95 protein-coding genes and 2 pseudogenes (2 of these 97 cut by a window edge) are annotated in these 115,343 nt (G+C 60.2%); 45 read left to right on the forward strand and 52 right to left on the reverse strand.

What is annotated here, in order from left to right:
• The 6 genes from OQ248_RS16705 to OQ248_RS16730 form a co-directional block, all read right to left on the reverse strand.
• Window positions 1–500, reverse strand: partial view of an amino acid ABC transporter permease gene (locus OQ248_RS16705; protein ID WP_085709477.1) — the 5' portion only. 247 nt of this gene lie to the left of the window's left edge; the window shows 500 of its 747 coding nt (coding positions 1–500); its start codon is at window positions 498–500; its stop codon lies off the left edge, out of view.
• 192 nt (window positions 501–692) lie between these two features.
• A complete protein-coding gene (locus OQ248_RS16710; protein ID WP_085709739.1) occupies window positions 693–1,619 on the reverse strand; it encodes a glutamate/aspartate ABC transporter substrate-binding protein in 927 nt (308 codons plus the stop codon).
• Window positions 1,620–1,961: 342 nt separating this feature from the next.
• Window positions 1,962–3,497 (reverse strand): glycerol-3-phosphate dehydrogenase, encoded by a 1,536-nt coding sequence (gene glpD / locus OQ248_RS16715; protein WP_265813366.1) that lies wholly within the window; start codon window positions 3,495–3,497, stop codon window positions 1,962–1,964.
• A 198-nt stretch (window positions 3,498–3,695) separates the two neighbouring features.
• Window positions 3,696–4,451: a DeoR family transcriptional regulator gene (locus tag OQ248_RS16720; protein ID WP_085709487.1), complete on the reverse strand. Its 756-nt coding sequence runs from the start codon at window positions 4,449–4,451 to the stop codon at window positions 3,696–3,698.
• 240 nt (window positions 4,452–4,691) lie between these two features.
• Window positions 4,692–6,194 carry a glycerol kinase GlpK gene (gene glpK, locus OQ248_RS16725; RefSeq protein WP_085709488.1) on the reverse strand — a complete coding sequence of 501 codons (1,503 nt, stop codon included), beginning with the start codon at window positions 6,192–6,194 and terminating at the stop codon, window positions 4,692–4,694.
• A 78-nt stretch (window positions 6,195–6,272) separates the two neighbouring features.
• Window positions 6,273–7,124, reverse strand: coding sequence for an MIP/aquaporin family protein (locus OQ248_RS16730; RefSeq protein ID WP_169431712.1), 852 nt, complete (start codon window positions 7,122–7,124; stop codon window positions 6,273–6,275).
• A gap of 361 nt (window positions 7,125–7,485) precedes the next feature.
• Between OQ248_RS16730 and ybaK the strand changes: the two genes are divergently transcribed.
• Window positions 7,486–7,956, forward strand: coding sequence for a Cys-tRNA(Pro) deacylase (ybaK, locus tag OQ248_RS16735; protein ID WP_085709490.1), 471 nt, complete (start codon window positions 7,486–7,488; stop codon window positions 7,954–7,956).
• 89 nt (window positions 7,957–8,045) lie between these two features.
• Window positions 8,046–8,828 carry a PhzF family phenazine biosynthesis protein gene (locus OQ248_RS16740; RefSeq protein ID WP_265813367.1) on the forward strand — a complete coding sequence of 261 codons (783 nt, stop codon included), beginning with the start codon at window positions 8,046–8,048 and terminating at the stop codon, window positions 8,826–8,828.
• A gap of 49 nt (window positions 8,829–8,877) precedes the next feature.
• On the opposite strand, the gene OQ248_RS16745 is transcribed toward OQ248_RS16740, so the two are convergent.
• A complete protein-coding gene (locus OQ248_RS16745) occupies window positions 8,878–9,987 on the reverse strand; it encodes an ABC transporter ATP-binding protein (protein ID WP_114885218.1) in 1,110 nt (369 codons plus the stop codon).
• Window positions 9,984–10,904 (reverse strand): ornithine carbamoyltransferase, encoded by a 921-nt coding sequence (gene argF, locus OQ248_RS16750; RefSeq protein ID WP_085709493.1) that lies wholly within the window; start codon window positions 10,902–10,904, stop codon window positions 9,984–9,986. The genes OQ248_RS16745 and argF overlap by 4 nt, the downstream gene beginning before the upstream one ends.
• Window positions 10,905–11,296: 392 nt before the next feature.
• Here argF and OQ248_RS16755 point away from each other — a divergent pair, with 392 nt between their 5' ends.
• The 3 genes from OQ248_RS16755 to grxD all read left to right on the forward strand — a co-directional run bounded on the left by OQ248_RS16755 (window position 11,297) and on the right by grxD (window position 14,266).
• Window positions 11,297–11,587, forward strand: a complete 291-nt coding sequence (locus OQ248_RS16755; protein WP_085730176.1) for a hypothetical protein — start codon at window positions 11,297–11,299, stop codon at window positions 11,585–11,587.
• 134 nt (window positions 11,588–11,721) lie between these two features.
• Window positions 11,722–13,827, forward strand: coding sequence for a molybdopterin oxidoreductase family protein (locus tag OQ248_RS16760; protein ID WP_265813368.1), 2,106 nt, complete (start codon window positions 11,722–11,724; stop codon window positions 13,825–13,827).
• 97 nt (window positions 13,828–13,924) lie between these two features.
• Entirely contained in the window at window positions 13,925–14,266 is a 342-nt protein-coding gene (gene grxD, locus OQ248_RS16765; protein WP_039765841.1) for a Grx4 family monothiol glutaredoxin, read from the forward strand.
• A 106-nt stretch (window positions 14,267–14,372) separates the two neighbouring features.
• Here grxD and bfr read toward each other — a convergent pair whose 3' ends face one another.
• Together bfr and OQ248_RS16775 are read right to left on the reverse strand one after the other, a co-directional pair.
• The gene (gene bfr / locus OQ248_RS16770; RefSeq protein ID WP_011335740.1) at window positions 14,373–14,849 is read right to left on the reverse strand and encodes a bacterioferritin; all 477 of its coding nucleotides are present in this window, start codon (window positions 14,847–14,849) and stop codon (window positions 14,373–14,375) included.
• A 199-nt stretch (window positions 14,850–15,048) separates the two neighbouring features.
• Window positions 15,049–15,267 carry a bacterioferritin-associated ferredoxin gene (locus OQ248_RS16775; protein ID WP_003227725.1) on the reverse strand — a complete coding sequence of 73 codons (219 nt, stop codon included), beginning with the start codon at window positions 15,265–15,267 and terminating at the stop codon, window positions 15,049–15,051.
• A 291-nt stretch (window positions 15,268–15,558) separates the two neighbouring features.
• Here OQ248_RS16775 and OQ248_RS16780 point away from each other — a divergent pair, with 291 nt between their 5' ends.
• Window positions 15,559–16,161 carry a peroxiredoxin gene (locus tag OQ248_RS16780; protein ID WP_007963972.1) on the forward strand — a complete coding sequence of 201 codons (603 nt, stop codon included), beginning with the start codon at window positions 15,559–15,561 and terminating at the stop codon, window positions 16,159–16,161.
• Between the two features lie 74 nt (window positions 16,162–16,235).
• On the opposite strand, the gene rnt is transcribed toward OQ248_RS16780, so the two are convergent.
• Together rnt and pyrC are read right to left on the reverse strand one after the other, a co-directional pair.
• Window positions 16,236–16,910 (reverse strand): ribonuclease T, encoded by a 675-nt coding sequence (gene rnt, locus OQ248_RS16785; RefSeq protein WP_085709496.1) that lies wholly within the window; start codon window positions 16,908–16,910, stop codon window positions 16,236–16,238.
• On the reverse strand, window positions 16,907–17,953 hold the full coding sequence (gene pyrC, locus OQ248_RS16790) for a dihydroorotase (RefSeq protein ID WP_047296199.1): 1,047 nt from the start codon (window positions 17,951–17,953) through the stop codon (window positions 16,907–16,909). Before pyrC ends, rnt begins: the two co-directional genes overlap by 4 nt.
• Before the next feature lie 160 nt (window positions 17,954–18,113).
• On the opposite strand from pyrC, the gene OQ248_RS16795 reads away from it, so the two are divergent.
• On the forward strand, window positions 18,114–19,022 hold the full coding sequence (locus OQ248_RS16795; RefSeq protein ID WP_085699676.1) for an OmpA family protein: 909 nt from the start codon (window positions 18,114–18,116) through the stop codon (window positions 19,020–19,022).
• 129 nt (window positions 19,023–19,151) lie between these two features.
• Window positions 19,152–20,369: an argininosuccinate synthase gene (locus tag OQ248_RS16800; RefSeq protein WP_007963976.1), complete on the forward strand. Its 1,218-nt coding sequence runs from the start codon at window positions 19,152–19,154 to the stop codon at window positions 20,367–20,369.
• A 158-nt stretch (window positions 20,370–20,527) separates the two neighbouring features.
• Here the strand turns inward: OQ248_RS16800 and OQ248_RS16805 are convergent, their stop codons facing one another.
• Window positions 20,528–21,112 (reverse strand): hypothetical protein, encoded by a 585-nt coding sequence (locus OQ248_RS16805; protein ID WP_265813369.1) that lies wholly within the window; start codon window positions 21,110–21,112, stop codon window positions 20,528–20,530.
• 332 nt (window positions 21,113–21,444) lie between these two features.
• Between OQ248_RS16805 and OQ248_RS16810 the strand changes: the two genes are divergently transcribed.
• Window positions 21,445–22,071, forward strand: a complete 627-nt coding sequence (locus OQ248_RS16810) for a response regulator transcription factor (RefSeq protein WP_265813370.1) — start codon at window positions 21,445–21,447, stop codon at window positions 22,069–22,071.
• Between the two features lie 87 nt (window positions 22,072–22,158).
• On the opposite strand, the gene OQ248_RS16815 is transcribed toward OQ248_RS16810, so the two are convergent.
• From OQ248_RS16815 to metG, 8 genes are all read right to left on the reverse strand, one after another.
• Window positions 22,159–22,332: a hypothetical protein gene (locus OQ248_RS16815; protein ID WP_167443787.1), complete on the reverse strand. Its 174-nt coding sequence runs from the start codon at window positions 22,330–22,332 to the stop codon at window positions 22,159–22,161.
• 107 nt (window positions 22,333–22,439) lie between these two features.
• On the reverse strand, window positions 22,440–23,078 hold the full coding sequence (gene nth, locus OQ248_RS16820; protein WP_085709532.1) for an endonuclease III: 639 nt from the start codon (window positions 23,076–23,078) through the stop codon (window positions 22,440–22,442).
• Window positions 23,075–23,656 (reverse strand): Rnf-Nqr domain containing protein, encoded by a 582-nt coding sequence (locus OQ248_RS16825; protein WP_265813371.1) that lies wholly within the window; start codon window positions 23,654–23,656, stop codon window positions 23,075–23,077. The genes nth and OQ248_RS16825 overlap by 4 nt, the downstream gene beginning before the upstream one ends.
• Window positions 23,653–24,258 carry an RnfABCDGE type electron transport complex subunit G gene (locus tag OQ248_RS16830; RefSeq protein WP_265813372.1) on the reverse strand — a complete coding sequence of 202 codons (606 nt, stop codon included), beginning with the start codon at window positions 24,256–24,258 and terminating at the stop codon, window positions 23,653–23,655. Before OQ248_RS16830 ends, OQ248_RS16825 begins: the two co-directional genes overlap by 4 nt.
• The gene (locus OQ248_RS16835) at window positions 24,255–25,238 is read right to left on the reverse strand and encodes an RnfABCDGE type electron transport complex subunit D (RefSeq protein ID WP_265813373.1); all 984 of its coding nucleotides are present in this window, start codon (window positions 25,236–25,238) and stop codon (window positions 24,255–24,257) included. Before OQ248_RS16835 ends, OQ248_RS16830 begins: the two co-directional genes overlap by 4 nt.
• The gene (rsxB, locus tag OQ248_RS16840) at window positions 25,225–26,439 is read right to left on the reverse strand and encodes an electron transport complex subunit RsxB (protein ID WP_265813374.1); all 1,215 of its coding nucleotides are present in this window, start codon (window positions 26,437–26,439) and stop codon (window positions 25,225–25,227) included. Before rsxB ends, OQ248_RS16835 begins: the two co-directional genes overlap by 14 nt.
• Complete coding sequence (locus OQ248_RS16845; protein ID WP_265813375.1) at window positions 26,436–27,005, reverse strand: Rnf-Nqr domain containing protein; 570 nt, start codon at window positions 27,003–27,005, stop codon at window positions 26,436–26,438. Before OQ248_RS16845 ends, rsxB begins: the two co-directional genes overlap by 4 nt.
• 131 nt (window positions 27,006–27,136) lie before the next feature.
• Window positions 27,137–29,188 (reverse strand): methionine--tRNA ligase, encoded by a 2,052-nt coding sequence (gene metG, locus OQ248_RS16850; protein WP_265813376.1) that lies wholly within the window; start codon window positions 29,186–29,188, stop codon window positions 27,137–27,139.
• Window positions 29,189–29,343: 155 nt separating this feature from the next.
• On the opposite strand from metG, the gene apbC reads away from it, so the two are divergent.
• Window positions 29,344–30,438 (forward strand): iron-sulfur cluster carrier protein ApbC, encoded by a 1,095-nt coding sequence (gene apbC, locus OQ248_RS16855; protein WP_265813377.1) that lies wholly within the window; start codon window positions 29,344–29,346, stop codon window positions 30,436–30,438.
• A gap of 68 nt (window positions 30,439–30,506) precedes the next feature.
• Here the strand turns inward: apbC and OQ248_RS16860 are convergent, their stop codons facing one another.
• The gene (locus OQ248_RS16860) at window positions 30,507–31,265 is read right to left on the reverse strand and encodes an SDR family oxidoreductase (RefSeq protein WP_085709540.1); all 759 of its coding nucleotides are present in this window, start codon (window positions 31,263–31,265) and stop codon (window positions 30,507–30,509) included.
• A gap of 163 nt (window positions 31,266–31,428) precedes the next feature.
• Here OQ248_RS16860 and OQ248_RS16865 point away from each other — a divergent pair, with 163 nt between their 5' ends.
• From OQ248_RS16865 to groL, 4 genes are all read left to right on the forward strand, one after another.
• The gene (locus OQ248_RS16865) at window positions 31,429–32,160 is read left to right on the forward strand and encodes a HugZ family protein (RefSeq protein ID WP_265813378.1); all 732 of its coding nucleotides are present in this window, start codon (window positions 31,429–31,431) and stop codon (window positions 32,158–32,160) included.
• Window positions 32,161–32,225: 65 nt separating this feature from the next.
• Window positions 32,226–32,702 (forward strand): FxsA family protein, encoded by a 477-nt coding sequence (locus OQ248_RS16870; RefSeq protein WP_085709542.1) that lies wholly within the window; start codon window positions 32,226–32,228, stop codon window positions 32,700–32,702.
• Window positions 32,703–32,961: 259 nt separating this feature from the next.
• Window positions 32,962–33,255, forward strand: coding sequence for a co-chaperone GroES (locus OQ248_RS16875; RefSeq protein WP_011335724.1), 294 nt, complete (start codon window positions 32,962–32,964; stop codon window positions 33,253–33,255).
• Window positions 33,256–33,306: 51 nt separating this feature from the next.
• Window positions 33,307–34,953: a chaperonin GroEL gene (gene groL, locus OQ248_RS16880; protein ID WP_265813379.1), complete on the forward strand. Its 1,647-nt coding sequence runs from the start codon at window positions 33,307–33,309 to the stop codon at window positions 34,951–34,953.
• 76 nt (window positions 34,954–35,029) lie between these two features.
• On the opposite strand, the gene OQ248_RS16885 is transcribed toward groL, so the two are convergent.
• Entirely contained in the window at window positions 35,030–35,773 is a 744-nt protein-coding gene (locus OQ248_RS16885) for a phosphatase PAP2 family protein (protein WP_265813380.1), read from the reverse strand.
• A 52-nt stretch (window positions 35,774–35,825) separates the two neighbouring features.
• Complete coding sequence (locus OQ248_RS16890; protein WP_265813381.1) at window positions 35,826–37,775, reverse strand: LTA synthase family protein; 1,950 nt, start codon at window positions 37,773–37,775, stop codon at window positions 35,826–35,828.
• Between the two features lie 203 nt (window positions 37,776–37,978).
• On the opposite strand from OQ248_RS16890, the gene colR reads away from it, so the two are divergent.
• The 5 genes from colR to OQ248_RS16915 all read left to right on the forward strand — a co-directional run bounded on the left by colR (window position 37,979) and on the right by OQ248_RS16915 (window position 41,703).
• Window positions 37,979–38,662, forward strand: coding sequence for a two-component system response regulator ColR (gene colR / locus OQ248_RS16895; RefSeq protein WP_085709546.1), 684 nt, complete (start codon window positions 37,979–37,981; stop codon window positions 38,660–38,662).
• The gene (locus OQ248_RS16900; RefSeq protein ID WP_265813382.1) at window positions 38,652–39,962 is read left to right on the forward strand and encodes a HAMP domain-containing sensor histidine kinase; all 1,311 of its coding nucleotides are present in this window, start codon (window positions 38,652–38,654) and stop codon (window positions 39,960–39,962) included. Before colR ends, OQ248_RS16900 begins: the two co-directional genes overlap by 11 nt.
• A 124-nt stretch (window positions 39,963–40,086) precedes the next feature.
• Window positions 40,087–40,755 carry a class I SAM-dependent methyltransferase gene (locus tag OQ248_RS16905; protein WP_085709742.1) on the forward strand — a complete coding sequence of 223 codons (669 nt, stop codon included), beginning with the start codon at window positions 40,087–40,089 and terminating at the stop codon, window positions 40,753–40,755.
• Window positions 40,756–40,759: 4 nt separating this feature from the next.
• On the forward strand, window positions 40,760–41,473 hold the full coding sequence (locus OQ248_RS16910) for a lipopolysaccharide kinase InaA family protein (RefSeq protein WP_119427800.1): 714 nt from the start codon (window positions 40,760–40,762) through the stop codon (window positions 41,471–41,473).
• Window positions 41,474–41,475: 2 nt separating this feature from the next.
• Window positions 41,476–41,703, forward strand: coding sequence for a hypothetical protein (locus OQ248_RS16915; protein WP_265813383.1), 228 nt, complete (start codon window positions 41,476–41,478; stop codon window positions 41,701–41,703).
• Between the two features lie 67 nt (window positions 41,704–41,770).
• On the opposite strand, the gene OQ248_RS16920 is transcribed toward OQ248_RS16915, so the two are convergent.
• The 10 genes from OQ248_RS16920 to OQ248_RS16965 form a co-directional block, all read right to left on the reverse strand.
• Window positions 41,771–44,806 (reverse strand): multidrug efflux RND transporter permease subunit, encoded by a 3,036-nt coding sequence (locus OQ248_RS16920; protein WP_265813384.1) that lies wholly within the window; start codon window positions 44,804–44,806, stop codon window positions 41,771–41,773.
• Window positions 44,807–44,819: 13 nt separating this feature from the next.
• Entirely contained in the window at window positions 44,820–45,968 is a 1,149-nt protein-coding gene (locus tag OQ248_RS16925) for an efflux RND transporter periplasmic adaptor subunit (protein ID WP_085730202.1), read from the reverse strand.
• 146 nt (window positions 45,969–46,114) lie between these two features.
• Window positions 46,115–47,215: a DUF1513 domain-containing protein gene (locus tag OQ248_RS16930; RefSeq protein WP_085709552.1), complete on the reverse strand. Its 1,101-nt coding sequence runs from the start codon at window positions 47,213–47,215 to the stop codon at window positions 46,115–46,117.
• Between the two features lie 14 nt (window positions 47,216–47,229).
• A complete protein-coding gene (locus tag OQ248_RS16935) occupies window positions 47,230–48,294 on the reverse strand; it encodes an imelysin family protein (RefSeq protein ID WP_134827940.1) in 1,065 nt (354 codons plus the stop codon).
• 26 nt (window positions 48,295–48,320) lie between these two features.
• Entirely contained in the window at window positions 48,321–49,748 is a 1,428-nt protein-coding gene (locus OQ248_RS16940; protein WP_265813385.1) for a di-heme oxidoredictase family protein, read from the reverse strand.
• A 154-nt stretch (window positions 49,749–49,902) separates the two neighbouring features.
• A complete protein-coding gene (locus OQ248_RS16945) occupies window positions 49,903–51,246 on the reverse strand; it encodes an imelysin family protein (RefSeq protein WP_114885174.1) in 1,344 nt (447 codons plus the stop codon).
• Between the two features lie 192 nt (window positions 51,247–51,438).
• A complete protein-coding gene (locus OQ248_RS16950; protein WP_085709556.1) occupies window positions 51,439–53,490 on the reverse strand; it encodes a bifunctional diguanylate cyclase/phosphodiesterase in 2,052 nt (683 codons plus the stop codon).
• A 354-nt stretch (window positions 53,491–53,844) separates the two neighbouring features.
• The gene (locus OQ248_RS16955) at window positions 53,845–54,441 is read right to left on the reverse strand and encodes a Fe-Mn family superoxide dismutase (protein WP_016773431.1); all 597 of its coding nucleotides are present in this window, start codon (window positions 54,439–54,441) and stop codon (window positions 53,845–53,847) included.
• 176 nt (window positions 54,442–54,617) lie between these two features.
• Complete coding sequence (locus OQ248_RS16960) at window positions 54,618–55,220, reverse strand: LysE/ArgO family amino acid transporter (protein WP_085709557.1); 603 nt, start codon at window positions 55,218–55,220, stop codon at window positions 54,618–54,620.
• Between the two features lie 5 nt (window positions 55,221–55,225).
• Complete coding sequence (locus tag OQ248_RS16965) at window positions 55,226–55,627, reverse strand: ACT domain-containing protein (protein WP_248739233.1); 402 nt, start codon at window positions 55,625–55,627, stop codon at window positions 55,226–55,228.
• A 96-nt stretch (window positions 55,628–55,723) separates the two neighbouring features.
• Between OQ248_RS16965 and OQ248_RS16970 the strand changes: the two genes are divergently transcribed.
• The 4 genes from OQ248_RS16970 to OQ248_RS16985 all read left to right on the forward strand — a co-directional run bounded on the left by OQ248_RS16970 (window position 55,724) and on the right by OQ248_RS16985 (window position 59,601).
• Window positions 55,724–56,617 carry a LysR family transcriptional regulator ArgP gene (locus OQ248_RS16970; RefSeq protein WP_085730209.1) on the forward strand — a complete coding sequence of 298 codons (894 nt, stop codon included), beginning with the start codon at window positions 55,724–55,726 and terminating at the stop codon, window positions 56,615–56,617.
• 54 nt (window positions 56,618–56,671) lie between these two features.
• Entirely contained in the window at window positions 56,672–57,664 is a 993-nt protein-coding gene (locus OQ248_RS16975; protein WP_085709559.1) for an NAD-dependent epimerase/dehydratase family protein, read from the forward strand.
• A gap of 105 nt (window positions 57,665–57,769) precedes the next feature.
• A complete protein-coding gene (locus OQ248_RS16980) occupies window positions 57,770–58,624 on the forward strand; it encodes an ATPase (protein WP_265813386.1) in 855 nt (284 codons plus the stop codon).
• A 131-nt stretch (window positions 58,625–58,755) separates the two neighbouring features.
• Window positions 58,756–59,601 (forward strand): cache domain-containing protein, encoded by an 846-nt coding sequence (locus OQ248_RS16985; protein WP_248742595.1) that lies wholly within the window; start codon window positions 58,756–58,758, stop codon window positions 59,599–59,601.
• 44 nt (window positions 59,602–59,645) lie between these two features.
• On the opposite strand, the gene OQ248_RS16990 is transcribed toward OQ248_RS16985, so the two are convergent.
• The gene (locus tag OQ248_RS16990; protein WP_265813387.1) at window positions 59,646–61,163 is read right to left on the reverse strand and encodes an MDR family MFS transporter; all 1,518 of its coding nucleotides are present in this window, start codon (window positions 61,161–61,163) and stop codon (window positions 59,646–59,648) included.
• Window positions 61,164–61,242: 79 nt separating this feature from the next.
• Complete coding sequence (gene pobA / locus OQ248_RS16995) at window positions 61,243–62,436, reverse strand: 4-hydroxybenzoate 3-monooxygenase (protein WP_265813388.1); 1,194 nt, start codon at window positions 62,434–62,436, stop codon at window positions 61,243–61,245.
• Between the two features lie 178 nt (window positions 62,437–62,614).
• Here pobA and OQ248_RS17000 point away from each other — a divergent pair, with 178 nt between their 5' ends.
• The gene (locus OQ248_RS17000) at window positions 62,615–63,511 is read left to right on the forward strand and encodes a helix-turn-helix domain-containing protein (RefSeq protein ID WP_265813389.1); all 897 of its coding nucleotides are present in this window, start codon (window positions 62,615–62,617) and stop codon (window positions 63,509–63,511) included.
• 9 nt (window positions 63,512–63,520) lie between these two features.
• On the opposite strand, the gene OQ248_RS17005 is transcribed toward OQ248_RS17000, so the two are convergent.
• Both OQ248_RS17005 and OQ248_RS17010 read right to left on the reverse strand, forming a co-directional pair.
• The gene (locus tag OQ248_RS17005; protein WP_085730216.1) at window positions 63,521–63,748 is read right to left on the reverse strand and encodes a hypothetical protein; all 228 of its coding nucleotides are present in this window, start codon (window positions 63,746–63,748) and stop codon (window positions 63,521–63,523) included.
• A gap of 41 nt (window positions 63,749–63,789) precedes the next feature.
• Window positions 63,790–64,695 carry a LysR family transcriptional regulator gene (locus OQ248_RS17010; RefSeq protein ID WP_265813390.1) on the reverse strand — a complete coding sequence of 302 codons (906 nt, stop codon included), beginning with the start codon at window positions 64,693–64,695 and terminating at the stop codon, window positions 63,790–63,792.
• Window positions 64,696–64,809: 114 nt separating this feature from the next.
• Between OQ248_RS17010 and OQ248_RS17015 the strand changes: the two genes are divergently transcribed.
• Both OQ248_RS17015 and OQ248_RS17020 read left to right on the forward strand, forming a co-directional pair.
• Window positions 64,810–65,688, forward strand: coding sequence for an MBL fold metallo-hydrolase (locus OQ248_RS17015; protein WP_265813391.1), 879 nt, complete (start codon window positions 64,810–64,812; stop codon window positions 65,686–65,688).
• A 46-nt stretch (window positions 65,689–65,734) separates the two neighbouring features.
• Window positions 65,735–66,349: an NAD(P)-dependent oxidoreductase gene (locus tag OQ248_RS17020; RefSeq protein ID WP_265813392.1), complete on the forward strand. Its 615-nt coding sequence runs from the start codon at window positions 65,735–65,737 to the stop codon at window positions 66,347–66,349.
• 224 nt (window positions 66,350–66,573) lie between these two features.
• On the opposite strand, the gene OQ248_RS17025 is transcribed toward OQ248_RS17020, so the two are convergent.
• Entirely contained in the window at window positions 66,574–67,452 is an 879-nt protein-coding gene (locus OQ248_RS17025) for a LysR substrate-binding domain-containing protein (RefSeq protein WP_265813393.1), read from the reverse strand.
• A 139-nt stretch (window positions 67,453–67,591) separates the two neighbouring features.
• On the opposite strand from OQ248_RS17025, the gene OQ248_RS17030 reads away from it, so the two are divergent.
• From OQ248_RS17030 to OQ248_RS17055, 6 genes are all read left to right on the forward strand, one after another.
• Entirely contained in the window at window positions 67,592–69,229 is a 1,638-nt protein-coding gene (locus tag OQ248_RS17030) for a 5-guanidino-2-oxopentanoate decarboxylase (protein ID WP_265813394.1), read from the forward strand.
• Window positions 69,229–70,677, forward strand: coding sequence for an aldehyde dehydrogenase family protein (locus OQ248_RS17035; protein WP_265815106.1), 1,449 nt, complete (start codon window positions 69,229–69,231; stop codon window positions 70,675–70,677). Before OQ248_RS17030 ends, OQ248_RS17035 begins: the two co-directional genes overlap by 1 nt.
• Window positions 70,678–70,893: 216 nt before the next feature.
• On the forward strand, window positions 70,894–71,997 hold the full coding sequence (locus tag OQ248_RS17040) for an ABC transporter substrate-binding protein (RefSeq protein ID WP_085730221.1): 1,104 nt from the start codon (window positions 70,894–70,896) through the stop codon (window positions 71,995–71,997).
• A 182-nt stretch (window positions 71,998–72,179) separates the two neighbouring features.
• Window positions 72,180–73,088: an ABC transporter permease gene (locus OQ248_RS17045; protein WP_007960163.1), complete on the forward strand. Its 909-nt coding sequence runs from the start codon at window positions 72,180–72,182 to the stop codon at window positions 73,086–73,088.
• Window positions 73,085–73,933: an ABC transporter permease gene (locus tag OQ248_RS17050; protein WP_007960165.1), complete on the forward strand. Its 849-nt coding sequence runs from the start codon at window positions 73,085–73,087 to the stop codon at window positions 73,931–73,933. The genes OQ248_RS17045 and OQ248_RS17050 overlap by 4 nt, the downstream gene beginning before the upstream one ends.
• Before the next feature lie 14 nt (window positions 73,934–73,947).
• Complete coding sequence (locus OQ248_RS17055; RefSeq protein ID WP_265813395.1) at window positions 73,948–75,003, forward strand: ABC transporter ATP-binding protein; 1,056 nt, start codon at window positions 73,948–73,950, stop codon at window positions 75,001–75,003.
• A 210-nt stretch (window positions 75,004–75,213) separates the two neighbouring features.
• Here the strand turns inward: OQ248_RS17055 and OQ248_RS17060 are convergent, their stop codons facing one another.
• Complete coding sequence (locus OQ248_RS17060; RefSeq protein ID WP_265813396.1) at window positions 75,214–76,155, reverse strand: AraC family transcriptional regulator; 942 nt, start codon at window positions 76,153–76,155, stop codon at window positions 75,214–75,216.
• Between the two features lie 335 nt (window positions 76,156–76,490).
• Between OQ248_RS17060 and OQ248_RS17065 the strand changes: the two genes are divergently transcribed.
• The gene (locus OQ248_RS17065; RefSeq protein ID WP_085709576.1) at window positions 76,491–76,844 is read left to right on the forward strand and encodes an antibiotic biosynthesis monooxygenase family protein; all 354 of its coding nucleotides are present in this window, start codon (window positions 76,491–76,493) and stop codon (window positions 76,842–76,844) included.
• Window positions 76,845–76,887: 43 nt separating this feature from the next.
• Window positions 76,888–77,130 carry a hypothetical protein gene (locus tag OQ248_RS17070; RefSeq protein WP_065258578.1) on the forward strand — a complete coding sequence of 81 codons (243 nt, stop codon included), beginning with the start codon at window positions 76,888–76,890 and terminating at the stop codon, window positions 77,128–77,130.
• A gap of 6 nt (window positions 77,131–77,136) precedes the next feature.
• Here OQ248_RS17070 and OQ248_RS17075 read toward each other — a convergent pair whose 3' ends face one another.
• A complete protein-coding gene (locus OQ248_RS17075; RefSeq protein ID WP_114885139.1) occupies window positions 77,137–77,766 on the reverse strand; it encodes a flavin reductase family protein in 630 nt (209 codons plus the stop codon).
• 128 nt (window positions 77,767–77,894) lie between these two features.
• Window positions 77,895–78,254, reverse strand: a complete 360-nt coding sequence (locus OQ248_RS17080) for a hypothetical protein (protein ID WP_265813397.1) — start codon at window positions 78,252–78,254, stop codon at window positions 77,895–77,897.
• 347 nt (window positions 78,255–78,601) lie between these two features.
• Between OQ248_RS17080 and OQ248_RS17085 the strand changes: the two genes are divergently transcribed.
• Window positions 78,602–79,360 carry a hypothetical protein gene (locus OQ248_RS17085; protein WP_119427823.1) on the forward strand — a complete coding sequence of 253 codons (759 nt, stop codon included), beginning with the start codon at window positions 78,602–78,604 and terminating at the stop codon, window positions 79,358–79,360.
• Between the two features lie 63 nt (window positions 79,361–79,423).
• On the opposite strand, the gene OQ248_RS17090 is transcribed toward OQ248_RS17085, so the two are convergent.
• Together OQ248_RS17090 and OQ248_RS17095 are read right to left on the reverse strand one after the other, a co-directional pair.
• A complete protein-coding gene (locus OQ248_RS17090) occupies window positions 79,424–80,743 on the reverse strand; it encodes an MFS transporter (protein ID WP_248742584.1) in 1,320 nt (439 codons plus the stop codon).
• Window positions 80,744–81,015: 272 nt separating this feature from the next.
• A pseudogene (locus OQ248_RS17095) lies at window positions 81,016–81,279 on the reverse strand (helix-turn-helix domain-containing protein); the annotation flags it as partial.
• Between OQ248_RS17095 and OQ248_RS17100 the strand changes: the two are divergent.
• Window positions 81,269–81,448, forward strand: a pseudogene (locus OQ248_RS17100) (helix-turn-helix domain-containing protein); the annotation flags it as partial. The pseudogenes OQ248_RS17095 and OQ248_RS17100 sit on opposite strands and share 11 nt — an antisense overlap.
• A gap of 365 nt (window positions 81,449–81,813) precedes the next feature.
• Here OQ248_RS17100 and OQ248_RS17105 read toward each other — a convergent pair.
• The 6 genes from OQ248_RS17105 to OQ248_RS17130 all read right to left on the reverse strand — a co-directional run bounded on the left by OQ248_RS17105 (window position 81,814) and on the right by OQ248_RS17130 (window position 96,738).
• Complete coding sequence (locus OQ248_RS17105) at window positions 81,814–83,142, reverse strand: sigma-54 dependent transcriptional regulator (RefSeq protein ID WP_265813398.1); 1,329 nt, start codon at window positions 83,140–83,142, stop codon at window positions 81,814–81,816.
• The gene (locus OQ248_RS17110) at window positions 83,142–84,902 is read right to left on the reverse strand and encodes an ATP-binding protein (protein ID WP_265813399.1); all 1,761 of its coding nucleotides are present in this window, start codon (window positions 84,900–84,902) and stop codon (window positions 83,142–83,144) included. The genes OQ248_RS17105 and OQ248_RS17110 overlap by 1 nt, the downstream gene beginning before the upstream one ends.
• 57 nt (window positions 84,903–84,959) lie before the next feature.
• On the reverse strand, window positions 84,960–87,809 hold the full coding sequence (locus OQ248_RS17115; RefSeq protein ID WP_265813400.1) for an RHS repeat-associated core domain-containing protein: 2,850 nt from the start codon (window positions 87,807–87,809) through the stop codon (window positions 84,960–84,962).
• A 15-nt stretch (window positions 87,810–87,824) separates the two neighbouring features.
• The gene (locus OQ248_RS17120; RefSeq protein WP_265813401.1) at window positions 87,825–90,605 is read right to left on the reverse strand and encodes an RHS repeat-associated core domain-containing protein; all 2,781 of its coding nucleotides are present in this window, start codon (window positions 90,603–90,605) and stop codon (window positions 87,825–87,827) included.
• Window positions 90,602–95,062: a SpvB/TcaC N-terminal domain-containing protein gene (locus OQ248_RS17125; protein WP_265813402.1), complete on the reverse strand. Its 4,461-nt coding sequence runs from the start codon at window positions 95,060–95,062 to the stop codon at window positions 90,602–90,604. The genes OQ248_RS17120 and OQ248_RS17125 overlap by 4 nt, the downstream gene beginning before the upstream one ends.
• Before the next feature lie 152 nt (window positions 95,063–95,214).
• Window positions 95,215–96,738: a fumarate hydratase gene (locus OQ248_RS17130; RefSeq protein WP_007960181.1), complete on the reverse strand. Its 1,524-nt coding sequence runs from the start codon at window positions 96,736–96,738 to the stop codon at window positions 95,215–95,217.
• Between the two features lie 523 nt (window positions 96,739–97,261).
• Between OQ248_RS17130 and OQ248_RS17135 the strand changes: the two genes are divergently transcribed.
• From OQ248_RS17135 to OQ248_RS17145, 3 genes are read left to right on the forward strand one after another with little or no spacing between them, the layout of a single operon-like run.
• Window positions 97,262–98,368 carry a GGDEF domain-containing protein gene (locus tag OQ248_RS17135; RefSeq protein WP_119427830.1) on the forward strand — a complete coding sequence of 369 codons (1,107 nt, stop codon included), beginning with the start codon at window positions 97,262–97,264 and terminating at the stop codon, window positions 98,366–98,368.
• On the forward strand, window positions 98,361–99,296 hold the full coding sequence (locus tag OQ248_RS17140; RefSeq protein WP_265813403.1) for an iron-sulfur-binding ferredoxin reductase: 936 nt from the start codon (window positions 98,361–98,363) through the stop codon (window positions 99,294–99,296). The genes OQ248_RS17135 and OQ248_RS17140 overlap by 8 nt, the downstream gene beginning before the upstream one ends.
• 29 nt (window positions 99,297–99,325) lie before the next feature.
• Window positions 99,326–100,075: an enoyl-CoA hydratase-related protein gene (locus OQ248_RS17145; RefSeq protein ID WP_265813404.1), complete on the forward strand. Its 750-nt coding sequence runs from the start codon at window positions 99,326–99,328 to the stop codon at window positions 100,073–100,075.
• 311 nt (window positions 100,076–100,386) lie between these two features.
• Here OQ248_RS17145 and pyk read toward each other — a convergent pair whose 3' ends face one another.
• Window positions 100,387–101,838, reverse strand: coding sequence for a pyruvate kinase (gene pyk / locus OQ248_RS17150; protein WP_085697206.1), 1,452 nt, complete (start codon window positions 101,836–101,838; stop codon window positions 100,387–100,389).
• Window positions 101,839–102,009: 171 nt separating this feature from the next.
• Between pyk and OQ248_RS17155 the strand changes: the two genes are divergently transcribed.
• Window positions 102,010–102,393, forward strand: coding sequence for a hypothetical protein (locus OQ248_RS17155; protein ID WP_085709591.1), 384 nt, complete (start codon window positions 102,010–102,012; stop codon window positions 102,391–102,393).
• Window positions 102,394–102,609: 216 nt separating this feature from the next.
• Window positions 102,610–102,969 (forward strand): PilZ domain-containing protein, encoded by a 360-nt coding sequence (locus OQ248_RS17160; protein WP_265813405.1) that lies wholly within the window; start codon window positions 102,610–102,612, stop codon window positions 102,967–102,969.
• Window positions 102,970–103,115: 146 nt separating this feature from the next.
• Here the strand turns inward: OQ248_RS17160 and OQ248_RS17165 are convergent, their stop codons facing one another.
• On the reverse strand, window positions 103,116–103,517 hold the full coding sequence (locus OQ248_RS17165) for a DUF6124 family protein (protein WP_265813406.1): 402 nt from the start codon (window positions 103,515–103,517) through the stop codon (window positions 103,116–103,118).
• A 1,211-nt stretch (window positions 103,518–104,728) separates the two neighbouring features.
• Here OQ248_RS17165 and OQ248_RS17170 point away from each other — a divergent pair.
• From OQ248_RS17170 to OQ248_RS17185, 4 genes are all read left to right on the forward strand, one after another.
• Window positions 104,729–107,014 (forward strand): hypothetical protein, encoded by a 2,286-nt coding sequence (locus OQ248_RS17170; protein ID WP_265813407.1) that lies wholly within the window; start codon window positions 104,729–104,731, stop codon window positions 107,012–107,014.
• Window positions 107,015–107,155: 141 nt separating this feature from the next.
• On the forward strand, window positions 107,156–110,794 hold the full coding sequence (locus OQ248_RS17175; RefSeq protein WP_265813408.1) for a Tc toxin subunit A: 3,639 nt from the start codon (window positions 107,156–107,158) through the stop codon (window positions 110,792–110,794).
• Window positions 110,795–110,830: 36 nt separating this feature from the next.
• Window positions 110,831–114,916, forward strand: a complete 4,086-nt coding sequence (locus tag OQ248_RS17180; RefSeq protein WP_265813409.1) for a neuraminidase-like domain-containing protein — start codon at window positions 110,831–110,833, stop codon at window positions 114,914–114,916.
• Window positions 114,909–115,343, forward strand: partial view of a hypothetical protein gene (locus tag OQ248_RS17185; protein WP_265813410.1) — the beginning only. It continues 4,212 nt past the right edge of the window; only the first 435 of its 4,647 coding nucleotides appear in the window; the start codon lies at window positions 114,909–114,911; its stop codon lies beyond the right edge, outside the window. The genes OQ248_RS17180 and OQ248_RS17185 overlap by 8 nt, the downstream gene beginning before the upstream one ends.

The following is a 115,343-nucleotide window of genomic DNA, read 5'->3' on the forward strand; positions in this document are numbered from 1 at the left end:
ATCCGGTAGGCCTGGGGCAGCAGCACGTTCCAGTAGATCTGCGGCAGCTTGAAGCCCATGGCGCGGGCGGCGGATTCCTGGCCACGCGGCAGCGCCTGGATACCGGTGCGAACCTGTTCGCAGACCCGGGCGGCGGTGAACAGGCCCAGGCACACGACAACGCTCAGGTAGGCCGAGGTGGTCGGGTTCAGGTCCTGTTTGTACCAGTCCTGCAGGTTCTGCGGCAGCATGTCGGGTACCAGGAAGTACCAGATGAACAGCTGAACCAGCAGCGGCACGTTGCGGAACAGTTCGACGTAGCAGGTCGCGATGCCCGCCACGATGCGGTTCGGCACGGTGCGCATGATGCCCAGCAGCGAGCCCAGCAACAGGGCGATGATCCAGGCCACGACGGCGATGGCGATGGTCCAGCCCAGGCCGGAGATGAACCAGTCGAGATAGGTCTCGCTGCCCACGCCGGTGGACTTGAAGAACACGCCCCAGTCCCAGTTGTAATTCATTAGGGTCTCCCCTCGATTCGATCGATGTACAAGTGCCCGCCTGGGGAAGATCCTTTCCCGTCTGACGTTGAACGTCAGGCACACGCGATCGGCTCGAAAACCACCAGGTCGAGTGTTCCAGTTGAAACCAGCAGGTATTAACTGTCGCCCGAGGGAGGGTTGGCTCCCTCAGGTGACAAGGTTAGATCAGTGTCAGATTTTTACGTCTGGCGCAGGCTTGTCGCTCGGGTTGGCGATCAGCTCTTTAACCTTTTCGCTCATCGGGAAGTTCAGGTTCAGACCCTTCGGCGGGATCGGGCTCTCGAACCACTTGCTGTAGATCTTGTTGATCTCGCCGGACTTGTAGAGCGCGACGATGGCGTCGTCTACAGCCTTCTTGAAGGCCGGATCGTCTTTACGAACCATGCACGCGTAGGCTTCAAAGGACTGTGGAGTACCGGTGATGACCCAGTCGTCCGGCTTCTTGGCCTTGGCTTCTTCGCCGGCCAGCAGGGCGTCGTCCATCATGAAGGCGACGGCGCGGCCGCTTTCCAGCATCTGGAAGGATTCACCGTGGTCCTTGGCGGAGATGACGTTCATGCCCATCTGCTTGTCAGCGTTCATCGCCTTGATGATGCGCTCGGAGGTGGTGCCGGCGGTGGTCACGACGTTCTTGCCTTTCAGGTCGGCAAAGTCGGCGTAGGACGGCTTGCCTTCCTTGTCTTTCTTGACCAGCAGGCGGGTGCCGATTTCGAAGATGTTGACGGTGAAATCGACTTGCTGGGCGCGTTCGGCGTTGTTGGTGGTGGAGCCGCACTCGATGTCCACGGTGCCGTTCTGCACCAGCGGGATACGGGTTTGCGAGGTGACCAGGTTGTACTTGGCGTTCAGGTCAGGCTTGTTCAGGTCTTTTTTCAGGGCTTCAACGATAGCGACCTGAATGTCGTGGGAGTAGCCCACAGGTTTGCCCGAAGCATCGGCGATGTAGGAGAAGGGAATGGAGCTGTCACGATGCCCGAGGGTGATGGTGCCCGAGTCGTTGATCTTCTTAAGGGTGCCGGTGAGCTCGGCAGCGAAAACTGGTGTGCTGATCAGAGCGGCAGCAATGGCTGCGCCCAGGATATGGGGAACGATGCGCATCAAATTTTCCTCGACATTGTTTTTTTTATGGAGCCGGTTGAGCGGGCCCTTTTGTGCTTCGAATGCCTGACGGCTCCTGTTGTGCTGGCGCAACAGGCATTCGTCGAAGGAGTGTAGAGCATGAGTCGTGCCAGACCAGTTACAACAAGTTAACTGGTTGATTTTGCTGGTGATTAAAGTTTTGTGATGGTGTTTTTCAGCGTTTCTGATCCGGTTATCCGAACCGACCGACAGGTCGCGTTCGGAAAACCGAATGCCATAAGTCGGACCTCGTTTCAGCCTGAATGCAAAAAGCCCCTGAATCTCGCGATTCAGGGGCTTTTCGTTTTACGGGCCGATCGATCAGGCTGCTTCGATCTTGCGGTTCTGCTCGACCTTGTTCAGGTACGCCGCCAGTTTTTCCTGCTCGGCCGGGGTGGTGAACAGCCCCAGCTTGCTGCGGCGCCACAGGATGTCGTGAGCGGTGGTGGCCCACTCTTCAGCGCACAGGTAATCGACTTCACGGGTGTAGAGACCGCCGCCGATGTGTTCGCCCATGTCGGCCAAACTGTCCACGCCTTCGAGCATGCGCCAGGTGCGGCTGCCGTAGGTGGTGGCCCAGCGGCGGGCGATTTCGCTCGGGACGAAGTCGAACTTGTCGCGGATCAGCGCGCTCAAGGCCTGCGGCGTGGTCATGTCTTCGCCGCCCGGCAGAGTGGCGCTGGCGGTCCAGCTCGGACGCATCTGGGTGAAGAACGGCATCAGTTGTGCCATCGCCGACTCGGCGAGTTTGCGGTAGGTGGTCAGCTTGCCGCCGAACACCGACAGCAACGGGGCTTCTTCGGTGCTGCCGGACAGCGCCAGGGTGTAGTCGCGGGTCACGGCCGAAGGATTGTCGGATTCGTCGTTGCACAGCGGACGGACGCCCGAGTAGGTGTGCAGGATGTCGTCACGGCTGATCTGCTTCTTGAAGTGGGCGTTGACCACTTTCAGCAGGTAATCGGTTTCGCCGTCGGTGATCGCCACTTTGGCCGGGTCGCCGGTGTACTCGCGGTCGGTGGTGCCGATCAGGGTCAGGTTGTTCAGGTACGGAATGGTGAAAACGATGCGCTGATCTTCGTTTTGCAGGATGTGCGCGTGATCACCTTCGTACAGTTTCGGCACGATGATGTGGCTGCCCTGGATCAGGCGGATGCCGTACGGCGACTCCATCTTCAGGTCGTCACGGATGAACTTGGCGACCCACGGGCCGGCGGCGTTCACCAGTGCCTTGGCGGTGATCGAGAACAGGCTGCCGTCAGCGCGTTCCAGGTTCAGGTGCCACAGGCCTTTGGCGCGGCGGGCGCTGACGCAACGGGTCTGGGTGTGCACATGCGCGCCTTTTTCACGGGCGGCCATGGCGTTCAATACGACGAGGCGGGCGTCATCGACCCAGCAGTCGGAGTATTCGAAACCTTTGGTAATTTCGCTTTTCAGCGCGCTGTCGGCACCGAACTTCAGGCTTTTGGAGCCTGCGAGTTTTTCGCGCTTGCCGAGGTTGTCGTACAGGAACAGGCCGGCACGGATCATCCACGCCGGACGCAGGTGCGGACGGTGCGGCAGTACGAAACGCATCGGCTTGACGATGTGCGGGGCCTTGGCCAGCAGCACTTCGCGTTCGGCCAGGGCTTCGCGCACCAGACGGAATTCATAATGTTCGAGGTAGCGCAGACCACCGTGGATCAGCTTGCTGCTGGCCGACGAAGTGTGGCTGGCCAGGTCGTCCTTTTCGCAAAGGAACACCGAGAGACCGCGACCGGCGGCATCCGCTGCGATCCCCACGCCATTGATCCCGCCGCCGATGACGGCGATATCGTAGATCTCGGAGATAGGGGGCGTACGCAAGGTAGAGGTGGACATCGGCTGGCCTCGGGCTCTTTTGATTTTCTGTCTTGGAAATCGAACATGAATGTTCATTTGCGAAAATGGTAGCCCATAAAGACGCGCGCAGCCAGTCGACTTCGATTGAAAAAACTCATCGAAGGGCGGCTAAAAGAAAATATTCGAACATCAGATGCGCATAAGGCGCCCATGAAGGCGCCTTATGCGGGAGGAGGGTTAAACGACTTCCAGACGAATCTTGTTCTGGCTCAGCAGTTGCGCCAGGGCCGGCACCGGCTGCTGGTCGGTGACCAGGCAATCGATCAGGCTGATCGGACCGAGGCGAATCATCGCGTTACGGCCGAACTTGCTGGAGTCCGCCGCCAGGATCACCTGCCGGGCATTGGCGATGATCGCCTGGGATACCCGCACTTCCTGGTAATCGAAATCGAGCAGGCTGCCGTCTTCGTCGATACCACTGATGCCCACCAGCGCAAAGTCGACCTTGAACTGGTTGATGAAGTCCACGCTCGCCTGACCCACCACGCCGCCGTCGCGACGGACATTGCCGCCGGTGAGCAGCACATCGAAATCATCCTTGGCGCTGAGCATCGAGGCGACGTGCAGGTTGTTGGTGATGATTTTCAGGTGGCTGTGATTGAGCAGGGCGCGGGCAATGGATTCGGTGGTGGTGCCGATGTTGATGAACAGCGAGGCGTGATCGGGGATCTGTGCGGCGATGGCTTCACCGATGCGTTGTTTTTCATCGCGCATCTGGTCGGCGCGCATCGCATAGGCGGTGTTTTCGACGCTGGAATCATAAGCGGCGCCGCCGTGGTAGCGACGCAGCAGATTGGCTTCCGCCAGTTGATTGATATCGCGGCGGATGGTTTGCGGGGTAACAACGAACAGCGTGGCCATTTCCTCGATGCTCACATAGCCGCGTTCGCGGACCAGCTCGAGGATTTGCTGCTGACGGGGAGGCAGATTCATGGGGCTTCCTTTGGGCTGCCGTGCAAAATTTGCCCATGATGACGCAGGAATCCGCTCCCGACCAGTTTCCAAACAACGTGAAAGCTACTGCGCTCGGCAATCCTGCGTTAAAAACAGGCTCGGACTGCTCATTTACAAACCCGTAAACTCCGCGTCCTCGCCTGTTTTTGCCTTGTCTTGCCTTCGCTCGCTACGCTTTCACGCTGTTTGGGCCAACAGGTTACCAGTCCTCAGACTGGCTTATTCAGCGTCCTCACGTTCCCAGTCACGGGTACGGCTGACGGCTTTTTTCCAGCCTTTATACAGCTTCTCTTTTGCCGCTTCGTCCAGGCTCGGTTCGAACTCGCGCTCGATCACTGCCTTGCCGCGCAGTTCTTCCAGGCTGCCCCAGAAACCGCACGCCAGGCCGGCCAGATAAGCGGCGCCCAGTGCAGTGGTTTCGCGCATTTGCGGGCGCTCGACCTGAGTGCCGAGGATGTCGGCCTGGAACTGCATGAGGAAGTTGTTCGCCACCGCACCGCCGTCCACGCGCAGGGCCTTGAGGCGTTCGCCGGAGTCCTGTTGCATGGCATCGAGCACGTCGCGGGTCTGGTAGGCGATCGATTCCAGCGCCGCGCGGATGATGTGATCCACACGCACGCCGCGAGTCAGGCCGAACAGCGCGCCACGGGCATACGGGTCCCAGTACGGAGCGCCGAGACCGGTGAATGCCGGTACCAGGTACACGCCGTTGCTGTCCTTCACTTTATTGGCGAAGTATTCGGTGTCGTGGGCGTCGTTGATGATTTTCAGTTCATCGCGCAACCACTGCACGGTCGAGCCGCCGTTGAACACAGCGCCTTCCAGTGCGTAGGCCACTTCGCCGCGCGGGCCGCAGGCGATGGTGGTGAGCATGCCGTGCTGGGATTTCACCGCTTTGTCGCCGGTGTTCATCAGCAGGAAGCAGCCGGTGCCGTAGGTGTTTTTCGCCTGACCCGGCTCGACGCACATCTGGCCGAACAGTGCAGCCTGCTGGTCGCCGGCGATACCGCCGATGGCGATGCCGCTCTTGGTGCGACCGTAGATTTCCGAGGAGGCTTTGACTTCCGGCAGCATCTCGCGCGGGATGTCGAGGATCTCCAGCATCTTCGAATCCCACTCCAGCGAGTGGATGTTAAAGAGCATGGTCCGCGAGGCGTTGGTGTAGTCGGTGACGTGCACCTTGCCGCCGGTGAATTTCCAGATCAGCCAGCTGTCGACGGTGCCGAACAGCAGTTCGCCGTTGCGCGCACGCTCACGGCTGCCTTCGACGTTGTCGAGGATCCACTTCAGTTTGGTGCCGGAGAAGTACGGGTCGGTGACCAGACCGGTGTTCTCACGGATGTAGTCTTCATGACCGTCGCGCTTGAGCTGCTGGCAGATCTCGGTGCTGCGGCGGCATTGCCAGACGATCGCGTTGTAGACCGGGCGGCCGGTGGTCTTGTCCCAGACCACGGTGGTTTCACGCTGGTTGGTGATGCCGATGGCGGCCACCTGGTCGTGATGCAGACCGGCCTGGGCCAGCGCCTCGACCATCACTGCGCTCTGGGTGGCGAAGATTTCCATCGGGTCGTGTTCGACCCAGCCGGCTTGCGGGTAATGCTGGGCGAATTCGCGCTGCGCGGTGCAGACCACGTTCGCATCACGGTCGAAAATGATCGCGCGGGAGCTGGTCGTACCCTGATCGAGGGCAATGATGTAGTTCTTATTCTGAATGTCGGTCATGTCGATTGCCTTGGACGAAATAAGGGTGAGTGGGCCGTGGCGCGGGCTCGAAACGGGCAGGAGCCCGCGCCGACTGTTTCAAGAAGTTCTTGGTTTGCCGTCAATGGCCGGTTCTGCGTCCTTTGTAGCAGGTGTGGCGCCGGTCAGGTGACGGGCAATCAGCCCGCGATACCCGGCAGCGCCGAGGCAGGCACCGACAATCGGTGCAAAAATCGGAATCAGGAAGTATGGGATTTCACGGGCGCCGGTGAAGGAAATTTCACCCCAGCCTGCGAAGAAAGTCATCAGTTTCGGACCGAAGTCACGGGCCGGGTTCATCGCGAAACCGGTCAGCGGGCCCATCGAACTGCCGATCACGGCAATCAGCAGGCCGATCAGCAGCGGCGCCAGCGGGCCTTTCGGCAGGCCGTTGTTGTCATCGGTCAGGGACATGATCACGCCCATCAGGATCGCCGTGATGATCACCTCGACCAGGAACGCCTGAGCGGTCGAAAGCGCAGGGTTCGGGAAGGTGGAGAATACCGAGGCCAGTTCCAGGCTGGCGGCCGAGCCGCGAACCATGTGGTGAGTTTGTTCGAAATCGAAGAACAGGTTGCTGTACAGCGTATAAACCAACAGCGCGCCGCAGAAGGCGCCGGCGATCTGGGAAAGAATGTAGAACGGCAGTTTGCGCTTTTCGAAGTCGGCGAAAATGCTCAGGGCGATACTGACGGCAGGGTTCAGGTGCGCACCGGAAACTCCGGCGGTGAGGTAGATCGCCATGCTCACGCCGACGCCCCAGATGATGCTGATTTCCCACAGACCGAAGCTTGCGCCCGCGACCTTGAGCGCAGCGACGCAGCCCGTACCGAAAAAGATCAGAAGTGCAGTACCCAGAAACTCGGCCAGGCACTGGCTCGAGAGCGATGGTTGCTGTAACGCAGTTGTCATTGAAAACCTCGGTTTTTGTTGTTGTCTGGCGCGGTTGCCGACAGGGCAAGGCGCGATTTTCGCCGGGGCAGGATCCCCATCCTGTTCCCGGTTTACTGCTGGGTGCTGCGGTGACGATAATTCTTACATTATTCAGATTCGAAAAAATATAGACAAGAAACAAAGCTGTCAAAGGTCGAAAGTGAACCGTCAGTCACAAATAAACTATCAGTCAGGTGAATGATCCTGCGGGGCACCCGTTGGGCAATGCGGTTGTCAGCCTGCAAGCCCCGGGAAACGTGGCGCGCAGTAGAGCCTTTTACGTGGCGATGGCCTAGAATCCGGCGCAGGATTTTTTGCCACTGCCGAGCCTGGAGCTGCCATGACCCCTGCGTTGGACTTGTTGAAAAAAGTTCGTGCCGAACATCGCGTGCACAGTTACGAACATGACCCAAAGGCCGCGTCCTACGGCCTGGAGGCCGCGGAAAAACTGGGGCTGGAGCCGGCGCAGGTGTTCAAGACGCTGCTGGCGGCCAGTGAAAAAGGCGAATTGCTGGTAGCGGTGGTGCCGGTCGTCGGAAGTCTCGACCTCAAAGGGCTGGCCCACGCTGCCGGTGTAAAAAAAGTGGAAATGGCCGACCCGGCCGCTGCGCAACGTTCCACCGGTTACCTGTTGGGCGGCATCAGCCCGCTGGGGCAGAAAAAACGTCTGCGCACCTTTATCGATAATTCCGCCCAGGGTTTTGCGACCATTTATGTCAGTGCCGGTCGACGTGGCCTGGAAGTCGAACTGGCGCCCGCGGTCCTCGCCGAGCACACCCAGGCGAAGTTCGCCGACATTGGTCGCGCCTGAGTTCTGTATGAGAAAAATTGACCGTTTCTGTCACTGGCGATGAACAAGCCGTAGCGGCATGCTCTTTCGACTGACACAGGGAGAAGGTTATGCAGCTTGAGTTTTATCAGGTCGACGCATTCAGTGATCGGCCCTTCAGTGGCAACCCGGCGATGGTCTATCGGCTCGACGCCTGGCTCGCGGACGATTTGATGCAAAAGATCGCCGCCGAGCACAACCTGGCGGAAACCGCGTTTCTGGTGCGCGAAGGCCAGGCCTGGCATATCCGCTGGTTCACGCCGACCACCGAAGTGCCGTTGTGCGGTCACGCGACACTGGCCAGTGCCTATGTGTTGTTCGAGATCTATAAGGAAAGCGCCGAGCGTCTGGACTTCACCTGCAAGTCCGGGCCGTTGAGTGTCAGCCGCGAAGGTGGCCGGCTGTGGCTGGATTTCCCGGCCATTGAAGCGGTGGAGAAAGGCGTCACCGTGGAGATCGAGCGTGCGCTGAATGTCCAGGCCGTGGATGTTCTGAGTTCCAACGAGCTGTTCGTGGTGCTGGAATCGGAGCAGGCGGTGCTCGATTGCACGCCGGACATGGTCGCCCTGGCCAAGCTGCCTTGGCTCGGCGCCATCGTCACGGCCCGGGGCAATCAGCATGATTTCGTCTCGCGCTACTTTGCTCCGGCCATTGGCATCAATGAAGACCCGGTGACCGGTTCGACCCATTGCAGCCTGATTCCGTACTGGTCCAAACGTCTGGGCAAATCGAGTCTGACCGCGTGCCAGCGTTCGGCGCGGGGCGGGGAGTTGTTCTGTCGGCTGGAAGGCGAGCGGGTGAAGATTGGCGGGAATGCGACGCTGGTGGCCAGCGGCACATTGATGCTGGGCTGAAGCCAAAAAATAAGGGAGCCATTGGGCTCCCTCATTGTTTTTGTACAAATCAGTGCGCGGTGCTGTAGCGGCGAACGCCGTTTTCCACCGCTGGAATCTGCGCTGCCGTGCTGCCACTGGCCTGGAACAGCACCAGATGTTCCGCCGCCACGCGAATCCCGACATCCGCACCAACCTGGTGGTCTGCGTGGCTCGGGAAGATTGATTCCAGTTGCGCGCCGGTCGGCAGTTGCAGGCGATACAGGGTCGAGGCGCCGAGGAAGGTCTTGCCGACGATCCGTGCTTTCAACCCGCTGTCCGGGGCGTAAACAATGTCATCCGGACGCAGCAGCACATCCACCGCGCCGCCGGTCGGCCAGGTGTAGGCGCGATTGCCGCGCAGTTCGCCGAGTTCGGTGTGCACCGATTCCGGGCTGCCGAGCTGGCCGCGAATGAAGTAACCCTGACCGATGAAACTGGCCACAAACGGCGTTGCCGGTTCGTGGTAGAGGTTGTACGGCGTATCCCACTGCTCGAGTCGGCCTTCCTTGAACACACCCACGTGATCGCTGACGGCGAAGGCTTCTTCCTGATCGTGAGTCACCAGAATCGCGCTGGTGCCACGGGCCTTGAGAATGTCGCGCACCTCATGGCTGAGCTTGCGTCGCAGTTCGCCGTCGAGGTTGGAGAACGGCTCGTCGAGCAGCAGCAGTTGCGGCTCCGGCGCCAGGGCGCGGGCGAGGGCGACACGTTGTTGCTGGCCGCCGGACAATTCGTGCGGAAAGCGCTTGCCGAGGTTCTTCAGGTTGACCAGTTCCAGCAACTCTTCGACGACGCGCTCCTTGTTCGGGTGCTTGCGAATGCCGAAGGCGATGTTGTCCGCGACGCTCAGGTGCGGGAACAGCGCGTAGTCCTGGAACACCATGCCGATCCGGCGTTTTTCCGGAGCGAGAGTGAAACCGGCGCTGGAAATGGTTTCACCACCCAGCTGGATTTCCCCTTCGTGCACTGGCTCGAAACCGGCGATGGCACGCAGGGTGGTGGTCTTGCCGCAGCCCGAGGAGCCGAGCAGGCAACCGATGTCACCGGCGTTGAGGTGCAGATTGAGGTTCTGCACCACACGTTGATCTTGATAGCCGCAAGCGAGGTTGCGCAGGTTCAGCAGTAATTCATGACTCATGCGTGGTGATATGCCGGTTCTACAAGGAACTCGAGCAGGGCCTTCTGTGCGTGGAGACGGTTTTCTGCCTGATCCCAGGCGACGGAGCGCGGGTCATCGAGCAGGTCGAGGCTGATTTCCTCCCCGCGGTGGGCGGGCAGGCAGTGCATGAATAGCACGTCCTCGGCGGCCAGGTCGAGCAGGGCACGGTTGACCTGGAACGGCGCGAACAGCTGCAGACGCTTGGCGGTTTCCTCTTCCTGGCCCATGGAGGTCCAGACGTCGGTGCTCACCAGATGCGCGCCGCGCACGGCGTCCTTCGGGTCGCGGACGATGGTCACGCGGTCACCGGCCCTGGCGACGAACTCGGGATTCGGCTCGTAGCCTTCCGGGCAAGCCACGCGCAACTGGAAGTCGAACTGGATCGCCGCTTCTATATAGCTGTTGCACATGTTGTTGCCGTCGCCGATCCAGGCCACGGTCTTGCCCTGGATCGAGCCACGGTGTTCGAGGAAGGTCTGCATGTCGGCCAGCAACTGGCACGGGTGCAGGTCATCGGACAGACCGTTGATCACCGGCACGCGGGAGTTGGCGGCAAATTCGGTCAGGGTGCTGTGGGCAAAGGTACGGATCATCACTGCATCGAGCATGCTCGACATAACGATGGCGCAGTCGCCGATGGGCTCGCCACGGCCCAGCTGGGTGTCGCGCGGCGAAAGGAAGATCGCCTGGCCACCGAGCTGGATCATGCCGGCCTCGAAAGAGATCCGGGTGCGGGTCGAGGATTTCTCGAAGATCATCCCCAGGACGCGGTTTTTCAGAGGCTCGAACAGTACGCCGCGGTTACGCAGGTCCTTGAGCTCAACGCCTCGACGGATCACGCTGACCAGCTCTTCGGGCGTGCAATCCATCAGGGAGAGAAAGTGCCTTGCGCTCATCATTGACTACCTTTTTGCTACAAACCGCAGATGCTCAAAGCCTTGTTTTTCGGAACAACGGGCGAGACCTGCGGCGTAAGCCGCACGGGGCGACGAAATAGGGGGAGGCGCGATATTGACACTAAATGTCGCGTTTTTCCAATAGGCTACGATTTTTGCGGAGTTTGCGAGGGTGACGAGGTCACTCGATGCGCCGGTTTCGAGCCGGATTCCAGACCTTTGTACACTGGCGCCGCCGGGCTTGGCAATCAGGCAGGGCGGGGATGGAGCAGGCCTGGTCGGTTTGCGACCGGTCGGCCATGGAATCGCTGGTCGGATGTCAGACCTGAAACATTTGCTAAAGCAAAGTGCTGGGTTATAAATAACTCACGAGCGACGCAGGAAGCCTCCGCATGGAATCGAAAGAAAAACTGTTAATGGAATTGCTGGGCCACACGGCACGCTCACTGACCCATCTGACCGCATCGGTCACCTCCTTGTCCTTCGAACTGCTGCGCAGTGAAGACGAAGTGGTCAAGACCGCCGGCCGCCACATGATCGATCGCATGGCGACCATCAGCACCGGGCTCGACGAGCACTGGCGCCTGATCGGCGAACTCACTGGCGTCCACGTTGCCCACGAGCAGATCGAAACCATTCAGGAAATCCAGCTGGCGGCGCCACCCCAGTTGCCTTCCAGTTGATCTCGACGGTCTATCGGCACGCCTGATGGTCGTCGATTCACAAGACGAACGTCGCTGGCGCCGCTCGCGGCCACACGCCATAGTTTTGTTCCCGCAGGCGTGATTGCCTGCCCAGAACAAGACAGAGACTGGCCATGACCAAGACTCTCCACCACCGTGCGTGCCACCTGTGCGAAGCCATCTGCGGCCTGAGCATCGAAACCACTGAAACCGACGGCCAGGTGCAGATCACCTCTATCAAGGGTGACGCACTGGATACCTTCAGTCGCGGGCATATCTGCCCCAAGGCTGTGGCGCTGCAAGATATCCAGAACGATCCGGATCGCCTGCGCCAGCCCATGCGTCGCGTCGGCAGTGAATGGTTGCCGATCGGGTGGGAAGAGGCCTTTGAGCTGGTGGCTGAAAAACTGTCGGCGATTCAAGCGCGTCATGGGCAGAACGCGGTTGCCGTGTATCAGGGCAATCCAAGCGTGCACAACTACGGGCTGATGACCCACAGCAATTACTTTCTGGGCCTGCTGAAAACCCGCAATCGCTATTCGGCCACGTCTGTCGACCAATTGCCCCATCACCTGACCAGTTACTTGATGTACGGCCACGGCTTGCTGCTGCCGATCCCGGACATCGATCACACCGACTTCATGCTGATCCTGGGCGGTAACCCGCTGGCGTCCAACGGCAGCATCATGACCGTGCCGGATGTGGAAAAACGCCTGAAGGCGATTCAGGCCCGGGGCGGCAAAGTGGTGGTGGTCGATCCTCGGCGCAGCGAGACCGCAGCGATGGCTGATCAGCACCTGTTCGTGCGTCCCGGTGGCGATGCGGCGTTGTTGTTTGGTGTGCTCAACACGCTGTTCAGCGAGGGCCTGACCTCGGACAGCCATCTGCCGGTGGACGGTCTGGACGACGTGCGCGCAGCGGTGGCGGCGTTCACGGCCGAGGCCATGAGCCCGTTGTGCGCCGTTCCCGCCGAGCAGATCCGCCAATTGGCCCGGGACTTCGCCGCTGCACCAAGCGCCGTCTGCTACGGCCGGATGGGCGTTTCCACCCAGGCCTTCGGCACGCTCTGCCATTGGGTCGTGCAGTTGATCAACCTGGTGACCGGCAATCTCGACCGGGTGGGCGGCGCTCTGTGCACCGAGCCGGCGGTGGATCTGGTGGCGTCCACTTCGGGCGGGCATTTCAACAAATGGCAAAGCCGTGTCTCGGGGCGCCCGGAGTACGGCGGCGAGCTACCGGTCTCGGCGCTGGCCGAAGAAATGCTCACCGAAGGTGAAGGGCAGATTCGCGCGTTGATCACCGTCGCCGGCAATCCGGTGCTGTCCACGCCCAACGGCCGGCAACTGGAGCAGGCGCTGGACGGGCTGGAGTTCATGGTCAGCGTCGACCTGTACATCAACGAAACCACGCGCTATGCGGACCTGATCCTGCCGTCGACTTCGGCGCTGGAGAACGATCACTACGACACCACCTTCAACCTGTTCGCGGTGCGCAACGTCACCCGTTTCAACCGGGCGATCCTCGCCAAGCCCGAGGGCGCGTTGCATGACTGGGAGATTTTCGTCGGCCTGGCCAAGGCCTTTGCGGCGAAGACCGACAGGGAACTGAAGCCGACGATGCCGCCGGCGAAGATGATCGACATGGGGTTGCGCATGGGTCTGTATGGCGATGCGTCCGAGCACAAATTGTCGCTGGCGACGCTGTTCGATCATCCCCACGGCGTTGATCTGGGAGCGCTGAAACCAAATCTTGCACCGCGCTTGAAGACCGCCAATCAACGAGTCCAGGCTGCGCCGCCGGAAATTCTCGCCGATCTGGCGCGTTTCTCTGCCTTGCAGGCGCCGGCTGATGGTGAACTGTTGATGATTGGTCGTCGTCACGTGCGCAGCAACAACTCTTGGATGCACAACTATCATCGACTGGTGAAGGGCAAGCCGCGTCATCAGTTGTTGATGAACCCGGAGGATCTCGCCAGTCGCGGGCTCAGTGATGGTCAGCTTGTACGCGTCAGCTCGCGGGTTGGCCAGATCGAGGTCGAGGTGCTCGGCAGTGCGGACATGATGCCGGGCGTGGTCAGCCTGCCCCACGGCTGGGGCCATGCCCGGCCGGGTGTGCAGATGGCGATTGCCAGCGGCCAGCCGGGCTCCAGCGCCAACGATCTGACCGATGAGTGCCAGCTCGACGAGTTGTCGGGCAATGCGGCGCTCAACGGCGTGCCGGTGACGGTGGCGGCGGCTTGAGGAAGTCTGTCGGGGAGACCGAGCAGCGCGCTCGGGATTCCGTTACAATGCGCCACCGTGCCGACCCATGAGTCGGAAAGTTCAGCCGAGGTGCTCCATGGATATCATCGAAACGATTAAAGAGCAGATTGCCAACAACACCATTCTGCTTTACATGAAAGGCTCGCCGAATGCCCCGCAGTGTGGCTTCTCCGCGAAAGCTGCTCAGGCCGTCATGGGCTGTGGCGAGAAGTTCGCCTACGTCGACATCCTGCAGAACCCGGAAATCCGTGCCAACCTGCCGAAGTACGCCAACTGGCCGACTTTCCCGCAGCTGTGGGTAGCCGGTGAACTGGTCGGCGGCAGCGACATCATGGCTGAAATGTTCGCCAACGGTGAGCTGCAGACTCTGGTCAAGGAAGCATCCGCCAAGGCTGCTGCGGCCAAGTCCGAAGCCTGATCGGTTTCAGCCCGGATTTCGGCGAGTCTGAAGTCCGGGCAATAAAAAGCCCCGCCTCTCGAAAGAGGGCGGGGCTTTTTAATGTCTCGCGTTCAGCGCTTGCTGATTACTCGTCTTCGCCCATCTGCGATTGCAGATAGTTCTCGAGACCGACTTTATCGATCAGGCCCAGTTGGGTTTCCAGCCAGTCGATGTGTTCTTCTTCGGATTCGAGAATGTCTTCAAGCAGTTCGCGGCTGCCGAAGTCGCCAACGGATTCGCAATGAGCGATGGCGGCCTTCAGATCGGCGTGGCCGGTCTTCTCGATACGCAGGTCGCACTCCAGCATTTCCTTGGTGTGCTCGCCGATGTGCAGCTTGCCCAGGTCCTGCACGTTCGGCAGGCCTTCGAGGAACAGGATGCGCTTGATCAGCTTGTCCGCGTGCTTCATCTCGTCGATGGATTCGTGGTACTCGTGCTTGCCCAGCTTGTTCAGGCCCCAATCTTCATACATGCGCGCATGCAGGAAGTACTGATTGATCGCGACCAGCTCATTGGCAAGGATCTTGTTGAGATGCTGGATGACTGTTACGTCGCCTTTCATGATGGGAGTCCTGCCCTAAGTAGCGGTATATACGGCAGAGTTTGAGCTTGGTATTTATAAGTGTCAAACCTAAGTTATTGAATAATATATGAAAATTAATCGGAATAAGAATGTTTGTGTTCCGCGTCTAGTCGCTAAGCAATTGATTTGCAGGCATAAAAAAACCGGACATTAGTCCGGTTCTTCGAATTGGGTGCAATTACGCGGCAGTAAATTCTACAGGGTAGGGGATCGCGGCCTGGGCGGTTTGCAGTTTTGTCAGGGTTTCGCGTACCACTTCCTTCGCAAGGCAGGCACATTTGCCGCATTGACTGGCTACGCCGGTGGCCTGACGGACTTCTTTATAGCTGCAGCAACCTTCATAGATCGCTTCGCGGATCTGTCCGTCGGTGACGCCAGTGCAGAGGCAAACATACATAAGTGAGAACCGTCGCTGGTTGTGGCTCAATTGCGATGGATCTTAATGTTAACGAGAATGATTGTCAAAGTGCTTTCCCAACGGTTTTCATCACGAACGACTGTGACTGACGAACGGTGGTGCATGGCTGAATGCCAGCCGGGATTTCGCGAAAAACCTTTGAGGACAGTCGAAAAACGCAGTGTATGATGGTCGGCCCTTGCGAAGGGGGTTCGTGTCACAGGGCTGTCGCCTGAGGGTGACAGGCTGGCGCGGACCCTGAACTTCAAGTTTCTACACCAGGAGATATCAATGAGCGTACTCGTAGGCAAACAAGCCCCTGACTTCACCGTCCCGGCCGTACTCGGCAATGGCGAGATCGTTGACAGCTTCACCCTGTCCTCGGCCATCAAAGGCAAATACGGCCTGGTGTTCTTCTACCCGCTGGACTTCACCTTCGTCTGCCCGTCCGAGCTGATCGCTCTGGACAACCGCATGGCTGACTTCAAGGCGCGCAACGTAGAAGTGGTCGCTGTTTCGATCGACTCGCACTTCACCCACAACGCCTGGCGCAACACCCCGGTCAACAATGGCGGCATCGGCCAGGTGAAATACACCATGGCTGCCGATATGAAGCACGAAATCGCCAAGGCCTACGACGTTGAATCCGAAGGCGGCGTGGCTTTCCGTGGCGCGTTCCTGATCGACGACAAAGGCGTTGTCCGCTCGCAGATCATCAACGACCTGCCGCTGGGCCGTAACATGGAAGAGCTGATCCGTCTGGTCGACGCTCTGCAATTCCACGAAGAGCACGGCGAAGTCTGTCCTGCCAACTGGAAAAAAGGCGACAAAGGCATGAACGCTTCGCCGGAAGGCGTTGCGGCTTACCTGACCGAGAACGCTGCTGCCCTGTAAGGCGCAACGTCGAGGTACAAAAAAACCGGCTCTTGAGCCGGTTTTTTCATGCGCGGGATTTAACCCGACGACCATCAGTCGTCGAAGTCTTCCCAGCCGCCCATCTGTTTCCAGCGGTTGACGATGCCGCAGAACAGCTCGGCGGTCTTTTCGGTGTCGTAACGCGCGGAGTGCGCTTCACGGCCATCGAAATCGATGTCGGCTGCCTGACAGGCCTTGGCCAGTACGGTCTGACCATACGCCAGGCCGGCGAGTGTCGCGGTGTCGAAGCTGGAGAACGGGTGGAACGGGTTGCGCTTCATGTCCAGCCGCGCGACGGCAGCGTTGAGGAAGCCCAGGTCGAAGCTGCTGTTGTGGCCGACCAGGATCGCCCGCTTGCAACCGTTGGCCTTCAAGGCCTTGCGCACGCCCCGGAAGATATCGGTCAGGGCCGTCTCTTCGCTGACCGCCATGCGCAACGGGTGATCGAGCTTGATCCCGGTGAACTCCAGCGCGGCCGCTTCGATGTTGGCGCCTTCGAATGGCTCGACACGGAAGAAGTAGGTGTGATCCGGGTAAACGAAACCCTTTTCATCCATGGCGATGGTGGTCGCGGCAATCTCCAGCAATGCGTCGGTGGCCGAGTTGAAACCACCGGTCTCTACGTCGACGACAACCGGCAGGTAGCCGCGAAAGCGTGCTGCCATCGGATGGCGCGAACCGCCGCCACCTTGACCGTCCAGTTCGTCGTCGAAATGGTCTTCACTCACGCGTGTTCCTCCAGCAGGCGCCAGCGCAGTTTTTCACCGGCGCGCAGCGGGATAACGTTCAGCTCGCCGAAAGGCAGGCTGGTCGGGGCGGTCCATTCTTCACGAACCAGGGTGATACGATCGGTGTTGGCCGGCAGACCGTAGAAGCGCGGGCCATTGAGGCTGGCGAAGGCTTCGAGCTTGTCCAGCGCATTGCGCTGCTCGAAGGCTTCGGCATACAGCTCGATGGCAGCGTAAGCGGTGTAGCAGCCGGCACAGCCGCAGGCGGCTTCCTTGGCGTGCTGGGCGTGCGGCGCCGAGTCGGTGCCGAGGAAGAACTTCGCGCTGCCGCTGGTGGCCGCGTCGAGCAGAGCTTCCTGATGCGTATTACGCTTGAGGATCGGCAGGCAGTAGAAGTGCGGCCGGATCCCGCCCACCAGCATGTGGTTACGGTTGTACAGCAGGTGATGGGCGGTGATGGTCGCGCCGACGTTGGCCGAGGCCTCGTTGACGAACTGCACGGCATCACCGGTGGTGATGTGTTCGAACACGACCTTGAGGGTCGGGAAACGCTCGACCACGCGGCGCATGTGCTCGTCGATGAAGATTTTTTCGCGGTCGAACACGTCGACGTCGCCACGGGTGACCTCACCGTGGATCAACAGCGGCATGCCGACTTCGGCCATGGCTTCCAGCGCCGGGAAGATCTTGTCGATGCTGGTGACCCCGGAATCGGAGTTGGTGGTGGCGCCGGCCGGGTACAACTTGGCCGCGTGGACAAAACCGCTGGCCTTGGCTTCACGAATTTCTTCGGGCTGGGTACGGTCGGTGAGGTACAGCACCATCAACGGCTCGAAACGACTGCCGGCCGGGCGGGCAGCGAGAATCCGCTGGCGATAGCCGTCGGCTTCAGCGGCGTTGCGCACCGGAGGTACCAGGTTAGGCATGATGATGGCGCGACCAAAGGTGCGCGCAACATCTGCAACGGTATTGGTCAACACGGCACCATCGCGAAGATGAATGTGCCAGTCGTCGGGACGCAGCAGGGTCAGGCGGTCGGACATGAGGGGATTCCAGGCGGGTCAAACTGAGGCGAATGCTACCGGAAAAGACTCTTGCAGGCACTCGCTATCAAGTTTTGCGACGAGCGTCCGATATCCCATAGGTATGCCGTAAACATGTATGTATCGGTCTTTTTTGTTGTAGAAGCCAATGGAGCCTCCCGTGCGCCAGCGTTATTTAGCCTTGCTCAGTGTGTTTGCCAGTCTTCCCGCGATGGCACTGACCTACCAGACCCGTCTGGAGAACATTGAGTGGACGGTCGAAGGCGACAAGTTCGAATGCCGCCTGACGCAGCCGATCACCGATTTCGGCTCGGGCCAGTTCGTGCGCAAGGCCGGCGAGCAGGCGATCTTCCGCCTGAACGCCTACAACGCGATGCTGGGCGGTGGTTCGGCAACCTTGCTGGCGGCGGCGGCGCCCTGGCAGCCGGGGCGCAATGATATCAATCTGGGCAGCGTCAGGATCGGTACCGGCAACGTGCTGTTCAACAGTTCGCAATCGCAGGCTGGCGGGTTGATCAGCGGTTTGCTGGAAGGTCGCAGTCCGGTGGTGCGGCGTGCCTCCGGTGATGGACGGGTCTCCGAAGTGCGCCTGCTGCCGGTCAAGTTCAGCAAGGCGTTCAACGACTACCAGACCTGCGTGGCGAAACTGCTCCCGCAGAATTTCGATCAGGTCAAAAACTCCCAGGTCGGCTTTCCGGGCGAAGGCACCGATCTGGATGCTGCCGCGAAAGCCAAACTGCAAGTGATGCTCGAGTTCATGAAGGCCGATCCGACGGTCAATCACATTGAGCTTGATGGCTATTCCGACAACAGCGGCAATCGCCTGACCAATCGTGAGCTGTCGCGCCGTCGTGCGCTGGCGGTGGTCGATTTCTTCAAGGCCAACGGCATCGCCGAATCCCAGATCACCGTGCGTTTCCACGGCGAGCAATACCCGCTGGTACCGAACACCAACGCCGCCAACCGGGCGAAAAACCGCCGGGTCAGCGTGAAGTTGGCCCGGGTGGCACCGGTTACCGCTCCAGCACCTCAAGCCAGTACGCCTGCCAACGCTGCGGCGACTTCCTGACCTGTCGGTCATCGTCGCGCTCTCGACAGATTCTGTCGCTTTGTCGTCTTAAGCTGTCGCGCCTCTGTAAATTATCGCGTTTGAGCGGTAGACTCCTCGGCTTTCCGTAGAACCCCGTGGAGTGATGGCATGGCGGACGTAAACAAGGTCGTTCTGGCGTATTCCGGCGGCCTGGACACTTCGGTGATCCTCAAGTGGCTGCAGGATACTTATAACTGTGAAGTCGTGACCTTCACCGCTGACCTGGGTCAGGGCGAAGAGGTCGAGCCGGCTCGCGCCAAGGCGCAGGCCATGGGCGTCAAAGAAATCTACATCGACGACCTGCGCGAAGAATTCGTGCGTGACTTCGTGTTCCCGATGTTCCGTGCCAACACCGTTTACGAAGGCGAGTACCTGCTGGGTACTTCCATCGCGCGTCCGCTGATCGCCAAGCGTCTGATCGAAATCGCCAACGAAACCGGCGCCGACGCCATTTCCCACGGCGCGACCGGCAAGGGCAACGACCAGGTGCGTTTCGAGCTGGGTGCCTACGCGCTCAAGCCAGGCGTGAAAGTGATCGCCCCTTGGCGTGAGTGGGACCTGCTGTCCCGCGAGAAGCTGATGGACTACGCCGAGAAGCACGCGATCCCGATCGAGCGTCATGGCAAGAAGAAATCCCCGTACTCGATGGACGCCAACCTGCTGCACATCTCCTATGAAGGCGGCGTGCTGGAAGACACCTGGACCGAGCACGAGGAAGACATGTGGCGCTGGACCGTCTCCCCGGAGAAGGCTCCCGACACCCCGCAATACCTGGAACTGACCTACCGCAACGGCGACATCGTCGCGCTGGACGGCGTCGAAATGACCCCGGCCACCGTACTGGCGACCCTGAACAAGATCGGTGGTCAACACGGTATCGGCCGTCTCGACATCGTTGAGAACCGTTACGTCGGCATGAAGTCCCGTGGCTGCTACGAAACTCCGGGCGGCACCATCATGCTGCGTGCTCACCGCGCCATTGAATCGATCACCCTGGACCGCGAAGTCGCTCACCTGAAAGACGAGTTGATGCCGAAGTATGCCAGCCTGATCTACACCGGTTACTGGTGGAGCCCTGAGCGTCTGATGCTGCAACAGATGATCGACGCATCCCAGGTCAACGTGAACGGCGTCGTGCGCCTGAAACTGTACAAGGGCAACGTGATCGTGACCGGCCGCAAGTCCGACGACTCGCTGTTCGACGCCAACATCGCGACCTTCGAAGAAGACGGCGGCGCTTACAACCAGGCCGACGCGGCGGGCTTTATCAAGCTCAACGCGCTGCGCATGCGGATTGCTGCCAACAAGGGCCGCAAGCTGTTCTGAAGCCCTCGGGCCTGATGTGAAATAGCGGTCTTGTCATTGTGACAAGGCCGCTATGCTGGAAAACCCTTCTGTTTACCTGATCGTTGCCGATCAGCGTTTCTGTATTAATTGGTATTTTGTGCATCGCATTGATGTGCTTTGTGTATTCGCGCCCCAATTTAAACTCTTCCCAATACAGTGATGTTCAGTGAGTGAACGTTGTAAATAATACAATATGTTGTTTCCATGGTTTTTCTTCCTTGTTTTAGCATTCTGGCGAAATTCTCTTTCGGTAAAATATCCGACATGTCATCGGTTAAAACGAGGAAAATTCTTTGTGAGTGCTTGCCTGTGTGTGGGATTTTTTTCAATAACGTGTCTATTTTTGATTCGGTGTTCATTTCTCGAATATCAATGATGCAAAGCGTGCTCAGTGGTTTTGGCAGTCTTACGGTGTGCGATCCTGTATTCGATTGAACTGTAAGTTCGCCGAGAAAGTCAGGGGGTTCATCTTTGAATGCCTTGAGAAAGTTCTTGTCGTTATCAAAGTCGGACGGCGCATAAAGGGATCGGTAGTTGAAGTTCAATGTGATGAAAAACAGGAATAACAAATAGAATGGAAAACTGATCAGAAACCAGATGTAGATTTCCCGTTCATCCTGGTCAAGGAAGGGCAAGGACACTGCCGCGGACGTTTCGGAGATGAACGCGAATATGGCAATGACACTGATAGGGTTGGTTATTTTTCTGTTGATCTTTAACATGCTCTTTACTCATGAGTGCGATCGTTCTCGTCATGTGGGTGGTTTGAATTGTTGTGGTCGGGAGGTTTTTATCCCTGGTGTTTGGTGTTTATATTAAAAAAAGCCGGAAGGATATAAGTATGTTGTTTCGGTTTTTTGTCGTGTCGAGTGCATGTTTTTCATGGTTCGCTATCCGGCAGCTTGCTGATGGGTCTTTTCTGTAGGATAAATCTTTATTGGCTGTAGGAAGTGTCTCTCGCTACTGATGCAATGGAACTTCGCTATGCCATGGATGAAATGACTACGTTATTGTGCCGGTTCTAAAAATTCGAACAGCGAAACTGGACTTGCCCATGAATAAAGTGCTGATCGTGGATGATCATCCTGTCATTCGTCTTGCGGTGCGTATGCTGATGGAACGTCATGGCTACGAAGTCATTGCAGAAACGGATAACGGAGTGGATGCATTACAACTGGCTCGCGACCAGATGCCCGATATTGTCATTCTCGATATCGGTATACCGAAACTTGATGGTCTGGAAGTGATTGCGCGGCTTACGAGCAGCGCGATGCCCCTGAAAGTGCTGGTGCTGACATCCCAGGCCCCGGGGCATTTCTCCATGCGTTGCATGCAGTCGGGGGCAGCAGGATATGTTTGTAAGCAGCAGGATCTGACCGAACTGCTCAGCGCTATCAAGGCTGTGCTGTCCGGGTACAGTTATTTTCCGAACCAGGCGTTGCACACCGTACGCACCAGCCTGGGAAATGCCAGTGAAGCCGATATGGTCGATCGTCTTTCCGGGCGCGAGATGATGGTGTTGCAGCAACTGGCACGCGGCAAGACAAACAAGGAAATCGCCGATGGCATGTTTCTCAGCAACAAGACCGTCAGCACCTACAAGACACGGTTGCTGTTGAAGCTAAACGCGCGTTCGCTGGTGGATCTGATCGAACTGGCCCAGCGCAATGGCCTGGTCTGACCGCTTCAGATGCTGACGGATCATGGGCAGATCGGCATCAGCTTGCAGCAGAAACGAAAAAGCCTCCGTTGCGGAGGCTTTTAAATGTCAGAGATCAAAGTCGTAATCGGCCAATTGCTTTTGCAGTCGGCGTTCCTCAAGCATGTTATCGATGGTCCGGCGTTTGCTCAGGTTGGTTTTGGCGACCTCAACCACCGGTTCGTCGTCCGCATCCGCGACGAAATCGTCTTCTACGTCCACTTGCTCTTTGCTGGTGCTCATAAGGTTAACTCCAGGCTAAGACTGCCTTTGGCGCTCCTTATATCGATAATCCAGCAGATCGTAAAAAAGATTTTTTCAATCGCAATATCAATAATTCCAATAGACGCTCAATCGTCCGAAGTTTTGGCCTTGTATTCACACAAGTCTTCGATCCGACAGCTGCCACACCGCGGCTTGCGGGCCAGGCACACGTAGCGCCCGTGGAGAATGAGCCAATGGTGTGAATCGAGAAGGTATTGTTTTGGCACAAACTTCATCAGTTTGTTTTCCACCTCGACCACGTTCTTGCCAGGGGCAATGCCGGTGCGGTTGCTGACCCGGAAAATGTGGGTGTCCACCGCCATCGTCAACTGTCGGAACGCGGTATTGAGCACCACGTTGGCGGTCTTGCGGCCTACGCCGGGCAATGCCTCCAGCTCTTCTCGTGTCTGCGGGACTTCGCCATTGTGCAGCTCGACCAGCATGCGACAGGTTTCGATCACGTTTTTGGCCTTGCTGTTATAGAGGCCGATAGTCTTGATGTACTCGGACAGACCTTCGACGCCCAAGGCATGAATGGCGGCCGGTGTGTTGGCCACCGGGTAAAGCTTCGCCGTCGCCTTGTTCACCCCGACGTCAGTCGATTGGGCGGACAGAATCACCGCAATCAACAGTTCGAAAGGCGAAGAGTAGGCGAGTTCGGTCTTGGGTTCGGGATTGTCCTCGTGAAACCGGCGGAAGATCTCCAGACGTTTTGCGGCATTCATGGGTGATGCGTTTCCTCGGGTGGGGCGGCGGAGCGAGTCCAGGCCTGTCGGGCGGCGAGCAATAGCCCCAGCAATATGAAGGCGCCGGGAGCCAGCGTCGCGAAATGCAGGCCGTCGCCGAACAGAATCAAACCTTGCCAGTGATCCGACAGGTGATGGCCGATGCTGCCCTGACCGAGCAGCTCGCGCAACACCGCCAGCACGGTCATCAGTGCGATGAACAAGCCGCACAGTTTCAGACGTCCTCGGGCTGGCAGTCGAAAGAATCCGTTGTGTTCGAATATGACGCACTGCAAACCGATCAGGCCGGCGTAAAGGCTGACCAGTTGATGCCACTGCACAGCGCTGCGTTGCAGCAGAATATCGGCGCACCCCGTCAACGTCGCGGCCAGCACCAGGCTGACCGGTAACAGGCTCTCGCCGCTCAGTCGTGCCCGCAGCGGTGCCATGCACACGCCGTACAGGCTCACCACAACAGCGAACATCACCACAATCGCCAGCGCACCGGCCACGGAGTCAGTGGCGCCGATCAACAGCACCAGCATCATCGAGTTCGACAGTGTCGCTGACGAGTTCATGGCGCGCTCCCGAGCAAGGTCGTCCGGTGATCATCGAAATAACGCAAGGCGTCATGGATCGCGTTGATGGCCGCGCGGGACGTGATGGTTGCACCAGCGATCTGGTCGAATTGCCCCTGATCCTTTTTCAAGGCCCATCCGGCATCGGTCGGTTGGCTGCCGGATTTGCCGATAAACGCCTGCAGCCAGGTGTTCGGCCAGTCGCCTATGTGCCCGCCCAGCGCCGGCGTTTCAGTTTGCTCCAGGGTTTTCACGCCGAGCAATCGGCCATTGGCATCGATGGCAATCAGCAACTCGATAGGGCCCGCATAGCCCTCGGTCCGGTTGCGCAGCAGCACCGCCACCGGTTGGCCGGCCTTGGTCGCCCGATAACCACCCAGCAACTCGCTGTGGCTCAAGTGGGTGTCGGCCAGCGCCAGAGGTTGTTCCAGAGGCTGATTGTCGTACGCATCGACTGAAAGCACGTCCAGCAGTTTGCGACTTTCGAGCTGACGCTGTTCGGCGGTGATGTGCGGCGCATTGCTGTGTTGCACGACATAAGTCAGCCCGACGCCTGCCGTCGCCAGCAGCACCAGGGTGATCAGGCTTTTTGTGCGGTTCATGGCTTCACCTGCGCCTGACGGGCAGCGGCAAAGCGTTCCAGTGTCGGCACGCAAAGGTTCATCAGCAATACCGAGAACGCCACACCATCCGGATAGCCGCCCCAGGTGCGAATCAGATAGGTCAGCAGGCCGACGCCCACGCCAAACAACAAGCGGGCGAGTGGACTTTTTGCACCGGAAACCGGTTCGGTGACGATGAAAAACGCGCCAAGCATGGTCGCGCCGCTCAGCAGATGAAACAGCGGTGAGCCATGGGAGTCGGAGCCCGAGCCGTTCCAGCTCAGCAGGCTGATGACGAACAGGCTGGCGAGCATGCCAACCGGCGCCTGCCAGCCGATTACCCGGCGCTGCAGCAGGAACAGTCCGCCGGCGAGAAACGCCAGACTCACACACTCCACACCATGACCGCCAAAACGGCCGAACGCCGGATTGCTGGCAAACAGTTCATCCATGGTCAGGCTTTTGTTGATGCTCAGACTGTCCAGCGCAGTGGCCTGAACCCAGGCGTCCGGCTGCGTGCCCAGGTTGAATACCTGGCCAAAAGCCGCCGTCAGATCCATGCCATGGGCCGGCCAATGGGTCATCGGTTGCGGGAACATCACCATCGCCAAGGCAAAACCGAGCATGGCCGGGTTGAAAGGGTTTCGGCCCACGCCGCCGTACAAATGTTTGCCCAGCAGCAAGCCTGAGCCGATCGCCGTGACCGTCAGCCACCACGGGCAGTAAGGCGGCAGGGCGATGGCCAGCAGCGTGGCACTGACCACCGCGCTGCCATCGGTCAAGGTGGCTTGCAGCGGTTGTCGGCGCAGAGAGGTCACGGCAGCTTCGACACTCAAGGCTGTGGCGACGGACAGGATCAGGTTGATCAACACCCCCCAGCCGTAAAACCAGAACAACGCCAACAACCCCGGCAATGTTGCCAGCAAAACCAGCTTCATCGCCTGTTGCAGGCGTTCGTCCCTGGTTTCAATGGATGACATGGGCTTCCACCTGCCGCTCCGCCTCTTGCAGGCGGGCGCGGGCCTTGTCGAGGACCTCGGCTGGCGTGCCGTCACGTCGTTGCAGTTTGTTCAGGTCGGCGCGCGCGTAGGCCAGTTCGGTTTTCAGCTGACGAAGCTGGTTGTCGATCGGACGTTTCTCCACACGCACCAGATCGGGAGCCGGTTGATCGCTGGCCGCTTCGGCGTCGTGCAACGCTTGTTCGGCGTCACGCAGGGCTTGTTCGAGTGCTGCAATCTGCTGCGGCGGAGCCTCTGCGGTCTGCGCCTTTTTCAGCTCGGCACGGCGCATCGCCAGCTGGATTTTCGCTCGTTTCAGATCGGCGTCTTTCACTGGGGCTGTCACGACTGGCGCAGGTGCGGCGCTACTTTCCAGTTTCACCAGGGCCTGCTCGGCGGCTTCGAATTGCTGCTGCAGCACGATCAGTTGCGACTGCTGCTCGAAGGTCGGCGGATGGCCGAAGGCTTTCAGCGATTTGTGCAATTGGGCGCGGCTCATCGCCACGTCGATCTTGGCCTTTTTCAGCGCGGCGTCGGCGGTTGCGGCTTTTTGTGCGCGCACCCGTTCCAGCGCTGCCTGCACCGGATCGAGCGTGGCGGACGCAACTTCAACCTGCGCCGCACGTTGTGCGCGAGCTTCGCGTTCGGCCTGCTTCTGCTGTTCTTCTTTTTGCAGCCGGGCATTACGCCGTTCGAAACGTTGCCGGGCGTGATCGCGCTTGGCGGTGCGCGCCTGTTGCCCTTCGAGGCTGTTGGCCAGGCCACCCACCACTGGCAGCGTTCCGATCGGCAGCGGGTGCATCTCGATGCAGTCGACCGGGCAGGGCGCCACGCACAGATCGCAACCGGTGCACTCGTCGATGATCACCGTGTGCATCAGTTTCGCCGCGCCGACGATGGCATCGATCGGGCAGGCCTGAATGCACTTGGTGCAACCGATGCATTCGGCTTCACGGATAAACGCCACTTGCGGCGGTGCGGTGCCACGGCTGATGTCCAGTTCCAGCACCGGGATTTTCAGCAGTTCGGCCAGTGCCGCGATGGTTTCGTCGCCACCCGGCGGGCACTTGTTGATCGGCTCGCCATCGGCGATGCCTTCAGCGTAGGGTTTGCATCCGGGATGGCCGCACTTGCCGCATTGGGTCTGCGGCAGCAGGGCATCGATGCGTTGAATCAGACTCATGTTTTGATCAGTCCACTGAATCCGAGAAAAGCCACCGCCATCAGTCCGGCGCCGATCAACTGGATCGGCAGGCCACGAAAGGGCAGGGGAATATCGTTGTCGGCCGTGCGTTCGCGCAAATCGCTGAACAGGCTCAACACCAGCCAGAAACCCAGGCCGGCGCCCAGGCTCAATGCTGTGGCATGAAACAGGCCCTTATCCGCTTGCGCGTTGATCAGCGTCAGCCCCAATACACCTGCATTGCCCAGCAGCAGCGGCCACAAACCGTCGAATGGCAGAGCGGGTCGCCAACGCGCCAGCAACTTCAGCAGCGGCGCGATCAGCAGGACGCTCAGCGGCAGAAACACAAACAGCCGCAGGAATTCCAGTTGCAACGGCACCAGCAGCCAATGCCAGATCGCGTAACCCGCCACACCGACAATCAGCGTCAGGCACAACGTCGCCAGCCCCAGCGCATGCACCTGTCGGCGGTCGCCCGCCAGCAGCGGATCGACGCCCAGCGGCCAGTGCAACACGAAGTTGTTGATCAGCGCAGCACTGAAGAGCGTAAGCACGAGTTCGGTCATGGTTCTGCCGGTGAGAGCGGGCGGGTGTCACTTAAGATTAGGCATTATCCGGCTGCCATGACGGGCGGGCCAGATATGAAAAATCCCACAGGCGCACGGGGTACGCCTGTGGGATCGGTCAGTGCAGAACCTTACTTGATGCGCTGACCCGGCTTGGCGCCGCTGTCCGGGCTCAGCAGGTAGATTTCTTCACCGCCGGGGCCGGCCGCCATCACCATGCCTTCGGAGATGCCGAACTTCATTTTCCGTGGCTTGAGGTTGGCAATCATCATGGTCAGACGACCGTCGAGTTTCGACGGATCCGGGTAAGCGCTCTTGATCCCGGAGAACACATTGCGTTGCTCGTCACCGATGTCCAGGGTCAGGCGCAACAGCTTGTCCGCGCCTTCCACGTGTTCGGCCTTGACGATCAGCGCCACGCGCAGGTCGACGGCGGCGAAGGTGTCGAAGTCGATTTCCGGCGACAGCGGATCCTTGGCCAGTTCGCCATTGCCGGCAGGCGCGGCGGCGCCGGTGTCGGTCTGGCTGGCGGTCAGGTCTTCTTTCGAGGCGTCGGTCATGGCTTGCACTTTTACCGGGTCGATGCGGGTCATCAACGGTTTGAATTCGTTCAACTGGTGGTTGGCCAGCAGGGTGGTGTGGTCGTTCCAGGTCAGCGGGGCGACGTTGAGGAACGCCTCGGCATCGGCGGCCAGCACCGGCAACACCGGCTTGAGGAAGATCACCAGCTGGCGGAACAGGTTGATCGCCGTGGCGCAGACCGCCTGGACTTCATCCTGCTTGCCTTCCTGCTTGTTCAGCGACCACGGCGCCTTGTCGGCGATCCACGCGTTGGCGCGGTCGGCCAAAGCCATGGTTTCGCGCATGGCACGGGCGAAGTCGCGGGCCTCATAGGCGTCGGCGATGCTCGGCGCGGCAGCCAGGAAGGCTTCGGTCAGTTCCGGCGCGGCGTTGTTGTCCACCAGCAGGCCGGCATTGCCCTTCTGGATGAAACCGGCGCAACGGCTGGCGATGTTGACGACTTTGCCGACCAGGTCGGAGTTGACCTTCTGCACGAAGTCTTCGAGGTTCAGGTCGAGGTCGTCCACGCCACGGCCCAGTTTGGCCGCATAGTAGTAGCGCAGGTATTCCGGCGACAGATGGTCCAGGTAGGTACGGGCCTTGATGAAGGTGCCACGGGACTTGGACATCTTCTGACCGTTGACGGTCAGGTAGCCGTGCACGTTGATCCCGGTCGGCTTGCGGAAACCCGCACCTTCGAGCATCGCCGGCCAGAACAGGGCGTGGAAGTTGACGATGTCCTTGCCGATGAAGTGGTACAGCTCGGCGGTGGAGTCCTTGCCCCAGAACGCGTCGAAGTCCAGACCCGGTGTGCGGTTGCACAGGTTCTTGAAGCTGGCCATGTAGCCGATCGGCGCATCCAGCCATACGTAGAAATACTTGCCCGGCTCGCCCGGGATCTCGAAACCGAAGTACGGCGCATCGCGGGAGATGTCCCACTGTTGCAGGCCAGCGTCCAGCCACTCGGCGATCTTGTTGGCCACGGCGTCCTGCAGGGTGCCGCTGCGGGTCCAGGTCTGCAGCATCTGCTGGAAGTCCGGCAGCTTGAAGAAGAAGTGCTGGGAATCCTTGAGCACCGGGGTGGCGCCGGAGATCGCCGACTTCGGATCCTTCAGGTCGGTCGGCGCGTAGGTTGCGCCGCATTTTTCGCAGTTGTCGCCGTACTGGTCTTCGGTGCCGCATTTCGGGCAGGTGCCCTTGATGAAGCGGTCGGCCAGGAACATTTTCTTTTCCGGGTCGAAATACTGGGTGATCGAACGTTGGGCGATGTGCCCGGCGTCACGCAGCTTCAGGTAGATCTGGCTCGACAGCTCACGGTTTTCTTCGGCGTGAGTGGAGTGGAAGTTGTCGAAGTCCACCAGGAACTCGGCAAAGTCGGCGCTGTGTTCGGCCTGGACATTGGCGATCAGTTGTTCCGGGGTGATGCCTTCCTTTTCCGCGCGCAGCATGATCGCCGAACCGTGGGCGTCGTCGGCGCAGACATAAATGCACTGATTGCCGCGATGCTTCTGGAAGCGCACCCACATATCGGTCTGGATGTATTCCAGCATATGGCCAAGGTGGATCGAACCGTTGGCGTAGGGCAGGGCGCTGGTGACGAGAATCTTGCGTGGTTCGGACATGTGGGGCTTCGCTACTTGATGAAACGGAGGTCGGCCACTATAAAGCGCCGGGAAAGATATTTCACCCCTGCAAATGGTTGCCGGACATGCCGCCCGGACGACAGAAGGGGTAGGATACCCGCCATCTTTTCCCAGTCTTGTTATCGGAGTTGCCCATGAGCGCCGTCACTCGCGCAGCGGTGGAAGCCGTCCTCAGCCAATACACCGACCCTTACCTGAACCAGGACCCGGTCAGCGCCGGTTGCGTGCGCAACATCGAAATCGCCGGCGACCGCGTCAACGTGCAGCTGGAAATCGGTTATGCCGCCGGTCTGTTCAAGAGCGGCTGGGCGCAATTGCTGCAACTGGCCATCGAAAACCTCGACGGCGTGGTGTCGGCCAAGGTCGAGGTCAACAGCGTGATCGCCGCGCACAAGGCCCAGGCGCAGATTCCGGGGCTGGCCAACGTCAAGAACGTGGTCGCCGTGGCGTCCGGCAAAGGCGGTGTGGGCAAGTCCACCACCGCCGCCAACCTTGCACTGGCACTGGCCCGTGAAGGCGCGAAGGTCGGGATTCTCGACGCCGATATCTACGGCCCGAGCCAGGGCATCATGTTCGGCATTCCCGAAGGCACCCGCCCACAGGTCAAGGATCAGAAGTGGTTCGTGCCGCTTCAGGCCCATGGCGTGGAAGTCATGTCGATGGCCTTCCTGACCGACGACAACACGCCGATGGTCTGGCGCGGGCCGATGGTCTCCGGTGCGCTGCTGCAACTGGTCACGCAAACCGCCTGGGGCGACCTGGACTATCTGGTGATCGACATGCCGCCAGGTACCGGCGACATCCAGCTGACCCTGGCGCAGAAAGTCCCGGTGGCTGGCGCCGTGATCGTCACTACGCCGCAGGATCTGGCGCTGCTGGACGCACGCAAGGGCGTGGAGATGTTCCGCAAGGTCAACATTCCGGTGCTGGGCGTGGTGGAAAACATGGCCGTGCACATCTGCTCGAACTGCGGACATGCCGAGCATCTGTTCGGTGAGGGCGGTGGCGAGAAACTGGCGACCCAGTTCGGCGTCGAACTGCTGGCGTCGCTGCCGCTGTCGATGCTGATCCGCGAACAGGCCGATGGCGGCAAACCGACGGTGATTGCCGAGCCGGACAGCCAGATCGCCATGGTCTATCAGGAACTGGCCCGCCACGTCGGCGCGCGGATCGTGTTGCAGGAAGCGGCGTCGCCGGCGATGCCGAACATCACCATCAGCGACGATTGATGCCTGTGGTTTAAACAAAAACGCCCCGGTGCTAAAGCACCGGGGCGTTTTTCATTCTGCGACAGAGGTCAGATGCGCAACCCGCCATCCATCTCCAGGATCCGGCCGGTGTAGTAATCGTTCTCGAAGATGTACGCCGCCGAATGGGCGATTTCTTCCGGCTTGCCCATGCGCTTGAGCGGAATGCCCGAGGTCATTTTTTCCAGCGCTTCCGGTTTCATGCCCAGGGTCATCTCGGTTTCGATGAAGCCCGGTGCGATGCCCGCCACGCGGATGCCGTAGCGCGCCAGTTCCTTGGCCCAGGTCACAGTCGCTGCCGCCACACCGGCCTTAGCGGCGGAGTAGTTGGTCTGGCCGACGTTGCCCGCGCGGGAGATCGACGAGATGTTGATGATCGCGCCGCTGTTCTTCAGCTCGACCATTTTCGCCGCCACTTCACGGGTGCAGAGGAACACGCCGGTCAGGTTGACGTCGATCACCGCCTGCCACTGGGCCAGGCTCATCTTGGTCATTTCGCCGTCCTTGACCTTGAGCAGCAGGCCGTCGCGCAGGATCCCGGCGTTGTTGATCAGGCCGTGAATCGCGCCGAAGTCCTCGGCGACCTGGGCAACCATGTGCGTCACCTGTTCTTCGTTGGCGACGTTGCACAGATAGCTGCGGGCCTCGACACCCTTGGCCTTGCAGGCGGCGACGGCGTCATCGAGTTTTTCCTGATTCAGGTCGACCAGTGCCAGCTTCGCGCCCAGGCCTGCGAAATACTCGGCCATCGAGCGGCCCAAACCTTGGCAACCGCCAGTGATAATGATTACTTTGTCGTTGAGTTGCATTCGCATGTCCCCGAGAGCAGGTCAGAGTGGTGTCCTTTAGAGAGCCTCTCGATCTGCGCCTGACATGGCCCGGCTGCACATGAGAACTGCCCCGATGGCGACCGGGACGTAATCCAGGTTGCCCGTCCGTTTTTTCGACGGATTCTAATTAAGGAGTCATAAATTGAGCGTTGAAGCGGCTAAGAATGCCCGAGAATTGCTTCTCAAGGAATACCGTGGCGTGCTGTCGACCCACTCCAAATCAATGCCCGGTTTTCCGTTTGGCTCCGTGGTTCCCTACTGCCTGGACGAACAGGGCCGGCCGCTGATCCTGATCAGCCGTATCGCCCAGCACACTCACAACCTGCAGAAAGACCCGAAATGTTCGCTGCTGGTGGGTGAGCGCGAGGCTGACGATGTGCAAGCCGTTGGTCGCCTGACCTATCTGGCCGAAGCGGAAAAACTCGAAGACACTGCCGCCATCGAAGCCGCCGCCGAGCGTTACTACCGCTATTTCCCCGATTCGCAGAATTATCACAAGGCCCACGATTTCGATTTCTGGGTGCTCAAACCGGTGCGTCATCGCTACATCGGCGGTTTCGGTGCGATCCACTGGGTCGATCACCTGACCCTGGCCAACCCGTTCGCCGGCAAGGCCGAAATCAGCATGGTCGAGCACATGAACAGCGACCACGCCAAGGCCATCGCGCATTACGTCGACCTCGCCGGGCTGCCGAAAACCGTACCGGCACAAATGGCCGGGATCGACACCGAAGGCATGCACCTGCGCATCGGTCAGGCGCTGTACTGGCTGCCGTTTCAAGCGCCTTGTCATACGCCGATACAAGTGCGCGAAGCCTTGGTTTCTCTGGCTCACGCCGAGGTCTGGCCAAAAAATGCGGTGGCCGACGCTTGAATTCACGAAAGGGCGACGTCATCTAAGGCTTACTGCAAGGCATTTCTTGCGTTGAGGAAACTTTGATGCGCCCTTTTTTGTTGCTCTTTCTGCTGTTCCCGGTGTTGGAGCTGTTCGTATTCGTCAAAGTGGCAGGTTCGATCGGATTTTTCCCGGCCCTGCTGCTGATCATTCTCGGCTCGATGTTCGGCGTATTCGTGCTGCGTATCGCCGGACTGGCTACCGCCCTGCGTGCCCGTGAAAGCCTGAACCGCGGTGAACTGCCTGCGCAGACCATGCTCGAAGGCCTGATGCTGGCCCTGGCCGGTGGCCTGCTGATCCTGCCGGGTTTCATCAGTGACGTGGCCGGTCTGATCCTGCTGTTGCCGTTCAGCCGTCGTCTGTTCGCCAACAAGATGCGCCAGCGCGCCGAAGAACAGGCCATGCGTCAGCGTGCGTTCGCCGACGACCTGCAACCTCGCGGCGGTCCTGCACCGCGTCAGCCTCTGGGCCGCGAAGGCGATGTGATCGAAGGCGAGTTCGAACACCGCGATACCAAGTAACTTCTGCACTCACACGGCACCTTCGGGTGCCGTGTTCGTTTACGGCCGTGCCCATGACGAGCCGCGATGAAAAAATTTTAGGCCTGCCCTTGTAATAAGCTTATGCGCCCTTATGTATCGGTCACCGAAAGGTTTCCGGTATTTGAACCGGACAGACTTCCGCGGTTCGCTCGACGAGCCGCAACCGGCGCAGGCCGGATTTGTTAAACCCGCCGGGACTACACCGGCCGATGAAAACCACAATTAGGAGAGATCGACAATGAAGCTTCGTCCTCTGCATGACCGCGTCGTCATCCGTCGCAGCGAAGAAGAAAAGAAAACCGCTGGCGGTATCGTCCTGCCAGGTTCGGCTGCTGAAAAAGCCAACCACGGTGAGATTCTGGCTGTAGGCCCGGGCAAGGCACTGGAAAGCGGTGAAGTGCGTGCACTGTCCGTGAAAGTGGGCGACAAGGTTGTGTTCGGTCCGTACTCCGGCAGCAACACCGTGAAAGTCGACGGCGAAGACCTGCTGGTAATGAGCGAGAACGAAATCCTCGCCGTTATCGAAGGCTGATTACCCCCGTTCATTTTCCCGCTACTACAAAGTATTTAAGGAATATCGATCATGGCTGCTAAAGAAGTTAAATTCGGCGATTCCGCCCGCAAGAAAATGCTGGTTGGCGTAAACGTCCTGGCTGACGCGGTAAAAGCGACCCTGGGCCCGAAAGGCCGTAACGTGATCCTCGAGAAGAGCTTCGGCGCTCCGACCATCACCAAGGACGGCGTTTCCGTTGCCAAGGAAATCGAGCTGGAAGACCGTTTCGAAAACATGGGCGCGCAGCTGGTCAAAGACGTTGCCTCCCGTGCCAACGATGACGCTGGTGACGGTACTACCACCGCTACCGTTCTGGCTCAGTCGATCGTCAACGAAGGCCTGAAAGCCGTCGCTGCCGGCATGAACCCGATGGACCTGAAGCGCGGTATCGACAAAGCGACCATCGCTGTCGTTGCCGAGCTGAAAAAGCTGTCCGCACCATGCACCGACACCAAAGCGATCGCTCAGGTTGGCACCATCTCCGCCAACTCCGACAACTCCATCGGCGACATCATTGCCGAAGCCATGGAAAAAGTCGGTAAAGAAGGCGTGATCACCGTTGAAGAAGGCTCGGGCCTGGAAAACGAACTGTCGGTCGTAGAAGGCATGCAGTTCGACCGTGGCTACCTGTCCCCGTACTTCGTCAACAAGCCGGAAACCATGGTTGCCGAGCTGGAAGGTGCGCTGATCCTGCTGGTCGACAAGAAGATTTCGAACATCCGTGAAATGCTGCCAGTGCTGGAAGCCGTTGCCAAAGCCGGCCGTCCACTGCTGATCGTTGCCGAAGACGTTGAAGGCGAAGCCCTGGCGACTCTGGTTGTGAACAACATGCGTGGCATCGTCAAAGTCGCAGCCGTCAAGGCTCCAGGCTTCGGCGACCGTCGCAAGGCCATGCTGCAGGACATCGCCGTTCTGACCGGCGGTACCGTTATCTCCGAAGAGATCGGCCTGAGCCTGGAAAGCACCACTCTGGAACACCTGGGCAGCGCCAAGCGCGTGACCCTGTCCAAGGAAAACACCATCATCGTTGACGGTGCTGGCGTTCAAGGCGACATCGAAGCCCGTATCGCTCAGATCCGTGCCCAGGTTGCCGAGACTTCCTCGGACTACGACCGTGAAAAACTGCAAGAGCGTCTGGCCAAGCTGTCCGGCGGCGTTGCGGTGATCAAGGTTGGCGCCGGTTCCGAAGTAGAAATGAAAGAGAAGAAAGCCCGCGTTGAAGACGCCCTGCACGCAACCCGCGCAGCCGTTGAAGAAGGCGTGGTGCCTGGCGGTGGCGTTGCGCTGATCCGTGCTCTGAACGCGATCATCAACCTGAAAGGCGACAACGCCGACCAGGACGTAGGTATCGCTGTTCTGCGTCGTGCCGTTGAAGCACCGCTGCGTCAGATCGCTGCCAACAGCGGCGACGAGCCAAGCGTTGTGGTCAACGAAGTCAAGAACGGCAAAGGTAACTTCGGTTACAACGCTGCGACTGGCGAATACGGCGACATGATCGAAATGGGCATCCTGGACCCTACCAAGGTAACCCGTTCCGCTCTGCAAGCTGCATCGTCGATCGGCGGTCTGATCCTGACCACCGAAGCCGCTGTTGCTGATGCACCGAAGAAAGAAGGTGCAGTAGGCGGCGGTATGCCGGACATGGGCGGCATGGGTGGCATGGGCGGCATGATGTAAGCCAGCCTTACCCCGAAACGAAAAACCCCGCCTGCGATGAGCAGGCGGGGTTTTTTAATGCCCGCAGTTTGAGTAATCAGGCGTTTACCGGTTGTGCCTTCATGACCGCTTCAGCTTTCACGGTCGGGCGATACAGCACCCAGTAATACGACCCCAGGCAGATCAGCCAGCAGAAAATCGCCGTCCACACGTTGTGCGAAAAAAAGTGTGCGCCCTGCATCATCCGGCTGATCGAGAACACCGAACCCAGCGCAAAGGCAAAGATGAACGCCTGACGCGCCAGTCGCGGACGACGATCCCGCAGCACGAAGAACAGCGCAAACAAGGTGAACCCCGTTGCCGCATGACCACCGGGCCAGCAGCGGCCGGGCTTGTCGGTCGGCGGGCGGTGATCCAGCAGTTTGCTGTAGGTTTCATGGCCGCCGAACTGTTCCAGACTCCACGGGCACTGCACGGCGGTCACGGCTTTCATCGGTGTCACGAATGACGTCGCCAGGCCCAGGGACAGCACCAGACAGCCCAGTTCACGTTTGTACGGTTTGATCCGGTCGATGAAAAACGCGCCGATGAAGCCGATGACGGAAAACACCGAAAACGCGATCACCACCTGCTTGGCGCGATCATGAAGGATGTTCTCCAGGAAGTAACTGTGGCGCCCGATGAAATCGCCGGCGGCAGGATCGTAGAACATCCGCGCCAGGTTCATGTCCAGGTCGGTGAGTTCCAGCAGGATCAGAAGGGCAGCCGCGACAGCGGGAATCCCCAGGCACAGCCAGAAGTTCAGCGGGCGAGGGGCAGGGCGTACAACGCTTGATGACATGACGGGTCCAGAACGGGAAAACGCCCCGGAGCATCAGTCCGGGGCGTTTCGATTAACGATCGCTGACTTGCGCGGCACCCTCCTTGGGTGCTTTCCAGCCAAGCAGCTGTTGCTTGAAGCCATAACTGGCGGTTTGGTAATACGAGATGGCGCGGCTGACCAGCGGATCGTCGCTGTTGACCCGGGACTCGCGGCTTTCGGTCAGTGCATCGTCATGCCGGCGCAAACCCTGGCGCGGGCTGAGGATCGCCAGATCCTTGCCGTCGAACAGCCCCAGATGCTGATAGTTGCCCACCACGACCCGAGGTGGCAGCGGGTTGTCCGCCAGCAGGTTGCGACCGAAGAACGTCGACTGGTAGTCCAGGTTCAGCAGCCCTAGCAGCGTCGGCGCGAGGTCGATCTGGCTGGCCAGTTGTGCGTTTTCCCGTGCTTCGATCATCTTCGGTGCATAGATGAACAGCGGGATCTGGTAGTTGGTGATCGGCAGGTCTTCCTTGCCCGCACTGCCGGCCGTGTGGTCGGCGACGAAGATGAAGATCGTGTTGTCGAACCACGGTTTCTGCCGCGCCTGCTCCAGGAACTGGCCGATGGCGTAGTCGGTGTACTTCACCGCACCATCGCGACCGTTGCCGGATTTGATATCGATGCGGTTTTCCGGGTAGGTGTACGGACGATGGTTCGAGGTGGTCATCAGTTGCAACAGGAAAGGCTGCTGCTTGGCGTAGTCGGCGTCCGCCAGTTTCAGGGTCTGCTTGTACAGATCCTCGTCGGCCATGCCCCAGGCATTCTTGAAGTGGATTTCCGACTCGTCGACGCTGCTCTGGTCGACAACGCGATAGCCGTTGCCACTGAAGAACGCGTTCATGTTGTCGAAGTAGCCACGACCACCGTAGACGAACACGCTGTCATAGCCGACCGCGCTCAGTTGCTGACCGAGGCTGGCAAAACCGCTTTCGCGACCGATGCGCTTGACGATCGAACGGCCCGGCGTCGGTGGAATGGCCAAAGTGATGGCTTCCAGACCCCGGTCGGTGCGGGTGCCGGTGGCGTAGAAATTGTTGAAGTACAGGCTCTGCTTGCGCAACGCGTCGAGGTTCGGCGTCAGGTTGCGGCCATCACCATTGCTGCCCAGGTATTTGGCGCTGAGGCTTTCGATGGTCACCAGTACGATGTTCGGTTTGCGGGTGACACCCGGGTTATCGATATCGCGACGGATGTCCTGCGGATCCTGACCGACGAAGCGGGCATTGGGCTCGTTCAGTTCGGCACGCATCTGAGCGGCGACTTTGTCCGCTGGCAGGCTCTTGTAGAACTGGCTGTAATCCAGCTCGTTGTTACGGAATGCGGCGAAGAACTGATACGGGCCGTTGCTCGCCAGTTCGTTCTGATAGGCGTTGCCGCCCTGGGCGCGCGGTGCGTCCTGGCTGATCAGTTGCAGACTCAGACCCGCGACCACCAGCAAGGCCAAGGCATTGAGCAGGCGTCCGCGCAATGGCGGCAGCGGGGCATCCAGCGCCGCGTTGAACGGTTTGCGCAGGGCGAAACTCAACGCAATGGCCAGCACCGCCAGGATGCTCAGCAACTTGCCGATCGGGTAGGACTCCAGCACGTTGTTCAGCACTTCGTCGGAATACACCAGATAATCGACGGCGATGAAATTGAAGCGCACCCCGAACTCGTCCCAGAACAACCACTCGGCCACCGCCGTGAACAGCATGGCGTAAAGGCTGACCGTCAGCAGTCCCTGCAGGAACCAGCGGTGACCGCGCCGCCGCCACAGGCCCGGCGGGCACAACAGCAGATACAGGCCCATCGGCAGGGCCGCGTAGGCGAGAAAGCCCAGGTCGTAGACCAGGCCGACGCCGAACACGGACAACGCACCGCCACCGGCCTCATCCAGATGAGTCAGCAGCAGTACGGTGCGGGTGAGGAGAAACACGACCAGCCAGGCGCCGGTGACCAACAACAGATAGCGCATAGGCGCTGTCTTGAAGAAACCCATTGTTTTCTTTTCCTTTTATCAATGGCGCGAGAGTTTCGCGGCGCCACTGTAGTCAGGTTGTGAATCGATAGTGAAAACTTTGTTAAAGATTTATTTCTTCCGGGCAATTTCATCCGCCGGGGCACCAGCGCTGGCCCTGAGCCGAAACAGGCCTTAAGCTGCGCGGGCCATGACGGCCGTTACTGTGTACGGAAGAGGTGCCCATGCGAATTCTATTGGTCGAAGACAACCGCGATATCCTGGCCAACCTGGCCGATTACCTGGGCCTGAAAGGCTATACCGTCGATTGCGCCCAGGACGGTCTGTCGGGCCTGCATCTGGCCGCCACCGAGCACTATGACCTGATCGTGCTCGACATCATGTTGCCGGGCATCGATGGCTACACCCTGTGCAAACGCCTGCGCGAAGACGCCCGTCGCGACACGCCGGTGATCATGCTCACCGCCCGCGATCAGCTCGATGACCGTTTGCAGGGCTTCAAGTCAGGGGCTGACGATTATCTGGTCAAGCCCTTCGCACTGTCGGAACTGGCTGCGCGAATCGAAGCCGTGATGCGCCGCACCCAGGGCGGCGGTCGTCGTTCCTTGCAGGTCGGCGACCTGAGCTACGACCTCGACACGCTGGAGGTGACCCGCGAAGGCAAGCTGCTCAAGCTCAACCCAGTGGGCCTGAAACTGCTCGCGGTTCTGATGCAGAAGAGCCCCCACGTCCTGCGTCGGGAAATTCTCGAAGAAGCCCTGTGGGGCGACGATTGCCCGGACAGCGACAGCCTGCGCAGCCATGTCCACCAATTGCGTCAGGTGATCGACAAACCGTTCGCCAAACCACTGCTGCACACCGTGCACGGCGTGGGTTATCGCTTGGCCGAGGGCCGCGATGGAGTTTAAGCAAAGCCTTGCCCAGCGGATCATCATCGCTTTTGCGCTGATGAGCGCACTGGTGGCAGGGGCCTTCGCCATGGGCATCGTTGCGACCGTGCACTTGGTGGAAGAGAAACTGATTTCTGCCGGACTGGGCGGCGACTTGCAGCGCCTGTTGCTGATGGACAACGTTTCGGACTGGAGCCATCGGCCGGAGCCGGACCAGTTGTTCTATTTCAGCGGCGGCCCGGGGGACTTCGAGTTGCCCAAGGATCTGCGGCATCTGGATTCGGGATTCCACGAAGTCTTCCGCGAGCAGCTGTCGTATCACGCGATGGTCGAAATCGTCGACGGCCGGCGCTATGTGCTGCTGCAGGATCAAAGCGATTTCGAAGAGCGCGAGCGCGTGCTGTTTGCCGTGGTGCTGGTGGGCTTCGTGCTCAGTCTGGCGTTGGCGGTTTTCCTCGGCTGGGTGTTGGCGCGCAAGGTGATGGCGCCGGTGGTCCGGCTGGCGCGTCAGGTGCGTCATCGCGACCAGTTGCTGGGTCTGGCACCGCCACTGGCGCCGGACTACGCCGCTGACGAAGTGGGTGAACTGGCGGTGGCCTTCGATGCGACGCTCGGGCGTTTGCGTCAGGCGTTGACCCGTGAGCGGTTGTTCACCAGTGACGTCAGCCACGAATTGCGCACACCGCTGATGGTACTGGCCACCTCCTGTGAACTGCTGCTGGAGAACCCGGGCATCGATCAGCGCGGCCGCGCCCAGGTCGAGCGTATTGCCCGTGCCAGCGAAGAAATGCGCGAACTGGTGCAGACCTTCCTGATGCTGGCCCGTGCTCAGCGCGAAGATGCGGGGGCAGCGCCTCGGCACAGTCTGGGTCAGGTGGCGGACAATCTGCTGGGCGTGTGGCGCGAGCCGATCGAATCCAAGGGGCTGAAGCTGATTTTCGAGCCGGGCAACCCGCCGGACACCCGTTACAACGCCACATTGCTCAATGCCGTGATGGGTAACCTGCTGCGTAATGCCCTGCACTACACCGAGCAGGGGTTCATTCGGCTGACGCTCAACGACAACGGCTTCGTGGTCGAGGACTCGGGTGTAGGCATTCCCGAGGAAAAGCGCGAGGAAATGTTCAAACCGTTCGTGCGCGGCAACGAAAAACGCGGAGAAGGCCTTGGACTGGGGTTGTCATTGGTGCAGCGCATCTGTGAAAACCAGGGCTGGAGCGTCACTTTGAGTACGATGGAACCCAATGGCTGCCGTTTCGAGGTAGATCTGGGCAAACAAGAATCCCTCCCAAATGGCACAAAAAAGCTGCCAACCTGAACAAAACCTGTATAACCTTGAAATAGTTCGTGGGTTTACGCGACGTTTTTTTCACAAAGGGATGACCTGACGCTGACACGCCCCTGCATAAGGTGGGGATATCAGCAATTCAGGAGTCCCGATGATGGCCGGCCCGATCAAACTCGATTTTTCCGAGAAGTACGACGACAACCATGCGCAGAAGTATCTGCGCAAGCACCAGGATGGTCTGGGGCGTCGTTTGTCCAACTGGCGTGATCAGCAGTTGGCCCGCAAGGCGCTGACACTGGTTGGCGAACCGGGACTGGTGCTGGATCTGCCGTGCGGTGCCGGACGTTTCTGGCCGTTGCTGGCAGAAAAGCCCAATCGGGTAATCATCGGGGCAGACAATTCCGAGTCGATGATCAAGACGGCGATGCAGGCCCAGCCGGCGGATGTGGTGAAGCGGGTACAACCCTTGCACACCTCGGCGTTCGATATCGCGCTGCCTGACAACTCCGTGGACAGCATTTTCTGCATGCGTCTGCTGCATCACATCGGCGAGGCCGAGCATCGGCGGACGATTTTGCGCGAGTTCGAACGCGTTACCCGGGACAGTGTGATCGTTTCGTTGTGGGTAGACGGCAATTTCAAGGCCTGGAAACGCAAGCGCGCCGAGAAGCGCCGCGGCCAGGAAGGTTATCAGAACCGGTTTGTGTTACCGGCCGCTACGGTCGAAAAGGAATTCGAAGAGGCAGGATTCAGGATCCAGGAACAACTGGACTTCATTCCGCTCTATGCCATGTGGCGAGTTTACGTATTACGCAAGAGGTAAGAGGATGGCAGTGCAATTTGCAGCAGAAACGGGAGTCGCACCCCAGGATCGCTTTGACTACTACTGGAACCAGCGCGGTGAGTGGGTGGAAGAACCCAACGTGCGTCGTGGTGGCGAAAGTGGCGTGCAGCGGGTGGTGGGGCGCGATGGTCAACTGCTGTATGCCAAACGCCAGACAGGACATATCTATCGCAGCTGGTTGCATCCGTTCGGGCGGCCGACCGTATTGCGTGAACTGGATGCGCTGACCGGCGTAGCCAGACTTGGCGTCCGGGTGCCGGAAATCGTTTTTTGCGGGGCCCAGCCTGATCCGCAGCACAAGTGGCGGGCCTTGCTGGTTACCAAGTCGCTGGACGGTTTTCAGGAACTTGAACAGTGGGAAGCGGCAGGTGGCCGCGAGCAGTACGGCGAAGCCGTGTATGAACGCGTGCTCAAGGACCTCGCCGAAAACCTGGCCCGCATGCACAAGGGCCGTTGGCAGCACAGCTGCATTTACATCAAGCACGTCTTTGTCCGCGTTACCGGCGAAGGCGACTCGGCCAAGGTCGAAGTGGCCCTGATCGATCTGGAAAAATGCCGTCAGCGCCTGACCGCTTATCGTGCGGCCTCCCATGACATGAAACAATTGCGCCGCCACTCGTCGTTCAGCCCTACGGACTGGAAGAAACTCGTCTATTTTTATGAGACGGCGTTTGGCAGCGCTATCAAGGGTTTATAGCGATGAAACTAGAAATTGCGCGAGGTTTGTTTCTGGTAGGAGCCTTGGCAGTTGCATCTTTGGCGGTGGCGGCCTGGGAACAGCCACGCATGCAAGTGATCGGGGCATCGAACAGCGATGCCCATTGTCCGATGCCGCGGGTAGCGAAAGCTTCCGTGGCAACCAAACCCGACCATGATTTGCTGCTGTTCATGTTCGGGCTTTCTCAAGGGATGAGGCCGCAGAGTTGAATCGATTGAAGAGTGCCAAAGGCCTCGCAGATGCGAGGCCTTTTTTGTGCGCGTGTGAAAACGGCGGTTACGGCGCGGGGGCGGGATCGGGTTTGGCCAGCACGGTGTAGACACAGGGCAGGACGAACAGCGTAAACAAGGTCCCGATCGACATCCCGGTGGCAATCACCGTGCCGATATCAAAACGGCTCACGGCGCCCGCGCCACTGGCGATGATCAACGGCACCATGCCGAATACCATGGCTGCGGTGGTCATCAGCACCGGCCGCAAGCGAATCGCCGCCGCCTCTTCAACCGCCTCGCGGGCCGTCAGGCCTTTTTCCTTGCGCAACTGGTTGGCGAATTCGACGATCAGGATCCCGTGCTTGCTGATCAGACCAATCAGCGTCACCAGTCCGACCTGGGTGTAGATGTTCATGCTCGACCAGCCGAGGAATAGCGGAATCAGCGCCCCGCAAATCGACAACGGTACGGTCACCAGAATCACCAGCGGGTCGCGGAAGCTCTCGAACTGCGCCGCCAGCACCAGGAAAATGATTGCCAGTGCCAGAGCGAAAGTTACCCACAGCGCACTGCCTTCCTGGACGAATTGCCGTGAGGCACCGCCGTAATCGAAGGCAAAACCCGCAGGTGCTTCTTCCCGGGCGATCTGCACCACGCTGTCGATGGCTTCGCCCATGCTGACCAGCGGGAATCCGGACAGCTTCGCCGCGTTGAGTTGCTGAAACTGGTTGAGCTGTCGCGGGCGTGCCCGGTCAGTCACGGTGATCAGGGTCGAGAGTGGCAACAACTCGCCCTGGGTGTTTTTTACGTAATAGTTGTTCAACCAGTCCGGGTTGTCGCGATAGGCCCGTTCAACCTGGGCGATTACCTTGTAGCTGCGGCCTTCGATGGTGAACCGGTTGATCTCCGCTTCGCCCAGCAAGGTCGCGAGGGTGCCGCCCAGATCCTGCATCGACACGCCCATCTGCGCCGCTTTCGCGCGGTCGATATCGACCACCACTTCCGGTTTGTCGAAGGCCAGGTCCAGGTCGACGAAGGCGAACTTGCCCGACTCCATCGCGCGCTTCTTGATCCGGTCGGCCACCTGCAGCAACAGCTCGTAGTCATTGGCCGTGTTGATCACGAATTCGAACGGCAGGCCCTCGCCAGTGCCGGGCAGGGAGGGCAGGTTGAAGCCGAAGATCTGCAGCCCCGGGATGCTGCCGAGCTTGCCTTGCACCTCGGGAAGAATCTGCATCTGGGTGCGGCTGCGTTCGTTCCACGGCTTGAGCAGGAAACCGCCGATGCCGCTCTGCACACCGTTGTAGCCGTTGATCTGGAACGAGGAGTAGTACTCCGGGAATTCCTTGAAGATCTTCACGAATTCTTCGGTGTAGGTGTTCAGGTAATCGAGGTTGGTCGGTTGCGGCGCGTTGGCCATCATGAAAATGATGCCCTGGTCTTCGTCCGGCGCCAGTTCGGATTTGGTGAACTTGAGCAGCACCGGAATCAGGCACAGCACGATCACCGCAAACACCAGCACCACCGGCCGGGTGTTGAGCGTGCCGTGGAGCATGCTCTGGTAGCGTCGCTTGAGGTTTTCGAAGATCCGGTCGAGGCGATGGGCGAGCCCGCTGGGGTTTTCCTCGTGACGCAACAGCAGGGCGCACATCATCGGCGACAGCGTCAGGGCGACGATGCCGGAAATCACCACGGCCCCGGCGAGCGTCAGCGCGAACTCCTTGAAGAGCGCCCCGGTCAACCCGGTCAGAAAACCGATCGGCGCATACACCGCCGCCAGGGTGATGGTCATCGACACCACCGGCATCGCGATTTCCCGGGCGCCTTCGAGGGCGGCCTCCAGCGGGGTCTTGCCTTCCTCGATATGCCGGTGGATGTTTTCCACCACGACGATGGCATCGTCCACCACCAGACCGATGGCCAGTACCATCGCCAGCAGGGTCAGCAGGTTGATCGAGTAACCCATCATCTGCATGAAGAACATCACGCCGATCATCGACAGCGGAATGGTCACTACCGGGATCACCACCGAACGCAGGGCGCCGAGAAACAGGAACACCACCACAATCACGATCAGCACCGCTTCGAACAGGGTTTTCACCACTTCGTCGATGGAGGCCTGGATGAACAGCGTGGCGTCGTAGGCGATTTCGCTCTTGAGGTTGGGCGGCAACTGGGCTTCCAGCTCCGGCATGATCTTGCGCACTTCCTTGATCACGTCGAGCGGGTTGGCGCCGGGGGTGGCCTTGATCCCGATGTACACCGAGGGTGTGCCACCGAAGGAACTGATGGAGTTGTAGTTCTCCGCGCCCATTTCCACACGCGCCACATCGCTCAGCAGCACGCGGCTGTCGCCACTGACCTTGAGTGGGATCTTGCCGAAGGCCTCGGCGGACTTCAGTTCGGTGTTGGCGTTGATGCTGGTGACCACGTATTCGCCTTTCACTTCGCCGGCAGCGGAGAGGAAGTTGTACTGGCGCACGGCATTGCTCACGTCGCTGGCGCTGAGGCCGAAACCGGCGAGCTTCACCGGGTCGATCCACAGGCGCATGGCGAACACCTGGTTACCCAGAATCTCGGCTTCGGCCATGCCTGGCAGCGTCGCCAGTTTTGGCTGGATCACCCGCGACAGGTAGTCCGTGATCTGCGGGTTGCTCAATTCCTTGCTGAAGAAGCTGATGTACATCAGCGCCGAGGCATCGGCGGATTCCTTGCTCAGCACCGGGTCTTCGGCATCCTGCGGCAGTTTGTTCTTCACCTCGTTGGCTTTGGCCAGCAGTTCGGTGAACAGTCGGTCGCTGTTGGAACCGATGCGTGCGTAGATCGAAATCACCGAGAAGTTCTGGCGACTGACCGAGGTCATGTAGTCGATACCCTCGGCACTCGCCAGGCTCTGTTGCATCGGCTGGGTGATGTAGCCCTGGATGGTTTCGGCGTTGGCCCCGGGATAAGCGGTAGTCACCGTGATCAGGGCGTTTTCCATCTGCGGATACTGGCGCAACGGCAGCTTGCTCCAGGCCTGGAAGCCCAGCAGCACAATCAGCAGGCTGACCACGGTGGCGAGCACCGGGCGGCGAATGAACGGATCGGTAAAGGCCATGAGGATTCCTTGATCAGTCGGCGCGGCGCGGACTGTTCTGCTCGCCGAGGGTCTTGTCTTCGCTGATGGCGATGTGGGCGCCGTTGTCCAGTTTGATCTGGCCGGCCGTCACCACTTGCTCGCCGCTCTGCACGCCCTTGTTGATCATCACCAGGCCCTCGCGGCGCTCACCGGTTTCAATGAACCGGCGCTCGGCGATCAGCACCGGCTGGCCCTTGTCGTCTTTTTCGACGCTGCCGTCCTCGGCCTTCTTCTGCCCGACCACGTAGATCGAGTTGCCATAAAGGGTGTAGGTAATCGCGCTTTCTGGTACGACGATGTGTTTCTGCGGATCCGGCAGCAGCACTTCAAGGCTGGCGAACATGCCCGGCAGCAACTTGCCATCGGGGTTGGCCAGCGTCGCGCGAACCAGAATGTTGCGGGTGGTGCTTTCGACAATCGGGTTGATCGCGCTGATGGCGCCGGGAAAATTCTGGCCGGGATACGCGGCTACCGAAATCTGCACCGGTTGGCCGATGGCCAGTTTCGGCACTGATTGTTCGGGCACATAGAAGTCGGCGTAGAGGCTGCTCAGATCCTGCAGGGTGGCGATTTTCGTGCCGCTGGCGAGGTAGTCGCCGACGTCCACCTGACGAATGCCGATGGTGCCGCTGAACGGTGCGACGATACGTTTTTTCGCCAGCGACGCATTGAGCTGATTGACCGTGGCGCGGTTCTTTTGCAACACCGCCGAGAGCCGGTCGAATTCGCCCTTGGAAATCGCGCTGCTGCCCACCAGCTGGCTGCCGCGGCCGAAGTCCAGTTGCGCCAGGCCGAGGTCGGCCTTGGCGGTTTCCAGCAAGGCGGATTCGACGGCGCTGTCGAGTTGCAGCAACGGTTGCCCGGCCTTGACCTTCTGGCCTGATTCGAACTTCAGCTCGGTGACGGTACCGGCGACTTCCAGGCTCAGCTCGACACCTTGCAGCGCCTTGAGCGTACCGACGGTGGGCAGGCGCATCTGCCACGGGCGCTCGGCGGCTGTGGCCACGGCGACACTGATCGGCGGTTTCGGTTTGGCAAAGCCCTGGATCATCGTGTAGATCGAGAAGGCCTTGTAACCGGCGAGAAGCAGAACGATCAGCAGTACAACACCCAACATGATCAGCATGCGGCGACGCAGCATATTCCAGTTCCTTGGAGAAAATCAGGCGAGACAGGCGGGAACATTACCCCGACTCCGGCAGGGATTCCAACTGCCAGTTTTTACAGGGTAGGAGGGGATGAGGTGGAGGAGGGGAGCACCGCCGACCGGACGGTCGGCGGCGGTTTTCAGGCCATCAGGTGCAGATGGTTGTCCCAGAGCCCTGCGGGCAGATCCAGCGGTTTGGCCAGCAGTTCATCCTGGCGGCAATCGTAGTAGCGGCAACGTCCTTGCCCCGACGTCACGACAAAGCCGTCCTTCACCGCACCGACGCCGGCGCAGTCGGGCAGCGGTGCATCGAGGCGCACTTCGCCGCTGTCCAGATCCCAGATGAAGAAGCGGTTGCCACGCGGTGCGGTCAGTGCCACCAGACGCAGTTCGCTGTGCACGGCGACGCTGGCGGTGTAGTGCCCCATCGACTGCAACTGATGCTCCGGCACCGGGAACGCCACGAACGGCTGGCCCGGACGCTTGATCGCCAGCAGCTCGGAACGCTCCTGGGAAGGTCCCATGAATTGCTGGCCGGCGACGATGGTGCCATCGCTGGCGATGCCCAGGTGGCGCACGCTGTTCATCTGCTGGGCGAGGGTTTCCTTGCTCAGCAGGGTGCCGTCGCGTTGCATCAGCACCAGGCTTGGCTCCATGGCGTCGAGGTTCATGTCGACCCGGCTTTCGGCCTCGGTGCGGATCCCGCCGTTGGCCACTACCAGGGTTTCGCCGTCGGGCATCCATGACACTTGATGCGGGCCGAGACCGTGGGTGGAAATCTCGCCGCTGTGCACCAGCCGTTCACCCTCGAACTTGTACACCCCGAGCAGGCCACGGCCCGGATCGGTGGTGTCGTTCTCGGTGGCGTACAGGTAGTCGCCGCTGTGATGGATTACCGCGTGGCCGTAGAAGTGCCGGTTCGGCTGCGAGGTCACGGTCTGCAGCAACGCACCGTCGCGCAGGTCGATCAGGTAGCTCTCGGTGCCCGGACGCCGGGCGACGAACAGCGCGATCGGCAGCGTCGGGTGATTGATGATGTCGTGGCAGCGCTGACCCACTTCGGTGGCGAACACCCGGGTGCCGTCCAGCCGATAACCGACGGCGTAGTGCTTGCCGTCGGTGTCGTCCCGCGCCGACAGCAGCAGCGGGCTCTGATCCTTGCGCTTGAACAGCGTCCAGCCGCCCAGTGTCACTGCTCCCAGCAGCAAACTACCTAAAGTCAGAGCCTGGCGTCGCAGCATGGCAGATGCCCTCATCAGTCACCGTCGTTGGCGTTGAAGCCCAGTTGGATGCCCAGCGCCTTGGCCAGTTCGCCTTCGTGCAGGCGATGGACGACGTTGAGGCTGTCGTAGATGTCGTTGAGCTGCTGGCGACCGGCGTCGTCTTCGAGCATTTCGGTCAGCGAGCGCTGAGTGCTGCCGAACAGTTTGAGCGAGGCTGCGTATGCCGCGTCGATCTTGTCCGCCAGCGGTTTCTGTTCGGCCGGCAGCAAGCCACGGAGGCCTTTGTTGTCGACGCCTTCCCACACGGTCTTGGCGGCGGCGAGGCTGGCTTCCATCGCCGTCAGCGACGACTGGCTGCGCCATGCATCGGCCTGGAACGGTTGCGGCACGCCTTTGCTCTGACGGCCCATCGGGGTGCCGAGCTTTTTCTTCAGGGTGTCGAGGGCGGTGACCTGTACCCGCAGCAGATCGGCGATCGCTTCGTGGGAATCGGCGTAGCGCTGGTTGGGGAACTTGCTCATCTGCGCGAGCATGCCGTCGGTGTTGTTCCAGTTGCTCAGAATCTCTTCGGCCAGTTGTTTCTGGCGTTCGCCGATGGCTACCAGCAACGGGCAGTATTTGGCTTTCTGTTCGTCGTTGGCCACGTCAGGCTTGGCGTCGAACAGGATGTATTCGTAGGCCGACAGGCCTTGCACCACAACGCTGGACTTGGCCAAGGCAGCGGCATCGATTTGCGGCTGGGCGGTGACCAGTTGCTCGACCTGACGGCCGACGAGGTTTTTCTTGTCCGGCCAGAACTGCACCTGCCACGAACGGTTGCCCTCGGACAGCGGGCCGATCAGCAGCGGTTGCAGTTCGGCCCAGGCTTTCTGTGCGTGCAGAAAGTCGGCGCGGGCGGTCTCCAGGTTTTCCTTGCCCTGGCAGTAGGCGAGGGCGCTGACGGCCAGTTGCCGGTCAGCTTCGACCCAGCGGGTGTAGGTCGGCAGGATCACCGATTTGGCGATGGCCGCCGAGGTGACGGCTTGCGGATCCTGCGGTGAGCAGGCGCCGAGGGCCAGTGCGGCAAGGCTGGTGAACAACAGCTTGGGACGGAACATGTCGGGCTCCCGATTCTTTTAAGTGTTTAAAGTGAATTCAAGAACGCCAGCAGCGCGGCACGCTGCTCGGCATTGAAAGACAAAACCTGTTGCTGCGCCGCCCGGGCTTCGCCGCCATGCCAGAGCACGGCTTCGAGCAGGTTGCGGGCGCGGCCGTCGTGCAGGAACTGTGTGTGACCGCTGACCGCCTGCGTCAGGCCGATGCCCCACAACGGCGGCGTGCGCCAGTCGCGGCCGCTGGCCTGGAATTCGCTGCGGTTGTCGGCCAGGCCTTCGCCCATGTCGTGCAGCAGCAGATCGCTGTACGGGCGAATCACTTGATTGGCCAGTTCAGGTTCGGCCGCGTTGGCGGCGGTGGTGTATTTCGGCGTGTGACAGGACTGGCACCCCGCCTGGAAAAACAGATTCTTGCCGGCCAGCACCTGAGCATCGTTGACGCCCCGGCGAGCGGGAACGGCGAGGTTGCGGGTGTAGAACAGCACCAGGCGCAGGATGTTGTCGCTGACTTCAGGTTCGCCGTCCGGGCCATTGCCATTGGGCGCCTGTTTGCAGGCGATTTGCGCGTCGGTGCAGTCATCAAACGGTCTCAGGCTCGTGGTGAGGCCCATATCACCAGAAAACGCGTGAACATTTTGTTGATTGAGGTTCGGTTGTCCGGCTTTCCAGCCAAATCGGCCCATCACGGTCTTTTGCTGCGCGTCATCCCAGACCCGGTTGGGCCGGCCGTTGATGCCGTTGTTCTCTTTGGCTTGCGCGGTGGCGTTGGCGAGGATGGCTGCTTCGGGGATTGCTTCGAGCAGACCCAGGCCGATCATCGGTGGCGCAACCCGGGCGGAGAAGCGTGTGTCCGGGTGCATCGGGCCGTAGCCGAGCTGAGAGAACTGCAACACCGGTTTGCGCAACTCGACTTCGGTGCCGTCCTTGAAGCGTACCGGCACCGGTGTGTAGTCGACCCGCACCTTGCCTTCCGGCGCGACGCCAGGCACGGCCATGTCCTGGAACTGTCCGCCGTAGACCGGCTCCGGCACCACACCGACCTGCTCGATCAATCTGGCGTACTGCGGCGCATCGGGAATCGACAGACGCACCAGCATCGATACGGCGTTCGGCGCATCCGGGGGCGGCGGATGTCCGCGACCGTCCTTGATGTGGCAACCCTGGCAGGCGTTGGTATTGAACAACGGGCCGAGACCATCGCGGGCGGTGGTGGTCGACGGCGCGATCACCCAGGGGCTGCGAAAGAAACTGTTGCCGACGCTGAAGTCCACCCGACGCGAAGGTGGCAGGTTGGCCGAGGGCAGGGAAAATGAATTCTGATCGGTCTTGCGCACGGTCGCGGCACCGCCGGAGCGGGCTTCGCCGGGCTCGGCCTTGGTGAAACGCGGGGCGTCATCGCAGGCACTCAGGCCAAGGGCCAGAAACAGTGCGGACAAGCGAAGAGGCAACGACGGCATCAGACTTCCTGCGGACGGGCAAAAATAAAGGCGCAAAGTCTAACAGGGCGAGGGGGTTTGAATAAGAGGAATTATCGTTTGCTTGATACAAGTCAGGCCGGCTGAAACGAACAAGGCGACCCGAAGGTCGCCTTGTTCAGTCAGACAGCGATGATCAGAACTCGTGATCGGCGTTGTCCGGGTTCAGGTCGCTGATGCCCAGTTTGCCGGCAGCCGCTTCGATCGAACCGGTCTGCTTGACCAGCGAGGCGATGGCGTCACGGACGATCTGGTTACCGGCGGTGTTGCCGGCAGCGATCAACTGGTCGTAGTGCTCACCCTTGTTGGCGTGATCGACCATGACCTGGATCTTGGCTTCGGTAGCGGCCAGATCGTTTTTCAGGGCGGTGTCGGCAGCCGGGTCAACCTTGGCCACCAGCGACGACAGGCTCGCGCCAGTCATCTTGGTGCCGTCGACGCGGGTGTACTCGCCCAGGTAAACGTTACGAATGCCTTTGGCATCGTAGAAGTGCGAGTTGTGGGTGTTGTCGCTGAAGCAGTCCTGTTCGTCTTCCGGGGAGTTCGCTTCCAGGGATACCTTCATGCGCTCGCCGGCCAGCTCGCCCAGGGACAGGCTGCCCATGCCGAACAGCATTTTGCGCAGGCCGCTTTCAGCCGGTTCGGCTTCCAGGGTGGCGCGATAGTTGTCGGCCACGTTCGGCTTCCAGTTGCCGACCATTTCTTCCAGGTCGCTGACCAGCAGTTGGGTCACGGCTTTCAGGTAGGCACGGCGACGATCGTTGTGACCGCCGGTGGCGCCGGCGCCTTCCAGGTAGTCCGACGCCGGACGGTTGCCGGCGCCAGGGCCGGTGCCGTTCAGGTCCTGGCCCCAGAGCAGGAATTCGATGGCGTGGTAGCCGGTGGCAACGTTGGCTTCGGAACCGCCCAGCTCGTTCAGGCTGGCGAGTTTTTCCGGCGTGATGTCCTTGACGTCGACCTTGTCTTCGCCGACCTGTACTTCGGTGTTGGCGATGATGTTGGCGGTGGCGCCCGGGTTGCCCAGTGCGTGTTCGTAGGATTTGTCGACGTAGTCGATCAGGCCTTCGTCCAGCGGCCAGGAGTTAACCTGACCTTCCCAATCGTCGATGATGGTGTTGCCGAAGCGGAACACTTCGCTCTGCAGGTAAGGAACGCGGGCGGCGATCCAGGCTTCACGGGCGGCTTTCAGCGTGTCGGCGTTCGGCTTCGCAAGGAAGGCGTCGATAGTGGTCTGCAGGGTTTTCGCGGTGGATTCGGCATCGCTGTAGACGGCGAAGACCATGTCGGCGTAGTGCGCGACCACAGCCTTGGCAGCGGCTTCGTCGACTTTACCGGCAGCGGCAGGCGTCGCCGGTGCGGCGGTGCTGGCGGCTGGCGTCGGCGCAGCCGGAGCGGCGGCCTTGTCTTTACCTTCGCCGCAACCGGCGAGGGAAATGGCGATGGCCAGCAGACTGGCGGTAGCCAGAGGCATACGAATCATGGCGAACATCCTGCTTCGGTAATTGAGTGGACAGGCGCGGGGGTGCGCAAAAGCTGCGACATAATGCAAATCTTTCGCATTATGTGTAAAGGGTTGTAGCTGGAAATATTTCCTGTTTGCGCAGGGGTTGCGCTGGATCAACGGCGTGGGTTCTTCCCGGTATCGGTGGCGGGGAGTCCAGTGCCGGAGGTTTCAGAGAATCGCGGCGTTGCTGCGTTGCGCCTGCTTGAGATACACGCTCAGTTCCCGTGCCGGCAGCGGCTTGCTGTAGTGATAGCCCTGACCTTCATGGCAGCCTTCGGAAATGATGTAGGTCTCCTGCTCGGCGGTTTCCACGCCTTCGGCGATCACCTGCATGCCCAGGCTCTTGCCCAGTTGAATGATGGCGCGAACGATGGTCGCGTCATCGTCGTCATCCAGCAGGTCCTGGACGAAGCTCTTGTCGATCTTGATCTTGTCCAGCGGCAGACTCTTGAGATAACTCAGCGAGGAGTAGCCGGTTCCGAAGTCGTCGATGGCGATCAGTGCGCCGGAACGGCGCAGGCTCAGCAAGTGCTGGGCGGCGGTGCTGATGTCTTCCATCAGGCCGGTTTCGGTGACTTCCAGTTCCAGGCTGCGCGGTGGCAGGCGGTACATCTGCAACAGATTGTTGACCACTCTCGGCAGCTCGGCGTGGTGCAGTTGCACGGTGGACAGGTTGACTGCCATGCGCAGGTCGACGAAACCCTGATCGTGCCATTCACGCAGTTGCTTGCAGGCCTGATCCAGCACCCATTCGCCGATGGCGATGATCGTGCCGTTCTGTTCGGCCAGCGGGATGAACAGGTCCGGCGGCACCAGTCCGTGCTCCGGGTGCTGCCAGCGAATCAGCGCCTCGACGCCGACCACACGGTGATCGCGGTAGCTGATCTGTGGTTGATAGACGAGGTAGAACTGATCCCGCAGCAGGGCATCGCGCAGGTCTTTTTCCAGCTCGCGACGGCGGCGCATCTCGCTGTCGACGCTGGCGATATAGAACTGATAGCGGTTGCGCGAGCGGGTTTTGGCCAGGGTCATGGTCTGCTCGGCTTTCTGCAACAGCTTCTCGGTGCTGTCGCCATCCTCCGGAAACAGGGTGATGCCGATGGTGGCGCGCAGGCGGATTTCCTGATGATCGAGGGCGAACGGGGCTTCCAGGTCGTCAAGGATGCTTTGTGCCAGTTCCGCTGCTTCGTAAGGCTGTTCGATGTCGGCCTGCACCAGGGCGAACTGGTCGCCACCCAGGCGGGCGAGGGCGCCGAGGCGGCCGCTGTGGGCACGCAGGCGATCCGCCAGGGCCAGCAGCAACTGGTCGCCGGTCTGGTAGCTGAATTGTTCGTTGATGCCTTTGAAGTCATCCAGCCCGACGCATAACACCGCCACGCGGCGTTGCAGCTTGCCGGCATCCACCAGAATCTTGTCCAGTTGCTGCTGCAACTGCTGGCGGTTCGGCAGACCGGTGAGAAAATCGTACTGGGCCATGCGCAGCAGGCTGTTTTCCGCTTCGTGGCGCAGATGGGTGTTGCGTTCGATGGATTCGAGCAACTGGTTGGCGGTGTTGATCCAGATCCCGAGCTCGTTTTTCTCGTGACCCTTGAGCTGCGGAATCTTGTGTTCGCTGGGGCGGTCCGGGTTGATTTCGGTGAGGTGCTCGATGATCCGCGACAGCGGCTTGGTCAGGAGCCAGTGATAGACCAGATACAACACAAGGCCCATGGCCAAAGCGCGCAACACGCCGGAAATGAAGATGATCACCGAACTGACGATGAAACCCTGGCCGTAGGTGGCGGTGTCGAGGGTGATGCTCAGGTCGCCGTAATATTCGCTGTAGGGACCGCGCCCCACCAGTTGGGTGGTGAAGGTTCGTTCCTGGCCGAGGATCAGGTCGGTCAGCCAGCGGCTGCTGGATTGCTGCAATTCACGGGATTTCTGCGCGAGCATCGCTTCGTTGGGATGCCCGATGGAGGCCTGGCGCACGGCGTCGTCCTGGAACAGGCCTTCGATCACCTGCATGCCCATTTCCCGGTCCAGGCTGTAGACCGCCTGGGTCGAGGGATCGCGGAACATGTCGAGGATGCGTTCGGCATCGCCGGCGACGGCCTGACGGGTTTTATAGGCATCGAAGACAATCTGCGCGCAGCTCAAGACCACGCCGACGATCAATGCCGACAGGAGCACGACCCGGAGCAACTTCACCGACAAGCTGTTCTTGAGTTCCAGCTTCAAAGGGTTATTCCTTGTTCCGTGCGGGTAGCGTCAAGTTGCCATGAGTATTGGCAATCCCGTGTTGGCAGTCAAAGGGACAATCGAACCGCGGAAAGTTTGTCCGTGGCCTTGGCCGAAATGCGGCTGCCTGGAGTATTGGCCCTGATTGTACTGTGTCGGTAGTTTTGGCCTCCAACTTGAGGGGCGTCAGACAATTTTTCCTCTGTTTGATGTTAGTCCGCTGTGGCTTGGGAGCAAGGGGGCAAGGGCTGCTTCGCGTGTGGGAAATGGCCTTGTTTGTGACGGTATCCGCCGACCTGATTGTGCAGGCATAAAAAAACCCGGCAATAGCCGGGTTTTTGTCTGGCGCGCAGCTTAAGCGGTGAAGGTCTTGCCTTCGAACTGCTCGGCCACGAACTTCCAGTTGACCAGGTTCCAGAACGCCTCGACGTACTTGGGACGCAGGTTACGGTAGTCGATGTAGTAAGCGTGTTCCCAGACGTCGCAGGTCAGCAGCGGGGTGTCGCCGCTGGTCAGCGGGTTGCCGGCGCCGATGGTGCTGGCCAGGGCCAGGGAACCGTCAGCCTTTTTCACCAGCCAGCCCCAGCCGGAACCGAAGGTGCCGATCGAGGTTTTGCTGAACTCTTCCTTGAACTTGTCGAACGAACCGAACGCCGCGTTGATGGCATCAGCCAGTGCGCCGGTTGGTTGACCGCCGGCGTTTGGCGCCAGGCAGTTCCAGTAGAAGGTGTGGTTCCAGACCTGAGCGGCGTTGTTGAAGATGCCGCCCGAGGAAGTCTTGACGATCTCTTCCAGGGTCTTGCCTTCGAACTCGGTGCCTGGCACCAGGTTGTTCAGGTTCACGACGTAGGTGTTGTGGTGCTTGTCGTGGTGGAATTCCAGGGTTTCCTTGGAAATGTGCGGCTGCAGGGCATCGTGTGCGTAAGGCAGCGGCGGCAATTCGAAAGCCATGATGATTCTCCTAATCAGGTCTGTTGCGGTGAGCGCAAGGCCGATCACGGGCGGCCAGAAATGCACCGGCGAGTTTTTACTCTTTGCGGCGCAGGGTTCGGATCATAGCACCGGGGGTGCGGCATAACCACGCAACAACTGTGTGGGATAGAGGTTCCAGAGCCTTTTGGAATAAATCACGAAGCCAATATCAATTGCCCGGCTACCGTGAACATCATCACTGCCACCAACAGATCGAGAATTCGCCAGGTGCCCGGCCGCGCCAGCCACGGTGCCAGCCACGCCGCGCCGAACGCCAGGGTGAAAAACCACAGCAGCGAAGCACTTGCCGCGCCGACGACATAAGCGCCCGGTACCGACTGTTGCGCACCAAGGGAGCCGATCAGCAGCACGGTATCCAGATAGACGTGCGGGTTGAGCAGGGTCACTGCCAGCGCGCTGAGCATCACCGCCCGCAATGAACGCACGGTCTGGTTTTCACCCTGTTGCAGACTCTGTTTCGAGAACGCCCGGCGCAACGCCTGGCTGCCGTACCAGATCAGGAACACCGCACCGCCCCAACGGGCGACTGCCAACAGCGTCGGATTTTGCGCCAGTACCGTGGCCAGTCCGAATACACCCGCCGCCACCAGCAATGCATCGCAGGCAACGCAAAGCGCAGCGACTGGCAGGTGATGCTCACGCCGCAGGCTCTGGGCCAGGACAAAGGCGTTCTGGGTGCCGATCGCCATGATCAGCCCGAAGGCCACCAGCAGGCCGTTGGTATAGCTTTGCCACATGACTATTACTCCGCGTTGGCTGCGAGATCGCGCAGCACTTGCATGGCGCGTTCGGCGTCGGCCTGACCGACGAACAAATGGTCGTGGTAATAGCCGGCAATCACGTTGCAGCTGATGCCGGCCTTGCCCAGTGCGGTGGCGAAGGCGGCGGTCAGGCCGACGGCTTCCAGCGCAGAATGCACGTTCAAGGTGATCCAGGCCGCGACATAGTCGAAGCTGAAACCGGCGCGTTCGGCGTGGGAACGTTCGAGAATTACCGTCAGGCCTTCCTGTTCACGGAAACTTCCGACAATTTCCAGACCGCTCGGCAACTGCCCGTCGCGCAGGGTGCAGAACACGTATTCGCCGGCATTGAGCTGCGGGCTCATGCTGCGCAGCAGGGTGGACAACGAGGTTTCGCCAGCCATGGGGAGGATCCTTGATAAAGAGTGCTTGCTGGCTATTCTCCGGGCAGACGCTGTATAAGAAAAACCAATAGTGCTGATCGCTCATTAGGAAAACTGATGTTCGACTACAAATTGCTTTCCGCTCTGGCCGCCGTGGTCGAGCAGGCCGGATTCGAACGGGCGGCGCAGGTGCTGGGCCTTTCGCAATCGGCGATTTCCCAGCGGATCAAACTGCTGGAAGCGCGGGTTGGCCAGCCGGTGCTGGTGCGCGGGACACCACCGTCACCCACCGAGATCGGTCGGCGTCTGCTCAACCATGTGCAGCAGGTGCGGCTGCTCGAACGGGATTTGCAGACGCTGGTGCCGGCGCTGGACGAAGAGGGGCTGCCGGAGCGGCTGCGCATCGCCCTGAACGCCGACAGCCTCGCCACCTGGTGGGCCGAGGCCGTGGGCGACTTCTGCGCCGAGCAACACCTGTTGCTGGACCTGATCGTCGAAGACCAGACCGTCGGCCTCAAGCGCATGCGTGCTGGTGAAGTGGCGGCCTGTGTCTGCGCCAGTGAACGGCCGGTGGCGGGCGCCCGCAGTGTGTTGCTCGGGGCGATGCGCTATCGGGCGCTGGCCAGCCCGGCATTCATCGAGCGGCATTTTCCCGACGGCGTGCGGGCCGAACAATTGCCACGCACTCCGGCGCTGGTGTTCGGCCCGGACGACTTTCTGCAGCATCGCTATCTCGCGTCCCTGGGTGTCGATGGTGGTTTCGAACATCATTTGTGCCCGTCGTCCGAAGGTTTTATCCGCCTGACCGAAGCCGGGCTCGGCTGGGGGCTGGTGCCGGAATTACAGGTGCGCGAGCAGCTAGAGCGCGGTGTGTTGCGCGAACTGTTGCCAGATAAACCGATCGACGTGCCGTTGTACTGGCATCATTGGCGCAATGGCGGCCAGTTGCTGGGGTTGTTGACCGAGCAATTGGTACGTTCGTCGTCGCAATGGCTGGTGCCGTTGGACTGACGACCAGCGTCAAGACTCACGAATCAGGCAAAACGAAAGACAGCGGAGTTCTACATGAAAATTCTGGTCACCGGCGCAAGCGGCTTCATTGGCGGACGCTTTGCGCGTTTTGCCCTGGAGCAGGGCCTGGACGTGCGGGTCAACGGCCGCCGGGCCGAAGGCGTCGAGCATCTGGTGCGTCGCGGCGCCGAGTTCGTCCAGGGCGACCTGAGTGACCCGGACCTGGTTCGTGCGCTCTGCACCGACGTTGAAGCCGTGGTGCATTGCGCCGGTGCGGTCGGGCTGTGGGGGCGCTATCAGGACTTTCATCAGGGCAATGTGCAGGTCACCGAAAACGTGGTCGAAGCCTGCCTCAAGCAACGGGTGCGGCGCCTGGTGCATTTGTCGTCGCCGTCGATCTACTTTGATGGCCGCGATCACCTTGGCCTGACCGAAGAGCAGGTGCCCAAACGTTTCAAACATCATTACGCTGCAACGAAATATCTGGCGGAGCAAAAGGTCTTCGGCGCCCAGGAATTCGGTCTCGAAACCCTGGCCCTGCGCCCGCGTTTCGTCACCGGCGCCGGCGACATGAGCATCTTCCCGCGCCTGCTGAAGATGCAGCGCAAGGGGCGTCTGGCAATCATCGGCAACGGCTTGAACAAGGTCGACTTCACCAGCGTGCACAACCTCAACGAAGCCTTGCTGAGCAGTCTGCTGGCGGCCGGTTCGGCGCTGGGCAAGGCCTACAACATCAGTAACGGCGCCCCGGTGCCATTGTGGGACGTGGTCAATTACGTGATGCGCAAGATGGAAGTCCCACAGGTCACCAAGTATCGATCCTACGGGCTGGCCTACAGCGTGGCGGCGCTCAACGAGGGCGCATGCAAACTCTGGCCGGGACGGCCCGAACCGACCCTGTCGCGCCTGGGGATGCAGGTGATGAACAAAAATTTCACCCTCGACATCAGTCGCGCCCGGCATTATCTGGACTACGATCCGAAAGTCAGTCTCTGGACGGCCCTCGATGAGTTCTGTGGCTGGTGGAAGGCCCAGGACATTCGTTGATACGAAGTGCTGAACCCCGCCGCGGGTTGGGGGTCAATCCCTGCGGCTGCGGGGTTTATACTGCGCCGCAATCAGCCATTACCGGGTTTCACAAAGGTTGCCTCAATGTCCATGCGTAACGATGCCCACGACGATTTCGACGATGTTCCGAGCCTGCGCGCCGACACACTCGATGACGACGATTTCCCCACCACCGCCCGCACTTCCGTGCATTCGCGCACACCGCCAGTGGTCAAGGTCAAGTCTGCGAGCACCGGGCCGTTGTGGGCGCTGGTCGGCGCATTGTTCTTTGCCTTCATCGGCCTGGCCTGGTGGAGTTTCCAGCAGATTTCGCTGATGGAGCAGCAACTGGTGGCGACCCAGGAAAGCTTCGCGCGGATCAGTGAAGAAGCGGCGGGGCGCCTGCAGGACATTTCCGGCAAGGTCGTGGCCAGCCAGACCAACGTCAACACCGACAGTGAAGCCCTGAAACTGCAGATCAAACAGCTGCAAAGCGCACTGCAGGATCAGAGCAAGCAGCAGCAAGGTGTCGCGGGTCAGGCGACGGATCTGGACAAGCGTCTGGCGCTGATGACCGCCCAGACCACTGAGCAACAGAACGCCAACACCCAGTTGCAGGCTCAGGTCAAAGCCCTGAGTGCCGAGCTGGCGACACTGAAAAACGCGCCGGCCGACACCAGCAAGGTCGACGCGCAACTCAAAGGCTTCGATGCGCAGTTCAAGAGCCTCGGTGCCGACATCACGGCGCTGAAGAAACAAGGCAGTTCGAACGCCGCCATCGAGCGTCTGGAGCAGGAAATCGTCGTGCTCAAGAGCGAGCAGGACAACCGTCCGGCCGCTGCGCAGGGCGGCTCCAGCACCGCCGAGTTCGATGCGTTCCGTGGGCAGATGACCCGCAACATCAACACCCTGCAGGCACAGATCCAGAACCTGCAACAGCAGCTCAACGCCCGTCCGTAAGCCTTTTGTGTGGCGAGGGAGTTTGCTCCCTCGCCGCAACCCCTCGCAAGATTCAGAAGCTTTCTGAATATCCATACCTGCCCTCAGGCCGTCTACGCTCTTGAAACACCAACAAGAACGAGGGATGCGTCATGGGGTTTGTGCAAAAACTGGCCTGGCTCGGCGCGGTGCTGTTGTTGAGTTTCGGACAGGCCAACGCGGCCACGGAAAAGGACGACAGCAAGGCTGCCATCGCCTTGCTGGAAAAGGCTCTGGCCTACTATCACGACAACGGCGACAAGGCGTTCGCGGCATTCAGCCGCCAGGGTGAATTCGTCGACAAGGATCGCTACGTGTTCGTGGTCGATACCAAGGGCGTGATGCTCGCCAGCGGCGGGCCGTCCTCAGCGTTGATCGGCCGGGATGTGAGCGAAGTGCTTGGCCCGGATTTGCAGAAGGCGTTCAAGGACGCGTTGAAAGTGCCGGAAGGCAATGGCATCCAGCAGGCCGAATACCGTTGGCAGAACCAGGCCGACGGCAAGGTCGAGCGCAAGCATGTGTTCTATCAGCGCATCGGTCAGCGGATTCTGGCGGTCGGTTACTACTTGCCGCGCGCGTCGGCGGAGCAGGCGAAATCGTTACTCGACAAAGCCGCCACCGATCTGACCAAGGACGAAAAGGGCACGCTGACGGCAATCAACTCGCTCAAGGGCGGTTACCTGCAGGATGACCTGTATGTGTTCGTGGTGGATCTGAACACCCAGCGCTACGTCGCCCATGGCACCAACCTGCGGTTGATCAACACCGACTTCGCCAAGGTCAAGGACCCGGAAGGCAAACCCGTGGGTGAGCCGATTCTGGCGTTGATCGGCAAGCAGGATGAAGGCGAGTACGAATACCGCTGGAAGAATCCGGTGACCGGCAAGGTCGAGGACAAGCATGCCTACCTGAAAAAGGTTGGCGGGTTTCTGGTGGCGGTCGGTTATTACAGCGCTTGATCCCTGTGTGCTCCCACGTCACGCGTGGGAGCCATCGGAATCGGTCAGCGGGCGCCGTGCTCACGCCCGCGCAACAAGCGGTTCGGCATGGCAATCGCCGCCGCCAGCCCGAGCAGCGACACGCCGGCACTGACCATCAACAAGTGCCGGAATGTCACCAGCAACTCGGCGCGCAAGGCATTCTGCGCATCGCCGGGCGCCGCGTTCAGGCCATCGAGCAGCACGTTGCCGGAGTGACCTTCACCGATCAGCGATGCGCCGGTCAGGTGGGCAAAGCTGGAGTCCTGCAACAACGCCAGCAGCAGCGCCGACATCAACGCCACGCCCACCGCGCCACCCAGGGAGCGGAACAGGTTGGTGGTGCTGGTGGCGACGCCAATGTCCTTTTGCTCGACCGAATTTTGCGTACCGACCAGCGAGGTCGGGAACTGCATGCCGCCGGCGATACCGCTAAGCAACATGAACAGACTGCTGACCAGCGTCGCATCGGGCGGGCTGAAGGCCATGCCGAGGATCGAGATCGGCATCAGCAGCGCGCCGGTGAGAATTTGCGGCTTATAGCGCCCGGTGATCGAGGTGCGACGACCGGCGAAGTACGCGCCGATCGGCAGACCCATTGCCAGCGGCAACAAGTGCAACGCAGCGCTGTCGGCGCCGGCGCCGGTCACACTCTGGAAGCGCAACGGCATCAGCACGATCAACGAAATCGCCTGGAAGCTGCAGAAGAAAATCGTGCACCAGCACAGCAGGGCGTTGCGGTTGGTGAACAGGTGCATCGGCAGCAGAGGCTCCCGGGCGCGCCGTTCATGCCAGACGAATACCGCCAGCACCGCCACCGCGCAAGCGAACAGACCGAGCACTTCGCTGCTGCGCCACGCATGACCCTGGCCGACCTGAGTGATCGCCAGCAACAGCGCCGTCAGGCCGATGATCATCAGCAGTGTGCCGAGGTAATCGATGACCGGTTTGCGCTGGGGAATCGGCAGGCCGACCAGATTGCGTCGCGCCACCCAGTACGCGCCAAGGCCCAGCGGCAGATTGATCAGGAACACCCATCGCCACGACAGGTACTCGGTCATGTAACCGCCCAGCACCGGGCCGGCCACGCTGGCCACCGCGTACATGCTGGAGAAGTAACCCTGATAGCGCCCGCGCTCACGGGGCGGCACGATGTCGCCGATGATTGCCTGGCTCACCGAAATCATCCCGCCAGCGCCGATGCCCTGGAAAATCCGCGCCAGCACCAGCTGCTCCATGCTCTGGGCCATGCCGCAGAACAGCGAGGCGAGGGTGAACAGGCCCATGCCGAACAGCATCAGTTTGCGCCGCCCGTACAGGTCACCGAGCTTGCCGTAGATCGGCACCGCCACGGTCATCGCCACCATGTAGCCGGAAATCACCCAGGCCAGCAGGCTGACGTCCTTGAATTGCGCGGAGATGGCCGGCATGGAAACCGCGACGATGGTCTGGTCCAGCGCGCCAAGGAAGATCGCCAGCATCAGCGCGACCAGCACGCTGCGAATGGCCGGTTTGGGCGTTTCGGGGTGGTTGAGATTGGTCACGGGCGAACCTGCGGGCAGTGATTGACCCGCAGGGGCAAGGCGAGCGGGTGGATGCTCGTCAGTGTAAGTCGGTAGCAGGCTATTCGATAGCCTCATAAGGAAGTCCGACGTAATTTTCTGCAATGGTTTTTTGTCCCGCTTCTGAACTGACAAAGTAGTCCAGTTCCGAGGCGCTGATGCGCTGACTGAAGTCATCGTGTTCGTCGAAACGGTGCAGCATCGAAGTCATCCACCAGGAAAACCGCTCGGCTTTCCACACCCGGCGCAGGCAGATTTGCGAATACTGCTCCAGCAAGTCAGTGCGACCTTCGCGGTAGACCTTCAGCAGAATCCTGAACAGCGTGCTGACATCGCTGGCCGCCAGATTCAAACCCTTGGCCCCGGTCGGCGGAACGATATGCGCCGCGTCGCCCACCAGAAACATGCGCCCGTACTGCATCGGCTCGACCACAAAGCTGCGCAGCGGCGCGATGCTCTTTTCAATCGACGGACCGGTCACGAGTTTCTGCGCCAGATCCTCCGGCAGACGATTGCGCAGTTCATCCCAGAAGCGCTGATCCGACCAGTCGTCGACGTTTTCTTCGGCCGGCACTTGCAGGTAGTAGCGGGTGCGGGTCGCCGATCGCATGCTGCACAGGGCGAAGCCGCGTTCGTGGCGGGCGTAGACCAGTTCGTCGTGAATCGGTGGCGTGTCGGCGAGAATCCCCAGCCAGCCGAACGGATAAACCCGTTCAAAGACCTTCAGGCATTCCGCCGGGATCGACTGTCGGGCCACGCCGTGGAAACCGTCGCAACCGGCGATGTAATCGCAATCGACGCGCCAGGTTTCGCCGTCCTTTTCAAACGTGACGAAGGCCTCGTCGCTTTTCATGCCACAGGGAACGACATCGCGTGCTTCATAGATTGTCTGTCCGCCGGTCTCCCGACGAGCGGCCATCAGGTCGCGGGTGACTTCGGTCTGGCCATAGACCATCACGGTTTTTCCACCGGTCAGCGCCTGCAGATCGATGTGCACCCGACGCCCGTCGAGGGCCAGTTCGAAACCACCGTGGACCAGCCCTTCGGCGTCCATCCGCTGACCCACGCCAGCCTCGCGCAACAGCTCTACCATGCCCTGTTCAAGGACTCCGGCGCGAATTCGGCCGAGCACATAATCAGGTGTCTGACGCTCGATAATCAGGGTGTCGATGCCGGCGTTGTGCAGCAGTTGGCCGAGCAATAATCCGGACGGACCGGCGCCAATGATGGCGACTTGGGTTTTCAGCGTTTTCATTGTTTTTATGACTCGCAAGCTTCACGCGACAACGGCCGGTGAATGATTTTCAGGATTCGAGTGCTTGCATTTTTCCCTTGCGGGTCTGTCAATTGAAGGTGAAAACTGAGCCGATACCTGTACATTCTGCCAATCGGTGCGATTATCGCCCGCAACCTTCGAGGCCTGGATTGAAGTGATGAACAAGCCTGACCTGCCTTCGATTCCGGTGTTCAAGCTCTACGGTGAAAGCCTGGACTGGCCGACCCCTGACTTGCTGCACTGTGAAACCATTTCCAAACGCAGCCGCGAACATCAATGGGAAATCAAACCCCACCGCCACGCCGATTTGTGCCAGTTGCTCTTCGTATTCAAAGGTCAGGCAGAGCTTGAAATCGAAGGTCAACGCACGCAACTGAACGAAGCCGCGATCCAGATCCTGCCACCGCTATCGGTGCATGGATTCCGGTTTTCCGAGGACGTCGAAGGATTCGTCGTCACCCTCGCCACACCGTTGATCAACCATTTGCAGGCGCAACTGGGCAGCGCGGTACAGGCCCTGGCCCAGGCCGAAAGCTATACGGCGGGGCAGGACGCGGAGTACCTCAACAGTCTGTTTGCCGCGTTGCAGGCCGAGTACAACGGTCATCAACCGGCGCGGGAAATGCTCATGCATTCGCTGGTGAGCGTGATCATGGTCTGGGTCAGCCGTCAGGCGATCCGCCGGCATAACGCGAGCCAACGCCCGCAGCGTCAACGTGAGTACCTCAACGGTTTTATCCAGTTGGTGGAAGAGACGTACCGCCAGCACGTCAAGGTCGAAGACCTGGCCCACCGCCTGGGAATTTCCGTCTCGCACCTCAACGGCACCTGCCGCGAGCTGGCGGGGCAACCGGCGTTGCAGATCATGCATGAGCGTCAGTTGCTGGAAGCCAAGCGTCTGCTGACGTACACCAGCATGACGATTTACGAGATGTCCGAGGTATTGGGTTTTTCCGATCCGACCAACTTCACGCGCCTGTTCCGGCGTCGGGTGGGCATCTCGCCAAAGGCGTTCCGCGACCGCTTGAAGGCCGAGCAGAACGACGACGCCTGACGTCCTGTATCAGCGCAGGGCGTTGAGGGTGGCGTTGTGAGGGATGCAGCGCTCGAAGTTGCAGCTCGCGTACTCACGGGGCAGTTGCCGCAATTGCTCCACGCGCCATGCCGCGGTGCCGTACAGCGCCAGCGTGGCCGCGCAGGTGATGAAAATCGCGAGGTATCTTCTTGTTCTGGTGCTCATGATCATGGCGTTGACCTCTGAACGAATACCCTTGGGTACTACTTTCAGCATAGGTCAGCGCCGGGGAGTTGCCAGCCGCGCGGCGAACCGGTTTACAACCCGACATCCCATTGCGGGTTTTCAGGAAAACGCAGCACCAGGAAGTCCAGCATGCTGCGCAATGCCGCCGGCATGTGCTTGCGTGAGGCGTACACCGCGTAGATGTTCATCCGCCGAGGCTCGGCGTTGGGCAACAGGCGCACCAGTTCGCCGCTGTGAATGTGCACCCCGGCCTGATAGGTCGGCAGCATCGCCACCCCGGCACCGGCGAGGGTCGCGCGCAGCAGGGTGCTGGCCTCGTTGGCGCTGATGTTGCCCTGCACCGGCACCGAGACCGGCTCGCCGTCCTCTTCGAAATGCCACAGGCTCTTGCCGAAATAGGAGTGGGTCAGGCAGTTGTGCCGGCTCAGATCTTCTACGCGCTGCGGTTGTGGATGTTCCTGGAGATAGGGGGGGGCGGCGCAGACCACCGAACGACAGACCGTCAGGCGCCGGGCGATCAGGTTGGGGTCGAGGTCGTTGCTGGTGCGGATCGCCAGGTCGATGCGTTCGTCCACCAGGTTCACCGTGCGATCGAGCATTTGCAGGTCGATGTTGACGCCTGGGTAGCGCTTGACGAACGCGGCCATGGCATCGGCCAGTTGCGCCTGGCCGAACGAGGTGCTGACGCTGATCCGCAACAAACCCCGTGGTGCATCGTCGGGCTCGCTGACAGCGGCCTGCATGTCGCTCGACAGTTCGAGCATCTGCCGGCAGCGCGGCAGGGTTTCGTTGCCGGCCGCAGTCAGGCTCAGTTTGCGCGTGGTGCGGTGCATCAGGCGCGCGCCGACCCAGTCTTCCAGTTCCGCCAGATACCGCGACACCACTGGCCGCGACAGGTCCAGGTGATCGGCCGCCGCCGACTGGCTGCCCAGATCCACCACCGTGACAAACACCCGCATTGCTTGGAGACGATCCATGATTTGCCCGCTTTCAGAAACAAACTATGTTTAAGCATCGCATTTTTTGTAACGAGTCTGGCAACTAAGCTCTGTCCCATCGCCAAGCACGGCATTCGAACAGCGGAGCAACCCATGATCGGCTTCACCACTCTCAAGCGCGTTTTACTGGCCACCGCCACCCTCGGCTTTGCTGCCCACGCAGCGGCCGCGAACCTGAGTCTCGACGTCTACAACCCAGGTGCTAACGCAATCTTCCCGGTGACCTCGGTGCTGGTCAGCGGCGAGAAGGACGCGATTCTGGTAGACGCGCAGTTCGGCAAATCCCAGGCCGAGCAAGTGGTGGAAAAGATCCGCGCCAGCGGCAAGCAACTGACCACCATCTACATCAGCCACGGTGACCCGGATTACTACTTCGGTCTCGACACCCTGACCAAAGCCTTCCCGAATGCCAAGGTACTGGCTTCGCAGCCGACCGTTGATCACATCAAGCAAACCGTCGACGGCAAGCTCGCATTCTGGGGGCCGAAAATGGGCGCCGATGTACCGGCCAAAACCATCGTGCCGGGCGTGCTCAAGGGCGACAGTCTGATGCTCGAAGGGCAGAAGCTGCAGGTGGTCGGCCTGGAAGGCAAGCAACCGGATCGCAGCTTCGTGTGGATTCCATCGCTGAAAGCCGTGGTCGGTGGTGTCGTCGTTGCCGAGAACATCCATGTCTGGATGGCCGATACCCAGACTGCACAATCCCACGCCGACTGGCTGGAAACCCTGCACTCGATCGAAACCCTGAAACCGAAAACCGTGGTGCCGGGTCACTACCTGGGTGACAGCGCCCGTTCGCTGGCCGCCGTGAAGTTCACCGCCGATTACATCAAGGCCTTCGATGAAGAAACCGCCAAGGCCAAAGACTCTGCCGCGGTGATCGCCGCGATGAAAAAACGCTACCCGAAACTGGGCGAAGAAAGCTCCCTGGAGCTGAGCGCCAAGGTCGCCAAGGGCGAGATGAAGTGGTAACCCGATTCTGAAAAACGCAGCACTCTCAAGCCAACTGGAGAATGTCATGAGCAAGATCGCAATCATTGGTGCCACCGGCCGTGCCGGCAGCCAATTGCTGGAAGAAGCCCTGCGTCGCGGCCACAGCGTCACCGCCATCGCCCGGGATACCTCGAAGATCGGCGCCCGCGCCGGTGTGGTCAGCAAGAACGTCGACGTGCTGGATGCCGCCGCGCTGCAAGCGGCAGTCGCCGGTCACGATGTGGTGATCAGCGCCGCGCATTTCGCCACGGTGCCGGCCAGCGCGCTGATCGGCCCGGTGAAACAGGCCGGGGTGAAACGCTTGCTGGTGGTCGGCGGTGCCGGTTCGCTGCTGCTGCCGGACGGCACCCGCGTGATCGACAGCGCCGGTTTCCCGGCCGAGTACAAGGCCGAGGCCAGTGCCGGTGCAGCGTTTCTCGATGCCCTGCGTCAGGAAAAGGAACTGGACTGGACCTTCCTGTCGCCGTCGGCGCTGTTCTTCGAAGGTGAGCGCACCGGTAAATTCCGCGTCGGCAAGGATGACTTGCTGGTGAGTGCTGAAGGCCAGAGCTCGATCAGCTTTGCCGATTACGCGATTGCGCTGATCGACGAAGTGGAAACGCCGAAGCATTCGCGTCAGCGGTTTACTGTCGGTTATTGAGGGGTTGGGTGGTTCTCGGGATTTGTGTCTGATCCGAGAACTACCCCTCACCCCAGCCCTCTCCCAGGGGGAGAGGGAGCCGACCGAGATGTCTGACGTGATTCATCGACCTGAAAGTTCGAGTCGATTATGGATTCGGTACAGCACGTTCAGGTCGGCGTAATTTTTGAGCATCCCACGATCGGCTCCCTCTCCCTCCGGGAGAGGGCTGGGGTGAGGGGGGCTCACCGTGTATGAGCCTGCTCCACCAGCCACCCCATCAACTCCTGCAACTTCGCCGACGGCTCCGACGCCGGCGCGACGATGTAATAACCCAATCCCGTCTTCACCTTCAGATCGAACGGCATCACCAGTCGCCCGGCGTTCAAGTCATCGCCGATCAACGACCAGTCGCCAATCGCCACCCCCGTCCCGTGGGACGCCATCGACATCGCCTGATCCAGCGTCTCGAAATGCTGACCGCTGCCGATGTTGCTCAAGTGCAGTTCGGCGGCTTCAAGCCATAGCGTCCAGTCGTCATCGGTGTGAGTCGGATGCAGCAGCAGGTGTTGTTGCAAGTCTGCCGGCGTGTGCAACGCCGGGCCACCGTTGAGCAGCGTTGGCGAACAGACCGGCGTCAGTTGTTCATCGAACAGATGCAGCGTGGCAGGGGAGTCGTGGGGCGCGGTGCCGTAGATCACCGCGGCGTCGAACTGCTCGCGATGAAAATCCACCCCGTGTTGCAACGACGCCGTGAGTTTCACCGGCACGTCCGGGCGCTCGCGCTGCCATTGCAATAGCCGTGGCAACAACCAGCGCATCACGCAGCTCGGGGCCTTGAGTTGCAGGGTCTCGCGTTTGGCACCGATCTGCTCCATCGAGTCGCCGATCAGGCTGAACACCTGCTGCACCCGTGGCAGCCATTCGCGACCTTCGGCCGTCAGTTCCAGGCCCCGGGCCAGGCGAATGAACAGTTCATAACCCAGATGCTCCTCCAGCCCGGCGATCTGCCGGCTCACCGCACCTTGGGTGATGTGCAACTGCTCGGCGGCCCGGGTGAAGTTGCAGCACTGCGCGGTGATCAGAAACGTGTGCAGGGCGGGCAGGGGTGGCAGTCGTTTCATGTGGATCCAAGGTATGACGTGAGGACATGGCTAGTATGAGCTTTTATCGATTGTTGCGGCTACGGGTCGCCCGTTTCAATGAGGCCAATCACCGGTTCCCTCAAGGCCCGGTGCCTCAACGAACAAGAAGGGCAAAAACATGGCGACGTGTGGCGAAGTACTGGTCAAGTTACTCGAAGGTTACGGGGTCGAGCAGGTGTTCGGCATTCCCGGGGTGCATACCGTGGAGCTGTATCGCGGGCTGGCCCGTTCGAGCATCAACCATGTGACTCCGCGTCACGAGCAGGGCGCCGGCTTCATGGCCGACGGCTACGCCCGCACCAGCGGCAAACCGGGTGTGTGCTTCATCATCACCGGCCCGGGCATGACCAACATCACCACCGCCATGGGCCAGGCCTACGCCGATTCGATCCCGATGCTGGTGATCTCCAGCGTGCAGTCGCGCAGTCAACTGGGTGGCGGTCGCGGCAAGCTGCATGAACTGCCGAACCAGAGTGCACTGGTCGGCGGCGTGGCGGCGTTCTCCCACACCCTGATGTCGGCGTCCGAATTGCCGGGCGTATTGGCCCGCGCGTTTGCGCTGTTCCAGGCCGGGCGTCCGCGTCCGGTGCATATCGAAATTCCGCTGGATGTGCTGGTCGAAGAGGCCGACGAACTGCTGACTAGCCTGCCGGTCAACATCGACCGCGCCGGTGCCGCGCCGGCCGCCGTGAGCCGCATGACCGAACTGCTGGCCGGCGCCCAGCGCCCGCTGATCCTTGCCGGTGGCGGCGCCATCGATGCCGCTGCCGAGCTCACCGAACTGGCTGAACTGCTCGACGCGCCGGTGGCCCTGACCATCAACGCCAAAGGCATGTTGCCGTCCAGTCATCCGCTGCTGATCGGTTCGACCCAGAGCCTGGTCGCGACCCGCGCCCTGGTGGCGGATGCCGACGTGGTACTGGCGATCGGCACCGAACTGGCGGAAACCGACTACGACGTCACCTTCGCCGGCGGCTTCGAAATCCCCGGCAAGCTGCTGCGCGTGGACATCGATCCCGACCAGACCGTGCGCAATTACCCGCCGCACGTGGCGCTGGTCGCCGACTCGCGCAACGCTGCACAAGCATTGCTGAGCGCGCTGTCGCACAAGCCGCTGGCCGAACGCCGTAACGATTGGGGTCAGGTGCGCGCTGCCCGTCTGCGTGAAGACCTGGCCGCGACCTGGGACGCGCCGACCCTGGCTCAGACCCGGTTCCTCGAAACCGTGCTGCACGAACTGCCGAACGCGGTGTTTGTCGGTGACTCCACGCAACCGGTGTACACCGGCAACCTCACGTTCAACCCGGAGCGTCCGCGCCGCTGGTTCAACTCGTCCACCGGTTACGGCACCCTCGGCTACGCCTTGCCGGCGGCGATTGGCGCGTGGCTCGGCGGCCACCTCGAACACGGCGCCCGTCCGCCGGTGGTGTGTCTGATCGGTGACGGCGGTCTGCAATTCACCCTGCCGGAACTGGCCAGCGCTGTGGAAGCGCGCACCCCGGTGATCATCCTGCTGTGGAATAACCAGGGTTACGAAGAGATCAAGAAATACATGGTCAACCGTGCAATCGAGCCGGTGGGCGTGGACATCTACACCCCGGACTTCATCGGAGTGGCCAAGGCCCTGGGTTGCGCGGCGGAAGCGATCAGCTCGGCCGAACACCTGCGCGGCGCCCTGCGCGCCGCCACTGATCGTCAGGGCCCGACCCTGATCGAAATCGACCAGACCCAATGGATGAAGGCGGTGGCCAAATGATGAATTTCCCGACCACACTCGACGGCCTGTACATCAACGGCCAATGGTCCGCCGGCCGCGAACACCTGCGAGTGATCAACCCGGCCACCGAAGCGCTGCTGACCACGGTCAATGGCGGCGACGAAAGCGCCGTCAATCAAGCGGTGACGGCAGCGACCGAAGCTTTCAAGGACTGGTCGAAAACCACTGGCGCCGAGCGCGGGGCGATCCTGCGCAACATCGCCAATGGCGTGCGCAACGGTCGTGATCACTTGATGAAGTTGCAGTCGAGCAACAACGGCAAACCGCAGTTCGAAGCGGGCATCGATGTCGATGACGTGATCGCCACCTTCGAGTACTACGCCGAACTCGCCGAAGGCCTCGATGCAAAACAGGACAGCAACGTGCCGCTGCCGAGCGACGACTTCAGCGCACGCCTGCGCCGCGAACCGTGCGGTGTGGTCGGGTTGATCGTGCCGTGGAATTTCCCGATGGTCACCACCGCGTGGAAACTCGCGCCAGCCCTGGCCGCCGGTTGCTGCGTGGTGCTCAAACCGTCGGAAGTCACGCCGCTGCCGGAGCTGGAACTGGCGACCATCATCGCCGAGTCCGGCCTGCCCAAAGGCGTGTTCAACCTGGTGTGCGGCACCGGTCTGGCAGTCGGTGCGCCGCTGTCGGCGGACCCGCGCATCGCCAAGATTTCCTTCACCGGCAGCAACGCCGTCGGTGTGCAAGTGATGCAGCGCGCCGCCGAATCCGTGAAGGGCGTGAGCCTGGAACTGGGCGGCAAATCTTCGCTGCTGATTCTGGAAGATGCCGACCTTGATCTGGCGGTGGAGCTGGCCTGCGGTGGCGGTTTCTTCAACGCCGGGCAGATGTGCTCGGCCACCAGCCGGGTGCTGGTCGCCGATGAACTGGCCGATGAATTCCTGATTCGTTTGCAGGCCCGTGCGGAAAAAATCCGTGTGGCCGATCCGTTCGATCCGGAAGTCGAGATGGGCGCACTGGTCAATCAGGCGCAGTACCAGCGTGTGCTCGGTCACATCGACCGTGGCCTCAGTGCCGGGGCCAAGCTGATCTGTGGCGGCAATCGCCCGGCGGATCTGCCGCGTGGATATTTCTTGCAGCCGACGATCTTCACCGAAGTGCCCCTCGACAGTGCGCTGTGGTGTGAAGAGATCTTCGGCCCGGTGATTTGCGTGCGCAGTTTTGCTTCGGAAGCCGAGGCGATTGCCCTGGCCAACGACAGCCAGTTCGGTCTGGTGGCCAGCGTGGTCACGCGCAATGCCGAGACTGCGGATCGGGTCGCCAACGCCTTGCAGGCGGGGCTGGTGTGGCTCAACGCGCCGCAGGTGATCTTTCCGCAGACGGCGTGGGGTGGCTACAAACAGAGCAGCATCGGCCGCGAACTGGGGCCGTGGGGCCTGGCGGCATTCCAGGAAATCAAGCACGTGATCCGCGCGCTCTGAATGCCCGAAAAAGGTCAGAGCATGCCTCGCAACGAGGCATGCGCCGGCGTCATGGCTCCAATGAGTTTTTATCGATAGTCAGGTGTTTTGCACGACCTCAGGATGAACCCGCTGATCACGTTCAAGCCCTTTTAAACCGGGGGCTTGAGCGGTTCCGATCACGCACGGCAAGGGTTGCGGTCAATCTCATACTTACAAGAATAATGGGAGTCCCAAATGGGCGAGCACGATCTGAACAGGCGTCAATTCATCAAAACCGTCGGCGTGGCCTCGGTGGCTGCGGCGGCCATGAGCATGCCCTTCATCCGGGCCAGCGCCAGCGACACCCGATTTGCCGGCAAGACCCTGCGCCTGCTGACCTGGTCCGATGACACAGGCCTGGCCGCACTGCGCAACATCGCTGCAACGTTCGAAGCCAAGACCGGCGCCAAAGTGATTGCCGACCGCACCGGCAGCACCTCGGAAATGGTCGCCAAACTCAAGGCCGGCGGTGACCGTCCGCAGTACGACATCATCACCCTGGCCGGGGTCGGCGCCGAAGGCCTGGCCGCTGCCGGACTGCTGGAAAAACCCGACCTCAACCGTATTCCCAACCTGATCGACGTTCCGGAAAAATACCGCACCGGGGCCAACGGTCACGGCATCGGTTATCTGCTGTGGTGCAACAGTCTGGTCTACAGCACGCGCACCCAGAAGGAAGCGCCGGACAGTTACGCCGCGCTGTGGGACGCCGATCTGGCACCGAACATCTTCCTGCCGCCGCCGAACTGGACCGAGGCGATGGACCTGATCATCATCGCCGCCAAACTGGCCGGTGGTGACGAGCACAACATCGAACCGGGCTTCAAGAAACTCGCCGAACTCAAGGAACGCGTGGTGACCCTGGGCGAAAACCCCAACCAGATTGCCGAGCTGTTCCGCACCGGCTCCCTGGACATGGGCGGCCTCTACGCCCCGGCGTTTTTCCCCAAGCAGATCCGCGACCCGAACTATGGCCTCGGCGCCACCTTCGGCATGAAAGAAGGTTTCTACACCGACCTGATGCTCTCGGTAATGCCGAAGAACCGTCCCGGCGACACCGATCTGGCCTACGCCTTCATCGACCACTCTCTCGATCCGCTGGTGCAGGGCAAGATGGCCGAAGACATCTTCAACGGCCCGGTCAACGCCAAGGCGATCATCTCCGCCGAAGCGCGCAAGAGCCCGTTCATCCTTACGCCTGAGCAGATTGCGGAGAAGGCGATCATGCACGACAACGCCTTCCTGGCGACGGTGCATGACCAGTGGATTCGTCGCTACACGGAAATCTTTTCTTCCTGATCGAGTGACGTACACAGGCGCTCAAATACTGAAAGTTCCTGTGGGAGCGAGCCTGCTCGCGATAGCAATCTGTCAGCCGACATCGTTGGTGAATGTCAGTCCGCAATCGCGAGCAGGCTCGCTCCCACAGAGGGCCAAGGTGAGCTTGAAGCCGTTGTTTTTCCATTGACGAGATCATTGCTATGGAACATCAATCCCTGACCCAACCGGTCGGCGCGGGTGACGTGCGCCCGGCGCGCGGTGTTTCGCCAACCGCGCGGGCGTGGTTTTTCCTCACGCCGTCGATGCTGTTTCTCGGCGTGCTGATTGCCGCCAGCCTGCTGGTGCTGCGCATGAGCGTTGGCACCAAAGGTGCGGAGTGGTCCGGTTTCAGCCTGGCCAGTTACGCCCAGTTGCTCGAACCCTACTACCTCAAATCGTTGCTGCTGACCTTGCGTCTGGCGCTGATCAGCGCGGTGATCGCCGTAGTGCTGGCGATCCCGGTGGCGTACACCATGTCGCGCCTGACCTCGCCGTTCGTGCGGCGGATCTTCCTCGCGGCGGTGCTGTTGCCGCTGCTGGTCAACCTGCTGCTGCAAAGCTACGGCTGGCTGGTGATCCTCGGCCCCGGCGGCATGCTCAACCAGACCCTGATGGGCCTCGGTCTGATCAAGCGTCCGATCATGTTGCTGTATAACCAGAACGGCGTGTTGATGGGCCTGGTGCAGACTGCGTTTCCGTTGGCCGTGCTGCCGATTGCCAGCGCCATGCGCGGTGTCGCCCGCAGCTACGAAGAAGCTGCCGCGACCCTTGGCGCCAGTCGATTTCAGGTTTTCCGTCAGGTGGTGTTGCCGATGAGTCTGCCGGGGATCATCACCGGCGCGACGCTGGTGTTCGCCTACAACGCCAGCAGCTTCGTGGTGCCGCTGCTGCTCGGCGGTCGGCGCGTGCCGATGCTGGCGGTGATGGTGCATGACCAGATCGCCCCGCTGATGAACTGGCCCGCTGCGTCCGCCGCTGGTGTGGTGCTGATCGTCACCACCCTGGCGATCATGACCTTGTCCGAATACATCACCGGCCGCCGTCGCCGTCTGCTGGAGGCTTCGCAATGAGTGCCCTGATCAAGAAGCGCCAGTCGCTGCTGCCGGGCGATACCGGCAAATTCGCCGGCATTCTTTCCGGGATCATTTTGTTCCTGGCGGTGTTGCCGATCCTGACGATGATCGTGATGTCGTTCAGTGGCGCGTCGAACCTCGACTTCCCGCCGAGCAGCTACAGCCTGCAGTGGTACAAGGCCGCTTGGCACACCTTCGTTTCGCCGGACGCCAGCGATGTGCTGAGCCTCGGCCAGGCCATGGGCACCAGTCTGCTGGTGTCGTGCCTGACGATGATTTTCGCCACGCTGATCGCGGTGCCGGCGGCTTATGCGCTGACCCGTTGCGAGTTCCGTGGCAAGGGCGTGGCGCTGCAACTGATGTCGTTGCCGCTGGTGTTTCCGATGGTGGTGCTGGGGCTGGCCTTGCTGCTGGTGTTCGACAGCCTGCCGTTCCACATGACCACCTCGCGACTGGTGATTGCCCACGTGATTCTGGCGCTGCCGTTCGTGGTGAAGAACTGCACGGCGGCCATGCTTTCCATCGGCAGCGAAGTCGAAGAGGCCGCGCAGATGCTCGGTGCCTCGCCGTTGCGCGCCATTGTCGATGTGGTGGTGCCGTTGATGAAATCGGGGATTCTGGCGGGGATGCTGCTGGCGTTCATCGTCTCGTTCAACGAATTCACCGTGACCTATTTCCTCTACACCATCGACGTCATGACCGTGCCGATCTGGATGTACAGCCGCACCGTGTCATCGCTCGACCCTACCGTGTTCTCGTTTGCCGTGCTGATCGTGCTGATCGACTTCGTCCTGATCTGGGCGCTGGAGAAGCTGGTGGGCGAGGGCGGCGTTTCCTTTTGATTGTGAGGTGCAACATGACTGGACTGATTCTGGAAAACGTCGAGAAACATTACGGCTCGGCCTGTGCGGTAAAAGACGTCAACCTGCATTTGCCCGAGGGCAAACTGGTGTGCTTCCTCGGCCCGTCGGGCTGCGGCAAGACCACCTTGCTGCGAATGATCGCCGGGCTGGAAACCCTCACCGGCGGCGAAATCCGTCTGGACGGCGAGGACATCGGCCACACCCCGGCGCACCTGCGCAACTTCGGCATGGTGTTCCAGTCGCTGGCACTGTTCCCGCACATGACCGTGGGTGAGAACATCGCCTATCCGCTGAAACTGCGGGGCGTGAGCAAGGCTGATCAACAGGCGCGGGTGGTGGAGTTGCTGGAACTGATCCAGCTGCAAGCGATGATTGACCGTCCGGTGGCGAAGCTCTCCGGCGGTCAGCGTCAGCGGGTGGCGATTGCCCGGGCCATTGCCTCGCACCCGAAAATCCTTCTGCTCGACGAACCGCTGTCGGCGCTGGATGCCAAGTTGCGCGAGTCGATGCAGGTGGAAATCCGCCAACTGCAACAACGCCTGAACATCACCACCATCATGGTCACCCACGACCAGCGCGAGGCCATGACCATGGCCGATATCGTGGTGGTCCTCGGTGAGCATCGGGTGCAGCAGGTGGGCACGCCGATTGAAATCTACCGGCACCCGGCCAACGAGTTCGTCGCGGACTTCATCGGCTCCGGCAATATCTTCCCGGCCACCGCGCTGGGCGATGGCAAGGTCGTGCTGCCGGGCGGCGACGCCCTGCAAGTGCCGATCTGCAGCAGCATCGAGGTCGGGAAGAAAGTGAAAATGCTGATCCGCCCCGAAGACCTGCAACTGTCGGCACCCCAGGCCACGGCGGGCAATCGCCTGCTGGGCAAGGTGACGTTTGTGCGGGACATCGGCGCGACTATCGAGACTACGGTGGAATGTTCAGGGGTGACGTTTACGGCGCTGAGCACGCCGTGTCAGGGCATCGGGCTGGGGATCGGGCACCCGGTTTCGGTGACGTTGCCGGGTGAGGCGTGTCGGGTGTTGGGCGTGTGATTGATGTTCTGCTCAGCATCGCTCCCTCACCCCAGCCCTCTCCCGGAGGGAGAGGGAGCCGACCGAGGTGTCTGGCGCTGTCCGTCGACCTGAGCGATCGAGTCGATTATGGATTCGGTAAAGCAATTTCAGGTCGGTGTATTTCGTGAATATCCCCCAATCGGTCCCCTCTCCCTCCGGGAGAGGGCTAGGGTGAGGGGCTTTTGAGTGTCAGACACTCAATCTCAGGCGCGCCAGATCCCTCAACGGCGGCGCCCCAAACAACCGGCTGTACTCACGACTGAACTGCGAAGGGCTTTCATACCCCACCCGATACCCCGCCGCCGAAGCCTCCAATCCCTCAGCCAACATCAACCGCCGCGCCTCCTGAAGACGCAGCTGCTTCTGATACTGCAACGGACTCATCGCCGTCATCGCCTTGAAGCGGTGATGCAGGGTCGAGACGCTGAGGTTCACTTCCTTCGCCAGATCATCGATGCGCAACGGCTGTTCGAAGTTGCCGTTGAGCCATTTGATCGCCTGGCTGATGCGGTGGCTCTGGCTGTTGGCGATGGCGATTTCGTACAGCCGATGACCCTGCGGACTGCGCAGCAGGCGATAGAGAATTTCCCTACGGATCAGCGGCGCGAGCATGGCGATGTCTTTCGGCGTGTCGAGCAGCCGCGCCAGGCGCAGCACCGCATCGAGCATCGCGCTGTCGATCCTTTCCACATACAGACCGCGCCCGGTCGGTCGGGTCGGTACACCCATCGGGCCGGCATCGGCGATCAGCGCGGTGATTTCCGCCGGGTCGATGTCCAGGCGCACGGCGAGGATCGGTTCCAGAGGCGAGACATTCACCACCCGACCGCTCAACGGCATCGAGACCGACACCACCAGGTAATTCAGTGGATCGTAATTGAAGTATTCGTCCGCCAGCCGCACCTCCTTGCGACCCTGAGCCATGATGCACAGCGCCGGTTGCGCGAGCACCGGGGCAAAATCGTGGGATTTGGTGTGGCGCGACATGAACAGCGAGCCGACGGCGGTGGCATAACTGCCATCTTCGGAGGTGTTGCGGCGAATGATCGCCGCCAGTTCCTCGCGCTGTTTTTCCATGTCAGCTGCCATGTCGGCATCGGGCGGCGCCTGAAAACGATCGAACGACGTCATGCACAGCCTCCTCGGCAAGGGATGGAATGGGAGCAGAGCATAAGTTTGTGCAAGCGCAAGCGGTAGACACATCCTGCGAAATGCTTGCCTGATCCTGCATGGCGTTGCGTGCCTGCCCAGACATGACAGGGCGAGCCCTGTAAAACTTGCTCGAAACCGGTGTGACAGGACGGTGACAGCAATTCACGAGTTGTTACAGGTCTGAAAGACAGTCTCGCAGGATTGTGCAACGCGACGGCAGGAATCGACTAACGGCGAGCATTGCCCGGCCCTTAACCTTGGATCCTGTCGCAGCCCGTCCCCGGCTGCCACGCGACTCCCTGGGAGGGTTGAACATGTCCAAGCAGATTCCCGTCAGTCATATGGCCTTCGTTCGAGCGCGCGCCGGGCGCTCGGCGGAACTCGGCATGCGCCTGAGCGCGCTGATTGAGCCGTCCCGTGCCGCCGCCGGTTGCCTGAGCTTTTCCTTGCAGCATTCGCAGTGTGATCCGGAGTTGTGGCTGGTCTCCGGTTTCTGGAATAACCAGCAATCGATGACCGCCTATTTCAGCAGCCCGTCGATGGAAGTCTTTGCCGAGCTGGTGCAGGACCTGGTGGTCAACAGCCTGGATTTCCACACGTTTAAAGACGTGTCGGCGGCGCAGGCGCTGGGTCAGAGTTGCGCGCCGATACACAAACTCGCCGGTTGAGGGTTTAATGGCCGGCCTATCTGACTGAGCCAGGACCTGCGACATGGCACGTAAAGAGTTTGAACACTTCGAAGCGGTTTCCGCTGTAGTCCCCGTCGAATTGGGCAGCAACAAGGGTTATTTCGCGGCAATCGCGGTCAAGGCCCTGGTTGACGGCGGTGCGCCACGCTTTCACAAACTGTTGAATGACCAGGTATTCCCTGGCGCCATTGCCGCCGATGAAGCGGCCATCAACGAGCTGGACAAGCTCAAGGGCGTCACTGATGACGCCGAGCTGATCTGGTAACTCCGTTTACTTGACGGCGCCCGGGCGCCACATCTTGAACAATGCCTCCGGCCCCAGCTGGAAGTAGTCCGCCGGCCCGCCGCCGCGCAGAATCGGTTCTGCGGCGGCGGTGTCGTAGATCCCGTCCTTCAACAGCCATTTGGCAATGTGCACGGCGACCACCTCACCGAGCACCAGCCAGCTCGGCACCGTCTCGCCGTCGGCGCGCTGCAACTGAATGATCTGCGTGACCTTGCACTCGAAGGACACCGGGCTTTCGGCCACGCGCGGCACGGCAATCACCTTCGACGCCACCGGTGTCAGTCCCGCCAGTTCGAATTCGTTGACCTCCGGCGCGACGGCTGCGCAGCTCTGGTTCATCTGCTCGGCCAGCGGCCGGGTCGCTAGGTTCCAGACGAACTCACCGGTCTGCTCGATGTTGTTCAGGCTGTCTTTGCGCCCGACGCTGGAGAACCCGATGATCGGCGGAATGTAGTTGAACGCGTTGAAAAAGCTGTAAGGCGCCAGGTTCAGCTTGCCCTCGGCATCCTGCGAAGAAATCCAGCCGATGGGGCGCGGACCGACAATCGCGTTGAACGGATCGTGGGGCAGGCCGTGGCCGTTGGCCGGTTCGTAGAAATGGATGTCATCGGGCATGGCGGGGTGTTCCTGAAGGCTTTTATAAGCGGCCAATAGTGCAAGTCCGGTCCGCGAAGATCAAATCCCGACCTTTGGAAATGAACAAGCCCGGCAATGGCCGGGCTTTGGTGTCTGCATTCTGCCGATCAGCTGATGGCAGCGGCGGTACCGGTTTTATCGAAACCGTCGGCAGCGATGGCAGCAGCAGTACCGGTCTTGTCGAAACCGTCGGCCGCGATGGCAGCGGCGGTGCCGGTTTTATCGAAACCGTCAGCAGCGATGGCTGCGGCAGTACCGGTCTTGTCAAAGCCATCGGCAGCAACGGCTTTGCCGACGTTGGTTTTATCGAAACCATCGGCAGCGTAGGTGCCCGAGTGGCTGGTTTCGATGGCAGCGCTGGCGCCGTTGATGAAATCGGCGGATTTGGTTTTGTCCGAGCCATCGGCGGCAAAGGTGTTGGCGGCCAGTACGGACAAGGTCAGGGCGAGGATCAGTTTGGTTTTCATGGTCGTTCTCCAGATTCGATATTCGTTGGCGGTGTGTCTTGCATGGGGTTCATGCTACGCCAACTAAATTGATTAAAAAGCGCAAAATAATGCTAAAAACAATCGATTAACTTGATATTAAGGGCGACGCATTCAATTCGTCTCGTCGTGGGAGCGAGCGACGCGCAGTCAATCGATCAGGTAAGTGCAGGATGCGGCAGGGGCATTAACCGGTGATTAATCGCCGCTTTTGGGCTGTGTGACAGATTTTTCATACATTCCCGACCGGTTTTTCACCCGCGTAACGCCAGTCTGCCGGCGGCCAGAAAACCAAGAACCGGCCGTCATACACTGGAGCTTTACCTGCAATGAACAAACTGCCTCAAATCACCCTGGCCTTCTGGGTCATGAAAATCTGCGCGACGACCCTGGGGGAAACCGCGGGGGATTTGCTGTCGATGACCCTGAACGTCGGCTACGCCATGAGCTCGCTGATCCTGATCAGCGTGTTCGTCCTGACGCTGGTCACGCAACTGATGTCCAAGACTTACAAGCCGCTGCTGTACTGGATCGTGATTCTGTCGACCAGCACCGCCGGCACCACCATGTCCGACTTCATGGACCGCACGCTGGAGCTGGGTTACGCCACGGGTTCCATGATCCTGATCGCGATCCTGCTGGCGATCTTCGCGGCGTGGCGCCTGAGCGGCGACTCGCTTAACGTCACCAAGGTGCAGAGCTTTCGCGGCGAGATGTTCTATTGGATGGCGATCCTGTTCTCCAACACCCTGGGCACCGCGCTCGGCGATTACCTGGCGGACGACTCGGGCCTGGGCTTTGCCGGTGGCGCGCTGTTGATCGGCTCGGCGATTGCGGTGGTGGTACTGCTCAAGTACTTCACGAAGATTTCGTCGGTGGCGCTGTTCTGGGTGGCGTTCGTGCTGACCCGGCCGTTTGGCGCGACCTTGGGCGACCTGATGACCAAGTCCCATGAGAAGGGCGGACTGGACTTCGGCACCATCGGTTCGTCGGCAGTGCTGGCAGGGATTCTGCTGGTGATGATCGTGGGCGCGTCTTATGCGCAGAAGCGCTATGGCGGCAAACAGGGCGTTGCCGAGTTGTCCTGATCGGGAAATCGGACAGGAAAGAAACGCGCGAAGGTCTTGCACCTTCGCGCGTTTTTTTTGCGATCAGTCAGTGACGATGCGCGAATGTTTCTGGGTGTCTTTCATGGTGATGTACACCAGCAGGGACACCGCGATGCACGCGGTCACGTACCAGTAGTAACCGGTTTCCATGCCGATGCTCTTGAACCACAGCGCGATGTATTCGGCGGTGCCGCCGAAGATCGACACGGTCAGTGCGTACGGCAGGCCGACGCCCAGGGCGCGGATTTCGGTCGGGAACAGCTCGGCCTTCACCACGGCGTTGATCGAGGTGTAGCCGCTGACGATGATCAGTGCCGCCATGATCAGGAAGAACGCGCCCCACCAGGTCTGGATGGTGTGCAGGGTCATCAGGATCGGCACGGTGAAGATCGTCCCGAGCACGCCGAAGGCGATCAGGATCGGGCGACGGCCGATCTTGTCGGACAGGCCGCCGATGATCGGTTGCAGGCACATGAAAAGAAACAGCGTGGCCGCAGAAATGGTGGTGGAATCGGAGATGCTCATGCCGACGGTGTTCACCAGGTATTTCTGCATGTAGGTGGTGTAGGTGTAGAACGCCAGCGTACCGCCCATGGTCAGGCCGACCACGGTGAGCAGTTCCTTCGGATGGCGCAGCAAGGTGCGCATGGCGCTTTCCTTGGACTTCTCTTTCTTGGTGAACGACTCGGTTTCTTCCATGCCGCGACGCAGGTACAGCGCGACGATTGCGCACAGCGCGCCGATGGCGAACGGAATACGCCAGCCCCACGCGTACAGTTGCTCAGTGGTGAGCATCTGCTGCAGCACGATCAACACGCCCAGCGCGATGAGCTGGCCGGAAATCAGGGTCACGTACTGGAAGCTGGAGAAGAAGCCGCGACGTTCCTTGGTCGCCATCTCCGACAGGTAAGTGGCGGAGGTGCCGTACTCGCCGCCGACCGACAGGCCCTGCAGCAGACGGGCAAACACCAGCAGGATCGGTGCGCCGATGCCGATGGTTTCGTAGTTCGGGCTGAGGGCGATCAGCAGGGAGCCGAAGCACATCAGGTACACCGAGGCCATCAGCGCCTTTTTACGTCCGACCTTGTCGGCGTACAGGCCCATCAGCCAGCCACCGATCGGGCGCATCAGAAAGCCCACGGCGAAGATCGCGGCGGTGTTCATCAACTGGGCGGTGGTGGAACCGGCGGGGAAGAAGGTTTTGGCGAAGTACAGCGAGAAGGCGGCATAGACGTACCAGTCGTACCACTCGACCATGTTGCCGACGGAACCGCTGAAGATCGACTTGATGCGACTGGCGGTGGTTCGTTCTTTGGCCGGCACGGCAGCCGACCCAAGAGGCAGGGCGTTGGAGTTATCCATTGAAGGATCCTTCGTTTAATTGTTTTTGTGGAGCGCGTTGAAACGCAGCCTGCGGGGGCTATAGCAGGAGCTGTGCCAACGGGGGGAGGGCCGGTTTAGAGGGGGGTGGGAGATGGGTTGAGCGGAAATCCGCTTATTGATGAGTGTTTATGAGCGGAAAGTTGCTTATTGGGGCGCAGATCAAGAGCCCCCTCACCCCAGCCCTCTCCCCCCGGGAGAGGGCTAGGGTGAGGGGGATGGATTTCAGCCACACCAAAATTCTGCAGCCGAACTCACTCAGCCAAAAACATCTCCCGACTCAACCCATGCCGCTGCATCTTTTCATTAAACGTGCGCCGCGGCAGTTGCAGCTCCTCCAGTACGGCTTTCACATCGCCCTTGTGCCGGGTCAGCGCGGCCCGCAGACACTGCGCCTCAAATGCCTCCTGCTGCGCCGCCAGCGACTGGCCGGGATCGATGCCCTGCACAGGCTCATCCAGCCCCAGAACCTGCCGCTCGGCAACGTTCGCCAGTTCCCGCACATTACCCGGCCAGTCGCTGGCGGCGCAGCAGGAGGCATTTGAGGCGCAGTGTCTGCGGGCCGCGCTGACCCGGCACAAGGGCGATGTGAAAGCCGTACTGGAGGAGCTGCAACTGCCGCGGCGCACGTTTAATGAAAAGATGCAGCGGCATGGGTTGAGTCGGGAGATGTTTTTGGCTGAGTGAGTTCGGCTGCAGAATTTTGGTGTGGCTGAAATCCATCCCCCGCACCCCCAAAGGGGGCGAGGGGGAAGGGAGCTGATCTTCATGCTTTTCTAAATCTGCGTTCGACTCAATATTTCAGGTCGATATACCTCCAAAGTACAACTCGGTCAGTCCCCGCTCCCCCGCCCCCCCAGGGGGGGGGGGTGGGGGCGGGGGAGAGGGGACTGACCGAGTTGTACTTTGGAGGTATATCGACCTGAAATATTGAGTCGAACGCAGATTTAGAAAAGCATGAAGATCAGCTCCCTTCCCCCTCGCCCCCTTTGGGGGAGAGGGCTGGGGTGAGGGGGATGGATTTCAGCCACACCAAAATTCTGCAGCCGAACTCACTCAGCCAAAAACATCTCCCGACTCAACCCATGCCGCTGCATCTTTTCATTAAACGTGCGCCGCGGCAGTTGCAGCTCCTCCAGTACGGCTTTCACATCGCCCTTGTGCCGGGTCAGCGCGGCCCGCAGACACTGCGCCTCAAATGCCTCCTGCTGCGCCGCCAGCGACTGGCCGGGATCGATGCCCTGCACAGGCTCATCCAGCCCCAGAACCTGCCGCTCGGCAACGTTCGCCAGTTCCCGCACATTACCCGGCCAGTCATGACTCAGCAGGTGGCTCAATTGCGCACCACTGAGCGGCGGAAAAGTCCGGCCCAATCGCTGGGCGGCGCTTTGGGCGAAGGATTCGAACAACAACGGGATGTCTTCCCGACGATCCCGCAACGGCGGCAGGCGCAGTTCGGCGACGTTCAGGCGATACGCCAGGTCCTCGCGAAAACGCCCGGCCCGGGCTTCGTCCAGCAAATCGGGTTTGGTCGCCGCGACGATGCGCAAGTCCACGCGAATGCTCTGGTTCGACCCCAGCCGCTCCAGTTTCTGTTCCTGCAACACCCGCAGCAGTTTCACCTGCTGGGCCAGCGGCATGCTTTCGATTTCATCGAGGAACAGCGTGCCGCCATCGGCGTATTCCAGTTTGCCGATGCGCTTGCCGGAGGCTCCGGTGAACGCGCCGCTTTCATGTCCGAACAACTCGGCTTCAAACAATTGCTCGGGGATCGCCGCGCAGTTCAGCGCCACGAAGGGTTTGTCGGCGCGCGGGCCGAAGTCGTGCAGGCAGCGGGCGACCAGTTCCTTGCCACTGCCGGTTTCACCACGGATCAGCACGTTGACCGGCAGCGTCGCCAGATCCAGCACCTGCCGGCGCAGGGTCTGCAAGCCACGGGATACACCGAGCAGCGTGGCATCGAGTTTCGCGCGATTGTCGGCCTGCTCGTGCAGGGCGCGGTTTTCCAGCACCAGCCGACGCTTGTCCAGCGCCCGGCGCAGGCTGCCGAGCAGGGTCTCGGGGCTGAAGGGTTTTTCCAGAAAATCATAGGCGCCGTCGCGCATCGCTTCGACCGCCATCGGCACATCGCCGTGGCCGGTGAGCAGAATCACCGGCAGGTCGGCATCCCGGCGTTGCACTTCGGCCAGCAGTTCAAGACCACTGAGACCGGGCATGCGCACATCGCTGACAATCACTCCGGCAAAATGCGCGGGCAGCGCTGCCAGGCATTCCTCGGCGCGGCTGAACAGCTGCACCTCGAACCCGGACAGGCTCAGCCATTGTTCGACGGCACTGCGAATACTGCTTTCGTCATCGACCACCATCACGCGGTTGAGCATCAGAGGTGCGCCTCCAGATCGATTGGCAGGGTCAGGCTGAACACCGCGCCGTTGTCGCCGTTCTCGGCGCTCAGGCGCCCGCCGGATTCGTGGACGATGGCAAACGACACCGCCAGCCCCAGGCCGAGGCCGTCACCCACCGGTTTGGTGGTGAAGAACGGATCGAACACCTGACCCAGATGTTCTTCGGCGATGCCGCCGCCATTGTCGATGACGCTCAGGCGCCACAGTTGTTCGTCGGCTTCCAGACGGATTTCCAGACGCTTGCAAGGTTTGCCCTGCATCGCATCGAGGGCATTGCGCAGCAGGTTGATCAGCACCTGTTCGAGGCGGATTGCATCGCCGCGCACCCAGGCCGGGCGGGTCAGGTGCAGCACCAGACTGACCTGTTCGTCGCGCATCCTTGCGTCGAGCAATTGCAGGGCCTGATCGACCACTGTCGCCAGATCCAGCCGTTCGCGCAAACCGCTGGGGCTCTTGCGGGCGAAGGTTTTCAAATGACCGGTGAGGGCCGCCATGCGCGTGAGCATCTCATCCACCGGTTTGAGCGCCTTGTAGGCGTCATCCACCCGGCCGTGATCGAGCAGCAGCCTCAGCGTTGCAAGCTGCATGCGCTGGGCGGTCAGCGGCTGATTGATTTCGTGGGCCAGCGCGGCGGACATCTGCCCCAGTGCCGCCAGTTTCGCCGACTGCACCAGACCATCCTGCGCCGTGCGTAAATCCCGGGTGCGTTCCTCGACCTGTTGCTCAAGTTCTTCGCGGCTGCGTTGGCGCATCTTCGCTAGACGCCAGCGCTGGTTGAGGAACAACAGCAGGAACACCAGCGCCAGCCACACCCCCGCTGCGGCGAGCCCGGCATTGCGCTGGTCTTCGAAGGACAGTTGTGGGCGACGCAGCAGGTGCAGGGTCCAGCCTTCGGCGGTCAGCGGCAGGGATTCCCACAGGTAGTCCGCCGTGCCTTGCGGAGCCTCGACACGGCGCAGATCGCTATTGTCATCAAAGCGGCGCAGGGACAGATGAGTCAGCGGCACCAGCGACTGCTTGTCGTATTGGCGGGTGGCCTTGATCTCCCGGTAATCGGCCGGGGTCAGCGGGTGCAGCAAGCGATAGCGCCATTCGGGCTGGTTGGCGATGAAGACGATGCCCCGGGCATCGCTGACCAGCAGGGTGTCGTTGCCATGGCTCCATTCGCGCTCAAGCTCCGGGAATTCCAGTTTGACCACCATCGCCCCGAGGAACTCGCCGTTGTCGCCCAATACAGCGCTGGACAGGAAATACCCGGGAATCCCGCTGGTCACGCCGACCGCGTAGAAACGCCCGGTGCCCTGGGTACGGGTCTGGCTGAAATAGGGGCGAAAGCCGTAGTTGTGGCCAACGTAACTGCTGGGCAGACGCCAGTTGCTGGCAGCCACCGCCAGGCCTGTGTGGTCGAGCAGTTCAAGGGTCGAGGATTGTGCGGCGCCGTTGATCTTTTCCAGCTTCAGGTTCAGCGCCGCTTGCTGTTCGGCATCCACCGGCCCCGCCAGCGCCGCACGCAATTGCGGGTCCAGTGCCAGCACGGCGGGCAGGGCGCGGTAGCGGTCGATCAGGGTGTGCAGCGAATTGGCGTACAGCGCCAGTTGCTGGTTGGCCCGGGCAGCGTCCTCCACCAGCGCCTGGCGCTCGGCGTGGCGGATCGCAAGCGTCGCGGCGAGGGCGGCGCCGGCGAGGATCAGCAGGGTGTACAGCGTCAAGCGCACAAGGCGTGAGGTCGCGGGCATGGACGTATCAGGCGCAGAATGGGGCGAGCACGATAGCATGCACAGGCGGACTTCTCGCTAGGTGCCACCCTGGCGTGCACGTCTGATCACAGATTGGGTCTGCCTCAATTGTCTGATGGTTGCATTCGTTGCAGTGATCACTGATTCACGTGTATCACCGGCAGCGTTGCCGAAAATTTTGCCGAGCGGTCTGTAGGTGTGGATAGCGTCGCGCCCGGCGGCTTCGAATAGGCTGTCCAGCACGCCCACGGCTTCATTCAGGATTTCGATCATTCCGGAGATGTGTTGATCGGCGCGGGTCAGCTTTTCGTCGGTCAGTTCCAGACCTGCTCCTGCGATCTCATGAAGTATTTCAAAGGTGCCGGTCACTGTACTCAACGCCGCACCGATTTCGCTCGAGAACGGTGTATTGGCGGCCTTCATGCCAATACTCGCACCGACATTCAGAGCCTCCTTGCCGCCCTTCAGCCAGCCCTTTCTGTTCATTTGCACGACACCTAGCCCGATGCCTTTGAACTTGTTGTACGCGTACGAACCATAGTTCATGGCCTTGTAGTCACCTTTATTGATGATCCTGTTCGGATCCAGCTTCCCGGACTTGAATTTGACCGATGCGCTGAGGCTCGTACGCTCCAATGCAAAATCCAGCCCCATGCTCACTGCCTTTTTCGTCACGACCCCGAGGGTCGCGCCAACGGCGATACCGGGGGGGCCCGCGACACTACCCAACGCCGCCGCTGTCGCTCCGATGCCGATACCCGCTCCATAAGAGATGGCTTGCGCTGCAACGTGTGCGCCAATCCTCAATGCAGCGGACTGTCCGTGTGCCAAAGCAGACTGGTGATTATTGATTTGTGTCTCGGCTTCTCGCGCACGTCGTGTCGTGAGATCCAGAATTTTTGTATGCCGGCCCACCGCTCTGGATAGCGCCATATCGGCCTTGTATTGCTGTTGATCAGCTGCGCTTCGGGATTGTCTTGTGGAACGTTGCTGCCCAGTCTCCAGAAAGCTGTCCATGAAGTCCCACAGCTCCCGTCCGTCATCGTCGATGAAAGTAATCGGGTTATTCCCCACGAAGGCGTACAGGTTCAAACCATCCACAATGCCCGCCGGATCGGTACTGATCCAGCGCCCCAACCAGTCGGCGTAATAACGCGCGCCGTAGTAATACAAGCGGGTGACATCCATTTCCTTGCCCGAACATCGGATGAAGCGGTAATCCACTTCGATCACCGTGCGCGCCACCATCCATGCGGTGGTGCCGAACGGCAGATAGCCTTCATGGCTGATCATACGTGCCTGTTGGTCCAGTTCCAGCGAGACCGACCCCAGATGATCGCTCTGGGTATAGCGCAACTGATCGGCCTCGATGCCCGCCGGTTTGCCGGCCACCCAGTGCAAGCAGACCACGTTGCCACTGGCTAGCGACAGGTTGATCAGGTGTAACTCTTCGCCGTTGTCTCGGGTACGAATCTCCAGCCCTGGCAAATAGCGCACTTCATGGAAGTGGCTGGCTTTTATAGTGTGAGTGTCGTGACGTTTGTATACCCGCTCGCCCTGGCTGTAGTGGTAATACTCTTCATCGTTGGCGCTGCTGCCGTCGCGGTCGACGAGGATTACCCTGTCCAGCTCGCCACGATTGTTCCATTGCATCGGCACGCCGGGTTGCAGGGCTTGCAGGTTGCCGACGGGGTCGAACAGTTTTGTGAAGTCCGGAGGTGGATCACCCTGTTTCCAGCGTACGCCGCGATTGCTCGACGGATCGATCAACATCTCGGCGGTGTGGTTGGCACCATCGCGGATGTGGACGGTTTTGACGAGGTTGTCGCCGTTGTCGTATTCGTAGTGCTCGATGTAATTGCGTCGGTCGGCGGGATCGCTCGGCTGCGGCCTTCCGAGGTTGTCCGAGGGCGGGGCGTCGGTGTAGCCGGTGGCGTGGATCAACCTGTACAACGTGTCGTAACGAAACTCGCGGTGACCATCAACCCGCTGGTTGCGAAAAAACGTCGGGGTGTAGGCGTGATCGAGAATGCGGGAGATGTTGCCCGTCCGGTCGTATTCGTACTCGAAGTCCTGAAGCACCGGTCCCGAATCCTTCTGTACACTGTGACGATCCAGGCGCCCGTCGGTGGCCCGATAGTGCCAGTGGCTGATGACACCGTTGCCGGCCCGTTGCTCGATGATCTGTCCGGCGGCGTTATACCGGGCATCCTGCAACACCGTTTGCCAGGTGGTTACTCCGTTCAGTTGCAGCTGCACCCGACTGAGTTGACCGGCCACGTCGTATGTCGACAGTTGCTGATGGCCCCCGGCATCGGTCTGACTCAGTACCGTGCCCAGAGGACTGAAGCTGCGATGACTGGCAAAGGATTTGTCATCGCGAAAAGTGCGGGTTTCGTGCAATCCGTTTCCCGTCAACCCGACGCTGTGAAATTCGATGGTGCCGGACGGGTCATCCAGTTTGATCAACTGCCCGCGCAGGTTATGGCCAGCGTCATGTGCGGAGTTGGCGTATGTCATCGTTTCGACGTCTGGAATGCCGTTTTCTTCAATGGTCAACGGGCGCAATTGGTCATCGTAGGTCATGACCCGATGATCCCCGTTCGCGTCCCAGGATTGTTCGGGTAATCCGGCCAGACCGGGCAGGATGATGGACATGCCGGCATCGACGCTGACCGTCCTGAGCGCCTGACCATTGAGTGCGAAAAGCGTGACGGTATTCGGAGTGGGCAGACGTGGATCGCGTTGAGCCACTGGTCGTCCGGCCACATCATGGTAGTAGCAGGTAGTGAGCGACTGAACCTCCTCACCCGCCATCTTGCGCAGGTATTCGACCTGCCGTATCCCGAGCGTGCGCGGGTCCTGAACCTGCATGCTGGGCGTATGCCAGTAAACGGACTGACTCATGGGGATGCTCCTTGTTCAGGGACGCGCGCTGCGTCGCCGCATCAGGAACTGATTGTCGGTGGTGCCCATTTCCCTGTACCAGGCCATGCCTTTTTGCATTCGGTTGATATAGTCCAGCGTCTTTCCGGTCTTTTGTCGCAGGCCTGAGCGGGTGATCGGCTCGAGCGTTTCAGGGGACGTCATGTGGGTGATGTTGGGAATGTGGTCAACCGGATGGATGACGTCCGTACCCAATGCGTCAAAAGCCGCCTCGGCCCAGGCGGAGCGTTGTTCTACGGCCTCTTTCCATTCACTGAGCATCGTTTCGATCTTGCCGACCTTGACGGGATCGAGGCGGTTCTTGATGTCTTCGGCTTCAACGGCGCGGGCAAATAAATTGAACGTGCCGCCAAGGATCGATATCCATGCTCCAACCAGACGCCCCATCACAAATTCAGGATTGAGCACCGAGTTGAGTACCGGGTGGATCAGTTCATCCTTGATGCTCCGCCAGTTGCCGTGGGCATCATTGGCGACTTCCGGGATGCCCATTGCTTTATCGATCGCGGACACGGAGATGGTTGAAGTCTGCGGTATGAGTGCGCCGATCAGCCCCATACCTGTGACCGGAGCGGCCACACCACCCGCGATGTCTCCGCCGACGTTGCCACCCGTCGCCGCCTCGATGAAGGGCAAGCGGTGCACTCTGCTGTGAGAGGCGATATGCCGGACATCCGGGATGAACTGCCCGACCTGCTCTCCGCCGATGTTCCCGGCTTCGTAGCCGAATACCCCAGTGGCCACTTCGCCTACAGCATTGGCCAGCAGGCTTCTCTTGATGTTTTTCTGGTGGATGATGTTGTCGATCTGCACCAATGTCTGCCCGGCAACGCCTTCCAGTATCGACACAAAACCCGAGTACAGCATGATGACGCTTTCCTCCTGCGCACCTCCCGAAGGATCGACATAACGAAGCGGGTTGTTGGATACAAAGGCGTAAAGGTTCAGCCCGTCCACAGCGCCGGCCGGGTCGGCGCTCACCCAGCGACACAGCCACGGTGCGTAATACCGCGTGCCGTAGTAATAAATCCCGGTGACATCCATTTCCTTGCCCGAATAGCGGGTGAACTTGTAGTCCGCTTCGATCTGCGAGCGGGCGGCCATCGACGAGGTAGCGCCGAAGGCGTAGTAGCTTTCGCGGCTGATCACCAGCGCCAGTTGATCAGTCTCTGTCACGCTTGATCCCAAATGGTCGGTGAGGCAATAACACACCCGATCTGCATCGACACCGGGTGGTTTGCCGGCGACCCAGTGCAGACACGTCACCTCGCCGACACCGGTGGCGACGGTGATCCGGTGCATTTCTTCACCGCTGCTTTTGGTACGGATTTCCAGGTTGCCCACGTAGTGCACTTCTTCGACGTGGCTGACTTTGCGAGTGTGGGTTTCGTGGCGTTTATAGACCCTTGCACCCTGGCTATAGTGATACAGCTCCTGATCGGGCGGGCCGCTGGCGTGTTCCACGAGAATCAGCGATGCCAGCTGATTGCGGCTGTTCCAGTCCATTGGCTGGCCGGGTTGCAGGGCCAAAAGATTGCCGGCGTGGTCGAACAGGGCGTTGAAGTCAGGCGCCGGGTCACCTGGTTTCCAGCGCACACCGCGATTGCTGGCAGGATCGATGAACATCTCGCGGGTGTAGGTGTTGCCGTCGCGAACGTGGGTCAGTTTTTTCAGGCTGTTGCCGTCGTCGTATTCGAAAGATTCGACATAGTTGCGTCGGTCATCGGGATCGGTGGGTTGCGGCCGCCCGGGGTTGTCCGTGGGCGGGGCGTCGCTGTAACCGGTGGCGCGGGTCAGGCGGTACACCGAGTCATATCCAAATGTGCGTTCACCGTCGACCCGCTGGTTGCGGAAAAACGTCGGTGTGTAGGTGTGGTCGACAATGCGGAGGGTGTTACCCACCAAGTCATATTCATATTCGAAATCCTGAATCGCCGGCCCTGAAGCCTTTTGCGCGTACTGCCGCAGCAGGCGCCCGTCGGCGGATCGGTAGTGCCAGTGACTGGTCACACCATTGCCGAGCTGTTGTTCGGTGATCTGGCCGGCGGCGTTGTAATCCGCGCCATTCAAAATGTCCTGGAAGGATTGCCCGCTGAGTTGCAGTTGCATCCGGACAAGTTGCCCGGCGACGTCGTAGTTCGATTGTTGCACATGCCCGCCGGCATCGATGGTTTGCAACAGGGCACCCACGGCGCTGAAACGTTGGCGGCTGGTGCAGGTCTTGCCGTCCTTGAAGGTGCGGGTTTCTTCCAGTGCCTGGCCGTTCATGGCGAAGCTGTTGATTTGCACCGTGCCTGAAGGATCGCTCAGCGCTGTCATTTGCCCGCGCCGGTTGTGCGTCGGGTCGGCCGATGCGGTTTCATGGCTGAAGGTTTCGAAGTTCGATGAACCGTTTTCTGCAACGGCCCGCAAACGCAGTTGCGGGTCGTAGGTCATCTCCCGGTGATTGCCGTTTGCATCCCAATTCTGCAAAAACTCGCCGCCGGGTCCAGGCAGAACCGTGTTTTCGCCACTGTCAACGTTGTGAGTCTTGAGCGCCAGGCCGTCCAACCGGAATACCGTTGTTGTATTGGGTGTGGGCAGACGCGGATCCCGCTGTGCAACAAGATGACCGGCAACGTCATATTGCAGTCGATTGATCAGCGCTCGCACGGCTTCCCCGGCCACCGTGCGCAGGTACTCGACTTGTCTGACGGCTTCGCCGCGCGGGCCGATTACCGACAGAGTCGGTGTGAGATGGTGCACGCTGGCGTTCATGATTTGATCCGTTTTGCGGATTTTGCAGGTATCGGTTTTTTTGCGGGTGTGACCGGTGTTGGCTCTTCCGTGTCGTTGTAGTCGTAGCTGAGCGTGAACCATGGATGCAGAATCATGAACGCCAGATGGTCAAGGGCATTGATGGTCTGGATCGGCCGCCCCAAGGCGTCGTAGAACATCCGGTCGTGGTAGGCGTGCGCGCGCATGGCGCTGTCATTGATGCAGCGATGGGTGTTGAGGAAATAGGGGCGGTAGACCCGGATGGTTTCGCCTTTGTGGTTGTATTCCACACGCCTCTGAACCCGCCAGCGCGGATCTGCTTGTGCCTCGACAGGATCGCCATTTGCGTCAATGACAAGCTTGTCTTCAAGTGTGGCCTGGAACGCCTTGCCTTGCGGGACGAGCTGTTTGTTTTGCAAGTCGCGGCCGAAGCCGTCGACGTAGCTGATCGTTCTCTGAATCTGTTGCAGCGAGTCGGTGTGGTAGCGGTCTGCGACCATTCTGAGGCTATGCACTGGTTGCCTCAGGGCTGTATGGATGATCTTCAGCAGGGTCTGTTCGCTGGCCGTACGTTTTTTGCGTTGGTTCAACCAGCCCAAGGCTGAGGCACGGATGCGACCATCAGGAAGGATCAGGCCTTTGGCGATCCATTCCTTTCTTTTGAGCGGCAATGTCTTGAGCGGGAGCAACGGCATCCAGCTGAACAGCTCGGTGCGCACTGCACTGGCTGCGTGGGCGAGAACGAGCTGCGGATTGGCAAGGGCGTATTCGACGCTCAGATCAGACTGCGGCGGGTAGGCGGACAAAGGCGCGAATCCGGCTGGCAATCCTTCTTCCGTGCCATGAAAACTGAGCACCATGGGCTGGCCGCCTGCGTCATAAAGAACTTCCTGAATGTTCTCGTTGGGATCGGTGACTTTGAGCGGCTGCAGGGTGTGCATGTCGTATGTCACCGATGTCACGCAGCCATCCGGCAGGGTGATGGCAATGGTCAGCAGATGGTCTGCGTCCCAGGTGATGAGCGTCACGCCATGGCTGGCGGTCTGCTGCACTTCGGTGACGTGGTAAAAACCGCTGGCATCGGCGTAGGTGAAAAAGCCGCTCAGAGCTGACCACAGATTTAGCAACAGATCCTGTGCTGGATCTTCCGGGAAGAACAGCTTCATGGGGCTGTAGCCGATTTTTCTCAGCTCGTCCCGAATGACTATCGGGACGTCGTCGTAGGCCTCAAGGGCCTTTTTGTCGAACACGGCCTGCTCGGTCGGCCCGGTCAACGGCGGGTAGATAATTTTGCCGGCGGACTCCAGATACGTGTGCTGCGAGAGCGAGGTCAGCTCCCGCGCGGCTGTCCATTCGGCACTGTCTTTATACCGGTCGAAATTTTCGAAACTGATGTCCGCCGCTCTCAGCCCGCCCGGCGGCGCACCCTTGGGCAGCTTCATTGCGTTGCTGCGCTGGCGCCAGGGCAAGCCGAGCAGCCAGTGACCGTCGGTGGTCAGGTGATTGAATCCGGCAAGGGTTTCTGTCAGATAGAAGGACCGCTGTTGTTCATCGTGGCTGTCCACCCATGCTCGCAGTTGATCCTCTCGATCAAAGGGCGGTTTGTCCGTATCGGTGCGGCGGCGAGCACAGGCGACCGTGAAACCGTGAGTCAAATGGCCGTATTCGTCCCACGCCAGATTGACCCCGTGCTGACAGTTCGGGTCGTCCATGAAGCGTTCGTATTGGTGGCTGCGGGTTTCCAGCTCCAGCACCAACAGACTGGACGGATTTTCTTTGACCACTCGAACCAGGTAGCGCGATTCGCTCAGGGAGAACAGGCGTGCCGGGGCGGGGTCGTCCGCCTGGCAGACCTCGGTGCGAAGCAGGCGACCAACAAAGGCGTAGGCGATTTCGCGATTGTCGTCGGCCTTGCGCTGTTTGCGAATTCGCTCCTTTCGGCCCTTGGCATCGAACGTTGAAATGACCGTAGGCCCCAGCGGCGTTATCTCGTCGTCGAGTTTGCAGGTGCCTTTCAAGGCAGGATCGATGCTGCTACCGGTATGAAACCAGTGCGTCACGCGCATCGGCGCCGTGTGGCCACTTTCAGCCTTGCCCGGCTCCAGTTCACCGTCGGTCTGGCAGACTCTGCCGAAGCCGCGAAACTCACGTTCGTAACCGTCGTAGTAACCCTCGAAATATTCGTGGAACTGCATCAGGTAATTGCCGGTGATTTCATCGTCCTGGCGCAACCAGTGAAGCACCATCTGGGGAAAGGGCAGAAGGCAGACAGGACGCCGGCGCGCCATCAGTTCCATGCGTTTCTCGTCCAGCCAGAATTGCGCACTGCTGCGATATTTCAGAGTTGCGCCGTAGCCCATGTTGTTGTTGCAGCCGGTGAGCAGGTACGGCCGTTCACTGACGAAGTGATACACCCAGTGCTGTGGTTTCATGTGGGGTTTGGTGAACAGCAGGCTGGCGCAACCGATGCCTTGCAGGTCGGCGAGGGTCACCTGGCAGCGGTTGTCGTAGCGGATGCCGTCGGGCCATTTAACGATGTCCGGGATTTGCTCAAAGGTATTGCCACCGAGGTTCCAATAGATCTCGAAGTGATCGGAACACAGACGGATCAATGCCGGTGCACCGGAGCCATCGAGATCGGCAAATCGAATCTGATCGGCATTGAAATGTGCGTACTCGAAGGGTAGCGCGCTGATCGCAACCCGTTTGCCGAAATGGCCGTGGCCCAGATTGGCCCAGGTTTCGATCCCGTCGTGACGAACCCGGCACAGTCCCGAGAGGTCACTGGCGTGCAGGTTGCCGAACATCACAAGCACGGTGCGGGCGTCGCTGAACAGCGGTAAACGATCCGGGGTATGCGGCACATCCTGGCCGGGAGCAAATCCTTTTTCCCTCAGGTTGGCATACACCCGGACGCTGTTCGGGCCGATCAGGGCCATGGAATCCAGGCCATCGCCGCTCAAGTCTCCCAGCTGGGTCAACTGATGGAAAAAATCCACGGGAAACTGGCGGAACGACTTGAACAACGACCAGGTGCCATCCGGGTTGAGTGTGTAATACCCGCTGCCACCGGGTTGCGCGACGACCCAGTCCAGGCGCCCGTCACCAGTGAGGTCGATCAGGATCACGACCACGGGCTTGCTGCTGTCGGCATTCGGGATCAGCGGCAGCAGTGTCCAGGGACCGTAGACGATTTCGTCCGTACCGGGCGTGCCGCGCAAGGGCTCGCGGTAGTACCAGGCCCCGTCGTACTGGCAGAGAAAACCGGGCAGGCTTTCGCCGTAAAGATCGACGCAATGGTAGGGCTGGCCGTCGTTGAGGCCGGGCATTTGGTCGAGTGGCAGGAAGGGTTTGGGGGTAGTGTCGAGTATCAGCGTTTCATAAAAATATTCGAGGGGCGGCATGTGCTTGACGCGACCTGTAGCGTCATAACTCATGTAGTGCGCGGCTTTCAGGTGGTTGTACCGATGCTGTGTGGGTTCGTGCTCCAGCAGCAGGCGATTGAGCAGAACCGGAGTGGGGCCGGTGTGGTTGAACAACAGGAACTGCCGGCACATGCGCCGGGTGCCCACTTCAAAACCATAACGATGCATACGAAACGGGTCGGTACGGATCGCCCAGGCATCCTCGTTGGCGGCATACGGAGGAACATCGTCATACCCGGAGACGCGTTCGCCGTAGTCAATGATCAGTCGGAACAGCCAGTCGAGTAATTCGGGTTGAGCGTGATCAAGACAGTACAGATCGGCACTGGCGGTCTTGTTGCAATAACAGACCTGTCGCAGGTAACGCTGGGCACTGTAGTCAAAACGGGCGTCAGTGGTTTTGTCGTCGGTCTTGTATTGGTAAAAGATGCTTTCGCCCACGGGGTTCCTGACTTCCACCAGCAACCACACTGCGATAAGGGTTGGGTCCACCGGGTCATGGATGCAGGCATCCAGGGTGTTGCCGTAGCAATACTGAGAGCCATCGGCACCAAAGACCACCCAGAACCCATGGCCGCCACCGGTGGGGGTCCAAAGCTCGTAGCGGGTGAAGGTCGCTTCCAGGCGCGGAATGTAGAGCACCACGGAATAGGTTTTGGCGTTCCTGCCTTTACCGCGTGTACGCTTTTTGGCCTTGATCCTGCCACGGGCCGTCAGCTCGGGGCGCAGGTCGGTGCCGTCGGCCTGCATGACATCGGCGGCTTCGTACTTTGGCACTCCTTTGCTGGTCTTGCGCGAGATGGCGGGCAGCGGCAGATCCCAACCGAGCCCGCACTTGCCGTTGCCCGCGTTACCGTCGTAGACCAACTGCAACTCGGGATTGAGCGAGCGCGCATTCAGGATCGGGAGGGGCAGGGTATAAGAGCGCTGCCCGGTCGCACCGATCTCCCCCCAACTGCGCCCATTCGTTGCAATGGACGCAGTCTTGGCAATGGAGGGAGGAGTGACGAGCGCATCTGCATCAAGGGCCATGGCAACGCAACCTGTGAACGTCGAGTTTCCACGCTAACAGAGGGTGTTGGCCGTGACACCTGTCAGATCTGACAGGTGCCGACTGACGGCAGGCGAAAAAAAACCGGGCGGTCATCGCTGACCGCCCGGTTTTTCACAAGCAGGTGAAGCGCTTACTGCACTTCCACCGCCAGGCTTTCGCTGATCTTCTGTTGCCAGATCGCAGGACCGGTGATGTGTACCGATTCACCTTTGCTGTCCACCGCAACGGTGACCGGCATGTCCTTGACCTCGAACTCGTAGATCGCTTCCATGCCCAGCTCGGCGAACGCCAGGACCTTGGACTTCTTGATCGCTTGCGCCACCAGGTAAGCGGCACCGCCGACGGCCATCAGGTAAACGGCCTTGTTGTCCTTGATCGCGTCGATGGCGGTCGGGCCGCGCTCGGACTTGCCGATCATGCCCAAAAGGCCGGTCTGCTCGAGGATCTGACGGGTGAACTTGTCCATCCGCGTGGCGGTGGTCGGGCCAGCCGGGCCAACCACTTCGTCACCGACCGGATCAACCGGGCCGACGTAGTAGATGAAGCGACCCTTGAGGTCTACCGGCAGGGTTTCGCCCTTGTTCAGCATCTCGACCATGCGCTTGTGCGCCGCGTCGCGACCGGTGAGCATCTTGCCGTTGAGCAGGACGGTTTCGCCCGGTTTCCAGCTCTGCACGTCTTCCGGGGTCAGGGTGTCGAGGTTGACGCGACGGGCCGACGGGCCGGCTTCCCAGACGATTTCCGGGTAGGCGTCCAGCGGTGGTGCTTCCAGCGAGGCCGGGCCGGAACCGTCGAGCACGAAGTGCGCGTGACGGGTGGCGGCGCAGTTCGGGATCATGCACACCGGCAGCGAGGCTGCGTGGGTCGGGTAATCCATGATCTTCACGTCGAGCACGGTGGTCAGGCCACCGAGGCCCTGGGCGCCGATGCCCAGCTGGTTGACCTTCTCGAACAGCTCCAGACGCATTTCTTCGATGCGGTTCTGCGGGCCACGGGCCTTGAGCTCGTGAATGTCGATGGATTCCATCAACACTTCTTTCGCCATCACAGCGGCTTTCTCGGCGGTACCGCCGATGCCGATGCCCAGCATGCCCGGCGGGCACCAGCCGGCGCCCATGGTCGGAACGGTCTTCAGCACCCAGTCGACGATCGAGTCGGACGGGTTGAGCATGGCCATTTTCGACTTGTTCTCGGAACCGCCGCCCTTGGCCGCCACGTCCACTTCCACGGTGTTGCCCGGGACGATGGAGTAGTGGATGACCGCCGGGGTGTTGTCCTTGGTGTTCTTGCGAGCGCCCGCCGGGTCGGCGAGGATCGAAGCACGCAGGACGTTTTCCGGCAGGTTGTAGGCGCGGCGCACGCCTTCGTTGATCATGTCGTCCAGGCTCATGGTCGCGCCATCCCAACGCACGTCCATGCCCACACGCACGAACACGGTCACGATACCGGTGTCCTGGCAGATCGGCCGGTGGCCGGTGGCGCACATGCGCGAGTTGATCAGGATCTGCGCCATCGAGTCACGGGCCGCTGGCGATTCTTCGCGCAGGTAGGCTTCGTGCATCGCCTGGATGAAGTCCACGGGGTGGTAGTAGGAAATGAATTGCAGGGCGTCGGCAACGCTCTGAATCAGGTCGTCTTGCTTGATCACGGTCATGAGTCGCGCTCCTCTAAAAGACGGGAACATTCAATAAGGTGCCTGCGGCTTGGGTGCATCGGTCGGTCGCAGACACCTTTCAAGGCACGCCGGGGCTGCTGGCGCGACGCTAAAAAGGCGCGGCAGTATACCGCGCCTCCTTGGTGGTGACACGCGCCGGTAGTCATTCGTTGGTCGCATGGTTCAGGGAATAACTGGAGTCATCGTTTGCACTTTCAGACCGCTGCCCTCACCCCAACCCTCTCCCGGGGGGAGAGGGAGCTGGTTTGTGTAGAGCTTGAAATGGGTGTTCGACGCGATATTTCAGAATGCCGAAATCCGACAAAATATCACGGTCAGTCTCCTCTCCCTCCGGGAGAGGGCTAGGGTGAGGGGGCTTTTGGCGGTACGCGCAGGTCATGCCTTTGACGCCAATTATCCGGCCCGAAAATCAATGGTCATTTATCGACTGGGCCACTAAAGTGGCAGCCGGTCTGTAGAGTAGGACACTCGGTCAGCCTCTTATCGCACGGTGAGTCAACGATTGACCCATAACGCCATTCAACGTCTTTTGCTCAAACGCTTCGCCCTCGCTGCAGCCACCTACGGATTGGCCTTGCTGCTGCTGTGGCTGGCGTATTTCACCGGACACTACGAAGATTCGCTGGCAGGCGTCGCCGTCGGCAGCGCCCTGGTGGTCATCAGCCAGGCGACCCTGTTCGCGGTGTTTTTCTCGGGCGCCAACCTGCGCTTCTCCGATCCGAGCCTGACCGAAGCGCAAGTGCTGCTCGGCCTCGGCTGGCAGACGTGGCTGATCGCCCATCTGCAAGAGGCCCGGGGCGAGTTCCTGGTCTTCTATGTGCTGATCCTGCTGTTCGGCCTGTTCCATCTGTCGCGGCGGGCTTTTGTGCGCTGCGCGATGCTGGTGTTCTTCAGTTTCTGCGCCATCACGCTGTGGGACGGTTACCACTTCCGGTTGCACGATCCGGCGCTGTCTGCCTTGCAGGCGTGCATTCTGCTGATTGTGCTGGCCTGGCTGGTGATCTACGCACGCTTCGTCCAGACCTCGCGGCAACGCATGCGTCAGCGCCGCTTTGCCTTGCAGGCGCATCAGGACACCCTGCGCGGGATGATGCGCCAGCTCGAAGACCTGGTGGCCACCGACGAACTGACCGGGCTGTTCAACCGCCGGCATTTCCTGCGCCTGGCCACCCGCGAATTGAACGCGATGGAAGCCGACGTCGTGCATGGTCTGGCGCTGATCGACCTCGACCACTTCAAACGTATCAACGACCTGCACGGCCATGCCGCCGGCGATCAGGTGTTGCAGGCGTTCGCCGGCGTGGCCGGTGCCTGTCTGCGCGACGGCGACGTGCTGGCGCGTTATGGTGGTGAGGAATTCGTGGTGCTGCTGCCCGATTGCAACGCGGAACGACTGACCGCCTGCTGCGAACGGCTGCGCATCGCTTTCACCGACGTCGAACTGGTGGGCCTGAATGTGAAAAACCTGAGCCTGTCCGCCGGCATGACCCTGCTGGAACTGGGCGATGATCTGGACGACGCCTTGCAGCGCGCCGATCAGGCGCTGTACCGGGCCAAGCGCGACGGGCGCAACCGTTGCGCCGCCGCGTGGGAGAACGCCGATGCCTGAACTGCGAGTCGGTGAGCGACAGTGGTCGGTGGCGGCGGGCAGCAACCTGCTCGACGCTCTCAATCAGAACGGCGTGGCGGTACCTTACAGCTGCCGCGCCGGCAGTTGCCATGCGTGCCTGGTGCAATGCGTGCAAGGCTTGCCTGCTGACAGTCGCCCCGATGCCCTGAGCGCCGAACAGCGTGATCAGGGCTGGCGGCTGGCCTGTCAGTGTCAGGTGATCGAAGACTTGCAGGTGCACACCTTCGATCCCGTCACCGATGGTCGCCCGTCCACGGTCGAAGCGCTGGACTGGCTCGGCGACAGCGTATTGCGCCTGCGCCTGACACCCCAGCGGCCGTTGCGCTACAGCGCCGGCCAGCATCTGGTGTTGTGGGCCGGCCAGATCGCGCGGCCGTATTCGCTGGCGAGCCTGCCGGAAGAAGACCGTTTTCTTGAGTTCCACCTGGATTGCCGCCAGCCCGGCGAATTCAGCGATGCTGTCCGACGCTTGCAGATCGGCGACCCGATCCGCCTCGGTGAGCTGCGCGGCGGCGCGCTGCATTACGACCCGGACTGGCACGACCGGCCGCTGTGGCTGCTCGCCGCCGGCACCGGCCTCGGCCCGTTGTTCGGCGTGTTGCGAGAGGCGCTGCGTCACGATCATCGGGGCGCCATTCGCGTCATTCACCTGGCCCATGATGCCGACGGGCATTACCTGGCCAAACCCCTTGAAGCACTGGTCGCGCAGCGGGAAAACCTCAGCGTCGAACTGTGGACGGCGGCCGAGTTGCCGGACGCTTTGGCGCAACTGCGCCTTGTCTCCCGACAAACCCTGGCCTTAGTCTGCGGCTCGACTGCCAGCGTTGACGCGTTTGCCAAGCGTCTGTTCCTGGCCGGACTGCCGCGCAATCAACTGCTGGCCGATGTCTTCCTGAGCCGTGGTTGAGCGCTGAATTCTCAGACGCGAGACCTGCCATGCCCGAAGCCATCCTGCTGCACCGTGAACGCGGTTTGCTGACCCTGCGCCTCAATCGCCCGGACAAGAAAAACGCCCTGACCCGCGCCATGTACAGCCAGTTGGCCGAAGCGCTGAAACAGGCCGGCAGCGATCCGGAAATCAACGCCGTGCTGATCACCGGCAGCGCCGAGTGCTTCACCGCCGGCAACGACATCGCCGACTTTATCCAGCAACCACCGAGCGACCTCGACAGCCCGGTGTTTCACTTCATGCTCGAACTGCTCGAATGCCGCAAACCGGTGATCGCCGCTGTGGCCGGGGCAGCGGTGGGGATCGGTACGACGCTGCTGTTGCATTGCGATCTGGTGTACGTGGCGCGGGATGCACGGTTGCGCATGCCGTTCGTCAATCTCGGGCTGTGCCCGGAGTTCGGTTCCAGCCTGATCCTGCCGCGCTTGCTCGGGCAGGCCAAAGCGTCGGAACTGTTGCTGCTCGGTGAAGGTTTTACCGGTGAGCAAGCGGCGCAATGGGGAATCGCCACCGAGGCGCTGGGCAGCGGCGAAGCCGCGTTGGCCAAAGCACGGGAGATGGCGCTGCGGTTTGATGAGTTGCCGGCCGAAGCGGTGCGGATCAGCAAGCAGTTGATGCGGGCGCCGGATCGCGAGTTGATTCGCAAGGTGATCGAGGAGGAGGGGGCGCTGTTTACCCAGCGGTTGCGCTCGCCGGAGGCGCTTGCTGCATTGACCGGGTTCATTCGCAAACACTAAAAGCCCCTCACCCCAGCCCTCTCCCGGAGGGAGAGGGAGCCGACCGAGTTGTTTGGGCGTTCTATGTCGACCTGAAAAACCGAGTTGAACTCAGGATCTTTAAGCACCGAAATCAGAATCTGGATCGAGCCGAACGCTGAATTCGAAAACCAAGGAGATCGGCTCCCTTTCCCCTCGCCCCCTTGGGGGAGAGGGCTGGGGTGAGGGGGTAGGATCTTCAGCGCACAACAAATATCAAGTCGAACACCCTCAAAACCAAAAAAGCCCCACCATTCACATGGCAGGGCTTTTCATTTTCAGCAACCGGTCACTCAGACCTGCGGGTCGCCCACGTGCAGGATCTTCATGCCGTTGGTGCCGCCGGTGGTGTGGTAGCTGTCGCCCTTGGTCAGGATGACCCAGTCGCCTTTCTCCACCACGCCGCGCTTGACCAGCTCGTCGATGGCTTTCTGGCTGACTTCGTTCGGGGCCAGCGAAGCCGGGTCGAACGGCACGGTGTACACGCCACGGAACATCGCCGCGCGGGCCTGGGCTTCGCGGTGCGGGGTGAAGCAGTAGATCGGCACCGACGAACGGATACGCGACATGATCAGCGGGGTGTAGCCGCTTTCGGTCAGCGCGATGATCGCCTTGACGCCCGGGAAGTGGTTGGCGGTGTACATGGTCGCCAGCGCAATGCTCTCGTCGCAGCGCTCGAATTCCTTGCCGATACGGTGGCTGGAAGTCTTGCTGGTCGGGTGCTTTTCAGCGCCGACACAGATGCGCGCCATCGCCTGCACGGCTTCCAGCGGGTAAGCGCCGGCAGCGGATTCGGCCGAGAGCATTACGGCGTCGGTGTAGTCGAGCACGGCGTTGGCCACGTCGGACACTTCGGCACGGGTCGGCATCGGGTTCTGGATCATCGACTCCATCATCTGGGTCGCCACGATCACTGCCTTGTTGTGGCGGCGTGCGTGCAGAATGATTTTCTTCTGGATGCCCACCAGTTCGGCGTCGCCGATTTCCACGCCCAGGTCGCCACGGGCAACCATGACGGCGTCGGAAGCCTTGATCAGACCGTCGAGGGTTTCGTCGTCGGCCACGGCTTCGGCGCGTTCGATCTTCGCCACCAGCCAGGCAGTGCCGCCGGCTTCGTCGCGCAGTTGACGGGCGTAGTTCATGTCGGCGGCGTCGCGCGGGAAGGACACGGCGAGGTAGTCGACTTCCATTTCGGCGGCGAGCTTGATGTCCGCCTTGTCTTTCTCGGTCAGGGCCGGGGCGGTCAGGCCGCCACCGCGACGGTTGATGCCTTTGTGGTCGGACAGCGGACCGCCGATGGTCACCACGCAGTTCAGCTCGGTGGCGGTGGCGGTTTCAACGCGCATCACCACGCGGCCGTCGTCGAGCAGCAGCTCGTCGCCCACGCCGCAGTCCTTGACCAGGTCCGGGTAGTCGATGCCGACCACCTGCTGGTTGCCTTCGGTCAGCGGATGGCTGGTGGAGAAGGTGAACTTGTCACCGATCTTCAGCTCGATGCGCTTGTTGGCGAATTTGGCGATACGGATTTTCGGGCCTTGCAGGTCACCCAGCAGGGCGACGAAACGGCCGTGCTTGGCAGCCAGGTCACGCACCAGCTTCGCGCGAGCCTTGTGCTCGTCGGGGGTGCCGTGGGAGAAGTTCAGACGGGCGACGTCCAGGCCAGCCAGAATCAGCTGTTCGAGAACTTCCGGCGAGTTACTGGCCGGGCCAAGGGTAGCGACGATTTTGGTACGACGGACGGACATGCAAAGACTCCTCAGGTTCAAGCGCCAGCGAAGGCTACTATGCTCGAAGGGTGTAGTCATTGTTCGTTTGCACTACTTACGATTTTCTTTTTTGAACGCGACAATCGGCGCAAACGGCTCTGAAGATTTCTCACAATGGGTCGATACAGAGCACAAGACAGGAGAACCCCCATGCGATTGTTGCCCATTGCCGCCCTTGCCCTCAGCGTCCTCGCCGCTTCGGGCTGCACCCGTTGGTCGATGAACCATCATCTGAACAACGCCTACAGCGCCTACGACCGCGGCAATTGCGAGCAGGTGATGCTCGAACTGTCCAAGGTCGAACGCGCCAGCCGCGCCCGCCCCTACGTGTGGCCGGAAGTGTCGATGATGCGCGGCCAGTGCCTGGAACGGCAAAAAATGTTTGTCGACGCGGCTCAGACCTACCAGTTCATCATCGCCTCGTACCCCAACAGCGAATACGCCTACCGCGCACGTGCGCGTCTGGAAACCCTGCAGAGCCTGGGCCACTACCCGACCCGCAGTGCCGCCGTGGTGCCCCCCGCCCGCTTCTGATGGCGGTTGTCATACAAAAGCTGGCCGGCTGTACAAGGTGAGCTATAGTCGAATGACACCGGTGCAGATGCATTCTGTACCGGCGCAACACCTGCGACTGGCATAAGAATTACGTGGCGAGCGCCACACCGGAAGCGGGGAGAGCGGGCCTGTCGGGCAGGTCCGTTCCGAAGCACAGTGCGGCCCGTTTGCCGGGCCATGCATGGCGATACGCTCATGTTTACCGACCGTCGAATCGAACGGCACCAGTTGCCGTATTTTCTGCGAGTGTTCAACAGCGTCACCGACAAACCCATCGGCTTTCTGGGCAACGTCTCCGAAGACGGGCTGATGCTCATCAGCCAGTTGCCGATGATGATCGGGGCCGAATTCAAATTGCGTCTGAAGATCCCCGTGGGCGATGGCTGCCAGCAGGTGATCGACCTCAGCGCGTGCTGCCTGTGGTGCCATGAGGATGCGACGCCCCAACACTACGACGCCGGCTTCAGCCTGTTCCGCACGCCGCCGGAATACGGGCAGTTGGTCGAGGCGTTGAAGCAGTACTTCAGTTTTCAGCCACTTCCTGCCTCGGCCTGAAATCCATACTGACCTCACTATCGCTTTCGCGGGCAAGCCCGCTCCCACAGGGATCTGCGGCGAACACATTTTTGTGAACGAAGCCGATAACTGTGGGAGGGGGCTTGCCCGCGAAGGCGTCTGTACAGACGCCATCCATTCAACGATTAGTCGATTGCAATCGCCCGCTCGTTATCCAGCGTCCTCTCCGCCAGCAACAATCCCATCTCGCTCAACTGATAGATCGCCATCGCCAGATGTCGCGGCTTGTCGTCCAGGCTGTCGGCCAGGTCGAGCAGCAGAATGCTCACCGAAGAAAAGGTCTCGTAGGTCTGGATGGCGATCGCCTCGGAATTGATCTCGGGATCGACCTTGAACATCTGCATGCCGCGATCCACGGAGTTGCGCGGTTTCTCTGCCTTGGGGTTGAGGTAGAAGTCGAGGGCCTTGTGGGCCGCGTCGTGGAGTTTTTTTGAATCGATGGAGGCGTAGGGGGAGACCGGATCGGGTTGATCGGTCGGGTCCTTTGGATCGGTGTCCGAAGGGGGATTTGGAACTGGCTTCTTCATGTATTTCGTACTCGTCGTTAGGGCCACCATCGGCTCGCGACTAAACGAGAAAAGGGTGGCGGCTGTAAGCAGGTTAGTCGACCGGGAGTACGTACCGGTGCGCCCGAGGGCGCCCTGCGAACAGCCACCATCGAGTGCGGGGATAGGGAATACCCGACTGGATGACGCTTATGCGCAACGTACTAAAACCCCGGGCGACTAAACCCGGCCGCTGATTGGCAGCGACGGGGATCAAGTTACGGGGCAACGCCAGGGCGCACAAGCCGGCGGATTCTGAGGGATTTGTAGGCAATGGCACAAGGCATCGTAGCCCGTTGTTACGACTTGCAGGACGCTGCCGGACTGGGTTGTGGGAAGAGTTACCGTTTGTCGGGACTGTTATTTCTAACAGGTTTCAGTTCATTGCCATTCCCCTATACATGGCTGACCGATTCCGCTTCGGAGTAGCGCGAACATGACGGATTACCCGCTAAATGAATCAACACCTTCCCTCGAACCGAGCGAGAGTTATCCGGTACCAAGAATTACTGTTCCGGATAACGGAGCGACGTTCTCCAAACACTTTTTCAAGGTGGAGGGTTATCACTCCCTGCAACACTCAGGAACCCTCGAAGTTGGTGTACTGAATGAACATAATCAGATCGAGGCTATTTGGGGGACGGCAAACGGCGGGCCAAATACCTGGAGTTTTCTGGCGTATTACAAGTATGGGAAGCGCAGAATCTTCGCCAGATACCCATCTAGCGGGACCATTATAAGTAACGTGGTAAACATCACGAACAACGTGCCCCCCCCGGCCGCGGCCGGGGGGGGCACGTTGTTCGTGATGTTTACCACGTTACTTATAATGGTCCCGCTAGATGGGTATCTGGCGAAGATTCTGCGCTTCCCATACTTGTAATACGCCAGAAAACTCCAGGTATTTGGCCCGCCGTTTGCCGTCCCCCAAATAGCCTCGATCTGATTATGTTCATTCAGTACACCAACTTCGAGGGTTCCTGAGTGTTGCAGGGAGTGATAACCCTCCACCTTGAAAAAGTGTTTGGAGAACGTCGCTCCGTTATCCGGAACAGTAATTCTTGGTACCGGATAACTCTCGCTCGGTTCGAGGGAAGGTGTTGATTCATTTAGCGGGTAATCCGTCATGTTCGCGCTACTCCGAAGCGGAATCGGTCAGCCATGTATAGGGGAATGGCATCTGGAATGTGCCGTTGAATCTGGCGCCGGGTGGACATTCCATTGTAGCGGTGCAATGGAACATTTTTTTTCAGGTGTCCCCGCGAACAGTTGCTCGACTCGTAAAAGTTCCCCCTCCACCCATACCGAAACCACCGGTTATAACGAAGCCCGACCCCGGCGAAACATTACCCTCGCCCGTGACCTTTTCCGGGACAGGGTATTCGAGCAATCTTCTGGTTCTCCTTCTGGATCAGGGAACCGAGCCGCTGGGATATGTGCAGATGGAGAATGGCATCTGGAATGTGCCGTTGAATCTGGCGCCGGGTGGACATTCCATTGTAGCGGTGCAATGGAACATTTTTTTTCAGGTGTCCCCGCGAACAGTTGCTCGACTCGTAAAAGTTCCCCCTCCTTCAATCGCTGCGGTGCAAGTTACTTTTCCTGCCGTGAATCAGGTCAGGTTTTCAGGTGAAGGCTACACCGGCGCCTCGGTAGACATAATCATCAAAAGTGGTCCGGGAGGAACACCTCCACCACTTTCAACTGTCACGGGAGGCAATTGGACAGGAGCGGTAACTGACTGGCCCCCTGGTACATACAATCTGGAGGCAATTCAACAGGTCCCCGACAATGGCGGTGGTTGGGTCAAGTCGTCCCCGTACCCATTTACAGTCGAGCTGAAGTTGCCGGAATTGCCCGATCCAACAGATTTGAAGCATGACGTTGACTACCAGCCTACGTTTTCCGGTAACGGTACAGTCGGCGCGACAGTACGGTTATACAACCCGGGCGGCGCCAGCAAGGCTGCACCGGATGCGTTGGTGGGGAACAATGGTGAATGGTCAAGCCGGGCATCCGAGGTGTGGGGGCCGACGCTCAATCGAGAGGTCCATATCAAGCAATACAAGGATTCGCAGGAGTCGCCGAACTGGAAAATCCTCACGGTCACGATCCCACCGGAGGCGGCAGTCATGAATGTACCAGTCGAGAACGGACTTTCACCGGATCTGAGCGGTACTTGCTGGGCGACCGCAACTTTGCAACTCACCTATAGCGATAGCCCCACCAGGCATCCTGTTACCAACAATAACGGCGTTTGGCGTTTCCGGCGTGACTTGCCTTTCGAACCAGACAAGACTCATACCGCCACCATTATCCAGACCGTCGCCAATCAAAACTCACCACCAGCGTCCAGAGATTTTGTTGTCCGCCAACCGATGGAAAAACCGACCATCACTAAACCTCTTCACAACGAGGAGGTTGACAGCGATGTGACCGTGCTTGGCAAAAACGGCATGGCGGGTGCTTCGATGCAACTGTGGGATGCCCGAGACAAGAAGCCGTTGGGCGATCCTGTCACGTTGAATCAAAACGGGGACTGGGCGATCAATCTCAAGGGACTGGTGATTGATGCGTGGTTCATCACTGCCCGGCAGACCCTGAACAATCGGCCGTCCGAACACAGTGAAATTCGCGAGTTCAAAGTGGTGGTCATGCCGCCCGAATTCCTGGTTCCGCAACCGGGGAACAATCTGCCGCGCACTTCAATTCTCTCGGGCAAAGGGCGACCGAACGGCCGGGTCACTGTCTGGTGCAAGGGAATTGCAGAGCCGCTGTTGCGTGATGTGCTGATCGGCCCGACGGGTGTCTGGGAGGGCAGCGTTACGCAGGAGGTTGGAGAGTACGTTTTCTGGGCTACCCAGACTTTCGAAGGCAAAACGTCAAAGCCGAGTCTTGAGGTGCCTTGCAGGTTTGTGCCCCATGCCGTGCTTGCGGAATCCCCCACCCCGGAAGAGCGTCTTGGCAAAACCGTAACGGTGTCCGGATTCGGTTTTCCCGGCGACCGGATCACGCTCAAGCGGGGGAATGCAGCATTGGGAGAGGCGCCGGTACTTCCCGATCGAACCTGGTCAATCACGGCAACGCTGGCGCCACCTGATGGAGCGGTCACGTTGAGTCTCGTGGCTTCGAGCGGTGACTTTCACTCGGCGCCGAGCGAGTGGGTGAGCCAGCTGGGCCTTTATCTGCCGGAGTTCACAAGGCCTGTCGCGGGCCAATGGGGTTCACCGGCAATGACATTCGCCGGATTGGGCAAGCCGGGTTCAGGAACCCTGATGAGTTGGTACAACCCGGAAGTGGAGTTCGCGGCGCGGGTTGCGGTCACTCAGACCGGATGGACGACCGGGTCGACGCAGCCGCTCACCGAGGGGGGGCATTGGTGTCGGTTCTGGCAATCGTTCAGCACCGGTACGCCAATATCCGACTGCTCCGAAAGCGGACGTTTCGACGTGCGGATCGAGTCGTCAGACAAACAGTGATTGGAGTCTCCGACGAGCGGTCATGGAACCTGTCATTTATGACAGTTGGCATGTTGCGTTCAGGCGCGCTGAATACTCGGTATCCACCCACGTCGGCAAAGCTCCCTCTCACCGCGCATTCATTCTTCAAGGACTGCCAGCATGGCCAAGAAAAAAACCTTGAAACGCCCCAGCCTGGAGTTGTTCGAACAGGTATTCGGCAAGTATCAGAACCTCAAGAAATTCTCCGGCCTGAGAGCGTATCTGGAACGTGGCGACTCGATCTTTCCCTTGGTGGAAAAGGGGGCTGAAGGCCTGTCCGTGGATTTCGGAATCAGCCTTGAGGACGCGCAGAAGTTTCTTCACCGGGCCAACGCTCTGGCGGTTTACCTGCGACGGCAGTTCATCGAGCAATCGTTAATTGGCCAGCCAATCAAGACACCAAGCCTTGCCGGAGGTTTTAACACCGGTCCCAGTTACGAGTTATTGTTTCCCACGCCATTTGAACAATTCGCACCGGTCGGGGCTCTGGAGGATGCCACGGGGGTAGTGGCTTACCTGGTAGCGCTGTGGAACTGGGTCGGGAACAACATCGAAAAAAAAGGCGATTCCGATCCAGCAACCGGCAAGATTCCGATTCACACGCGCCGTGTCGACATCAAGGAGTTATTGATTGATGCCAACGCGATGCACCAGACGATCTCTGCCGTCGACATCATCGTCAAGGTGCTGGAAGCGTTCATCGCCAAGAACAGTGACGAGCCGGATCTGGATCTTGAAGAGGCCATGATCCAGAGACGCTACCCGAACGGTTTGCCGTACTACAAGCATTGGGCAACGATCAATACGGTCGTCGCACATCATGGTCTTTCGGTGGGGCATTTCGCACGCTGGGTGAATGCTGATTACCCGAACTTTCTCCTGCCTGATGCAAGGAATGGCGATGCTGGTCGCGCACTGGCGCATGCTTCGCGGCTGGGGCCGTTTCAACGGACATTGTTGACCGAGCCTCTCGCGCTGCCAGCTGAGAAAGAGGCCTTTTACAAAAAAAACTACGGCACCGATGAATTAACCTGGCAGAACCTCAATCAAGTGCAGTTTTTTGGTCAGAGAACCAAACTTGATGCCGAGGGGGTTGAAGCTTTTCTGTCTGTCCGCCGTTATGCGCCGACCCGATCAGACAATGTGAGGGTCTATGCGCCGCCAGCGGAAACGCCAGCGCAGGAGAGCGAACGTTCAGGCTCTGTCTTCATCAATGGCGGCAAATCCCCGGCCATCACTGTCGACTACGACAAGGGTTTGCATCGATTGAGCGAAGACCTCGCCAATCCTGAACGCTATGACCGAATGAACCGCAAACGGCGTCTGGATTTATGGCTCGGACTGCCGCCCGAACAGGTAGACGCACTCCTTGTAGCGGCCTCCACTGCAGAAGGCGCCGGGAAGAGACCTAGATCCGATTACTGGATAACTGCCAATGGGGTGCATGCCCTGGGACTGTTCCAGACTTTGCGTGAAGGTTATGGATGCACCGCCCCGGATTTCGCGGTGTTCATCGACAAGCTGGGGATCTACGGGCGCGGGCAGGCATTGTCACAGTTCGATCAGGTGTTCAACAATCGCAAGGACGACTACCGCGAGCCTTTTCTGCTGGATAACGGCGAATTCAAGCTTTTTCCCGTACAGGGCGAGATCGAGCTGACGGTCAATCGTATTTGTAGCGTTCTGGATATCGACCTGCAGACCTATCGGTATCTGGCACAAGCCATTGCGCGAGCTCAAGGCCGAACCGACACGCTGCTGCGCAGCGCCGAGATACTGTCGGCCTTCTACCGGCTGGTGAAATTGCCTCGCCTGTTGAACATGACACCAGTTGAAGGTTTGTTGATGCTCAGGGTATTGGGCGGGGACACCTGGGCTGATGGTCTGGCGGGCATTCCGGTGATCAAGGGCAGCCGCGAGCCGGGCGATGCCGTACCTGACGTGTTGAACCTCATTTCTGCGCTTGTGGCCTGCCGCTACTGGTGCGATACCCGCAACTTGCCGGTGCTCCGGATGCTGCAACAAGTCGCGGATCCACAGGTATCCAATGTGGCATCCGAGCCTGAGCTGCGTTTGTTCGAGCAGGTTCGCAGCCTGCTGAACACCGCCCTGCTGACCCATACCGCTTTCTTGACGGCCGGAGTGCCGCCGCTGACGGGCAGAGACTGGCGAGACTTGATATCGACGCTGACCGATCCGATTGGCCTGATACGATCATTCGCTGGCACGGAGTCCGAGTACCTGCTGTTTGCAAGGGAAAAGCTGGATGAGGCGGTCAGGGACGGGCTGGGTGAGGACGACGTCGCCGTGCGAGCTCCGATAGTCGAACTCATGCTCACGGTCGTGCTGCAGGCCCGAGATGCCCAGCTATCGGTGGTCAGTGAATGCCTGGCGGTTTACACCGGGCTGGATGCGCAGCGCGCGCTACAGGTACTGCGCTGGGCGAAATCGACCGCTTATGAGTTGCTGGCGCGGATTGTCGATCACCTGGCCGAGGATATGATGCTGTCACGCAGTCTGCTCGATGAGCCTCTTGATCCGCTCTTCACATTACTCGCGGACTTACGCCGGCGCAGTGCTGTCGTGGCCGAACTGGATCTGAGCATCGAAACACTCAGCGACCTGCTCGATTACGGCATCCATGACTGGTGGAAGCAGAGCGATCCCCATGCCTTCAATGTGACCGCTCTGTACTACCTGACAGTGCTCACACACGCCTTCGACATCAGCAGCAGACCGCACACTGAATTGCTGGAGTATTTGCGGCAGATCAAAGAGCTGGGTGAACCCAAGGATTTGTCGGTGGACGCCCTGCGTCTGGCGCAACAGGCATCCGAGGTATGGCTGGCACGGTTCTTCGACTGGAGCGAGCAGGAAGTGCACGAATGCATCGGGCGAATCGACCCGGAGCACAAGCTCCTGAAGAACCTCAAGCAGCTGGATCTGTTGATCCGGGTGCGCGAGCTGGCCACGCATACCAAAATGGATGCGCTGACCATCTTCCTGCTGGGCACGCTGCCTGAAACCGTCGACAAGGCGGCTTACAAGGATGCCGCCGAACACGCTTTGCTGAGTCTGTCGGAAACCGCGCCGTCGGTTCGTCCATCCGGCGAACTTCGTGCGCCGCTCGTCAACATGCAGATCAGCCCGGACAACACTGAGGTGATCGCCGGCGGCCCTGACAAGATCATTTTCACCATCACCCTGAAAGACCAGAACGGCGAAGCGCTCAGCGGAGTGGTCATTCACGGACAGTCCAGCCTCGGCACTCTCGAAATCGAGAAAACCAATCCTTCTGGTATCGCCAAAGCAACGTTTACGCCTGGCAAGGTCATGGGGGCTGAGCGTCCGTTGTTCCGGGTAGCCCTGATTGCACCCCGGGAAGCACCTCTCATCCAGTTGACTGACGATGGGCAGGGGCTGGATTTTCCGGCGCTTTTCATGTCCAGAGTGCCGGTGAGTGTTGTTCCGGCAGGGCAGGCGGTGGAGCTGTCCGCCGTACTAATGGATCGCTACGGCAATCTCGGCAAGAGCCGGCTGGTGCGCTGGACCGCGCAGGCCATCGATCCAGAGCCTCACTTGCTTGTCGAGGCGGTTATCCGGCCCTCTCAGGGCCGCACGACTCAGGAGGGTGTCGCCCGGGCAGTCGTTTCCAGCTCCACCGGTGGCAGGTTCATGTGCACCGTGTTCTCGGAGGCCAACGAGACCGGTGTGGATTTTGAACCGATCGAGTTTGCGCCTCCCGCCGTTCCTGATTGAAACCTGCGCATGCAGCCGTGCATTGGAGAAAGGATCATGAGCCAAAGCATCATCAACGATCTGCTGGAGCAGCGCCGCACCGCACTGGCGGAGTACTGCCTGGGCTATTTCGGTGAAAGCACTGACCGGTTCAGTATTGTCAAAAACACTGATCATCTGAATGAACTGCTGCGACTGGATTCACTGGACAGTCACAAGGTGCCTACTGCTTTTGGCGCCGAAGCGATCAGCTGTGCACAGAAGTTCATCAATGCCGCCTACCGCAAGCTCGAACCGGGGTATTCGAAAACAGCGTTCCCCGAAGAGGACCTGAAGCGTTGGGAACTCTATCGCAATTATTCGGACTGGTCGGCGCTGATGCTGTTGCTCATCTATCCGGAAAATTACATGACGCCTTTCGCGCGGCCACGTACGACCCGTTTGTTCCAGACGCTGATGGCCGATCTGAACCAGACGCAGTTGAACACTGATTCGGTGCTGGTTGCCTTGCGCAATTACCTGAAATCCTTTGAACAACTCTGCAACCTGGAACTCATCAGCGCCTTCTTGCACGGCGCAACGGCAGTGGATGGGCGCTATTTCTTTATTGGGCGCGAGCGGGTGGCACCTTTCAGATATTTCTGGCGTGAGGCGCAGATCGAGTTGACGTCGACCTGCACCGACGTCAATCCGGCGGCCTGGGAAGAATGGGATCCTGTCGATGTGGGCGTCGTCGGAACGGTGGTAGACATACGCCCGGTGTTCTGGGGAGGGCGGCCGTGTCTGGTCTGGGCTGAGTTGACCGATGCACTTGGAAAAAAGGACGAGTCCGGATACGTGCCATTCAAGGTGGAAATTTATGTGGCGTTCCGGTCCCGGAACGGCGACTGGTCGCCCGCATCGCTTTTGCAAAGCATCAGGAGTGACAGCGCACCGGCAGCAGGCAGTCGCTTGATTGCCACGGTTCGGGAGACCGAAAACCATCCCGATGGCTGTCTGGGTGTTTTGTTTTTCAATGGCACCCAGGCAGAGCAACCGGTGGTACGCGATACGCTGTTCCGCCCTGTTCCCACGGATAATGGCGGCTGGCTGAACATTCTGGCGCAAAGGTTTACCTCTGTCCTGACGGTCCAGCATTCATTGAGTGCGCAAACCCGACCGAAGATGGTTGTCACGATCCCGGTGACGGGGACGCTGACAGGCTTCTACGAACTTGATGCCTTCCTTCTCACTCACTCAACGGGCGATATCCTGGCTGTCAGGGGTGTTTGCAAGGCGAACAATATTGGTGCCGCGACAGAGGTCGATTTCGATTTGACGTTAAGTACGCCTTCCGGGGACGACCCAAAAGAAACAAAAGGGAAATTCTCGGGACGAGGTGAATGGGCTACGGAGTGGTTGATTTACAGGCGTGGTTCCGGTGGTTTTACCAGCACCTTCAACTTTGTATTTGGCGCCACCAACGCCACGCCAGCGTACGGTCGTAAACAGTTCGCGCTGACAATGAAGGACATCGTGGGCTTCGATCCAGCGTTGCTGGAAAAGAACCGGGGCGATGCTGCGCAGTTTCTGGCATTCAAGAAGCCGGGAACCCTGGAACGGGTACGCCTCAACTCATTGTTCGGCCCGCAGTTGGTCGCCCTGGCCAACATCTCTATGGATGCCTTGCTCGACTGGACGACGCAGTTCCTTGCCGAGCCCGTCTCGGAGTCGGGACCGGTCAACGAGCCCAACGGTGCGTTCAATGGGGCCAACGGCCTGTATTTCTGGGAGTTGTTCTTCCACCTGATTCATTTGGTGGCGTTACGTCTTCGTGATGAAAACCGTTACCGCGAATCCGAGGCCTGGCTGCGCAGGGTATTCGATCCACAGGCCATCGCGGACCCACCCTCAAACCCTGTGAAACCTTCCGACAAGCCGCTTTACTGGCGCTGTCGTCCTCTGGTGAACGACGGTAATCCGGGCTGTGAAAGTCAGGCCGGGGATGACCCATACGCGATCAGTTACGCGGCGCCACGACACTTTCGGATCCTGACTTTCATCGAGTTCGTCAGGAATCTGATGGAGGAAGGGGACTGGTATTACCGTCAGCAGACGCGAGACAGTCTGGTGATGGCCAAGGAGTGCTATCAACAGGCGCAGGCCTTGATGGGCGATCCACCTTCGGCGCGTTCGGTGACTGACTGGCAGCCACAAAAGCTTGGTGAGCTGATCACCAAGAGCAGTAGCCGCCCCTCATTGGAGGCTTTCGAAAAAACGCATGTGTATTCCCTGGCGAACGTTCCGCCATCGGCGCCCACGGCGCCGGCGATGGGCCTGCTCGCGACCGAGCCATTCAAACTGCCGACCAATGAACGCTTGCTGGCGCTGTTCGAGCTACCCCGCCAGCGTCTTTATAACTTGCGTAACTGGTTGAGTATCGATGGCAAGCCACTCGACCTGGCGCTGTACGAAGCACCGGGGGATCCCGCACAACTGTTGCGTGATCTGTCTGCCGGAGGCAGCACCGGGCCAAGGCCGATGGGCGGGCGCGTGGTCGTCAATGCCTATAACTGGCGAGTGACATTCGAGCTGGCACTGCGCTCTGTGCAGGCGTTGCAGGATTATGGCAGTCAACTCCTGCGTTTCATGGAGCAACGCGATACAGCGCAACAGGCAGAAATGCAGCAAGGGCATCTGGTGGAACAAGGCGAATGGACGAAAGCCATCCAGGAAAAATCCATCGCACAGATGAAGGCGACATTGACGGCATTGCGTCAAAGCCGCGAAGCGGTGCAGCAACGCGCCGATGGTTATTCCGCGTGGTACGACGAAAACGTCACGGTAGAGGAATACAAGGTCATGGATGACCTTCACGCCGCCAAACAACTCAACCAGGCGTCGGTGGCCATCCAGGCCACAGCAGGGGCTATTTCGGCCATACCGAAAGTCTTTGGGATGGCCAACGGCAATGCCTTTCCCGAAGGTGTGGCGCATGCCATCGCCCATGGCTTGCAGATCGCCTCCATGGGCAAGCAGGCGGATGCGGAAAAAAGAGCGGTGACCGAAGGGTATCGTCTGCGCCGTCGCGAATGGGATTTGCAGCGTAACCTGGCGCTGGCCGAACTGTCGGCGATGGATGAGCAGATCAACGCACAAGTGATTGCGGTAGACGCTGCCGAGGCGAGTCTGCAACTGGCATTGCTGACTAACCGCCAGGCCTTGGCGATGTACGACTTTCTCCAGAAACGCACCACCCACAGCCGGTTGTATGACTGGTTGCTGGCACAGCTCAAGGCACTCTACTACCAGGCTTACGATGCAGCCCGCAGTCTGTGTGTCAGTGCTCAAGCATCGCGCAGCGCGCAAACCGGTGATTATGACTCACTGCCATTACTGCCCCAGGTCTGGTCCGAAAAACATCATGGGTTGTTGGCGGGTGAACAACTGCGCGGCTTTCTGATACGTATGGAACGCGACCACTTGCAAACCTTCGAACGGCGTCTGGAACGGGTCAAGACCGTGTCCTTGCGCAAACTCTTCGACAATGCCGGCGAGCCCCAGCCTGATGCACCTTGCTGGGCCAAAGCGCTTAAAAAGCTGCAGGACACAGGGAGGCTGGCGTTCAACCTGAGCGAGTTGAACTTCAACGCCGACCATCCCGGTGAGTACTGTCGTCTGATCCGCTCGGTCGAGGTCGACTTACCGGCCTTGTTCGGGCCTTACGAGAATGCCATGGCCACCTTGACCCAGACCGGCAGCCGGACCGTCATCCGACCGTCCCCGCGTGCTGTGGAATACCTGCATAAACCTGGGAGCACACCCGTACCGGCGGATGTGCTGTTCAATACACGTTCGGGACAGCAGATCGGCGTCTCACGGGGTGTCACGGATGATGGACGCGTGATGGATGACCAGGATCCGGGTCTGCTTCGCGCCTTTGAATGCTCAGGGGCCGTTTCCTCCTGGCTGATCGACTTCCCGTGGCCGAACAAAGAGCCGCAGTCTGGTGTGCTCGCATCAATGACAGATCTTATCGTGACAATACGATATACGGCGAAGTCCGGTGAGCCGACGTTCAGGCTGGCCGTGGAAAATCTGGTGATGGACGCAAAAGCGACCACTTCGAAGCATGCCGCCAAAAGGAGCCGTCATCATGGTTAATCCCGGCATTCACGCAGAGCGTAATCTGGTCATCAATGGCGAGTTCACTGAGGGGCTGAAAGGCTGGAGCAAAGGACCGGTCAATCCGTCGTATGTCACTACAAAACCGGAGTCATACAACGGCCTTCCCTTACGCATCCTTTCCGCCCTCGACGGCTCGTCCGCCTTCCAGGAGATCGCCGTACCCAAGAGTTCCGGTGCTGATGCCACTTACCGCATCTCGTTCCTCTGTGAGATGGATCATGTTGAGGAGGGCATACTGGAACTCAGCGTGACAGGGCTGCCTGAAACACAGAAAATCCGCTTGAAACCGGGAGCCGCCCGCGATCGCAATGCGGATCGAGTGTACGAGGCAAAAGGCGAGCCTCTGGTTTTCCTTCCGATCGAATATGACGAGGCGGTGACCTTGCCTCTACATGATTCGGAC

Origin of the sequence: Pseudomonas sp. COW5 (genome assembly GCF_026240005.1) — a bacterium.
GTDB classification, from domain to species: Bacteria; Pseudomonadota; Gammaproteobacteria; order Pseudomonadales; family Pseudomonadaceae; genus Aquipseudomonas; species Aquipseudomonas kribbensis.

What these genes read in the sequence shown, in the direction of transcription:
- OQ248_RS16710 (WP_085709739.1), bottom strand. Translation starts at nt 1,619, where the DNA reads ATGCGCATCGTTCCCCATATCCTGGGCGCAGCCATTGCTGCCGCTCTG.
- glpD (WP_265813366.1), bottom strand. Translation starts at nt 3,497, where the DNA reads ATGTCCACCTCTACCTTGCGTACGCCCCCTATCTCCGAGATCTACGAT.
- OQ248_RS16720 (WP_085709487.1), bottom strand. Translation starts at nt 4,451, where the DNA reads ATGAATCTGCCTCCCCGTCAGCAGCAAATCCTCGAGCTGGTCCGCGAA.
- glpK (WP_085709488.1), bottom strand. Translation starts at nt 6,194, where the DNA reads ATGACCGACATTCAGAATAAGAACTACATCATTGCCCTCGATCAGGGT.
- OQ248_RS16730 (WP_169431712.1), bottom strand. Translation starts at nt 7,124, where the DNA reads ATGACAACTGCGTTACAGCAACCATCGCTCTCGAGCCAGTGCCTGGCC.
- ybaK (WP_085709490.1), top strand. Translation starts at nt 7,486, where the DNA reads ATGACCCCTGCGTTGGACTTGTTGAAAAAAGTTCGTGCCGAACATCGC.
- OQ248_RS16740 (WP_265813367.1), top strand. Translation starts at nt 8,046, where the DNA reads ATGCAGCTTGAGTTTTATCAGGTCGACGCATTCAGTGATCGGCCCTTC.
- OQ248_RS16745 (WP_114885218.1), bottom strand. Translation starts at nt 9,987, where the DNA reads ATGAGTCATGAATTACTGCTGAACCTGCGCAACCTCGCTTGCGGCTAT.
- argF (WP_085709493.1), bottom strand. Translation starts at nt 10,904, where the DNA reads ATGAGCGCAAGGCACTTTCTCTCCCTGATGGATTGCACGCCCGAAGAG.
- OQ248_RS16755 (WP_085730176.1), top strand. Translation starts at nt 11,297, where the DNA reads ATGGAATCGAAAGAAAAACTGTTAATGGAATTGCTGGGCCACACGGCA.
- OQ248_RS16760 (WP_265813368.1), top strand. Translation starts at nt 11,722, where the DNA reads ATGACCAAGACTCTCCACCACCGTGCGTGCCACCTGTGCGAAGCCATC.
- grxD (WP_039765841.1), top strand. Translation starts at nt 13,925, where the DNA reads ATGGATATCATCGAAACGATTAAAGAGCAGATTGCCAACAACACCATT.
- bfr (WP_011335740.1), bottom strand. Translation starts at nt 14,849, where the DNA reads ATGAAAGGCGACGTAACAGTCATCCAGCATCTCAACAAGATCCTTGCC.
- OQ248_RS16775 (WP_003227725.1), bottom strand. Translation starts at nt 15,267, where the DNA reads ATGTATGTTTGCCTCTGCACTGGCGTCACCGACGGACAGATCCGCGAA.
- OQ248_RS16780 (WP_007963972.1), top strand. Translation starts at nt 15,559, where the DNA reads ATGAGCGTACTCGTAGGCAAACAAGCCCCTGACTTCACCGTCCCGGCC.
- pyrC (WP_047296199.1), bottom strand. Translation starts at nt 17,953, where the DNA reads ATGTCCGACCGCCTGACCCTGCTGCGTCCCGACGACTGGCACATTCAT.
- OQ248_RS16800 (WP_007963976.1), top strand. Translation starts at nt 19,152, where the DNA reads ATGGCGGACGTAAACAAGGTCGTTCTGGCGTATTCCGGCGGCCTGGAC.
- OQ248_RS16805 (WP_265813369.1), bottom strand. Translation starts at nt 21,112, where the DNA reads ATGTTAAAGATCAACAGAAAAATAACCAACCCTATCAGTGTCATTGCC.
- OQ248_RS16810 (WP_265813370.1), top strand. Translation starts at nt 21,445, where the DNA reads ATGAATAAAGTGCTGATCGTGGATGATCATCCTGTCATTCGTCTTGCG.
- OQ248_RS16815 (WP_167443787.1), bottom strand. Translation starts at nt 22,332, where the DNA reads ATGAGCACCAGCAAAGAGCAAGTGGACGTAGAAGACGATTTCGTCGCG.
- nth (WP_085709532.1), bottom strand. Translation starts at nt 23,078, where the DNA reads ATGAATGCCGCAAAACGTCTGGAGATCTTCCGCCGGTTTCACGAGGAC.
- OQ248_RS16825 (WP_265813371.1), bottom strand. Translation starts at nt 23,656, where the DNA reads ATGAACTCGTCAGCGACACTGTCGAACTCGATGATGCTGGTGCTGTTG.
- OQ248_RS16830 (WP_265813372.1), bottom strand. Translation starts at nt 24,258, where the DNA reads ATGAACCGCACAAAAAGCCTGATCACCCTGGTGCTGCTGGCGACGGCA.
- OQ248_RS16835 (WP_265813373.1), bottom strand. Translation starts at nt 25,238, where the DNA reads ATGTCATCCATTGAAACCAGGGACGAACGCCTGCAACAGGCGATGAAG.
- rsxB (WP_265813374.1), bottom strand. Translation starts at nt 26,439, where the DNA reads ATGAGTCTGATTCAACGCATCGATGCCCTGCTGCCGCAGACCCAATGC.
- OQ248_RS16845 (WP_265813375.1), bottom strand. Translation starts at nt 27,005, where the DNA reads ATGACCGAACTCGTGCTTACGCTCTTCAGTGCTGCGCTGATCAACAAC.
- metG (WP_265813376.1), bottom strand. Translation starts at nt 29,188, where the DNA reads ATGTCCGAACCACGCAAGATTCTCGTCACCAGCGCCCTGCCCTACGCC.
- apbC (WP_265813377.1), top strand. Translation starts at nt 29,344, where the DNA reads ATGAGCGCCGTCACTCGCGCAGCGGTGGAAGCCGTCCTCAGCCAATAC.
- OQ248_RS16860 (WP_085709540.1), bottom strand. Translation starts at nt 31,265, where the DNA reads ATGCAACTCAACGACAAAGTAATCATTATCACTGGCGGTTGCCAAGGT.
- OQ248_RS16870 (WP_085709542.1), top strand. Translation starts at nt 32,226, where the DNA reads ATGCGCCCTTTTTTGTTGCTCTTTCTGCTGTTCCCGGTGTTGGAGCTG.
- OQ248_RS16875 (WP_011335724.1), top strand. Translation starts at nt 32,962, where the DNA reads ATGAAGCTTCGTCCTCTGCATGACCGCGTCGTCATCCGTCGCAGCGAA.
- groL (WP_265813379.1), top strand. Translation starts at nt 33,307, where the DNA reads ATGGCTGCTAAAGAAGTTAAATTCGGCGATTCCGCCCGCAAGAAAATG.
- OQ248_RS16885 (WP_265813380.1), bottom strand. Translation starts at nt 35,773, where the DNA reads ATGTCATCAAGCGTTGTACGCCCTGCCCCTCGCCCGCTGAACTTCTGG.
- OQ248_RS16890 (WP_265813381.1), bottom strand. Translation starts at nt 37,775, where the DNA reads ATGGGTTTCTTCAAGACAGCGCCTATGCGCTATCTGTTGTTGGTCACC.
- colR (WP_085709546.1), top strand. Translation starts at nt 37,979, where the DNA reads ATGCGAATTCTATTGGTCGAAGACAACCGCGATATCCTGGCCAACCTG.
- OQ248_RS16900 (WP_265813382.1), top strand. Translation starts at nt 38,652, where the DNA reads ATGGAGTTTAAGCAAAGCCTTGCCCAGCGGATCATCATCGCTTTTGCG.
- OQ248_RS16905 (WP_085709742.1), top strand. Translation starts at nt 40,087, where the DNA reads ATGGCCGGCCCGATCAAACTCGATTTTTCCGAGAAGTACGACGACAAC.
- OQ248_RS16910 (WP_119427800.1), top strand. Translation starts at nt 40,760, where the DNA reads ATGGCAGTGCAATTTGCAGCAGAAACGGGAGTCGCACCCCAGGATCGC.
- OQ248_RS16915 (WP_265813383.1), top strand. Translation starts at nt 41,476, where the DNA reads ATGAAACTAGAAATTGCGCGAGGTTTGTTTCTGGTAGGAGCCTTGGCA.
- OQ248_RS16920 (WP_265813384.1), bottom strand. Translation starts at nt 44,806, where the DNA reads ATGGCCTTTACCGATCCGTTCATTCGCCGCCCGGTGCTCGCCACCGTG.
- OQ248_RS16925 (WP_085730202.1), bottom strand. Translation starts at nt 45,968, where the DNA reads ATGCTGCGTCGCCGCATGCTGATCATGTTGGGTGTTGTACTGCTGATC.
- OQ248_RS16930 (WP_085709552.1), bottom strand. Translation starts at nt 47,215, where the DNA reads ATGCTGCGACGCCAGGCTCTGACTTTAGGTAGTTTGCTGCTGGGAGCA.
- OQ248_RS16935 (WP_134827940.1), bottom strand. Translation starts at nt 48,294, where the DNA reads ATGTTCCGTCCCAAGCTGTTGTTCACCAGCCTTGCCGCACTGGCCCTC.
- OQ248_RS16940 (WP_265813385.1), bottom strand. Translation starts at nt 49,748, where the DNA reads ATGCCGTCGTTGCCTCTTCGCTTGTCCGCACTGTTTCTGGCCCTTGGC.
- OQ248_RS16945 (WP_114885174.1), bottom strand. Translation starts at nt 51,246, where the DNA reads ATGATTCGTATGCCTCTGGCTACCGCCAGTCTGCTGGCCATCGCCATT.
- OQ248_RS16955 (WP_016773431.1), bottom strand. Translation starts at nt 54,441, where the DNA reads ATGGCTTTCGAATTGCCGCCGCTGCCTTACGCACACGATGCCCTGCAG.
- OQ248_RS16960 (WP_085709557.1), bottom strand. Translation starts at nt 55,220, where the DNA reads ATGTGGCAAAGCTATACCAACGGCCTGCTGGTGGCCTTCGGGCTGATC.
- OQ248_RS16965 (WP_248739233.1), bottom strand. Translation starts at nt 55,627, where the DNA reads ATGGCTGGCGAAACCTCGTTGTCCACCCTGCTGCGCAGCATGAGCCCG.
- OQ248_RS16970 (WP_085730209.1), top strand. Translation starts at nt 55,724, where the DNA reads ATGTTCGACTACAAATTGCTTTCCGCTCTGGCCGCCGTGGTCGAGCAG.
- OQ248_RS16975 (WP_085709559.1), top strand. Translation starts at nt 56,672, where the DNA reads ATGAAAATTCTGGTCACCGGCGCAAGCGGCTTCATTGGCGGACGCTTT.
- OQ248_RS16980 (WP_265813386.1), top strand. Translation starts at nt 57,770, where the DNA reads ATGTCCATGCGTAACGATGCCCACGACGATTTCGACGATGTTCCGAGC.
- OQ248_RS16985 (WP_248742595.1), top strand. Translation starts at nt 58,756, where the DNA reads ATGGGGTTTGTGCAAAAACTGGCCTGGCTCGGCGCGGTGCTGTTGTTG.
- pobA (WP_265813388.1), bottom strand. Translation starts at nt 62,436, where the DNA reads ATGAAAACGCTGAAAACCCAAGTCGCCATCATTGGCGCCGGTCCGTCC.
- OQ248_RS17000 (WP_265813389.1), top strand. Translation starts at nt 62,615, where the DNA reads ATGAACAAGCCTGACCTGCCTTCGATTCCGGTGTTCAAGCTCTACGGT.
- OQ248_RS17005 (WP_085730216.1), bottom strand. Translation starts at nt 63,748, where the DNA reads ATGCTGAAAGTAGTACCCAAGGGTATTCGTTCAGAGGTCAACGCCATG.
- OQ248_RS17010 (WP_265813390.1), bottom strand. Translation starts at nt 64,695, where the DNA reads ATGGATCGTCTCCAAGCAATGCGGGTGTTTGTCACGGTGGTGGATCTG.
- OQ248_RS17015 (WP_265813391.1), top strand. Translation starts at nt 64,810, where the DNA reads ATGATCGGCTTCACCACTCTCAAGCGCGTTTTACTGGCCACCGCCACC.
- OQ248_RS17020 (WP_265813392.1), top strand. Translation starts at nt 65,735, where the DNA reads ATGAGCAAGATCGCAATCATTGGTGCCACCGGCCGTGCCGGCAGCCAA.
- OQ248_RS17025 (WP_265813393.1), bottom strand. Translation starts at nt 67,452, where the DNA reads ATGAAACGACTGCCACCCCTGCCCGCCCTGCACACGTTTCTGATCACC.
- OQ248_RS17030 (WP_265813394.1), top strand. Translation starts at nt 67,592, where the DNA reads ATGGCGACGTGTGGCGAAGTACTGGTCAAGTTACTCGAAGGTTACGGG.
- OQ248_RS17035 (WP_265815106.1), top strand. Translation starts at nt 69,229, where the DNA reads ATGAATTTCCCGACCACACTCGACGGCCTGTACATCAACGGCCAATGG.
- OQ248_RS17040 (WP_085730221.1), top strand. Translation starts at nt 70,894, where the DNA reads ATGGGCGAGCACGATCTGAACAGGCGTCAATTCATCAAAACCGTCGGC.
- OQ248_RS17045 (WP_007960163.1), top strand. Translation starts at nt 72,180, where the DNA reads ATGGAACATCAATCCCTGACCCAACCGGTCGGCGCGGGTGACGTGCGC.
- OQ248_RS17050 (WP_007960165.1), top strand. Translation starts at nt 73,085, where the DNA reads ATGAGTGCCCTGATCAAGAAGCGCCAGTCGCTGCTGCCGGGCGATACC.
- OQ248_RS17055 (WP_265813395.1), top strand. Translation starts at nt 73,948, where the DNA reads ATGACTGGACTGATTCTGGAAAACGTCGAGAAACATTACGGCTCGGCC.
- OQ248_RS17060 (WP_265813396.1), bottom strand. Translation starts at nt 76,155, where the DNA reads ATGACGTCGTTCGATCGTTTTCAGGCGCCGCCCGATGCCGACATGGCA.
- OQ248_RS17065 (WP_085709576.1), top strand. Translation starts at nt 76,491, where the DNA reads ATGTCCAAGCAGATTCCCGTCAGTCATATGGCCTTCGTTCGAGCGCGC.
- OQ248_RS17070 (WP_065258578.1), top strand. Translation starts at nt 76,888, where the DNA reads ATGGCACGTAAAGAGTTTGAACACTTCGAAGCGGTTTCCGCTGTAGTC.
- OQ248_RS17075 (WP_114885139.1), bottom strand. Translation starts at nt 77,766, where the DNA reads ATGCCCGATGACATCCATTTCTACGAACCGGCCAACGGCCACGGCCTG.
- OQ248_RS17080 (WP_265813397.1), bottom strand. Translation starts at nt 78,254, where the DNA reads ATGAAAACCAAACTGATCCTCGCCCTGACCTTGTCCGTACTGGCCGCC.
- OQ248_RS17085 (WP_119427823.1), top strand. Translation starts at nt 78,602, where the DNA reads ATGAACAAACTGCCTCAAATCACCCTGGCCTTCTGGGTCATGAAAATC.
- OQ248_RS17090 (WP_248742584.1), bottom strand. Translation starts at nt 80,743, where the DNA reads ATGGATAACTCCAACGCCCTGCCTCTTGGGTCGGCTGCCGTGCCGGCC.
- OQ248_RS17105 (WP_265813398.1), bottom strand. Translation starts at nt 83,142, where the DNA reads ATGCTCAACCGCGTGATGGTGGTCGATGACGAAAGCAGTATTCGCAGT.
- OQ248_RS17110 (WP_265813399.1), bottom strand. Translation starts at nt 84,902, where the DNA reads ATGCCCGCGACCTCACGCCTTGTGCGCTTGACGCTGTACACCCTGCTG.
- OQ248_RS17115 (WP_265813400.1), bottom strand. Translation starts at nt 87,809, where the DNA reads ATGAGTCAGTCCGTTTACTGGCATACGCCCAGCATGCAGGTTCAGGAC.
- OQ248_RS17120 (WP_265813401.1), bottom strand. Translation starts at nt 90,605, where the DNA reads ATGAACGCCAGCGTGCACCATCTCACACCGACTCTGTCGGTAATCGGC.
- OQ248_RS17125 (WP_265813402.1), bottom strand. Translation starts at nt 95,062, where the DNA reads ATGGCCCTTGATGCAGATGCGCTCGTCACTCCTCCCTCCATTGCCAAG.
- OQ248_RS17130 (WP_007960181.1), bottom strand. Translation starts at nt 96,738, where the DNA reads ATGACCGTGATCAAGCAAGACGACCTGATTCAGAGCGTTGCCGACGCC.
- OQ248_RS17140 (WP_265813403.1), top strand. Translation starts at nt 98,361, where the DNA reads ATGCCTGAACTGCGAGTCGGTGAGCGACAGTGGTCGGTGGCGGCGGGC.
- OQ248_RS17145 (WP_265813404.1), top strand. Translation starts at nt 99,326, where the DNA reads ATGCCCGAAGCCATCCTGCTGCACCGTGAACGCGGTTTGCTGACCCTG.
- pyk (WP_085697206.1), bottom strand. Translation starts at nt 101,838, where the DNA reads ATGTCCGTCCGTCGTACCAAAATCGTCGCTACCCTTGGCCCGGCCAGT.
- OQ248_RS17155 (WP_085709591.1), top strand. Translation starts at nt 102,010, where the DNA reads ATGCGATTGTTGCCCATTGCCGCCCTTGCCCTCAGCGTCCTCGCCGCT.
- OQ248_RS17160 (WP_265813405.1), top strand. Translation starts at nt 102,610, where the DNA reads ATGTTTACCGACCGTCGAATCGAACGGCACCAGTTGCCGTATTTTCTG.
- OQ248_RS17165 (WP_265813406.1), bottom strand. Translation starts at nt 103,517, where the DNA reads ATGAAGAAGCCAGTTCCAAATCCCCCTTCGGACACCGATCCAAAGGAC.
- OQ248_RS17175 (WP_265813408.1), top strand. Translation starts at nt 107,156, where the DNA reads ATGGCCAAGAAAAAAACCTTGAAACGCCCCAGCCTGGAGTTGTTCGAA.
- OQ248_RS17180 (WP_265813409.1), top strand. Translation starts at nt 110,831, where the DNA reads ATGAGCCAAAGCATCATCAACGATCTGCTGGAGCAGCGCCGCACCGCA.